The organism is Zhaonella formicivorans (genome assembly GCF_004353525.1).
Taxonomy (GTDB): Bacteria; Bacillota; DUOV01; order DUOV01; family Zhaonellaceae; genus Zhaonella; species Zhaonella formicivorans.
In genome coordinates this window covers 461372-576714 of record NZ_CP085524.1, presented here as the reverse complement: position 1 = coordinate 576714, position 115343 = coordinate 461372, and the positions used below count along the sequence as shown (strand labels likewise).

General features: G+C 44.0%; 96 protein-coding genes, 6 tRNA genes, 2 pseudogenes, 2 CRISPR repeat arrays and 3 riboswitches (2 of these 109 running past the window's edge). Of the genes and pseudogenes, 26 read left to right on the top strand and 78 right to left on the bottom strand.

All coding sequences use genetic code 11. The features are described from left to right. From asnB to EYS13_RS02770, 7 genes are all read right to left on the bottom strand, one after another. Positions 1-282, bottom strand: partial view of an asparagine synthase (glutamine-hydrolyzing) gene (gene asnB, locus EYS13_RS02800; RefSeq protein ID WP_227765724.1) — the beginning only. It extends 1566 nt beyond the left edge of the window; only the first 282 of its 1848 coding nucleotides appear in the window; its start codon is at positions 280-282; its stop codon lies beyond the left edge, outside the window. Positions 283-553: 271 nt separating this feature from the next. Beyond that, the gene (locus tag EYS13_RS02795) at positions 554-1132 is read right to left on the bottom strand and encodes an ANTAR domain-containing response regulator (protein ID WP_227765723.1); all 579 of its coding nucleotides are present in this window, start codon (positions 1130-1132) and stop codon (positions 554-556) included. A 167-nt stretch (positions 1133-1299) separates the two neighbouring features. After that, positions 1300-2622, bottom strand: a complete 1323-nt coding sequence (gene glnA, locus EYS13_RS02790) for a type I glutamate--ammonia ligase (RefSeq protein ID WP_227765720.1) — start codon at positions 2620-2622, stop codon at positions 1300-1302. Positions 2623-2878: 256 nt separating this feature from the next. Then, positions 2879-4456, bottom strand: a complete 1578-nt coding sequence (locus EYS13_RS02785) for an FMN-binding glutamate synthase family protein (RefSeq protein ID WP_227765719.1) — start codon at positions 4454-4456, stop codon at positions 2879-2881. Between the two features lie 52 nt (positions 4457-4508). Then, positions 4509-5828, bottom strand: coding sequence for a glutamine synthetase family protein (locus tag EYS13_RS02780; protein WP_227765717.1), 1320 nt, complete (start codon positions 5826-5828; stop codon positions 4509-4511). A gap of 377 nt (positions 5829-6205) precedes the next feature. Next, the gene (locus EYS13_RS02775; RefSeq protein WP_227764481.1) at positions 6206-7252 is read right to left on the bottom strand and encodes an IS30 family transposase; all 1047 of its coding nucleotides are present in this window, start codon (positions 7250-7252) and stop codon (positions 6206-6208) included. A 136-nt stretch (positions 7253-7388) separates the two neighbouring features. Next, positions 7389-7973, bottom strand: a complete 585-nt coding sequence (locus EYS13_RS02770) for an ANTAR domain-containing response regulator (protein ID WP_227765715.1) — start codon at positions 7971-7973, stop codon at positions 7389-7391. Positions 7974-8542: 569 nt separating this feature from the next. On the opposite strand from EYS13_RS02770, the gene EYS13_RS02765 reads away from it, so the two are divergent. Next, positions 8543-9646: a PRK06851 family protein gene (locus EYS13_RS02765; protein ID WP_227765713.1), complete on the top strand. Its 1104-nt coding sequence runs from the start codon at positions 8543-8545 to the stop codon at positions 9644-9646. Positions 9647-9741: 95 nt separating this feature from the next. Then, a complete protein-coding gene (locus EYS13_RS02760) occupies positions 9742-10041 on the top strand; it encodes a hypothetical protein (protein ID WP_227765711.1) in 300 nt (99 codons plus the stop codon). 46 nt (positions 10042-10087) lie between these two features. Here the strand turns inward: EYS13_RS02760 and EYS13_RS02755 are convergent, their stop codons facing one another. Next, positions 10088-10636: a helix-turn-helix domain-containing protein gene (locus EYS13_RS02755; protein WP_227765709.1), complete on the bottom strand. Its 549-nt coding sequence runs from the start codon at positions 10634-10636 to the stop codon at positions 10088-10090. 474 nt (positions 10637-11110) lie between these two features. On the opposite strand from EYS13_RS02755, the pseudogene EYS13_RS02750 reads away from it, so the two are divergent. Continuing rightward, positions 11111-12357: pseudogene (locus EYS13_RS02750) on the top strand (IS110 family RNA-guided transposase). 648 nt (positions 12358-13005) lie between these two features. Here the strand turns inward: EYS13_RS02750 and EYS13_RS02745 are convergent. Continuing rightward, complete coding sequence (locus tag EYS13_RS02745; protein ID WP_227765707.1) at positions 13006-14394, bottom strand: aspartate aminotransferase family protein; 1389 nt, start codon at positions 14392-14394, stop codon at positions 13006-13008. A 215-nt stretch (positions 14395-14609) separates the two neighbouring features. Between EYS13_RS02745 and EYS13_RS02740 the strand changes: the two genes are divergently transcribed. The 4 genes from EYS13_RS02740 (at position 14610) to tnpC (ending at position 17253) form a co-directional block, all read left to right on the top strand. Beyond that, entirely contained in the window at positions 14610-14837 is a 228-nt protein-coding gene (locus tag EYS13_RS02740; protein WP_227765705.1) for a DUF1657 domain-containing protein, read from the top strand. A 73-nt stretch (positions 14838-14910) separates the two neighbouring features. Continuing rightward, entirely contained in the window at positions 14911-15219 is a 309-nt protein-coding gene (tnpA, locus tag EYS13_RS02735; protein ID WP_227765703.1) for an IS66 family insertion sequence element accessory protein TnpA, read from the top strand. Continuing rightward, positions 15213-15575, top strand: a complete 363-nt coding sequence (tnpB, locus tag EYS13_RS02730) for an IS66 family insertion sequence element accessory protein TnpB (RefSeq protein ID WP_227765701.1) — start codon at positions 15213-15215, stop codon at positions 15573-15575. The genes tnpA and tnpB overlap by 7 nt, the downstream gene beginning before the upstream one ends. 100 nt (positions 15576-15675) lie before the next feature. Next, complete coding sequence (gene tnpC, locus EYS13_RS02725) at positions 15676-17253, top strand: IS66 family transposase (protein WP_265332407.1); 1578 nt, start codon at positions 15676-15678, stop codon at positions 17251-17253. Between the two features lie 150 nt (positions 17254-17403). Here the strand turns inward: tnpC and EYS13_RS02720 are convergent, their stop codons facing one another. From EYS13_RS02720 to EYS13_RS02625, 20 genes are all read right to left on the bottom strand, one after another. Further along, positions 17404-17595 (bottom strand): hypothetical protein, encoded by a 192-nt coding sequence (locus tag EYS13_RS02720; RefSeq protein ID WP_227765700.1) that lies wholly within the window; start codon positions 17593-17595, stop codon positions 17404-17406. A 113-nt stretch (positions 17596-17708) separates the two neighbouring features. Next, positions 17709-18188 carry a xanthine dehydrogenase subunit XdhC gene (gene xdhC / locus EYS13_RS02715; protein WP_423055296.1) on the bottom strand — a complete coding sequence of 160 codons (480 nt, stop codon included), beginning with the start codon at positions 18186-18188 and terminating at the stop codon, positions 17709-17711. Further along, on the bottom strand, positions 18163-19047 hold the full coding sequence (gene xdhB, locus EYS13_RS02710; protein ID WP_227765698.1) for a xanthine dehydrogenase FAD-binding subunit XdhB: 885 nt from the start codon (positions 19045-19047) through the stop codon (positions 18163-18165). Before xdhB ends, xdhC begins: the two co-directional genes overlap by 26 nt. A gap of 18 nt (positions 19048-19065) precedes the next feature. Continuing rightward, a complete protein-coding gene (gene xdhA / locus EYS13_RS02705) occupies positions 19066-21357 on the bottom strand; it encodes a xanthine dehydrogenase molybdenum-binding subunit XdhA (protein WP_227765696.1) in 2292 nt (763 codons plus the stop codon). Between the two features lie 270 nt (positions 21358-21627). Further along, positions 21628-21729: riboswitch (purine riboswitch) on the bottom strand. A 120-nt stretch (positions 21730-21849) separates the two neighbouring features. Continuing rightward, a complete protein-coding gene (locus EYS13_RS02700; RefSeq protein WP_227765695.1) occupies positions 21850-23100 on the bottom strand; it encodes a CAP-associated domain-containing protein in 1251 nt (416 codons plus the stop codon). Between the two features lie 301 nt (positions 23101-23401). Then, positions 23402-24369: direct repeats of the CRISPR family, unit length 32 nt; unit sequence GTTTCAATCCACGCACCCGCGTGGGGTGCGAC. Positions 24370-24569: 200 nt separating this feature from the next. Next, positions 24570-25798, bottom strand: a protein-coding gene (locus tag EYS13_RS02695; protein WP_227765692.1) for an IS3 family transposase whose coding sequence is annotated in 2 segments (ribosomal slippage) — positions 24570-25516 and positions 25516-25798 — 1230 coding nt in all. Because the reading frame shifts where the segments join, the coding sequence is not laid out codon by codon here. Positions 25799-25896: 98 nt separating this feature from the next. Further along, positions 25897-26527: direct repeats of the CRISPR family, unit length 32 nt; unit sequence GTTTCAATCCACGCACCCGCGTGGGGTGCGAC. Positions 26528-26705: 178 nt separating this feature from the next. Continuing rightward, the gene (gene cas2, locus EYS13_RS02690) at positions 26706-26996 is read right to left on the bottom strand and encodes a CRISPR-associated endonuclease Cas2 (RefSeq protein WP_227765689.1); all 291 of its coding nucleotides are present in this window, start codon (positions 26994-26996) and stop codon (positions 26706-26708) included. Between the two features lie 14 nt (positions 26997-27010). After that, the gene (gene cas1c, locus EYS13_RS02685) at positions 27011-28042 is read right to left on the bottom strand and encodes a type I-C CRISPR-associated endonuclease Cas1c (protein ID WP_227765687.1); all 1032 of its coding nucleotides are present in this window, start codon (positions 28040-28042) and stop codon (positions 27011-27013) included. A gap of 3 nt (positions 28043-28045) precedes the next feature. After that, on the bottom strand, positions 28046-28723 hold the full coding sequence (gene cas4 / locus EYS13_RS02680) for a CRISPR-associated protein Cas4 (protein WP_227765685.1): 678 nt from the start codon (positions 28721-28723) through the stop codon (positions 28046-28048). Then, positions 28720-29592 (bottom strand): type I-C CRISPR-associated protein Cas7/Csd2, encoded by an 873-nt coding sequence (cas7c, locus tag EYS13_RS02675; protein ID WP_227765683.1) that lies wholly within the window; start codon positions 29590-29592, stop codon positions 28720-28722. The genes cas4 and cas7c overlap by 4 nt, the downstream gene beginning before the upstream one ends. A gap of 3 nt (positions 29593-29595) precedes the next feature. Next, positions 29596-31389 carry a type I-C CRISPR-associated protein Cas8c/Csd1 gene (cas8c, locus tag EYS13_RS02670; RefSeq protein ID WP_227765681.1) on the bottom strand — a complete coding sequence of 598 codons (1794 nt, stop codon included), beginning with the start codon at positions 31387-31389 and terminating at the stop codon, positions 29596-29598. Further along, positions 31386-32054, bottom strand: coding sequence for a type I-C CRISPR-associated protein Cas5c (gene cas5c, locus EYS13_RS02665; protein WP_227765680.1), 669 nt, complete (start codon positions 32052-32054; stop codon positions 31386-31388). Before cas5c ends, cas8c begins: the two co-directional genes overlap by 4 nt. Before the next feature lie 21 nt (positions 32055-32075). Beyond that, on the bottom strand, positions 32076-34274 hold the full coding sequence (cas3, locus tag EYS13_RS02660) for a CRISPR-associated helicase Cas3' (RefSeq protein WP_227765678.1): 2199 nt from the start codon (positions 34272-34274) through the stop codon (positions 32076-32078). 357 nt (positions 34275-34631) lie between these two features. Continuing rightward, positions 34632-35906 carry a Wadjet anti-phage system protein JetD domain-containing protein gene (locus EYS13_RS02655; RefSeq protein ID WP_227765676.1) on the bottom strand — a complete coding sequence of 425 codons (1275 nt, stop codon included), beginning with the start codon at positions 35904-35906 and terminating at the stop codon, positions 34632-34634. Between the two features lie 6 nt (positions 35907-35912). Continuing rightward, positions 35913-39254, bottom strand: coding sequence for an ATP-binding protein (locus tag EYS13_RS02650; RefSeq protein WP_227765675.1), 3342 nt, complete (start codon positions 39252-39254; stop codon positions 35913-35915). Beyond that, positions 39251-39874 carry a DUF4194 domain-containing protein gene (locus tag EYS13_RS02645; protein ID WP_227765673.1) on the bottom strand — a complete coding sequence of 208 codons (624 nt, stop codon included), beginning with the start codon at positions 39872-39874 and terminating at the stop codon, positions 39251-39253. Before EYS13_RS02645 ends, EYS13_RS02650 begins: the two co-directional genes overlap by 4 nt. Then, positions 39871-41295 (bottom strand): Wadjet anti-phage system protein JetA family protein, encoded by a 1425-nt coding sequence (locus tag EYS13_RS02640; RefSeq protein WP_227765671.1) that lies wholly within the window; start codon positions 41293-41295, stop codon positions 39871-39873. The genes EYS13_RS02645 and EYS13_RS02640 overlap by 4 nt, the downstream gene beginning before the upstream one ends. 128 nt (positions 41296-41423) lie before the next feature. Then, positions 41424-42236, bottom strand: a complete 813-nt coding sequence (locus EYS13_RS02635; protein WP_227765669.1) for a TPM domain-containing protein — start codon at positions 42234-42236, stop codon at positions 41424-41426. A gap of 24 nt (positions 42237-42260) precedes the next feature. Further along, the gene (locus EYS13_RS02630; protein ID WP_227765667.1) at positions 42261-42833 is read right to left on the bottom strand and encodes a LemA family protein; all 573 of its coding nucleotides are present in this window, start codon (positions 42831-42833) and stop codon (positions 42261-42263) included. A 173-nt stretch (positions 42834-43006) separates the two neighbouring features. After that, positions 43007-43816 (bottom strand): YitT family protein, encoded by an 810-nt coding sequence (locus tag EYS13_RS02625; protein WP_265332438.1) that lies wholly within the window; start codon positions 43814-43816, stop codon positions 43007-43009. Between the two features lie 323 nt (positions 43817-44139). Here EYS13_RS02625 and EYS13_RS02620 point away from each other — a divergent pair, with 323 nt between their 5' ends. After that, entirely contained in the window at positions 44140-45444 is a 1305-nt protein-coding gene (locus tag EYS13_RS02620) for a transposase (RefSeq protein ID WP_227762444.1), read from the top strand. Positions 45445-45764: 320 nt separating this feature from the next. After that, entirely contained in the window at positions 45765-46442 is a 678-nt protein-coding gene (locus EYS13_RS02615) for a rhomboid family intramembrane serine protease (RefSeq protein ID WP_227765663.1), read from the top strand. Between the two features lie 319 nt (positions 46443-46761). On the opposite strand, the gene EYS13_RS02610 is transcribed toward EYS13_RS02615, so the two are convergent. The 3 genes from EYS13_RS02610 to pdxR form a co-directional block, all read right to left on the bottom strand. After that, complete coding sequence (locus EYS13_RS02610) at positions 46762-47457, bottom strand: metallophosphoesterase (RefSeq protein ID WP_227765660.1); 696 nt, start codon at positions 47455-47457, stop codon at positions 46762-46764. 89 nt (positions 47458-47546) lie between these two features. After that, on the bottom strand, positions 47547-48794 hold the full coding sequence (larAH5, locus tag EYS13_RS02605) for a nickel-dependent malate racemase, LarAH5 family (protein WP_227765658.1): 1248 nt from the start codon (positions 48792-48794) through the stop codon (positions 47547-47549). A gap of 127 nt (positions 48795-48921) precedes the next feature. Beyond that, entirely contained in the window at positions 48922-50406 is a 1485-nt protein-coding gene (pdxR, locus tag EYS13_RS02600) for a MocR-like pyridoxine biosynthesis transcription factor PdxR (protein WP_423055314.1), read from the bottom strand. A 156-nt stretch (positions 50407-50562) separates the two neighbouring features. Here pdxR and pdxS point away from each other — a divergent pair, with 156 nt between their 5' ends. Then, positions 50563-51441, top strand: coding sequence for a pyridoxal 5'-phosphate synthase lyase subunit PdxS (gene pdxS, locus EYS13_RS02595; RefSeq protein ID WP_227765654.1), 879 nt, complete (start codon positions 50563-50565; stop codon positions 51439-51441). 2 nt (positions 51442-51443) lie between these two features. Further along, positions 51444-52049: a pyridoxal 5'-phosphate synthase glutaminase subunit PdxT gene (gene pdxT, locus EYS13_RS02590; RefSeq protein ID WP_227765653.1), complete on the top strand. Its 606-nt coding sequence runs from the start codon at positions 51444-51446 to the stop codon at positions 52047-52049. A gap of 37 nt (positions 52050-52086) precedes the next feature. Here pdxT and comA read toward each other — a convergent pair whose 3' ends face one another. The 7 genes from comA to EYS13_RS02555 form a co-directional block, all read right to left on the bottom strand. After that, the gene (gene comA, locus EYS13_RS02585) at positions 52087-53676 is read right to left on the bottom strand and encodes a phosphosulfolactate synthase (protein WP_227765651.1); all 1590 of its coding nucleotides are present in this window, start codon (positions 53674-53676) and stop codon (positions 52087-52089) included. Between the two features lie 17 nt (positions 53677-53693). Further along, positions 53694-54467 carry an ABC transporter permease gene (locus EYS13_RS02580; protein ID WP_227765647.1) on the bottom strand — a complete coding sequence of 258 codons (774 nt, stop codon included), beginning with the start codon at positions 54465-54467 and terminating at the stop codon, positions 53694-53696. A gap of 19 nt (positions 54468-54486) precedes the next feature. Then, entirely contained in the window at positions 54487-55599 is a 1113-nt protein-coding gene (locus tag EYS13_RS02575) for an ABC transporter substrate-binding protein (RefSeq protein ID WP_227765644.1), read from the bottom strand. Between the two features lie 17 nt (positions 55600-55616). Continuing rightward, positions 55617-55814, bottom strand: coding sequence for a 4Fe-4S dicluster domain-containing protein (locus tag EYS13_RS02570; protein ID WP_227765642.1), 198 nt, complete (start codon positions 55812-55814; stop codon positions 55617-55619). A 4-nt stretch (positions 55815-55818) separates the two neighbouring features. Next, positions 55819-57480 (bottom strand): fumarate reductase/succinate dehydrogenase flavoprotein subunit, encoded by a 1662-nt coding sequence (locus tag EYS13_RS02565; RefSeq protein ID WP_227765640.1) that lies wholly within the window; start codon positions 57478-57480, stop codon positions 55819-55821. Positions 57481-57657: 177 nt separating this feature from the next. Further along, positions 57658-58101 (bottom strand): GatB/YqeY domain-containing protein, encoded by a 444-nt coding sequence (locus tag EYS13_RS02560; RefSeq protein WP_227765638.1) that lies wholly within the window; start codon positions 58099-58101, stop codon positions 57658-57660. Positions 58102-58171: 70 nt separating this feature from the next. Then, positions 58172-58348, bottom strand: a complete 177-nt coding sequence (locus tag EYS13_RS02555; protein WP_227765636.1) for a hypothetical protein — start codon at positions 58346-58348, stop codon at positions 58172-58174. Positions 58349-58499: 151 nt separating this feature from the next. Here EYS13_RS02555 and EYS13_RS02550 point away from each other — a divergent pair, with 151 nt between their 5' ends. Beyond that, positions 58500-58754, top strand: coding sequence for a DUF3243 domain-containing protein (locus tag EYS13_RS02550; protein ID WP_227765633.1), 255 nt, complete (start codon positions 58500-58502; stop codon positions 58752-58754). An 11-nt stretch (positions 58755-58765) separates the two neighbouring features. Here the strand turns inward: EYS13_RS02550 and EYS13_RS02545 are convergent, their stop codons facing one another. Next, on the bottom strand, positions 58766-59374 hold the full coding sequence (locus EYS13_RS02545; protein ID WP_227765632.1) for a uracil-DNA glycosylase: 609 nt from the start codon (positions 59372-59374) through the stop codon (positions 58766-58768). A 224-nt stretch (positions 59375-59598) separates the two neighbouring features. On the opposite strand from EYS13_RS02545, the gene EYS13_RS02540 reads away from it, so the two are divergent. Both EYS13_RS02540 and EYS13_RS02535 read left to right on the top strand, forming a co-directional pair. Then, on the top strand, positions 59599-59886 hold the full coding sequence (locus EYS13_RS02540; RefSeq protein WP_227765630.1) for an ArsR/SmtB family transcription factor: 288 nt from the start codon (positions 59599-59601) through the stop codon (positions 59884-59886). Between the two features lie 110 nt (positions 59887-59996). Then, complete coding sequence (locus tag EYS13_RS02535) at positions 59997-61709, top strand: FAD-dependent oxidoreductase (protein WP_227765628.1); 1713 nt, start codon at positions 59997-59999, stop codon at positions 61707-61709. 95 nt (positions 61710-61804) lie between these two features. On the opposite strand, the gene EYS13_RS02530 is transcribed toward EYS13_RS02535, so the two are convergent. After that, on the bottom strand, positions 61805-63253 hold the full coding sequence (locus EYS13_RS02530; protein ID WP_227765626.1) for a 4Fe-4S dicluster domain-containing protein: 1449 nt from the start codon (positions 63251-63253) through the stop codon (positions 61805-61807). Between the two features lie 507 nt (positions 63254-63760). Continuing rightward, a pseudogene (locus EYS13_RS02525) lies at positions 63761-65043 on the bottom strand (IS110 family RNA-guided transposase). Positions 65044-65314: 271 nt separating this feature from the next. On the opposite strand from EYS13_RS02525, the gene EYS13_RS02520 reads away from it, so the two are divergent. Further along, entirely contained in the window at positions 65315-65557 is a 243-nt protein-coding gene (locus EYS13_RS02520) for a TM1266 family iron-only hydrogenase system putative regulator (protein ID WP_227765624.1), read from the top strand. 117 nt (positions 65558-65674) lie between these two features. Here EYS13_RS02520 and EYS13_RS02515 read toward each other — a convergent pair whose 3' ends face one another. Continuing rightward, positions 65675-66076 (bottom strand): hypothetical protein, encoded by a 402-nt coding sequence (locus EYS13_RS02515; protein ID WP_227765623.1) that lies wholly within the window; start codon positions 66074-66076, stop codon positions 65675-65677. 206 nt (positions 66077-66282) lie between these two features. On the opposite strand from EYS13_RS02515, the gene EYS13_RS02510 reads away from it, so the two are divergent. Continuing rightward, a complete protein-coding gene (locus EYS13_RS02510; RefSeq protein WP_227765621.1) occupies positions 66283-68274 on the top strand; it encodes a molybdopterin-containing oxidoreductase family protein in 1992 nt (663 codons plus the stop codon). Between the two features lie 197 nt (positions 68275-68471). Here the strand turns inward: EYS13_RS02510 and EYS13_RS02505 are convergent, their stop codons facing one another. The 8 genes from EYS13_RS02505 to xdh all read right to left on the bottom strand — a co-directional run bounded on the left by EYS13_RS02505 (position 68472) and on the right by xdh (position 81685). Continuing rightward, a complete protein-coding gene (locus EYS13_RS02505; RefSeq protein WP_227765619.1) occupies positions 68472-69839 on the bottom strand; it encodes an 8-oxoguanine deaminase in 1368 nt (455 codons plus the stop codon). Positions 69840-69924: 85 nt separating this feature from the next. Beyond that, positions 69925-70872, bottom strand: coding sequence for a carbamate kinase (gene arcC, locus EYS13_RS02500; RefSeq protein ID WP_423055295.1), 948 nt, complete (start codon positions 70870-70872; stop codon positions 69925-69927). A 3-nt stretch (positions 70873-70875) separates the two neighbouring features. Continuing rightward, positions 70876-73929: a putative selenate reductase subunit YgfK gene (gene ygfK / locus EYS13_RS02495; protein WP_227765614.1), complete on the bottom strand. Its 3054-nt coding sequence runs from the start codon at positions 73927-73929 to the stop codon at positions 70876-70878. A 139-nt stretch (positions 73930-74068) separates the two neighbouring features. Next, positions 74069-75055 carry an ornithine carbamoyltransferase gene (locus EYS13_RS02490; protein WP_227765612.1) on the bottom strand — a complete coding sequence of 329 codons (987 nt, stop codon included), beginning with the start codon at positions 75053-75055 and terminating at the stop codon, positions 74069-74071. Positions 75056-75112: 57 nt separating this feature from the next. Further along, positions 75113-76324 carry a YgeY family selenium metabolism-linked hydrolase gene (locus EYS13_RS02485; protein ID WP_227765610.1) on the bottom strand — a complete coding sequence of 404 codons (1212 nt, stop codon included), beginning with the start codon at positions 76322-76324 and terminating at the stop codon, positions 75113-75115. 367 nt (positions 76325-76691) lie between these two features. Next, positions 76692-77453 carry a GntR family transcriptional regulator gene (locus EYS13_RS02480; protein WP_227765609.1) on the bottom strand — a complete coding sequence of 254 codons (762 nt, stop codon included), beginning with the start codon at positions 77451-77453 and terminating at the stop codon, positions 76692-76694. A 203-nt stretch (positions 77454-77656) separates the two neighbouring features. After that, positions 77657-78985 carry a putative aminohydrolase SsnA gene (gene ssnA / locus EYS13_RS02475; protein WP_423055313.1) on the bottom strand — a complete coding sequence of 443 codons (1329 nt, stop codon included), beginning with the start codon at positions 78983-78985 and terminating at the stop codon, positions 77657-77659. Positions 78986-79129: 144 nt separating this feature from the next. Beyond that, positions 79130-81685 carry a selenium-dependent xanthine dehydrogenase gene (gene xdh / locus EYS13_RS02470; protein WP_227765604.1) on the bottom strand — a complete coding sequence of 852 codons (2556 nt, stop codon included), beginning with the start codon at positions 81683-81685 and terminating at the stop codon, positions 79130-79132. A 365-nt stretch (positions 81686-82050) separates the two neighbouring features. On the opposite strand from xdh, the gene EYS13_RS02465 reads away from it, so the two are divergent. Both EYS13_RS02465 and EYS13_RS02460 read left to right on the top strand, forming a co-directional pair. Further along, entirely contained in the window at positions 82051-83979 is a 1929-nt protein-coding gene (locus EYS13_RS02465) for a type I glutamate--ammonia ligase (protein ID WP_227765602.1), read from the top strand. A gap of 194 nt (positions 83980-84173) precedes the next feature. Beyond that, on the top strand, positions 84174-85061 hold the full coding sequence (locus EYS13_RS02460) for a PhzF family phenazine biosynthesis protein (RefSeq protein WP_227765599.1): 888 nt from the start codon (positions 84174-84176) through the stop codon (positions 85059-85061). 405 nt (positions 85062-85466) lie between these two features. Here EYS13_RS02460 and EYS13_RS02455 read toward each other — a convergent pair whose 3' ends face one another. Then, positions 85467-86171, bottom strand: a complete 705-nt coding sequence (locus EYS13_RS02455; RefSeq protein ID WP_227765598.1) for an N-acetylmuramoyl-L-alanine amidase family protein — start codon at positions 86169-86171, stop codon at positions 85467-85469. Between the two features lie 140 nt (positions 86172-86311). Continuing rightward, complete coding sequence (locus EYS13_RS02450; protein ID WP_227765595.1) at positions 86312-87244, bottom strand: magnesium transporter CorA family protein; 933 nt, start codon at positions 87242-87244, stop codon at positions 86312-86314. Positions 87245-87434: 190 nt separating this feature from the next. After that, a riboswitch (M-box (ykoK) riboswitch) is annotated at positions 87435-87598 on the bottom strand. Positions 87599-87747: 149 nt separating this feature from the next. Here EYS13_RS02450 and EYS13_RS02445 point away from each other — a divergent pair. Next, positions 87748-87915, top strand: a complete 168-nt coding sequence (locus EYS13_RS02445) for a hypothetical protein (protein WP_227765593.1) — start codon at positions 87748-87750, stop codon at positions 87913-87915. Positions 87916-87952: 37 nt separating this feature from the next. Here the strand turns inward: EYS13_RS02445 and EYS13_RS02440 are convergent, their stop codons facing one another. The 4 genes from EYS13_RS02440 to EYS13_RS02425 form a co-directional block, all read right to left on the bottom strand. Then, positions 87953-88849, bottom strand: a complete 897-nt coding sequence (locus tag EYS13_RS02440) for a polysaccharide deacetylase family protein (RefSeq protein ID WP_227765591.1) — start codon at positions 88847-88849, stop codon at positions 87953-87955. A 115-nt stretch (positions 88850-88964) separates the two neighbouring features. Next, positions 88965-90491 (bottom strand): methyl-accepting chemotaxis protein, encoded by a 1527-nt coding sequence (locus tag EYS13_RS02435; RefSeq protein ID WP_227765589.1) that lies wholly within the window; start codon positions 90489-90491, stop codon positions 88965-88967. Between the two features lie 269 nt (positions 90492-90760). Further along, complete coding sequence (locus EYS13_RS02430; protein ID WP_227765587.1) at positions 90761-92023, bottom strand: Glu/Leu/Phe/Val family dehydrogenase; 1263 nt, start codon at positions 92021-92023, stop codon at positions 90761-90763. Between the two features lie 378 nt (positions 92024-92401). Beyond that, positions 92402-93385 (bottom strand): choline kinase family protein, encoded by a 984-nt coding sequence (locus EYS13_RS02425; protein ID WP_227765584.1) that lies wholly within the window; start codon positions 93383-93385, stop codon positions 92402-92404. 537 nt (positions 93386-93922) lie between these two features. Between EYS13_RS02425 and EYS13_RS02420 the strand changes: the two genes are divergently transcribed. The 6 genes from EYS13_RS02420 to EYS13_RS02395 all read left to right on the top strand — a co-directional run bounded on the left by EYS13_RS02420 (position 93923) and on the right by EYS13_RS02395 (position 98982). Beyond that, a complete protein-coding gene (locus tag EYS13_RS02420) occupies positions 93923-94270 on the top strand; it encodes a LapA family protein (RefSeq protein WP_227765582.1) in 348 nt (115 codons plus the stop codon). A gap of 311 nt (positions 94271-94581) precedes the next feature. Then, positions 94582-96345 carry a spore germination protein gene (locus tag EYS13_RS02415; protein ID WP_227765580.1) on the top strand — a complete coding sequence of 588 codons (1764 nt, stop codon included), beginning with the start codon at positions 94582-94584 and terminating at the stop codon, positions 96343-96345. Between the two features lie 29 nt (positions 96346-96374). Continuing rightward, positions 96375-97691 carry a Ger(x)C family spore germination protein gene (locus EYS13_RS02410; RefSeq protein WP_227765578.1) on the top strand — a complete coding sequence of 439 codons (1317 nt, stop codon included), beginning with the start codon at positions 96375-96377 and terminating at the stop codon, positions 97689-97691. Continuing rightward, complete coding sequence (locus tag EYS13_RS02405; protein ID WP_227765576.1) at positions 97688-97864, top strand: hypothetical protein; 177 nt, start codon at positions 97688-97690, stop codon at positions 97862-97864. The genes EYS13_RS02410 and EYS13_RS02405 overlap by 4 nt, the downstream gene beginning before the upstream one ends. Before the next feature lie 15 nt (positions 97865-97879). After that, on the top strand, positions 97880-98677 hold the full coding sequence (locus EYS13_RS02400) for a GerAB/ArcD/ProY family transporter (RefSeq protein ID WP_227765574.1): 798 nt from the start codon (positions 97880-97882) through the stop codon (positions 98675-98677). Then, the gene (locus tag EYS13_RS02395; protein ID WP_227765572.1) at positions 98665-98982 is read left to right on the top strand and encodes a hypothetical protein; all 318 of its coding nucleotides are present in this window, start codon (positions 98665-98667) and stop codon (positions 98980-98982) included. The genes EYS13_RS02400 and EYS13_RS02395 overlap by 13 nt, the downstream gene beginning before the upstream one ends. A 39-nt stretch (positions 98983-99021) precedes the next feature. Here the strand turns inward: EYS13_RS02395 and rarD are convergent, their stop codons facing one another. The 20 genes from rarD to splB all read right to left on the bottom strand — a co-directional run bounded on the left by rarD (position 99022) and on the right by splB (position 112784). Then, positions 99022-99936, bottom strand: a complete 915-nt coding sequence (gene rarD / locus EYS13_RS02390; protein WP_227765570.1) for an EamA family transporter RarD — start codon at positions 99934-99936, stop codon at positions 99022-99024. Between the two features lie 369 nt (positions 99937-100305). Then, positions 100306-101124 (bottom strand): hydroxyethylthiazole kinase, encoded by an 819-nt coding sequence (gene thiM / locus EYS13_RS02385; RefSeq protein ID WP_227765569.1) that lies wholly within the window; start codon positions 101122-101124, stop codon positions 100306-100308. After that, positions 101082-102320, bottom strand: a complete 1239-nt coding sequence (gene cytX / locus EYS13_RS02380) for a putative hydroxymethylpyrimidine transporter CytX (protein ID WP_227765568.1) — start codon at positions 102318-102320, stop codon at positions 101082-101084. The genes thiM and cytX overlap by 43 nt, the downstream gene beginning before the upstream one ends. Next, positions 102320-103120 carry a bifunctional hydroxymethylpyrimidine kinase/phosphomethylpyrimidine kinase gene (thiD, locus tag EYS13_RS02375; RefSeq protein ID WP_227765566.1) on the bottom strand — a complete coding sequence of 267 codons (801 nt, stop codon included), beginning with the start codon at positions 103118-103120 and terminating at the stop codon, positions 102320-102322. Before thiD ends, cytX begins: the two co-directional genes overlap by 1 nt. Position 103121: 1 nt before the next feature. Continuing rightward, positions 103122-103622 carry an energy coupling factor transporter S component ThiW gene (thiW, locus tag EYS13_RS02370; protein ID WP_227765562.1) on the bottom strand — a complete coding sequence of 167 codons (501 nt, stop codon included), beginning with the start codon at positions 103620-103622 and terminating at the stop codon, positions 103122-103124. A 216-nt stretch (positions 103623-103838) separates the two neighbouring features. After that, positions 103839-103951: riboswitch (TPP riboswitch) on the bottom strand. Positions 103952-104376: 425 nt separating this feature from the next. Beyond that, positions 104377-104466: transfer RNA gene (locus tag EYS13_RS02365), tRNA-Leu, on the bottom strand. Positions 104467-104476: 10 nt separating this feature from the next. After that, positions 104477-104552: transfer RNA gene (locus EYS13_RS02360), tRNA-Cys, on the bottom strand. 8 nt (positions 104553-104560) lie between these two features. Then, positions 104561-104635: transfer RNA gene (locus EYS13_RS02355), tRNA-Gly, on the bottom strand. 41 nt (positions 104636-104676) lie between these two features. Continuing rightward, positions 104677-104752, bottom strand: a tRNA-Phe gene (locus EYS13_RS02350). A gap of 7 nt (positions 104753-104759) precedes the next feature. Beyond that, positions 104760-104835, bottom strand: a tRNA-Asp gene (locus tag EYS13_RS02345). Positions 104836-104838: 3 nt separating this feature from the next. Continuing rightward, positions 104839-104914: transfer RNA gene (locus tag EYS13_RS02340), tRNA-Val, on the bottom strand. 162 nt (positions 104915-105076) lie between these two features. Then, positions 105077-105928, bottom strand: coding sequence for an agmatinase (gene speB / locus EYS13_RS02335; RefSeq protein WP_227765560.1), 852 nt, complete (start codon positions 105926-105928; stop codon positions 105077-105079). 11 nt (positions 105929-105939) lie between these two features. Continuing rightward, a complete protein-coding gene (speE, locus tag EYS13_RS02330) occupies positions 105940-106776 on the bottom strand; it encodes a polyamine aminopropyltransferase (RefSeq protein ID WP_227765558.1) in 837 nt (278 codons plus the stop codon). Positions 106777-107167: 391 nt separating this feature from the next. Further along, positions 107168-107692 carry a tryptophan transporter gene (locus tag EYS13_RS02325; RefSeq protein ID WP_227765556.1) on the bottom strand — a complete coding sequence of 175 codons (525 nt, stop codon included), beginning with the start codon at positions 107690-107692 and terminating at the stop codon, positions 107168-107170. Positions 107693-107839: 147 nt separating this feature from the next. Then, the gene (locus EYS13_RS02320) at positions 107840-108961 is read right to left on the bottom strand and encodes a class I SAM-dependent methyltransferase (protein WP_227765554.1); all 1122 of its coding nucleotides are present in this window, start codon (positions 108959-108961) and stop codon (positions 107840-107842) included. A gap of 12 nt (positions 108962-108973) precedes the next feature. Continuing rightward, positions 108974-109222, bottom strand: coding sequence for an FmdB family zinc ribbon protein (locus EYS13_RS02315; protein ID WP_227765551.1), 249 nt, complete (start codon positions 109220-109222; stop codon positions 108974-108976). A 45-nt stretch (positions 109223-109267) separates the two neighbouring features. Next, a complete protein-coding gene (locus EYS13_RS02310; protein ID WP_227765549.1) occupies positions 109268-110008 on the bottom strand; it encodes a hypothetical protein in 741 nt (246 codons plus the stop codon). Positions 110009-110202: 194 nt separating this feature from the next. Beyond that, positions 110203-110619, bottom strand: coding sequence for a hypothetical protein (locus EYS13_RS02305; protein ID WP_227765548.1), 417 nt, complete (start codon positions 110617-110619; stop codon positions 110203-110205). An 89-nt stretch (positions 110620-110708) separates the two neighbouring features. After that, positions 110709-111644: a LysO family transporter gene (locus EYS13_RS02300; RefSeq protein ID WP_227765545.1), complete on the bottom strand. Its 936-nt coding sequence runs from the start codon at positions 111642-111644 to the stop codon at positions 110709-110711. A gap of 117 nt (positions 111645-111761) precedes the next feature. Further along, positions 111762-112784 (bottom strand): spore photoproduct lyase, encoded by a 1023-nt coding sequence (gene splB / locus EYS13_RS02295; RefSeq protein WP_227765544.1) that lies wholly within the window; start codon positions 112782-112784, stop codon positions 111762-111764. A 270-nt stretch (positions 112785-113054) separates the two neighbouring features. Here splB and EYS13_RS02290 point away from each other — a divergent pair, with 270 nt between their 5' ends. After that, complete coding sequence (locus tag EYS13_RS02290; protein WP_227765542.1) at positions 113055-114713, top strand: tetratricopeptide repeat protein; 1659 nt, start codon at positions 113055-113057, stop codon at positions 114711-114713. 44 nt (positions 114714-114757) lie between these two features. Here EYS13_RS02290 and EYS13_RS02285 read toward each other — a convergent pair whose 3' ends face one another. Continuing rightward, a protein-coding gene (locus EYS13_RS02285; RefSeq protein ID WP_227765539.1) for an ABC transporter ATP-binding protein crosses the window boundary here: on the bottom strand, positions 114758-115343 show its 3' portion. It continues 389 nt past the right edge of the window; only the last 586 of its 975 coding nucleotides appear in the window; its start codon lies off the right edge, out of view; its stop codon occupies positions 114758-114760.

The following is a 115343-nucleotide window of genomic DNA, read 5'->3' as shown; positions in this document are numbered from 1 at the left end:
CCCTCTCATTTCCAACTCCCGCCGTAACTCAGCAGTATTGTACAGTTCTCCGTTATAAACAATAATATAGTTTCGGTCACCCATCTGGCGAGCCATTGGTTGGGATCCTCCTGCAGGGTCTACGACTGAGAGACGCCTATGACCCAAAGCCGCGCGGGAGGAAAGCCATATATCCTCGGCATCCGGGCCACGGTTAATTAAAGTGGAAGTCATTTTTTCAATAATTTGACGTTGCTGGGTTAAGTCATTTTCCCAGTCAATCCAGCCGGTTATACCACACATATTCTTTCAGCCCCCTTTAAACTGCTGTGCAATTTTAAAAACCATTTCCTTTTGGCAACGCAGCCAAGGCACTGCAGTGACCTGTTATATAAATATGCAATAAAAAACAAAAAGTTAACCTGTGTTAAATGTTTTTGTGTATTAACATTTAACACAGGTTAACGTTGTATTTTATGGGCTGAAATATATCCTACAATATGCTATTCCAGAAAGTGTGCGTAACTTTTAATCCGACCGGCTATTGTCTGGAAGAGAATCAATACCGTTAGATTTATTTAGTTACATTCAGCTTTTTTATTATTGCTTCTGCTACTTGACGTAAGGTCAGGGAATTATCCATAGCTTTTTTGCGCATTAAGACATACGCTTCATCTTCTGTAAGCTTGAATTTATGCATTAGCAAACCTTTCGCTTTTTCTACTAGCTTCCTGATTTGCAAGTCCTGCTTCAATTTTTTGATTTCTTGACCAAGTTCTTTTATTTTTTGGGAATTAAGCAGCGCTGTTTCTACCGCTGGCAGCAAAGTGAGCTCTTCGACCGGTCGCGCTAAATAAGCCATAACATTATAATTTCGGCTCTGCTGGATCAAATCCTGCCGCCAATCTCTCACTAGTAATACTATAGGTATATCTAAGTCGGCTAAAGATTCCAGCGTTTGTATAGTACTAAGTCCGGGAAGTTCACTGTCCAGGATAACCAAATCGGGTAGGAGTGCGCGGACAAGGCGTATTGCGCCCGGCCCATCTTTGGCTTCTCCGCTGATAGCATATTCGTTTTTTTGCAGTAAACTTTTAGTTTTATTAGCGGTCCGCGTATCACTAATAGCCAGGAATATTTTATGCAACACCATAAAAAAACCCCTTACCCTCAAAGTCCAACACTCAAAGAGAATGAAGTACCGGAAGCATTTAAAATCTAGTACTAGTATAAACTGAAAGGTATAGACGGAACCAGGGTGTACTAATTCAGTATACCTCACGGTTCCGTCGGGAGGCGGGAAATATTCACAAGTTTTAATTAAAATTTTGTCAGGTATTGTTCAATCTCCCAGGCATGTACCTGCATTTTATAGGATTCCCATTCGATTTGTTTTGCTTCAACAAAACGCTGATAAACGTGGGAGCCCAGAGCCTCTTTGATAACTTCATCCTGTTTAAGTTCCTTGATGGCTTCGTTTAAATCCCCCGGCAGGCTGCTAATGCCTAAATCCGCCCGGGTAGCTTTATCCAGGTTGTAAATATTTGTGTCCACGGCCGGCGGCGGGGTTATCTTGTTTTTGATCCCATCTAGTCCTGCTTTCAACATCACTGCAAAAGCCAAGTAAGGGTTGCAGGCCGGGTCCGGGTTTCTAAGTTCGATTCTTGTGGAAGCGCCTCTTTTGGCAGGGATGCGAATTAAGGGGCTCCTGTTGGAAGCTGACCAAGCTAGATAAACCGGAGCTTCATAGCCTGGCACCAACCGTTTGTAAGAATTGACGGTGGGGTTGGTAATTGACGCCATAGCCCGAGCATGTTTTAAGAGCCCTCCGATATAATAGTAAGCCACTTCACTTAAACCTAATGGGCCTTCAGGATCGTAGAAAGCATTTGCTCCATCTTTAAACAGGGATTGGTTGGCATGCATTCCCGAACCATTTATGCCCGCTATGGGCTTTGGCATAAATGTGGCGTGCAGCCCATGACGCTGGGCAATTGTCCGGACCACAAATTTAAACGTCACAACATTGTCAGCGGTAGTCAGCGCATCAGCATATTTAAAATCAATTTCGTGCTGACCTGGCGCTACTTCGTGATGAGAAGCTTCAATCTCGAAACCCATTTTCTGCAGCGCCGCAGAAATATCGTTTCTGCAGTTTTCCCCTAAATCAACCGGTGACAAGTCAAAGTAACCGGCATTATCCTGGGTATGCAGTGTGGGATGTCCTTTTTCATCAGTGTTGAACAGGAAAAATTCAGCTTCCGGGCCTACATACATGGAGTAACCAAGTTCGGCTGCCTCGGCCAGCGCCCTTTTTAGTACGTAACGTGGACAGCCCTCGAAAGGTGTGCCGTCAGAATTATAAATGTCACAAATTAGTCTCGCGATGTTGCCCTCCGGAGAACGCCAGGGAAAAATAGCAAAGCTGTTGGGATCGGGTTTTAGGTACATATCCGATTCTTCAATTCGAACAAAACCGTCGATGGATGAACCGTCAAACATTAGCTCTCCTTCCAGCGCTTTAGAGAGCTGTTCCCTGGGAATGGCAACGTTTTTTAAAATGCCAAAGATGTCGGTAAACTGCAGCCGGATAGAGTTAACCTCCATCTCCTCGGCTAACTTTAAAACTTCTTCGTTGGTCATATATTCTGCCTCCTTTCTTAAATGAAAAAGCAAATAAAAAGCCCACAAGAATGGTAAGTCCATTCTTGTAGGCTTCGTTGCCTTAAAGCTGACTTTAGTATAGCACTATCCGTTTCATCATGCAACTCTGTTTATCCAAAAATTAACTGCTTTGCTTCTAGTTATAAAATTTAGATAAAAAATAATGTAGCTTTTATAAAAAAAATTAAGCCTAGCAGCTGTTATGCCAGACTTAAGTCAGTTTTGTCTAGTTCCATCAAGCCAGTATTTTTTCCACTTCTTCGTGGTCCAATTCCATTATATACCTAATTCCGCTTAGTTGTGCGGCTTCCGGTGTCAATGCAGCCAAATCATTGCGGCTAATATAGTCTAAAGTAAATTTTCTGGCCCCGCACATAAATTGTTTAAGCCCTTGGCCAAGACGTTCAAAATAGGTATAAACACCGATAGCCCCAGCCGGTAAGCGTTCAAAATCTTCACCCAGTTTTTCCTTCAGCTCCGAAGCCAGAATAAACACCTGTTCCAATTTATCACCATATTTTTTATACTCGGCAGGTATAGCTCCTTCCTTAACCTTTTCGCCGACTACCTTGCCGACCATAGCCGCTGTAAGAGGTGCACGGGCCATACCAATAGCTTTTACATAAGGAGCCCCAAGGGCAAATCCTTTAAACATCTGGTCCTCCAGGGCGATGCCCCCTGCAATGGCTACGCTGGGTATAAAAGCCCCTTTGGCTTGCAACTTATCCAAATATTTGGTTAAAAGAGCTTGTAAATATACCGTAGGTACACCCCATTCATTCATCATCCGCCAGGGGCTCATACCTGTACCTCCACCGGCACCATCGACAGTTAATAAGTCGATCTTTGCATCGGAAGCAAATTTAACGGCCCTGGCCAGATCGGCAGGCCTATAGGCACCTGTTTTCAAAAATATATATTTGGCACCGGCCCGCCTTAGTTCTTCGACCCGTGCATGGAAACCTTCTTCCGTGACCATACCGATTCTGGAATGGCGCTCAAATTCCTTAAAAGCTCCGCTGTGATATGCATCTTGCACGCGGTTATCCTCAGGATCAGGCAGCACGATATAACCCCTTTTCTTGAGCTGGAGGGCTCTTTCCAAAGAGTTTAACTTTACTTCCCCTCCAATATCCTTGGCTCCCTGGCCCCATTTAATTTCTACGGCTTCTACTCCAAGTTTTTCAATGGCATATTCCTGAACTCCCAAGCGTGTATCTTCCACGTTTGCCTGTACCGCAATGGTGCCATAGCCTTGATAATAATCCTTAAAGGCTTTCACTCTTTTCGCCAGGTTAGGAGAATGTTTTACCCGTCCGTTTTTTAATTCCAGGTCAGGATCCATACCGCAAACGTTTTCCCCGATAGCAATTGCCACCCCCGCTAAAGCTGCGCCCGCTGCTAGGTGATCCCAGTTATCAGCTGCAACCGCAGTAGAACCCATAGCGGCGATAACTACAGGAACCCGAAGCCTGATTTTATCTTGGGCTCCAATGGAGCTTGTTATATCGACTGCAGGAAAGATAGCTTTATCACTATCTGCTTCAATACCATATGCGCCCACTGCAGTACCCATGACATTAAAATGGGAATAGTCCACAGGATAATCCTTTTGAGAAGCAGAAGTTGTAGTACCGAAAGGCTGGGGGTAAAGTACTTCTTTACCTCGCACAGCTGATTTACCTACTTCACACCAGCCTATACAACCGTCCAAACAAGTAACACACATCCCACTATAGGGACATACATCCTTCCCTGTTCTGTTTTTTGTTTTAGTGGCCTCACTGGCATTAATACCTCTACTAAAACTCACCTTATCTCCTCCAGTCTCCTTTTTAACTCTCCCAAATTATTATGATAATTTTTTAGTACCTGCTCAAATATTCATTGACCTCCCAAGGATGAACTGCTTCCTGATACCGGTTCCACTCCGCCTGTTTCACTTTTTGAATAAATCCCATAACATGCTTCCCCAACACTTTGCTGATCATCTTGTCCTTATGCAAAGATTCCAAAGCCTCTCCTAAATTTAACGGTAAAAAGATATTTTGTGTCTTAAACAAGGAACCAGGCTTACACTCCAATGGTTTGCTTAAAGGCAATTCCTGCCTCATTCCTTCATAGCCAGCTTGAGCCAACACAGCTAATGCCAAATATGGATTGCATGCCCCATCGGGCGTGCGTACATCAATCCAAACCTCACCTCCCGTTTCACCAGGCACTCTTAACATCGTAGCCCTGTTTCCTATAGACCACCCACGCAAACGTGGTGCAGTATCATTGGGAATCAACCTCTTATAAGAATTGACTAAAGGATTGGTGATAGCAGTTATAGCCCTTGCATGCTCTAAAATACCGGCCATAAAATGTTGCGCGTTGTCGCTAAGTTTATTGCTGACCCCAGCATCGAAAAAGATGTTAGTAAACTCGCTGAAAAGAGTTAAGTGCAGATGCATCCCAGAACCGCTGACTCCTTCAATGGGTTTAGGCATAAAAGATGCATGGAGACCGTGTCGCTGAGCGATAGTCCTTACTACAAACCGCATGGTAGCTATTTTATCAGCCATTGCCAGAGCTCCATCGGCTTTTAGAACAATTTCATGCTGCCCGGGTGCCAGTTCATGGTGGGAAGAGCCAATTTCAATATCCATCTCTTCCAAAGTAAGCACCATTTCTCTGCGGGCATTTTCTCCCAAATCCAGCGGAGTAAGATCGCAGTAGCCCGCCAGGTCGTGTGGTATTATTGTTGGCTGTCCTGACTCGTTAACCTTAAACATAAAAAATTCGGCCCTTGACCCGGCATAGAGGTTCAAATTATTATCAGCCATTTCCTTAAGTGTTTGCTTTAAGATACCCCTTGAACATCCGGGATAGGGAGTACCATCAATTTTAGCTACATCGCATATGAGTCGGGCAACAGCACCCTCCCTTGGGCGCCAGGGGAAAATTACAAAAGTATCGGGATCGGGTATAAGTCTGATATCAGTTTCTCCTTCAGTCACTATTCCGTCTACCGCTGAACTGTCAAAAAGTATCAGACCATCCAATGCCCTTGGCAAATCTTCTACCGTAATAGCTACATTTTTCAAAACTCCGAAAATATCGGTAAACTGCAGCCTGACAAATTTCACATGATATTCTTCCGCTTTTTTTAAAACATCTTCCTTAGAAAACAACTTGACCATCCTTTACAAGCCAGTTTTTTTTAGGCGGATAAAAAATAATAAAGCCTTAAACAGGTAGTCAACAGCTACCTGTTTAAGGCTTCGTCGCCCTTTTCTATACCGTTTGCTTTTAGTATAATTTAAGTTATTAAAATATGCAACTATTTTTTATATATACAGTATTTTTTAATCATTTCTAAATTGCAATATTAAATGCAACACCTCTAGTGAGAATCATCATGATTTTAGGTTTTAAAGAATAATATCCATCTTTAAGCCCTTCTTGGCTACTTTATTGAGCGAATGCAGAGGGTTGTCAAGGGTTGCCGCTAGGCAAGACGAAGTCTTTACCCTTGACTACCATCAAATGAGCTCTATAATCCCCCAAGAAGGAGGGCTTAAGCTATTTTGGATAGCTCCTCACGGAAACATTCTTCTGGCGTTTTATAACCTAATATTTTACGTGGAAGCTTATTTAGCCAGTGCTGTATGCGCTCTATCGTTGCTGCTGAAAATTCCTTAATGGCTTTTCCTTTAGGTACAAAACGGCGTAGAAGCCCATTATGACGTTCATTGGTTCCTCGTTCCCAGGAGGAATAAGGATGAGAAAAGTAAACTTCAATTCCTAATGGTTTCATGGTTTCGGATAGCTCACTAAATTCGGAACCGTTGTCTGCTGTAATAGTACGAAATACGTTGGAAATTTGCTCACCGTAGTAATTCTTAAGCTCTAAAAGTGCATTATTAACAGCATTACTGTCTTTTGTATCCAAGAGAAATAACAGCTCGTGGCGGGTTTTTCGTTCAGTTAGGGTTAAAATAACTGAATCATTTGCTCGTTTACCTACTACAGTATCAATTTCCCAATGACCAAAAGTTTGGCGTTGTTGTACTTCTTCTGGTCTTTGGTCAATACTTATTCCCATGATGCGTTTGTTCTGACGAACCCTTTTACTTTTAGGCTTTAATCTAAGTTTAAGGCTTAAATCAATATTTCGGACTGTTAGCAACCCTTGGTCTATGTAACTATACAAAGTTTTGGTGCAAACAATGGTAGCATCTTGCCATTTAGGATCTCGTTTGCAAGAACCGGCAACTGCATCTGGCGACCATTTTTCGTGCAGTATCTTATCTTCTGCAAATTTCAGAAAATCTTCAACCTGAGCCAGCTTGCACTTTGCCCCACAGTTCATACGGTTTTTCTTATATATTGCCTGTCCAGTTTCGGGAAAATATTCTTCATAAGTTGATAAATCCGAACGCCTTTGAATTGTGGTTCCTCTTTTAATTTCGCGACTAATTGTACTTGGTGAGCGACCTAACTTGTTAGCAATATAACGTTGAGTTTTACCTTCTTTTAAGAGAGCGGCAATCTGACCTCGTTCAAAAACACTTAGGTGTTTAAAAGAACGTACAGTTGTGGTAGACTTGGATTGAACAGCCATAGTAGAGACCTCCTGTATGTTTGGAGTAGACACCTAAATCATACATGATTTCTCACTATGGTTGTTTATTTTTTTACTGTATTTTACCTGTTGCATTTAATTTTACAATGAACCATACAGTATTTTTTAATCATTTTTAATCATATTTTGATCCCAAAATTTTTATAACTTCTTTGGCTATTTGTTTCATTGATTTAGATTTATCTTGGCTAAGTTTCCGCATCATATGATAAGCTTCTTCTTCACCAACTTTCTTGGCAAGCATTAGCAAACCTTTTGCTTTTTCCACCAGTTTACGGGTTTCCAAATTATCTGCTAATCTATTTTTTTCTTGCTCAATGTTAACAAAACGCAAATGTAAATTTACAGCTAATTCGGCCGCAATTAGTAAATTGTTTGGCGCCACTGGCTTAATTAGCAAGCTATAAACCCCCGTTTCTTTAGCTTGCTCAAGCAAATCCCATCTGAAATTCCCCGTCACTAAGATTATCGGGCATCCTTTTTGCTCATTTACTACTCGGGCTATTTCAAGGCCATCCCGTAAAGGCAGGTCGGTATCAATGACAGCCAAATCGGGTTGCAGCTCGAAGATCAGCCGCGCCGCCTTTCTCCCGTCATCTGCTTCTCCCACAATTATAGCACCTGCCTGGCTTAAATTCTCTTTGATATTAACGCGATGTCCCTCGTCGTGATCTGCAACTACAACCTTTAACCCGAACATTTAACCACCTAACCAGATTAAATACTTATTCATATTATTTTATCATACCTTGACAAGAGAAACATTTTGGCTTGCTAAGTAATAAATAATTTGCAGCATTTTTAGCAGCTAAATTTACTGTACTTTTAGTGACCACCGCACCCTCTTCTGCATATTGTACTGATAGACTAAGTGATACCTCTCACGCACATTGCCGATAAAGGAATTAACGTCAATGTCGGTAGGTAAAAAATTTTCCAGTTTAGCAGAAAAATTGACGAGAAAAGCAGAAAAGCCGACTCATGATTTAAAAAAATCTAAGCAGGAGACGGCTTTTCATCATGGAGCATAGGGCAACAGAGTTTGGCAGCTCAGCCCTATACACTACTACATTTGTGACATAAAGCCAACTGTTGAAGGTGCCCACCAGCTTTGGAGCTGTGATGTATGGCAAAGTAAGCAAAAAATTTATTAGCAGCTATCACATTACTTAACTTATGTTAATAATATAAAGCAGAAATAGTTAGTGCACATTAATTACCTAGAGGTAAAAATCTTGCCCATAAAAAAGAAATGGAGGTTTTTCAATTATGCAAAGAGGACATTTGAAAAAAGTTTTTCCGGGGGGAAACACTTCGGAAGGTTTTTACTCTTTCTATAACTACATAATTTCCCCTGAAGCCAGACGAATCCTGGTTATTAAAGGGGGTCCCGGTGTAGGGAAATCTACGTTTATGAAATACCTCGGAGAGCAAATGCTAGAACAAGGTTACAATGTGGAATATCACTGCTGTTCCTCGGATAACGGTTCCATTGATGGAGTTGTAATCCCACAAATCGGCATTGCCTTAATCGATGGCACCGCTCCTCATATTGTCGACCCTAAAAATCCAGGTGCAGTTGATGAGATTATCCACCTAGGTGACTATTGGAATGAAGAAAAAATGCGCAAAAATAAAGAAGCGATTTTGCGCATCAATAAAGAAGTGGCTAGATGTTTTCGCAGGGCTTACGGTTACTTGGCTCAAGCCAAACTGCTGAATGATGAAATTGAAAGCTACTACCAGGACAGCGGCGCATTGAACATAGCCGGTTTAAATAAAATCGCCCTGGAACTCATCTCTGAAATCTTCCCGGGCGTTTCAGCCGGGCTTATACCAAAGGAGCGCCACCTGTTCGCCTCCGGTATCACCCCTAAAGGCCCTTGCAATTACTTTGAAACAATCTTCAACGGTATGAACAAACGGTACGTCCTGACCGGAGAACCAGGTACCGGAAAATCTACAATTGTAGAAAAGATTTACCGCACTGCATTACAGCTTGGCTATGATGTGGAGGCCTACCACTGTTCCTTAGTTCCTTCCAAGCTGGAGCACCTGCTCATTCCCGAACTAGGAGTAGCTATCGTGACGAGTTCCGAACCGCATCTTTACCAAACCAACTCAGCAGATACCGTTGTGAATACAACAGACTACGTTAACAAAGCAGCCCTGTCGCCTTTCCAGGAAGATTTAGCAGAGGCAAAGGGCAGATATCAAAGCGCTTTTGACCGCGCTGTAGCTTACATTGCACGGGCTAAAGCAAACCACGACAAGTTGGAGGAATATTATATTCCCAATATGGACTTTAATAAAATCAATTCGTGCCGGGAAAAAATTTACCAGCGTATCCTGAACTATGCCGCCGAAATTTAGCATATTTACCATTTAACCCTCAGTTTACTCGGCTTGTTTAATCACTGCAGTTATTGGGCATGTTAATAACGTAATCTCAACGGGAGGGTTAAAGCATGCCCATAAAATCGCTTTTTAATACCAGTGGTTCGTATGAAGTTATGGCTGCCAAGAATAATAACTCGGTGGAGTTGACCATCGTTTTGGATAAAACATGGGCAAAACAGTTAGGTTTGCCTACCAACAAATTTTACACGCGCGAACCCGATACCGGGCTGGAATTACATGAAGATTGGTTGGAACAGAAATTATGGGCTGAAATTGCGGAAGCAGCCCGCCCAATTAAAGTTACCGATTATTATTATCCCACGGATGTCTATTCAACTCAAAGCATTCCGGAAAATACAAACAAATAAAAACTAAATAACAGAGGACACCCTATTCAGAGTGTCCTTAACTTTTTTAAAAACTAGCAGGAGTAGCGGTAGCCATAACTCTGGCTATTGTATCACCGACATTTACCCAGCGGTGAGGTATATGGGCCGGATAGTAAATTACATCTCCTTGACTCAATCTGTAAACATCCTTCTCATCCAGCACCACTTCTACTTCTCCTTCAATTATATAGGTAAATTCATCGCCATAATGACAGCTTGGTTTACCTGTATCCATGCCCGGTGGAATATTAATTATACTAGATTGCAACTTCTCATTCTCCGTGGCAAACAAAACATTTATAGTAACTTTTTCATTGTTACGTATATATTCATGTCGCTCATTTTTGCGAATCACTTTGACCAATGGCTTGGTCTCTTCTTCAAGTAAAAAAAATACTGAAGGCACTTCCAAAATTGAGGCAATGTCTTTTAACAACGCTACGCTAATATTTGCACGGCCATTTTCCAGTTGACTTAAGTAAGAAACGGATAAATTCAACTTCGAGGCCATGTCTTGTAAATTTAACCCCTTTTTCTTTCTTAGTGCTCTAATCCTTCTGCCAACGCTTTCCATGGCTCCCCCTCGTACTGTCTTATTTTTTTAGTATTATTAAATTTAATTTATCATATTAAAGATATGTTCACAAGCCTATTTGGCCCGATTTAAAAATTAAACGCAAAAAATTTATTATTGGATACAATTTGAAGATCGTTTCTATTTCTTTATAAAATAACCAGGATTTAGCAGGGTTCATAGAGAATATTAAAAATATTACTTAAATAACCACCCATGCCTGGAAGGCACAACCAATCATGAAAATTAGCTAAGTTATTGCAAAGGTTGGATTTTTTGCTACATTGAAATTATCAGGGACAAAGGTTGATTTTATTTTGATGGTATAACCTCGTTAAATAACCTAACTTGATTGCTTTTGAGCACAGCCAATTGTCGCCCCTTGTTCTTAAGGACTTGGGAACAGCACGGGTACTAAAATCTTTATTTCTCGAGCAATCATCCCTGAAATTCTTTGGAGCAGGAGTGAGTTACATGCAAGACATCCTGGAAATATGTTGTGGTCTTGATGTCCACAAAGAAACGGTTGTAGCCTGCCTATTAAAAGGCAATGTTGACGGGGAACCGGTTAAAACCATCCGCACCTTTTCCACCCTTCTTGCCGGGCTAGATGAAATGAAAGTTTGGCTAGAAAATGAGAACTGTCGGCATGTTGCAATGGAAAGCACCGGCATCTATTGGCAGCCTGTATATAACGTGTTGGAAGAAGCCTTTGACGGCAGTATGGTTTTGATTGTTGCCAATGCCCGGCATATGAAAAATGTACCCGGTAAAAAGACCGACATGAAGGACGCCGAATGGATAGCTACCCTTTTGCGTGCCGGATTATTAGAAGCAAGTTTTGTTCCTCCCCAACCAATTCGGGACGTCCGTAATCTGACCCGGTACCGCAAAAGTATCATCGAGGAAATTACGTCACAGAAAAACCGGATCGAAAAACACTTACAAAGCTGCGGCTTTAAGCTCTCTACCTTCCTGACCGATATCTTCGGCGTATCGGGCCGGGCGATTATGGATCATCTTAGCCACCATGGGAAAATATCCGCCCGGGAAGTAGAGAATTTTGTAAAGGGGCGTGCTAAGAATAAGCTCCATGAGATCAAACAGGCTGTCAATGGCAAAATGGATGTTCATCAAAGAGAGTTTCTAAAGCTATTGTTAGGTTGGCTAGATCAGCATTACGAGCATCTCCGTCAAGTAGAGCAAAACTTAGAAGAAAAACTGGCTCAGTATCAAAGACAACTAGAGCAACTAGACGGCATACCGGGCATTGATAAAACTGCAGCAGCAGCCATTTTGGCGGAAATCGGAATTGATATGAGTCGTTTTAAAACCGCTGAACATATCTGTTCCTGGGCGGGCTTAAGCCCCGGTAACAATGAAAGTGCAGGAAAAAAAAGTCCACTCGTACCACCAACGGTAACACCTATTTAAAACGGATCCTATGTGAAGTTGCTTGGTGCATCACCCGAATACGTCAAAGCTACTTATCATCCTGGTATTGGAAAATCAAACAACGCCGTGGCGCCAAAAAAGCTCTTGTTGCATTAGCCAGAAAAGTTCTCGTAATAATATACAACCTGTTAAAAAATGATGCTGATTACGATGAAACATCCTTTGAAAAAGCCAAACAAAAACAGGAAAAGTTCCGAGTTAAAAGGATTATTGCTGAAGCTAAGAAACTAGGTCTGGAGGTGATAGAACCCCACGAGGTTGCTTAACAGCTACAATGGTTTTTCCAAAAGAATTAATTTCACTGATGCAAGATCTGCATTGGCTAGTTAATTATTACCTTTTTACGGGTTATCCTGGTTGCCATATGCAGTTGTTAAAGAATATTTCAAATTTATTTTCGTACTAAAAATAATAGAGGTGACAATATGCCTAATTACATTATGGAATGGCTTTCAGTCCAGGAAGAGCGCCTCTTGCTGCACCTGCTTAAAAGACATGAGACCCCCATAGTGAAACTTAAGGGCAGACCAAACTTAATTTTAACCAATCAACGACTTTTACAAATCCAAGGCGTAAAATTCCAAACTTACCAACTTAATTCCCTGACTAAAGTCTATTTTAAAGACCACCTTTTGCTTTGCAGTTTGAAAATAGCTTTTAGCCCGCAATCGGGAAAAACCTTCCAAACTTTTTACTTCGGCCGAAAAAAAAAGCCGCAGGTCCATGCGGCATTTACAATAATCAATCAGCTCGTCCTTTCCATACTTAACAACGCAGGTTAATCAATTTTTCGCGCGACTTGCATTCCAGTGCATTTTCCTTCAATCCAATTTAAACAGATTTTGCAATCAGGTTTATCCGCGCTGCAATTCAACAACGAAATACCAAAGCCTTGGGCCGTGCGGAATACTTTTTTAGCCTCGTTTAAAAATCGTATTGATCACTGTTTTCCCGCTGGCAACAGCCATATCCATAAACCCGTGGCGTTTCCGGAAAATATCCTCCAACGCTGCCACGAGAACATCCAACTCTTCGTAGGAAATCGTGAGCGGCGGTTCCAGCCGGATAACATTTGGGTTATTCAAAGTATAGGCAGTAATGATGTGATACTTATTTTGTAATTCTCCCGCCACCAAAGCTCCTAAATATTCTTCCGACAATTTACTAATCATCCCACCGGTAATTTTATTAAGAAGTCCTTGGACCGGTTTTTCGAATTCCAAACCAAGCATCAAACCCCGGCCACGCACTTCTTTGACCATAGGGTATTTAGCTTTGAATTCGCCCAGTCGCTTGATTAAATAAGCCCCTTTTTCCCGTGCTTCTTCCGCCAGGTTCTTTTCAATTAACAAATTTATAGATGCAATTGCAGCAGCCGCTGCCCTGGTATTGCCACCGAAAGTGGAAGTATGCAGCAATGCTTTATCCATGCCTCCGTAAGCCTCTTCCCATATTTTTTCGTTAGTGATATAAACCCCAATAGGCGCAATTCCACCACCGAGGGATTTAGCCAAACACATTATATCAGGTACAACATCTTCAAACTCGCAAGCAAAATTATAGCCCGTCCTGCCAAAACCGGTTTGGATCTCGTCTACAATCATTAAAGCTCCATAGTGCTTGCAGAGTTCTTTAGCTTTTTTTAGATAACCTGCCGGAGGTACAATGATTCCCCCTTCCCCTTGAATTGGCTCCACAATAAACGCTGCTACATCCTGGGATTTCAGCTCGTTTTCCAAAGCCGTTACCTCGCCGTAAGGTACAGCCAGACACTGGGGCAAAAGTGGTGTAAAAGTTTTTTGGTATTTTTCTCTGCCCGTTACTGACAAAGCTCCAAAGGTTTTACCATGGAAAGAACCATGGCAGTAAATAAATTTGCTCTTTTTAGTTGCAGCCCGCGCTAATTTCAATGCTCCTTCGACAGCCTCAGCGCCACTGTTCCCAAAAAAAGATCTTTTCAGGTTCCCGGGAGTTATTTGCGCCAAATTATGTGCTAAAGCAGCAGCCAATGTACCTATGGATGCCTGCAAAATGTTTGGTAACTCTTTAACCTTTTCCACTTCGCGCATCACTTCCGGAGGATTATGACCAAAGTTCAGTGCGCCATACCCTCCCAAGAAATCCAGATAAACATTTCCTTCACTGTCCCAAACCTGCGTTCCTTGAGCCTTCACAAACTGCTTATCAAAATTCAAAAGGGAAAACATGTTTGCCAGACCAGGGTTAACATATTCCTTGAACATCTCCCGGATTTCCTTACGCGAGAGATTTAAAGCATTATCCACCGAATAAAGGCTATGCATATTTAATCCTCCTAACAATCTGGAATATTTCCGAGTCTACTACTCCCTATGTATTCGGGAATTGCTGTCAAAATCCTCCCCTTAAATTATTTGCCTTGAACAAATTGGCTAAGAGTCATTTTTTGGCATAATTTATAGAATTTATTTATTATATATTGCTTTATTTTTACCCACACTATTACTGCTGAGCAACTAATATCTAAGGAGGATTTACCATGACTGTTGGCACTAAAATGCATCAAACCCTGTCTAGCCTGGAAAGCGCTACCTCAACTTTAAAAACTTTTGCCTTGGAAACCCAGGATAAAGGTGCCAAGCAAATGTTTTCGGACTATGCTAAGCAGCTTGAAGGAATTTGCCAGGGCCTGCAAGGCAGGGTAAATTATATTGAGCAGCAAGAACCACAGTACAAGGTATTCTCCCCAGAAGTAAGCGATAAATAATAGGGTGCCTGGCCGACTGGTTCCAAGCGTGCCATAATATCTCCATAAAATCACGGAAATGGAGGATAATAAGATGGACGCTAAAGAACGGCAGGTCCTGGTTGCCGAATGTCGAGCTAGTGGAATGACCGCAAAGGCTTGGTGTGAACAAAAAGGGATCAAATACCGGCAGTACGTTTCCTGGGCAAGCAAAGTTAACAGGAAAAATCAAATGGTAACAGAACACGGGAAACAGCAGTGGGCTGCTGTAACGTTGCCGAAAGAAGAACAGGTTGCGGGCCGAATCAAGTTAAACTGCGGCAAATGGACCATCCATGCTGATCCCGGATTAAACTTGGCGTTGCTTGCAGACGTGCTGAAAGTTGTGAATAGCTTATGTTGAAGGACATCAACAGCTATGACGGGATTTATCTTGCTTGCGGAGCCACGGACCTGCGCAAGTCCGTCGATGGTCTGGCTATAACGGTAAAACAAGAATTCAAAATAGATCCCTTCGGCAACTATTTGTTTCTCTTCTGCAATAAAAATCGCAACCGGTTAAAAGCCCTTAGCTGGGATCGCAACGGTTTTATCTTGTATTACAAAAGGCTGGACGGGGCAGGAGCTAAGTTTATATGGCCCCAAAAGCCAGACGATATGAGAAGCATAACGGTTAAACAGCTTAGCTTGCTCATGGAAGGAATGTCTATTGATCCCCCAAAAGGTTTTGGCGATATTAAAGCCAGAGATTTTTACTAAAAACAAATAAGAACGAAATATTCAAAGATTATTTGGAAAAATGGACTCAAAAACCTTGATTTTGCTAGGTTTTTGGGTCTTTTTGTGTTATAATGAGAGTATGAGAACATTTGATTTAACGGGCCTAGCGCCTGAGGTAACTGCATACATAACATCCCTGGAAACGCAAGTGCAAGACCTGAAAGTGCATGTAGATCGGCTTACGAATATACTTGCCAACTTTCAAAAGGCCATGTATGGGCAGTCCAGTGAAAAGAGAAAATATGTGCTTGGCCAAGATGAAAACCAGCCTTCTCTTTTCAACGAAGCTGAAGCCGAGGCTGACCGCAACGCACCAGAGCCTGAAACAATTACTGTTTCCGGGCATGTTCGCAAAAACAAACGGACCAAAGAAGAGCTGGCGGCCAATGTTCCTGTGACCGAAATTCTCTGTGAGTTGGATGAAGAAAAGCGTGTCTGCGGGGAATGCGGCGGGAAAATGAGAATCCTCGGCAAAGAAACTGTACGGGAAGAATTGGAGTTCATACCAGCCCAGACGAGGCTTTTACGCTATGTCCGGGAAAGCTATGTCTGCGAAAGCTGTGAGAAGGAGACTGGAGAAGCTACGATCATGAAAGCGCCCGTTCCTGCTCCGGTTATAAAAAAGAGTCTTGCTTCTCCCTCGTCCGTAGCTTACACCATGTATCAGAAGTATGTGAACGCCATGCCGCTGTACCGCCAGGAAAAAGATTGGGAAAATCAAGGTATTGCTTTATCCAGAGCAACATTGGCTAATTGGATCATCCGGGCAGCAACTGACTGGCTCGAACCTCTTTGGGAAAGGATGAAATCTTATCTTCTTAAAGAGCCTGTGATTCATGCGGATGAGACTGTGATCCAGGTACTTAAGGAAGAAGGTAAAAAACCATCGTCCGAATCGCGGATGTGGGTGTATTGTTCGGGCAACACCGGAAATCCCCCGATAATACTTTATGAATACCAGCCCACACGTTCCGGAGAACACGCCCGGCGCTTCCTGCAGGGATTCAGCGGTTATCTGCAGACCGATGGCTACAGCGGATACGACAAGGTACAGAATGCCACTAGATGCGGCTGTTGGGCCCATCTAAAGCGCAAGTACCAGGAAGCGCTGCCTAGGAGCGGAGATATCCGGGGTTCTACTGCTGCCATTGGGTTTGAATATTGCAACCAACTTTTTGCTATAGAAAAGAATTTAACAGAACTTACTCCGGAAGAACGGAAACTTAAGCGTCAGGAACAGTCCAGGCCTATCTTTGAGGCTTACTTGTCGTGGCTTGAAACCGTGAACCCTCTCCAAGGCTCAAAACTTGCCGAGGCCATAACTTATTCCTTAAACCAAAAACCTTCACTAGGCGTATTTCTTGAAGACGGGCGCATCGAATTGTCCAACAACCGGGCTGAGAACGCAATCAGGCCGTTTGTAGTCGGCAGGAAATCCTGGCTGTTTGCCGACACAACCAAAGGAGCCAGAGCCAGTGCCATTGTTTACAGCATTGTCGAGACAGCCAAAGCTAACAAACTCAATATTTTTAAATATCTGGTACATATCTTCAGCACAATGCCAACACTTGACTTCAAGAATTGTCCCTCGCTTCTTGAGGACTTAATGCCTTGGTCCGAGAATCTCCCTGATTATTGTCATAACAAAAATTGTTAAATATATAGATTATCTGGGCTCCGGTACGGGCAAAGGCTGCTGTGCCGGGGCTAATCTTTTTCATGCACCCTATTATTTATCGCTTACCCCCAGAAGGCCAGCAACAATAACTATTTAAGCCCTTAACTATAAAGGTTAAGGGCTTAAATACTATATGCCGTAATGAAAAGCAGTGGTGAACACCTCTTGTATTTTTTTCGTTTCGCCACAGACTTCGCATCTTCCTGTTAGCTTTTTATCCATTGGGACCAAGTAAACTTCATGATTTTTCCCGGCCAGTTGTAGGCATTCTTCACACAGATAAAGGCGGGCATAACAATGACGGTTTTGAACTGTTGTCAAACCTGCTCCCCTCCCCTCCAGTGTTTTTCCATAATTATTATACGTTAAATTTTACGGAAGTGGTAGCTGGACTGAATAAAAAATAAGGGGGGCGCAATTCCCCCCATCAAGCCCTATTCTTCCAGTGCCCTTTCAGCCGCCTTAAGGATATTTTGATAGCCTGTGCAGCGGCAGAAATGACCTGATAACTCTCTCTTGAGTTCCTCTCTGGTATATTTTTTCCCGCTCTCGACCAGGGCAGTGGTAGTCAGCACCAGGCCCGGTGTACAAAAGCCACACTGGATGGCCCCTTCTTCAATGAACGCTTTCTGCACTTTGGTCAGCTCACCGTTTTTGGCTAAACCCTCAATGGTTGTGATATTCTTCCCGTCAGCCCAGACTGCCAGATAAATGCAGGAGTCAATAGGTGTACCGTCAACCAGCACGGTGCAGGCCCCGCATTCCCCCACACCACATCCTTTTTTGACCCCGGTGTATCCTAGGATATTTCTCAAGACTTCTAAAAGGGATTGACGAATGTCCACCTCTAAGCTTACCGCTTTGCCATTTACAGTAAAGGATATTTTTTTATGCAACTTCCCCACCTCCTGCATTACGAACGGCCGCCTTCAAAGCCCTTTGGGTAAGCTCTTCCACCAAGTGCTCCCGGTATTCTTTTGAAGCCCGCCATGAGGTTCTGGCCTTGGTCGATTTTACTGCTAGTTTACCGATTACCGCAATAATTTCCTCAGAAATTGCTTTACCCCGAGCGAAGCTCTCCGCTTCCTGGCATCTAATGGGCGTAGGAGCCGCTACCCCAAGGCCAATGCGCACATCTTCGATCAGCTTACTTTCTGTGATTTTACACAGCACAGCAACGCCTAAAGTAGCAATATCCATGGCATTGCGCATGGCGAATTTAATATAGTGCCCACCGAAGCCCTGATAGTTTTCGGGCGTAATGATTATCTCAGTCAGTACCTCCCCAGGTTTTAAATCAACCTTGCCGGGTCCCAGGTAAAACTCCTGAATGGGAATTACCCGCTCCCCTTGACTAGTTCTTAGCTTTAACTTGGCATTCAGGGCAAACAAGGTGGATGCACTGTCGGCAGAGGTTGCGCCATTGCAGATGTTCCCGCCGATAGTTGCGATGTTCCTGATTTGGGGTCCTCCCATGGAAATAGCTGCTTCCCCCAAAACCGGAATGTTTTTCTTGATCACCGGGTCATTATAGATTTGGCTGAAAGTGGCTAAAGGACCGATAATGATAGTACCGTCCTCTAGTTTTTTTATATCTTCCAGCTCCTTTAGCTTTCTAATGCTTAAAAGCTCTGCTTTTTCCAGTTGTCCGCCGTGCATTTTAATTAAAACATCTGTCCCGCCTGCGATGATTTTCAAGCTAGGATTATCGGCGAGAAGCGCTACTGCCTCATCTACTGTTTCTGGGTCATAGTACCCTTGAATATTATACATTAATGTGTCACCGCCTTCCTAGATTAATCCTACTTCTTTAAACTTCTCGAACACCCGCTGCGGGTTCATGGGCAGCCGGTTAAACTCGACCCCGGTGGCATCCAAAACAGCGTTACGGATAGCAGGTGCAGGTGAAATAGCCGGTGGTTCACCCAGAGATTTATGACCGAAAGAACTTGTTGGATCAAAGGTCTCAACAAATGCCACACCGATATCAGGGGTGTCCATGATTGTGGGCAATTTGTAATCCAGTAAATTATTATTGAGAGGCTTTCCTGTTTTTTCATCAAAAAGCATCTGCTCGGAAAGCGCGTACCCAATCCCCATACTTACACCGCCATGGACCTGGCCTTCCGCCAATTGGTGGTTTAAAATTTGTCCCGAATCATGAACATTAAAGATTTCCAGGACCTGAATTTTGCCTGTTTTTATATCTACTTCTACCTCTGCAAACGTTACACCAAAAGAATAAGCATTGATCCTGGCGTTATTTGTAGTATCGCTGGTGATCGGCTTCGCAAAAACAGTATCATAATAAGTTTGCATTGCGGCTTTCTCCAAAGGCATTACAATTTCCCCGGAATGCTTGTAAATTATATTGGCATCTCTAATATCCAGCATATGGGCAGGTATATCTGTCATACCCCAGACAAAATCGAGGATTTTTTCCTTGACTTCTAAAGCCGCTTTTTTGACAGCCATACCTGTAACGTAACTCTGTCTTGAGGCGTATGCGCCCGTATCAAATGGCGTAATATCTGTATCCTGCGTGGAAATAACATGGACCATATCCATTGGAATTCCTAATACTTCGGCCACCATTTGAGCAAAGACAGTGTCGCTGCCCTGACCTATTTCCGTGGCGCCGATTTGGAGCTGCACAGAGCCATCCTGGTTCAAAACAATCCTCGCCCCGGCGATTTCCAAACTGACCGGATGGGTTCCCGAAGCATAGCTGAAGCACGCCATACCTAAACCACGACGTTTAGTACCTGTTTGGTTGACATACCGGGCTTTTTTCTCTTCCCATTTAATCAACTCTTTGCCTTTTTCTACGCACTCCCGGATCCCACAGCTTAGTACCTTATTTTTGCTTACGGGTTCTACAAAGCCGACTTCAACAAAGTTTTTCTTGCGAAGTTCAATAGGATCCATATTCAGCTTTCTGGCAACGTCGTCCAGATGACATTCAAATGCATAGAATATTTGAGGGGCACCGTAACCGCGCATTGCTCCGGCTGCAGGCAGATTGGTATAGACAGTTAACGGCTCGTATTTGAAACCTTTTACCGGATACAAGGGCCGGAATTTACTGCTTGCGCTCATGGCAATAGAATGTCCATGGGAGGCATAGGCCCCGGTATTGGATATGGTTTTAATATGAATACCAAGCAGCTTGCCGTCTTTTGTCAATCCCGTTTTGATTTTGAATTTAAAAGCGTGGCGAGTCCTGGTGTCAATCATTACCTCTTCCCTGGAGAGTTCTAACTTCACCGGGCGGCCACCGACCGCCAAAGTCATGGCAGCAGTTAATGGCTCGATTGTCACTTCTTGTTTGTTTCCAAACCCGCCGCCCACATAAGGCTTGATTATGCGCACCTTGCCCCAAGGAATACCTAGCGCTTGTCCCACCACTCTTCTACAAATATGAGGGATCTGGGTAGAAGTAATAATTACTATACGCCCATCCGTATCCACGTAAGCTTGTGCTACTTGGTTTTCCAAATGGCAGTGTTGAACAATGCTGGTTTCATACTCACCTTCAAAAATATGGTCCGCTTCTTGAAAAGCCGCCTCCAGATCTCCATATTCATTTCCATTAGAAGCAAGGATGTTGCGCTCACATCCTTCATGAATTTGGGGTGCACCCTCCTTCATCGCATCTTCAGGAGTGAGAAGTGGTTCCAGGACTTCATACTCTACCTCAATGAGTTTCAATGCTTCTTCAGCAATTAACTCATCAGTTGCTACTACTGCAGCAATGGCATCGCCCACAAAACGCGCCTTATTAGTCAGAATAGAACGGTCTTCCTTATCCCTATGCTTTGGGTCAAGCGAATATGGGTGCCCTGCTGTGGCAAATTTGGTTTGGGGAACATCTTTATAAGTTAAAACCGCCTCTACACCTGGTAAAGCCTTTGCTTTACTTACATCAATATTTTTAATCACGGCATGGGCATAGGGGCTCCGCAGGATTTTCCCCACCAGCGTATCTCGTTCAAAAAAATCATCAGCATACTTTGCTCTACCTGTTACTTTTGCAACTGCATCAACTCTTTTGATGCTTTTTCCGACTACTGAATAGGTCATTTTCTCCCCTCCATTTCTTGATTTCTGAGCAAATTTACATATGAAATCTCTTGAAACCAACCCCCTTTTTTAGTCAGGGTTGAAAATAAAAATAAAAACCCCCTAATTATCCTAAAGAAAATTTTGGGGTTCGTTTTCGAAGAGTACTGGGATGACCCTTGTATTGCTAATTACGGAGTAAATAACATAATACCTTTTCTCCGGCTTATTAAGAAAAGTGGGTAAGCCGTAAGAGCGACTTCAAAAATCCTCTACCCAACAGCTAAACAGCTTAGGGCAAGTTATTCTTGTAGCCGGACTATTTACGGTTACCCGGTAGAAACTCTCGGACCATATTACCGAGGATATACAAGAAGTTATGCACTTGCCTAAATTGATCCAACGCCAAATTCATAACATATTTCCCATTCGATATTATACTACATTATCCTGCTTTTTGCACTGGTAGATTTTAAGTTGGACTTAAAAAAATTTGAGGAGGCCTAGTAGTATTTAATAAGTCACAAAATTTTGCGTATAGAATTTTCCTTCTACGCCAGCCCCTAAATGTTTAAAATCCTTGTTTAAAACATTGGTCCTGTGGCCTAAGCTGTTCATCCACCCTTCATGGGCAGCAATGGCATCAACATAATTGTAAGCAATGTTTTCTGCAACTATCCTGTATTTTATTCCTGCCTTTTGCATCCTATCACTTAAATGTCCTGAATTAGGTGAAGTGTGTGAAAAGAAATTGTGTTCCAACATGTCTCTACTATGGGAGCGGGCGACATCAGCAACTTTCTCATCCCATTTTAACAGCGACAGTCCTTTTTGAGCACGCACCGCATTGACCAAATCAAAAATCTGTTGCTCATAAGCCCTTTCAACAGCGTCTAATTGGGCATCCGAAAGTTTTGGTTTTCCGAAAGAGGGTTGCTTGCCGAAATAGGTCCACTGCATGTTATAATTGCCTGCAGCCATACTCATAAAAGTATATAAATCAAGGACCCGTACAGCGGCAAGTCTGTTATTATCATGAATATCAAAGAAAAACTCAGTAACTAAATTACTCTCAATTTTGATAGGCCTTTCTTGAAATTGTTCTGCACTCTCACTTATAGTAAAATCAGCGTTTTGATAAGTAAAATTTATTTTATTTACCAAATCCAGTTTTTGCTCGATGTCTGCTCTTGCGCTCCCCAAGCTAATTCCATTGGTTGTCCAGTTATAGGAATTAGTATATAAAGCAACTACTTTATCTTCCTTCACTCCGACTTGAAGGTAGTTTTTATAATCTTTGTTATAGATCCACCAGTCAAACCCATATTCCCCCGGGTCTTTACGCTGGGGCTCCCCTAATTTTTCAACTAAAGCCTTGGTTGAAATTCCAATATATGCTTCAACATTTTTTGTACCTTGCATCAATGTAGCTGGTAAGCTCGGTCTAATCTCAGGTTTCTTACCAACCCAAATAGTATTTGTTTTTGCATCCCATCCAACCGCTTTCCCCAAAGCTTCTGAAATAAACCTTAAAGGTACATATGTAGTGCCATCGTAAATAAATCCCAAAGGTACATTTTTATTGCCGTTAAAATATTGCCCATCGGAATTACCCTTTTGCATACCATCAAAATAATATTTTAGGGGCAAAATCTGCACCTTGATCTCCTGTATAAAACCCGCCGCCCAGCCGGAATTCATCATTAATACGGTAAAAAAAATCCCTGTAACTAGGCCTGCTACAAACTTTATCAAAGATTTCATCATACCCCTCCAGCACAAGTAAGCGTTATAAATATTATACGTAAGCTGCCTGAGAAATTTAAGGGTACTTTTTCTATTCTCCTATATAGTTCGCTTTCTGGCAATGGAAAAGATGAATTGATTTAAAATTCGCGAAGTATAGGAGAAGTTGAATGGGGTCTAAAATACGTTTTGTCAAAGTTTTAGTCAAACTATACGAAAGAGGTAAAAGCTGCACGAAAAATGGTCGCCAGATGCAGTTGCCAGCTCATTTGATGGTAGTAAAGGGTACAACAGCAAACAAAATGCCCTTGGGATGATTGTTTCAATCCACGCACCCGCGTGGGGTGCAACAAAGTCCTTTTTGTCCTAAAACCAGCCCTATTTGCGTTTCAATCCACGCACCCGCGTGGGGTGCGACTCCGTCGAAGAGTCGTCGGAAAAACGTTCATCTAGTTTCAATCCACGCACCCGCGTGGGGTGCGACTCCATTTTTTCCTTTTTTCCTTCTTTTTATACGACAGGTTTCAATCCACGCACCCGCGTGGGGTGCGACCATGCGATAGGGCAAAAATAGTTTCCCGTTTGAGGTTTCAATCCACGCACCCGCGTGGGGTGCGACCCAAGTATAACCAATGTAATTCCCATTTGTATCTACGTTTCAATCCACGCACCCGCGTGGGGTGCGACTTCATGTCGAGCAAAAATATTTTACCGTAGCAGTAGTTTCAATCCACGCACCCGCGTGGGGTGCGACTTGAAGGTGTTAACAGTTGGTAGCTTATTTTCAGGTTTCAATCCACGCACCCGCGTGGGGTGCGACCAATTGGATCAAACACCTGCTACTCCAAAGGATTGGTTTCAATCCACGCACCCGCGTGGGGTGCGACAAAGCAAAGTCCCCCAGGAGCTATACACGTACAACGTTTCAATCCACGCACCCGCGTGGGGTGCGACGCATACAGGGTATATGTAAGTCCTAGCACCCAGGAGTTTCAATCCACGCACCCGCGTGGGGTGCGACACAACACCGTTGTAGACACAGTAAAACACAAAATGTTTCAATCCACGCACCCGCGTGGGGTGCGACGCCACCACTCCCCTTTACATTCCGGACACTTCCAGTTTCAATCCACGCACCCGCGTGGGGTGCGACATTGCTTGGTATATCATTCACAATTTCTTTTTCTGGTTTCAATCCACGCACCCGCGTGGGGTGCGACATAGAGAAAAGATTAGCCCAGCTTGGTTTTGTGAGGTTTCAATCCACGCACCCGCGTGGGGTGCGACAGCAAAACTATCGGATTGACCCCCGAATTTTGGACAAAGTTTCTTAATTTCTCACGATTTCACACGATTGCATCTTTGTTTAACCTGTTGATTATTTTCTTATGGTTTAAGAAGTGCGTCAAGGTTTCGCTTCGCCGCGTTGCGACCTTGACCCTTTCTTAAACCATAAGATTTTATTCTTACAGGTTAAACAAATAGTTTTAAATTGTAATTTTCAAGACTTTTTCGCCATCTCTAAGGTATTTGTAGAATTCTTCAGGTGGCACATACCCGATGCTTGAGTGAAGTCTTTGCTTATTGTAACGCTTGATATATTGTGCTACTACTTCATATACCTCAGCATAGGCCGCAAATTCATAGCGGCTAAAGCATTCATCTTCTAAAAGTCGGTGAAAAGCTTCTATATGTGCATTTTTGTTTGGAGTTTTAAAAGGGATCCGTTCATGTTCTATCCCTAGTTCCTCACATACTTTCTCAAATACATGGCTGATAAATTGCGGCCCGTTATCTGAGCGAATTACAGGCTTATTTCCACCTTGATAAAGCTGGCGTTTTAATAATGCTGATTTAACCACTCTGACTGCATCTTCTGCTGTGCAACTAAGACCAAGGTGATAGTCAATTATATTTCTGTCGGCTACGTCAATAAGACTCAACAGGAAGAAAAATCGATTTTCACCCGCAATATAACCATATTTAACATCCATCTCCCAAAGCTGGTTAGACCCTGTAATAACCCGGTTTTTAGCTATTTTGCGTGGAAACGATGGTTTAAATTTTCTTTGTGGTCTAAGAATTTCCAGTTCTTTACATAGCCTGTAGACTTTCTTCTTGTTGATTATAAGCCTGAAATTTCGCTTTAGGGCGTAGGTTAATTTAAGATACCCGTAGGCATAACCTTCATCCGCGATAAGCTCTGTTAGCCATTCCTTAATTTGTTCATCGCTGATCTGGTTGTTGGCTTTATCTAGCGAGTAACCTGGGCAGGGTCTTCCTCCTCCCACACGTTTGGTAAGGCCAGTTCTTGAAATACGATAATAGTACGTAGAGCGGCTAAGGCCTACTATTTTTAGAACCAAAACTGCTTTGTAACCACGGCTAATCCATTTGTTGGCGATACTTACTTTATCTTCTATCGAAGGTTTGTTTTTTTTAACAAATCCTTAAGTATGGCTATTTCCAAATCTTTTTCGCCGAGGAGCTTTTTAAGTTTATCGTTCTCGGTTTCAAGTTCTTTATAGTAACTATTATCAATAGTTTTTTTCTTATTATTTTTAGGCACAGGAGGGTTTTTATATTGTTTTACCCATTTGGCAACCATTGATTTGGCAATTTCATGCTGCCGGGCCACTAAGGACATATTGCCAGTTTCAATTGCTTCTTTGACAATTTGTTGTTTAAATTCATCGCTGTATTTTTTCCTGGTCATAAAAATTCCCCCTACACTAAGTTTATCATTTCTTAAGAAACGATGTCCAACCTAGTTAGGGGGCTTAAGAGCTATTTGCTGATGTGCCATTTCCAAAAGTTTCAATCCACGCACCCGCGTGGGGTGCGACATGCATGGCTAAAGCAATTCAAAGAAAGCTACTTGTTTCAATCCACGCACCCGCGTGGGGTGCGACCCAACCACCAACACCTTTTTTACCTTTGTTGTGCGGTTTCAATCCACGCACCCGCGTGGGGTGCGACAATTAACTGGCAAAACAATTGATGATACCTGGTATGTTTCAATCCACGCACCCGCGTGGGGTGCGACAATTTTGGTTTATTAAAATGAAATATGCTCCAACAGTTTCAATCCACGCACCCGCGTGGGGTGCGACCTCCGCCAGCGGTGTTTAAGATACCGGGGCCAAAGTTTCAATCCACGCACCCGCGTGGGGTGCGACTGCTTTGTCAAGGTCAAGTTCAATGCATTTCTTAGTTTCAATCCACGCACCCGCGTGGGGTGCGACGAAATATTCCCTATTACGTTTATGTGCGCTCACTTGTTTCAATCCACGCACCCGCGTGGGGTGCGACTAGCCCAAGACTTAGAATCTTACCAATCTTCGTATGTTTCAATCCACGCACCCGCGTGGGGTGCGACCAAACAACAACCCCTATGGGTCTATCTGAAAATTGTTTCAATCCACGCACCCGCGTGGGGTGCGACTGCGCCTGCGAGTAAGCAACTTATCTCAAGGGTTAGCTATTCTATAATAGCGAAACACTTAATCAACGTAACCCCAAGATATAAGCTCGTATATGTTTTAATAGAAACATCGTTCAATTTACATTAGTGCGATGCCCGTGGAAAAACGTGTGAACATCAGGTTCGCACAAACTATTACCTAAACTATAATAGTCCCTTCAGGATCAAAAGTTGCTCTGGTTCCAACATGTTCAACCCTGTTTTTCCAGTTATTACCTAGATAATAATACCTTAAACTATCTTTTTCTTTATCTATTATCTCCTCCAACCTGTGCCTTAATTGCGCAAATTGAACAGGGTCCACCAAGCATTCAAATACAGAATTTTGAACCCTCTGTCCATAATTGATACATTGCTTGGCAACATGTCTGAGTCTCTTTTTTCCAGCTTCTGTTGTTGTATTCACATCATAAGTAATTAGTACCATCATTGAGTCAATCCTCCTTATTTCCAGACAAAGGGCGGATAGTCATCAAGGTCACCCCTTAAATATCGGGACAATAGCAAAGCTTGGGCATATGGCAATAAACCAACGGGTATTTTTTCGTTTAGATAAGGATGTGTTAACTCATCTCTTTTTCTTTTTTGCCAAGCCTCCAAAACTGTTTTCCTGGCCTCTTCTTTTAAAATTACCCCTCCTGATTCCTTCTTTACAAAATCTTCCCCTGTTATTTGCCGACGGTTAATAAGATTCAAAGCAAGCCTGTCCGCCAAATAAGGGCGGAATTCTTCCATCAAGTCTAAGGCCAACCCTGGCCTTCCCGGTCGATCACGGTGTAAAAAGCCTACATATGGATCAAGTCCAACGGCTTCAAGGGCAGACCTATTTTCATTAACTAGCAGGGTATAAAAAAAAGAAAGTAAGGCATTTACTTTATCCATTGGTGGCCTGCGGCTTCGCTCTTTCATGAAAAAGCTTTCCTTCTGATTTAAGATCATATCATCAAATACCGAAAAGTAATCTCTTGCCGTTTCTCCTTCTATACCCCTAATTTCTTCCAGGGAAGTAGCATTACTTACCTTGACAATGTTTTTGGCCAACCCTTTGCTTATCCGCTCAATTCTACTTAAATTACATTTATCTCCATGGTCACTAATAAAACGCCTTAAAACTGTTCTGCTGTTAGCAATCTTCCCCATAATAAACCGAGCAGCAAGTTTTGTACAATCACCTGCTGAATCTGCCATTCTGTATTGTTTGCGCCTTAGTAGTACATTACCCTTTACCGGCCCCGAAACACTAGCCAGGAATTTACCATGCTCGTTCAGAAAAGTTAAAGAAACGCCTCTTTCTGCACACAAACCTAATAAAGCCGGGCTGCTACCCATATAGCCAAAAGTCACTATTCCCTCCAAGTAATGAATGGGTGTGCGAAATACTTCCTTGTCCTGTAATCTGACTACCAAGTTTTCTCCGTCTTTAGCCAAAAAGGCGTCTGGAGTTGTAACATAAAGTACATTCAACAATTTTCTCATACACTATTCTCCCGCTGATTCTTCTTCCGCTTCTTTCACCAGACGTTTCAGATAATTGTCAGCTACATTTCTTTTTTTAGCAAGAGCAGGTATACACAAATCTACCATAGAACAACCCTTGCATCTTTTATCTTTTACTGCCGGCGGAGTTACCCCTCTTTCATACAAGTTATGCATTCTGGTTGCTAATTGTTTAACCCTTGCCCTCAACACCTCATTAAAATCAACCCTGTAGCGGTGCCTTGTCTCTCCATAAAAGAAATACCCATAATCTATTTTTAATCCTAGCATTTCCTCTAAGCAGATCGCCTGTGCACACAATTGTACTTCATCTCTATCATCGGGTTTTGGTTTACCTCTTTTATATTCAATAATAATGATTTTAAGAGAATCATCTGAGCCCGAATCTTGATAGTATTCAATTACGTCAGCCACACCGTATAAACCCAAGGATCTGGATACCAAAGGGACTGATCGCTCTACCTTGACACTGTTTCGTGTTTCCGTAAAATAGGGGTCGTCCACTCTATCGTGTAGTTGTTTACCTTCAACAGTCCTTATGTTTTCTTCCCACAGATTTTCAATATGGATCAGAGCCCACTGCCTCTCACAAAAGGCAAAGTGCTGTATTCCTGATAACATCAGCAGGCTGTCGTCATCATAAGTATCATAATTCATCATTTTTCTATTAGATCAACCCCGGTGGGCAGCTGAGAGCGATTAATCTTAACTTCATAGTCATCATAGGAACGGGCTGGGCGAACAGGAACTTTTCTGGTAACCTGTACTAGATCGAATAGTTTATACGCGGGCGCATTACCCAAAGCTGACTCATGCCGAAACACAACTAATTTGCGGGTAGCCATTTTACCCCTGGCGGCAGAATGATCATGGTCAAACATATTGACCAATGCCTCCCAGAGCAGTTCAAGATCATCATTGTTAAAACCAGTTTTCTGTGCTAGATAGGATGAAACATAGCCCTCCAACCTGTAAAGTGCATAGGGCACGATATATTTACGTCCCATTTCCCTGTCTTTCTTTTCGGCATCTTTTTCTGAAGTTACAGCCATTCTAGTGATAGTTACTTCCTGCTGAACAATAGGGTCTATACTTCTGGCAAAATTAAGTTGAACAGGACCCCGGACCTGGCCGCAGTTCACCTCCGTAGTCATCACTGCACCAAAAGCCCTAATATCAAAGAAGTGGTGGCACATAAACTTGGTAATTTTCTTAGCCTCTTCTTCATCTTTAGGCATTTTTTTATCCTTAGTGTTAGGCTCAATTCCTACAGCAGCGTAGGCTTTTCTGTGCTGGGAGTTCAAAACTGCCCCTTCTCGTACATAAATGTCATAACCCTCTATACCGCCCTTAACAATATCCACATAATTCCTGATTTTACGTTTCAGACAGACATCAGTTACCAGACCAAGGCCAGTCTCGGCGTCAATGCGGGGCATGTTGCCGGCGTCCGGGTCACCGTTAGGGTTGCCATTTTCCACCTCAAACAAAAGCACAAACTCATACCTGTTTTTAATCATATCAGCCATCTATTATCCCTCTTTTCTTTCATTTTTTGTAAAAAGCGCCTGACGCTGGTGATAATAACCCAACACAAAAAGTCCCTGTTCCTCTAAATTGAAATGGGAAGGGAAGGTGTCAATTTCGCCAATTACCTCCTCGATACGTTTGTCCATAGCACGACCGTACTCGGCTTTTGCTAGGTGGTGCTGTGCCAGTCTGATTAATATTGGAAAAACAAAACCAGGTGTAGCCGATGCAGCACCAAAATACCGGTCTTTTATCGTGGCATTCAAACCTGGATTGGCATCTTCCTGGGCTTTTTCCAGAAGGGCAAATAGCCTCCCCAACCTGTATGCTGTGTTTGTGTTTTGCGGATCTAAAGACATCGTAAACTTCACCTCATTTCCTCTGTTGTAATATCTCTGCTTCCTAACCAGAAAGGCCTTAATAATGGCTGCTCGGGCATAATTAACTTCTTGGTCTGCCCTAATGCGGGAGAGAATTGCATTATACAATACCTGAGGGTAAGGCATACCTGTCAGTACTGAACGCATCAATACACCACCTAAAAGCGGTGGAATCCTCTTTGCGTCCCTTAAAGGTGCTGTTTCCTTTAAAATCATGCTAATTGAAATAAACTCAGGGTCGTTTGCAAAACTCTTTATTATTGCCATGTCAATATAGTGCTGGCCTATTTTATCCAAAAAATTTCCGTAGTGATCAACATGCCAGAACCTGACTGAAAGACGGCTGGCATTGGGAGCAAGTCCCAAAATATAAAAATTTACATTGCGGTCGACACCTGTTAAGCCTGCACTAACCGGAGTCCCCGCCCGAATTCTAGCAAAAATATCATGAAGTAACTGCACTGTCTGCGGATCTCTAATGATTTGTTTTTGCTCAGCATCCTCATTATTTTTATTCATACCTTCAGCGGGGAAAAACAAAGCTCCCAGTAGGTCTTCCTCCACACCATTAGTTGAACGTTCAGCCCAAAAAACCGTTGTTGTATCTCCTATGCGTATCCTATGCTTTTCGCTGTTTAGCAGGTAATTGATAGCAGTTGTATAGCCGAACGCGACATGCTCGCTTACCGGTGCATTATAACTTTGGGACTTACCATATGATGTAAATGCTTCAAGATTAAAAGATACCAAAGAAGCACCACTCGACTGGGCCCCTGTTACCCCTTTGATACTTGGATGTAATCTGGCTATGGGCGACTTATGACCAGTGACTAAACACTGACCTGTTACTTCTGAATCCTGGCCCCCACAAAATGCATTCCATGCTGCCATGATAGCCGGTCGTTCGTGGATATAGCCTTCTGTCCCTTCCAGCCTGAATACCAGGTTACCGCCTTCCAATAAGTCATCCAAAGCTTCTACTATTTTAGGGTGGTTTATAGCATTTGCTACATCCCAACTGCGCAAAAAATTTAATACAGCAACTGCTCCCGCATCGTTTATTCCTTCAAGAATCTTCTGGTGTAGATTGACAAAAGCATCAAATGCCTCTTTCAGCCTCTCACTTTTATCCTTTTTCCCTTTTTGCTTCAGACCTAGTATATACGTACAGTTATCGCACATAAAATTGGCTGATACCCCAGAAGTCCGTTTTACCTGCTGTGGGACATCCATATCCCGTGGAACAAGCTTTTTACCTTTTTCCACGCGTAAATCTACAAGGTTAACCAGTTTGCCGGTTTGAGAAAGCACTATAGCATAAGAAACTTTGGCCTTACTGTATCCTGGCTTGCTTACCCCTGAATCCTGGTCTTCCAACAACCTTTCATAGTATTGGAAAAGAGCATTAATAATCATTTGCTTATCCCCCCTTCCTCCATCCGGGGTATTTCGATGGTTCCATCCTTCATAAGAGCCCTGAAAAATCTGGGAGTCATCTGATCAGCAAAATCAATATCCAGAAGCATCCACCCCAGATCTTTTTCTTTGCCTTGATATTGTGAGTGAGGAAAAGGCTCATCATCCTCTATAAGGCGAAACCTGGCAGGAAATTCCCGGCATCCCAGGTAAGGCTGGTGAAAACACTGCCCCTGCCTGGCTCGACGCAGCACAATGTTGTAATGCTTTTCCGGTTTATCTCCGGGTCCAGCCTTACCGGTCAGCTCAAAATGAGCTTCTATAACATAAGCAACATCCCTTAATAAAAGGGTGGCCCGCTGCTGCCGGTCATCCGCGGCGTACTGGCAAAGTTCAACAATTTCTCCTTTTATAGCCTTTTTCACATTTCCAGCAGGTATTTTGTCCCCAACTTCATTGCGACGTATATTGTCAAAACGAATTTCATTCAACACATGAATCCTGTCAACTACCCACCGGATTGCAGGTTTCCAGTGAATAGCTTCCAAGATCCCCCTGGCGGCAGAAGGAGTCATGACATCATAGCTAACCCTTTCCACCTTCATTTCCGGCCTGGTAAAACAGGCATAATCTCCCCAGACCAAAAGGCGAATACCATAACCCACGCCAATCTCCCCCCTTTTCTTTTAAATAATCAAAGTTTCTTTAAGTAACATGCTCTCGGTGCAGGGTAGCAGTCCTGTTTCCATACTGTAATTAGCTTTATAACCCTCTTCGCTAAGGACAAAAAACTTGCCCACAATAGCCTCGAGGATTCCGAGCCGGAGCATCTCCTTAAATTCATCCTCGTATACCTGAACGGTATAACACTGCAGTTTTCTGATGTATTGGCCGGAAAAATCATTCCACCTGGCTTCCTCCAATAATCTCTTACATTCATCGTCCCATGGGATTACTACGGCAGTTGTGTTATCTTCGATCAACTTAAATTTTTCAGCAATGCAACGGAAAGGGAACTTTAACAGCTTCTCCTGCTCTTTAATTTCGGCCATTATTCCTTCTTTATCCAACTTTTCTCCTTCGATGTTGTAAAGTATTGTAAAATAATCCTTAACTGCGTCCAGGCTGAGAGGATCTTCATATTGCCTTAAAACGTCTTCTCCTACTGCTGCCGTCCTGCTGAGCCAGCCCGCAGGCAAACCATGTTTTTCCGGCGTAAAGACATACACTTCGCCTTTTTCCGTGAAACCTTCCCTATTGCATCTTCCCGCTGACTGAGCAATCGAGTCAACTCCTGCCAAGCTGCGGTAAACAACTGGAAAATCAACATCAACTCCAGCTTCAATTAATTGGGTGGATATCACTCTGCATATCTGTGCTTTTTTCAACCTTTCCTTTATAGTTTGAAGCACTTTTGACCTGTGGGCGGGACACATGCGAGTGCTCAAATGGAAGACTCCTTCATTACGTACTTTTTCAAATATAATCCTAGCATGTTTTTTCGAATTGACTATGCACAATACCTGTTTATGAGATAAAAGTTTATTAGCCAACGAATCATCAGATAGCTCTCCAAGGTGTCTAATTCTCACCCTTTGCAAAGCCGTATATAATCCTTCCGGATCATCTATTATCTCCAGTGGCCTGATTTCTGGGGGGAGAAATTTGCTAAAAGCTGGCTGAGTAGCCGTACATAAAACCACCGTGGTATTGTAGTTGACAACAAGTTCAGCCAGAGCGTTGATGCATGGCCTTAAGAAACCAGTTGGGATCATTTGTGCCTCATCAATAATCACTACGCTCTTGGCGATATTATGTAGCTTCCGGCACCGAGAACTTCTTGACGCAAACAAAGATTCAAAAAACTGGACATTTGTCGTAACAACAACAGGCATGTCCCAGTTTTCGGAAGCCAGTTTCAACTTTTCTGAGGCTGTAGAATTGTACTCTGCTTCTGTTTGCCTCAAACTTTCGGGATAGGCAAAATTGCTGTGATGCTCTAAGATCTTGTCGTCACCAAATATATCTCTAAAAACAGCCGCGTTTTGTTCGATTATACTAGTATACGGGATTACATAGATGACCCTCTCGATACCATGCATAACCGCATGCTTCAACGCAAAAGCTATTGAAGAAAGTGTTTTCCCTCCTCCCGTTGGCACAGTAAGAGTAAAAAGCCCAGGCCCTAATCTAGCCTTCTCCCTACATTTGGCTAAAACCTGTGCCCTGTGCCTGTTAATTAGCGTATCAGGAGCATCATGACACTTCCTGTCCAGAAACGCCTCCAAAACCTGTAGCATATCCGCCAAAGAGGCTCGATTGCTACGCAGGAATGATTTATCAACGTTCAGCTCCTTTTCCGTATCAAGGAAATCTGCATCCACAAGGGCTGAATAGAGAAATCTGATAAAAAACTGGACACTAAAACCATAGCCCACAGGTGCTTTAGTTATAGGAAAAAACAGTTCTTCAGGTTTTGGAAGGTCAATCTCATTTTTAAAAGCACTATAATCCGGTAACGATTCTTTGGCCAACCTGCCTTCCAAGGAAGATTCATCGACTTTGCTGCCCCAATCGGGAAGGCCCGCGTGGTGACCTGCAATCACATAAGCCAGTATTCTGCCAAAAATTTTATACTGTATTTCTGCTTCTACAGCTCCCGCCGTAGAATGATCAACTTTATTATTGGCACCTTGTAGACGTTGTTGAAATTCATATGAGTATTTTCCGATATCGTGCAAAAGGCCGGCTATATATCCTAGCTTTTCCGCTCCGAAAGATTTGGCAAACATTGCGGCCAGTTTCGCAGTGTCCTCTAAATGTTTTTTTAACAAATGCCATTGGCTTTTATCTTTTTCACTGTCGGAATGTGCATAATATTCCATAGTTCCCCCCGCCATTTTCCGTGTTTAAAGGAATAGCATTTTATAGCCATTTTTATCTTTTCCTTGTTATATGTTTTTCCGTTACCTTCTTAAACAGCTCTACTGTGGTATTAGTATTACTTCATAGGGCTGTTATTTCCTTCCTGAAATTCCTTTTTCTTTTGTAATTCAACAACTTTTTACACAGAAACTTCATTAAAGTTTAACAAAAAAGGAAAGGCAGTTAAATACCCTTCCTTGAAATCTTCTATTATTAAAAACCCCTCGTATATAGCTACCATTGCCACCAGTAGTATATTTCCTTACTCAACAAATTTGCATATAGAGTTCCATGATTAGCTACCATAAAAAGGATCATTAACACAATTCTTTAAGGCGTTCTAAAATAAATCCTATGTCAATTGCCTCTTGCTCCAGCCGCACTCCTTTTTCCAGCATAAAACGTATGGTGGGATAGAATTCATTAAACGCAGGCTTCTCCAAAAGGTTTGCCAATTTCTTGCCGTAGCTTTTTGTAAACGGACTTGCCATTGCCAGGTGCTGTTGCAAAGCACCTTTGTCCATCCCCAGGGCTTTGATTGGCAGGCCCGTTTTATGTCGCAGGTCTGCCAAAATAGAGAACCCTCCGTAATCAATATCTCCCCAGTGGGCGAAGCAAACCTGACGTTGCATTCTTACGCAATAATCCTGCAATTTAAAAAACAGCTCCCGCCGGTAACGGTTGTGGTAGCCTCCCAGGTAAATCATAAAAACTTGCGGCGGTAGAGCTTTAGCCAGCTGGTAAAAGGAGGTCAGGTTTTCCACGCTTAATACTACTTTTGCTCCCAAATAAGTTATCTCCATGTTTTTGATAAACTCCACCGGCAAGCCTACAGCCGGCTGGAACAGGTTTAAATCAGCTTCCTGACCGGAGGCTCTTACCTTTAATGGCCCATGAAAATAAACATACTGGAGGCTGTCGATTATTCCAAACTCAGCCAAAATTGATTTTTTATCATCTTCTCTTTCTTCCCAAGCGGCCAAAGCAGGGTGATATTCTTTAAGGACTCTGATCACCGTATTTTCCACCTGCTCCAAAGCCTTGGAGTTTTGCAGCAGTTGCAGGCTAAAAACCCGCTTGGGGATTTCTTCCTTAATTTCCGGCAAAGCAGCCATAACCTTGAGCACTTTTTCAAAAGCCGCTAAATCGTCCAAATCAACATAAGCGGCAATCCCTTTTCCTTCTGTTATCCTTGTACTTATTTCCTGTACGAATTGCCGCGCCCAGGGCTCCAAATCCGGCAGATATTTGTCTAAAAGTTTTAAACAGGCTCCCTCCTTATCTGCCCGGGAGACCCTGCCCAGAAACGCATAGGCTTTGTCCAGGTTCAGAGCATTTAAACTGATCTTCTCCAGGATATTCCCTTCCTCATGCTTTTGCCAAATTAGCTGCACCAATTCTTGCTGTTCCAAACCTAAAGCGGCCTCATTTATTTCCTCTTTATAACGGGGTGTACTGTCGTCATAATAAAGAGGGAAGGTTTCCTTCACTTTGATGCTGATGCTGCGTTTAACCGCTTCTTCGTTAATTCTTTGGCTGCTTCGCTCATATTTATCCAATAACAAATTGAGGATTTTTTTACCATAATCCATCTAACCTTACCTCGCAGCTGAGAGCTTCTCCTTTTGTTCATCCTGCCAGGTCTCTTCCAGCAGCTGCATTTGCCTGTAGTCAGTCAGCCAAGTGTCGTGACCTTCCCGCATGACTACCACCGTGGTGGAAACATGGGGCGCTATGACCTCGCACTTATCCGAGGGAGCAGCCACAATCACCTGCATCCCGCACTGCCTGATAAATTTCAAGCAGGCTTCAATCCTCTCCCCATCCATGCGGTTAAACGCCTCGTCAAACATCATCAACCTGATACTGTCATTGCTGTTCCGCACCCGGTACAGCTGCATAAACGAGGCCACAATGGCTACGTAATAAGGTGTTTGGGTTTCTCCCCCGGACTTTTCCCGGCAAACTTTGGAATAGGTGGAAGTCTCCCCGTTAGCGTGGTGAATCTTAATGTCATAATCCAAGAAAGTACGGTAGTCGGTGAATAATTCCAGGCTGCTTTTGATTTGCTCCGCATCCTGGTGCAAAATCCGGTCAAAGAGCTCGTCCATGGCCTCCTGGTGTTTGGCATGAAAGGACCCTTCAAAAAGAGAGCCGCCGGCATCCAACTGCTCAGTATCCATTACCATATCGTAAAACTTCTTGTATTCCGTTGAGGGCATAACCTGAAAATGATACTTATCCTGCCCGAACTGCACCCCCGCCAAAGCCTGGTTTAATTTAGCAAATTCAGCTTTGGCCAAGTCGATATTCTCTTTCAGTTTGTAAATAAAGCTCTCCTTAAATTCCCGTTCGGCATTGTTTTTAGCCAGGTTAATCCTTTCCTCGTATTCAGGCAGCTCGCTCTCGAGCAGCTTCTGCCTTTCGGCTTCAAAATCAGCCAGGTTGTCCGGGTCTAAGGAGCCCCCAAAATGATAGGCATTGTTGTAACCTGCCAGTTCTTTAACCAGTTCGTTTTTCAGATTGTTATATTTCGTTTCCAGTGTTTTGCGGTTGGCTTCGAAATCCCGGGCCAGTTGACCAGGTGACCTGTGTTTAAGCTCGTTGGGGTAACGGGCCAGGCCCCTGGCCGCAGCATCAGGGTTCTCCTGGACAAAGCTGTCCAATTCTTGCTCCCTGTAGGCCATTTGCTGGGATATAGCATCTTCATTTTGGTGATAATTTTTTAGATTATTTTCCAACTGTCCGGCTTCGCGGATGAATTTGGCATGCTGACCTTTCAGTTTAATCAACTCATCTTTAGCCTGCTGCAGTTGGGCCTGCAGGGTCTCTATACCGCTTAAATCAAAGTTCTCCAGGGACTGACGGGTTTGAGCAATTTTTTCTGCCAGCTCAGCCTTTTGCCGGAATGCGCCCAGGTGCTGCTTAACCTGGAAGTAACCTTCTTCCTTGCCGCTGACCAGCTTGATTCCCCGAAAGAAAGTATCTTTGGCAAGCTCCAACTGCTGCTTTTCTTCAGTCAGTTCCTCCAGCCGTTTTTCCCGGAGCTCAATCTGCCGGGCAAAGGCCCGCCGGCCGATGAAAGGAGTTTCATAAACTTTAAAATCTATCTGGCGGGCGGTATGGTTGCCATAGGTCATACAGGTAGGAGTAATGGCCCGCTTATATTTTTTCAAGTCCTCCTCCCGCTCGCACTTCATCACCCTGCCCAAGAGCAAATTCACATACCCCTGGGCATAGGGATTGGAGGCAGTTACTTCTTCCGCCAGCGATCCCCGCTCCCTGGCATTTAAATAAGCTAACATGCGCTGCGTATTGACGAGACCCACACCATGGATCTGCTTTTCCCTTTTATAACGTTCATAAAGTTTTAATGCTCCGTCAAAATGCTCCGGTTCTACAATCAAATCAAAACGCTGGGTATTGAGATACCCTTCCACCGCATCCTGCCATTTTTCGTTGGGGATTTCCAAAAGTTCGCACAGCACCTGGGGATTGCAGCCCTTGGGGCCAAGTTTCCGGAGCAAAAGCTCTTTTAATGCTGTAACCTCTTTGCGGAAGACTAATTTTTTCTCCCGCAGGTGCTTTAGTTCAGTTTGGATCTGCTCTTCTTCCTGGCCCAATTCTTTGAGCTTCGCTTCCAGTGTGTAGAGTTCCTGGCGCATTCTATTTTCCAAGGACTTCTGCACTTCCTGGGTCCGGATTAAACTGCTCAAAACTTTCCCTTCATCTTCGGGAACCAAGCCTTGGGCCATTTGCTGGAAAAAGCTGCGCCCTTCCTCCAGGGCCAGACGATCATCTTCATTCAGTAAAGAACCGAAAAGCTCCTGCACCTGGCTCAATGCCTCGTTTTCCACCTGGCTCATGCGGCGCAGCATGCCCACATGCCTGCTGACTTCCGCAAACTTTGCTTCCTGCTCCCGCAGGTTTTGCTCCAGGCTTTGGTAAGCCACATACTCCTCGTTTCTGCTTAAATTAATCTGCAATTCAGTAACGAGATTTTCCCCTTCTTCGATAGCCTTATGCAAATCTTGAATGCGCTTTTCAGTAAGGTCCAAAGCAAGTTCCGTATCCCGGCGAGCCTTCCGGATGCTTTCCAACTCCCGCCTGGTCTCCTCATAATACCCGCGCCGGATAATGTATTCCTGCACCAGAATTTTTTCCCGCTCGTTTTTCAATTGCCCACCCAGGCTAAATATTTTTTCCAGGTATTCCAGCTTGGCCCTGGTAACCCGGGCCAGCTCCGCGTATTCCCGGTAGCGACGGAAATTCTCCTGCATAGCCTCGATGTTGATTTTCTTTTCATCCAAGACATAATCATAGACAAACTTGCGCAGGTCAACGATGGGCTTGAAGGAAATAGCTTTGACAAACAATGTAAAAAAGCGGTCGCTCAGCATCCCTAACTTGTGGGTTAATGCTTTCTGATAACTTTCCACCGTTGGATAAACATCGGCTTTGAGGTTAGCCCAACGTGCTTTCAAAGTTCGGGCACTGTAGACTTTTCTTCCTTCGGTAAACAGCTTGTCCTCAATTCTGGCATCTTCAATTTTAAAGAACCTGCTGTCCACCTGGGAATCATTTTCCCTGGTATCTGCTGCAACACCCACAATAAAGTATTTTTTCTTCACAGTGTCATAAAACTCCAGGGCTACTACGGAAGTGACATCCCCTTGCCGCAGGTAGCGCACCCCTGTTTCCGTATCGCTCCCCGTTTTACAGCGCAAATACCCAAGGAGGTTGCGTCGGGTTTCTTCATGGGCGGAAACGTTGAAGCGAATGCGGTTCAAATTGGCTACCAATACGTATTGAATGGCATCTAGAATGGTAGATTTGCCTGAGCCATTGTCGCCGGTGAACAAGACCGAGCCCTTGATGTCTACTGTTTCATTAGTGAAGTAATGCCAGTTAAGGAGTTTGATTTTGGTCAATTCCTTCATGCCGGTTCCTCCCCTCCTGACGGAATACCGCTTTCGCCACTGCCGTAGGCAGCCAGTTTGTCATATAGCTCTTTTATATCCTCAACTCTGACGGCCAGCAGCAAGCTGGGGAAAATCTCTAGCCGGCAGTCGGGATCGGCAGGATCGCTGTCCAGGTTTTGCAGGATATTATAGCGTTTTAACATGTTTATCGTCTCCCGTATAACTTTGCGGTCTAAAGGCTTCTCCCTGATCTTCAAGGCCAGGTAACGTTCCTGAATATCCCTGGTGGTTAAGAGCACATTCTCCGCTAAACTTAACTCGGTACGCTTTTTTTCCTCGTAGCATAGGCGGATAATCAACAGGATTATGCTTTCTTCCATTTTCAATTTTTCCCGGTTGAAGCCGTATGTGTTCACCAGCTGGAAAACACCCAGGGGACGATCATGGATTAACTCCCAACCGGAAAGGGAAAAGTATTCCCGCATCAGCTCGTAGTGCCTTTCCAAAAAATAATAATCCTTTTTGTTTTGCTCATTTTTCCGGGTAATAAAGGTGGTCGACAGGAGCCGGTTGGCTACCCGGATAAAATCCTCTTTTTCTTGATTCCGCAGGTTATGAAAAGCTTCTCCGATATTCATAGCACTTTCAACCCTTTCCGCTTAATCCGGAAATCCCTGTAGGCAAAACCGTGGGAGAAAACTTGCTCCTTGCTCCACTGGTCAATCTTGTATTGCACTTTTTTCGAGTTTGCAAAAATAGCCGTATAAATCAGGTAAATGTAATCCTCTATGCTTGCTATACTCAGCTCCTTAGCCATAATTTCCTGCCTGTTCCCCATGCGCTCCAAAATCCAGGCGTTAACTTTCTCTTTAGTGATCCTCTTGGCCATGCGCTCAAGGTAGGATTTCAGCCGCTCTTCCTTTACTTCCGGGTCTTCCTCCGGCTCCTGCAGTTCACCGCCGGCATGCTCCCGGGCCGGGCTTCTGGGCACAGCCAGCGAGTTTATGTCCAAAAAACCTTGGCTGAACAAATTAAAGACATTATTAACATCCTCCATATTTTGGCTGTCAAATTCCCTTTCCCGCTGGCAAGCTGCCAAAAATTTCAAGATCTCCAGCAGCTGCCCTTCCGTGTTTTTGCCGGAACTCAGCAGGTACTCCACCTGGCGCAGTGAAGCGCTGGCGTATTGGCTGTTCCGGCGGTCGATTTCTTCCAGCAGCTCATCCATACCGCTGTAAACCTGGATAATGGTTTCCAGTTTACGGTAAGTTTCAACCCGGGCTTCCTCCTCATTGGGCTGCCTCTCCATACGTACTTCCTGGCGCACTACCTCTTCCACCCATAGCGGGTCATTAAGCCATTCATTGATTTTGGATATAATTTTCGGACGGTAGCGAGACACGTTATCAGCAGTTTTTAAGCGGTGATATGCTTTATCCAGCACTTCCAACTTATACTCATGGAAATGCTGACGTAAAATATCTGCCGCCCTGTCCTGGGCCAGCATTCTTTCCATATACCTCTTAATGTTATGGTTCAAAGCCTTCAGGTGATTGACCAGCTCCTGGGTAACCTCGAAAGCTCTCTCCAAAGCCAGATGGGGTTGGCGCAGTGCTTCATCCGAAGTTACAGCGGTGTAGGCGGCATAAATATAGCTCTGGTACTCCACCTGTTTGTTCTGCCGGATTTTATCCAAGGTATCCAGAATTTTACTGGCATAGTCGGGCAGATTGATATACTGCTTGTAATTAGCCCAGATTTCAATTTTCACCCAACCTGTTTGTTCCAGTTTGCGCAACAAAGTCCCTGCTTTAGAGCGCAAAGAAGAATCCCCGTCTCCCCCCGCAAGTTCCTCTTCCAGGGATTCCAGAAAATTGGGCTGGGCTCCCCTTGTTTCCAAGTAATCCTGGATAATGTCCAGAATTACTTCCCGCTCCATGCCAAAACTGGTCATCTGATACTGGTCGTAAATCCGGAAAAGGATAGCCGCATAGTCCTCTTTCAAAGGACTGGCCAGGAGGCTGAACAGTCTTTCCGGTATTATGGCAAATAACTCCATAATTTCTCCTTATTGCAACCGTTTTCTTTGAATATCTACATTTTAACACAAAATGCCTTAAATAATAAACAAATAGACTAATAGATGAAAAAAAGCCTTTGGGAACTCCCAAAGGCCAAGATTTGCTGTTAACGACTTGCGCCTCCGCCTCCGGAAGAGCCTCCGCCAAAGCCTCCGAAGCCTCCTCCCCCGCCGAAGCTGCCGCCTCCAAAACCTCCACCGCTAAAAGGTCCACCCCAGAAAGGACCGTTGTTGAAATAACGGCGCCGTCCTCCGCCGCCCCGGTTATTCATAGAGACGATAATTATTAAGACAATGATAAAGATCAATATCTCCACGGGGAAACCGCCTTCCCCATCACCACCGCTGTCTACGTTATACCTTTCCAACTGGGCAAGAGCCTCTTCTTTATTTAAGTCAAGCCCGTATTCATCGGCCACAAGCTTAGCTATTGCCATATACCCTTGATAGATACCGGTACTGTAATCGCCGGGTTCCCAGGCCGGAAGCACATATTCATCCAGAATCCTGCCCGCTTTACCATCAGGGATTGCCCCTTCCAGGCCGTACCCTACCTCAATTCTTACCCTGCCGCTGCGTCCGGCCAACACGTTTTCCTTGTTGACCAATAGTAAAACTCCATTGTTTTTTTGCCGGTCACCTATGCCCCAAGAGCGAAAGAGCTCATTAGCATATTCCTCAATAGGGTAGCCACCTAAACTGTCAACGGTAACTACGACCACCTCTGCCCCGCCGGCCCGCTCCAAAGCCGCTCCCACAGCCATGATGTCACGGGCTTGGTCAGCTTCCAGCATCCCGGCAAAGTCGTGAACATAAACATTCTCGTCCGGGGCCGGTGGAATTGGAGCTGCGGCCCAGGCAGGCCAAGAAAGCAACAAAATGAAAAGCAGGGGTAGGAGCAACAGTTTTAATTTTTTCATATCTTTCTCCCTACTTCAGTGTTTTTATTTCGAAGTAAAATCAACTTTGGGAGCACTTTCCGCACCGGGTGCAGCTTCAAAGTAATCTTTCTTGTCAAAACCTAACATACCTGCAAATATGACTGTGGGAAAACTCCGGATCTTGCTGTTATAGACTCTTACAACATCATTATAGTCCTTCCTGGCTACAGCAATCCTGTTTTCTGTACCTGCCAGCTCATCGGCAAGCTGGCGGAAATTAGCATCGGCTTTCAGGTTCGGGTAATTTTCCACAACAACCAGCAGGCGGGATAGGGCGCCGGAAAGCTCGTTTTCTGCAGAAATCCTTTCCTTAACGCTGCCGGCTCCTGCTAGCTTTGCCCGTGCATCAGCTACTGCTTGAACAGCTTCACGTTCATGAATGGAATAACCCTTCACCGTTTCAACCAGGTTAGGAATTAAGTCAGCCCTGCGCTGCAGCTGGTTTTCCACCTGGCTCCAACTGCCGTTGACCTGTTCCTCCAAAGCAACCAGGCTGTTATAACTGCCAAAAACTGAAGATACCAACAACCCAATGACCAGGATAATTATACCAAAAATAATTAATCCTTTTTTCAATTGCTTCCCCTCCCATATTTAATTAAAAAATTGCCAAAAGCTTTATCGGCTTGCCGCACACTATCATTATATCACAGCTATCATATTCAACTCGGGGAACAAACTTGTAGATTTCTTGAAAATTGTTAAAATGCCCACCCCTGCTGAGCCAGTCCTCACAGTAACTTTTTGATTTATTTCTGTATTGCAGGTTTAAATCCCTTACCCAAAATTTCGCTGGCTTCCCCAATAATTATGAATGCTTCCGGGTCGATTTCGGAAACCAGCCTTTTTAAACGGTAGATATCCGCCCAATGGACAGCGCACATCAGCACTTCTTTAGCCTGGTGAGTATATGCCCCCTCACCCTTCAAAACGGTAACACCCCGTCCAATTTCCCCTACAATTGCCTGGGTAATGGTTTCACCCCGTTCTGAAATAATAAAGATGATTTTTGTTGGCAGCCCGGTCTGAATGGCATCGATAACTTTCGAGCTGACAAAAAAAGATACGAGAGTGTACATAGCTACTTTAGGACCTACGAAATAAGCAACCATGGCCATTACAACAACGTTGATGAGCATGCCAACTTGGCCGAGGCCAATTCCATATTTACGGTTTAGGGCTTTACAGATAATGTCCGCACCACCTGCCGAGCCCCCTTGGGAATAACAAATTCCCCCTCCAATCCCTACTACTACACCCCCAAATACGGCGCCCAGAAACGGGTCTGGTGTTTTAATCAAGTCTATCCCTTGAAGTAAATCAACTAAGATTGAAAACAGAGTAACCGCATATAAAGTCTTAAAGATAAACTCGCGATTAATAGTAAAATATCCCCAAATGTACAAAGGGATGTTTAACAGCAAGTTAACCAGACCAACGGGAGTATTGAACAAGTAATGCAGCAAAATAGCAATGCCGCTGATCCCGCCCAATGTCAGGTGAGTAGGGATAATTATCCCTTGTACCCCTAACACGAGGATAAAAATACCGATGGTGATTTTTAAGTATTCAATAAATTTCTTTTTTATGGTAAACTCTCCTTCCCTTAAACTGATTACTTAAATTAGACTTAAATGCAGTAAAACCCTTCCTGTTTTGATTAAACCTTTGTTAAGAGAGCTAATTGCGATGTTCCAGGAGTCAGATGGGACAAGGAATGAGAGAAACACAAAAATATATTTTCTCCCAAGATACATGCCATAAAGGCTAATTATAGCCTCATGTCCTAAGACTTAGCTAAGCAATAAAATAAGGCAGGCAAATCCCCTAAGTGGTAAAATGTAAGTGATCAAATCATTAACCCAAAAAGGAGGTTGCCTGCATGGCTATTATACCACAACTCAAGCTATTTAGCTGGAACGAAATTGAAGGACTGGGTGACTTAGAACGATTGCGGCTCGTACTAGAGTACATGCCAGATGAAGAATTGATGCGGCTATTGGAAGCAAAGCGAGGAAAGGGTCGGGATGATTACCCAGTGCGGGCGATGTGGAATTCAGTGCTTGCAGGAATAGTATTTCAACATGATAGCGTAGAAAAATTACGGCGTGAACTGGGCCGGAACGGGCAACTCCGTGATATGTGTGGATTTAAAGGTACGGCAGTACCTCCGGCTTGGGTTTATACACGTTTTTTAAAGAGCATAGTCGAATATACTGAAGAGCTCGATAACATTTTAGATCGCCTCGTTGAGCAGTTGCAAGAGATTTTGCCTGAATTCGGCAAGCGTCTAGCCATCGACAGTAAAGCGATCTCGTCTTACGCTAAGCAGCAGAATAAGAATCAAACACCTGATGGCAGGCGAGATACTGATGCCGATTATGGCAAAAAAGAATACAAGGGTGTAACCGAAGATGGCAGACTATGGGAAAAGATCATCAAATGGTTTGGCTACAAGTTACATTTAGTCGTAGATGCAACTTATGAACTACCAGTAGCCTTTAAAGTTACCAAAGCCTCGGCTTCGGATATTAAAGAAGGTCATGCCATGCTTGAACAAATAGAGCGGAGGCAACCAGAGATATTGAAAACAGCAGAGACCCTAGCAGCAGACAAGGGTTATGATGACACAAAGCTTATTGAAAAGTGCTGGGATAAGTATCAAATCAAACCGGTCATCGATATCCGTAATATGTGGAAAGACGGAGAAGAAACACGGTTGCTGAGCGGAAAGGAAAACGTAGTCTATAACTACAAAGGTAATGTATACTGCTATTGCCCGAAGACAAATACCCGGCGGGAGATGCCCAGTGGGGGATTTGAAAAAGACCGTAATACACTAAAGAAGCTATGCTGTGCCGAACATTACGGAATAGAATGTAAAGGCCGGGAACAATGCCCAGTAGCACAAGGGATACGTATACCCCTTTCAGAAGATCGGAGAATCTTTACGCCGATCGATCGAGCAAGCCAAAAGTGGGAAAAAGAATACGATAAGCGCACCAGCGTTGAGCGAGTAAACAGCCGTATTGACGTATCATTTGGCTTTGAACTGCATACGATCCGGGGCATGGCCAAGATGAAAATGCGATGTGGATTAGCATTATGTGTCATGTTAGCTATGGCGTTAGGACGAGTGAAAGAAAAGCAGGCAGATAAAATGAGAAGCTTGGTAGCTGCAGTTTAGCCACTATCATAAGTGAATAATAAATTTTAGAAAAGATATTCACAGGCCTAAATTGTGGATAACAGGACTTTTATGCTTTTTTAAAGGTTGAACTGTCAAAATATCTGTGATCCAAGTTTAAAACTTAAAAATTTAGAATGAGAAGTATTCCAATGTCATGACCTATAGAGAAAAAAAGAGTACAAAGCAAAAAGCTCTAAGAATAACAAGTGATTGCCAAGACGCCAATTTTTGGTTATGCTAAAGTAACAGACTATAATCAATAAAATTCGGGTAATTGCATATCCTAAAATATAATCAGCTGCAGGGAGTTGGCATTTTTGATTCCGTTGCGCGACAGTGTACGACCAAAGAGTTTTCCTTTTATAAACTACTCGCTTATCATTTTAAATATCTATGTTTTCTATAAACAACTGCAGCTCTTCCCGGATGAGCTCGAGCCTTTTTTGCAAACTTACGGTGTCATCCCCGCTAAAATGGCTGAACTCTCCCCTTGGCTGCTTTTGAGCGGGCAGTGGGAACCCTTCCTTCCCTTTGTCACTTCACTTTTTCTTCATGGCAGCCTTTTACACATTGGAGGTAACATGCTCTATCTCTGGGTTTTCGGTGACAACGTGGAAGACAGACTGGGGCATTTCAGGTACTTGCTTTTCTATCTGATTGCCGGTATAGCGGGAAGCCTGGCCCATATCTATTTCAACCCCGACTCCAGCGTCCCCACAATCGGTGCCAGCGGCGCCATTGCCGGGGTGTTGGGGGCCTATTTCCTCGCTTTTCCCAAAGCCAGGGTGCTGGCTTTGGTTCCTATTGCCTTTTTTGTGACCATTACCGAAGTGCGGGCCGTCTTTTTCCTCTTTCTATGGTTTATCTTGCAGGTGTTGAATGGTTTAACAGCTCTTGGGGTGGGCAGAAATGCACAGATGGTAGCATGGTGGGCCCATATCGGCGGTTTTGCTGCCGGGGCATTCTTCTTTAAATTATTCAAAAAAAGAAAATAAGGTGCCGCAAGGCACCTTTCAGCTTGTAGACAAATGCAAAAATTATAACCCATTGTGTGTAGCTGCGACATTATGACAAGCCCTAGAGCGCTCTGCGAAGAGTTTGACTGGAAGCGGACGAGCGGCACGGACGCCGCGAGAGCGGTGGAGCGATAGGACGTCGCGTCACCGCGTGCCGCTGGAAGTCAAACGCTTAAGCAGCAAGCGCTCTTGGCGATAGTCTTTGGAGCAGCGGTACAAGGGTTACAATTTTGCGAGGGCTAATAATACTTTGTCGACGGTCTGTAAGGTGCCGCAAGGCACCTTTTGCTGTTGAATGCTAGCCTGCGGTGATTAGCACCGGGGTAAAATTCACATAGTCGCAAGCTACTAAATGATATTCTATACCTCCGATATTCCCCGTTACTGCACTCCGCTGTACTTCCCCATGCAAGTGACCGTAAACACAAGTTTGCACACCGTACCTATGCATAAGTTCCACGAAGCCGGAAGGTTCCTGTCTGTTATTAAAAGGAGGGTAATGGAGCATCACAATTATTTCCCTGTCACCGGATGCTTTAGCTGCTTTTAGAGAATTTTCCAGACGTATTAACTCCCGCTCATAGATTTTCAAATCATGGGCGGTAAAATTGTCATCGTTGGGGCAAATCCACCCCCTGCTGCCACAGATAGCTTTTCCTTCAACTACTTCGAAAGTGTTTTGCACCACCTCAATACTCCCAGGCAAAACCTGCTTCATTTTTTTTAAACTTTGCCACCACAGATCATGATTGCCTTTAATCAGGATTTTGCGCCCAGGGAGTTGGCCGATAAATTCCAGATCAGGTACAGCTTCCTCCAACTTCAGTGCCCAGGAATGATCGCCGCAGAGTAAAACCGTATCCTCCGCCTTGACTGTGTTAAACCAGTTAACTTTTATTTTTTCCGCGTGATTTTCCCAAGCCTTCCCAAATTTGCTCATTGGTTTATCTTGAGCAAAGGAAAGATGTAAATCAGCCAGTGCATAGATTGCCATTGTTCTCTCCGCCTGTCCTAAGCTATAATGATTAAATCATCATATTCCCCGGTTTTTCTTAATTTCCTTCCTATCAAGCTCTAGTAAAGCTAACTTATCAAAAGTTCCGGCAGGATGCCGGAAGCGTGAGGAATTATACCTACTTTGCCTCCTGGCCGCAGTTTATCCTGTGCTTTAGCCAAAGCCTCTTGCAAAGAGCGGGCACACTCCACCATCAGCTTTCCGGTGACAGCACTGTCTAAAGCTGATACTAAAATCACCCTGTTCTGGGCTACTTTTTTAGCCCAGAGATAGGCTTTATGGGGGCCAATACAAAATGGCTCGTGCTTAAAAGTTTTTATTAGCTCAGCCGGGCAGGAAAATCTACCTAGATAGTCCATGAAATCTCGGTTGCCTGCTCCCTGCTCGCATTTGGCAACTAAAATAACAACACCGTCAGGCTTTAAGATCTGAACCCCTGCATTTAACGCTTTTTGTGCCTGATACAAGTTTAAATCTTTAGGGTAGCCGCCCGCAGAAACAATGACCAGGTCTTTTTTTCCTTGCACCGGCGCACGGTAAAATTGCTTGGCAAACTCCACAGCCTCGGTGTAACTCTCCACTAAGCAGCCTGCATTTATAAATACAGGCTGCTTAAAGGAATCTGTAATTACGTTAATGAGGAAATTCAACCCGCTCATTCTCCCAATTTCCTCGATTTCCTGGCGGGCAGGGTTGTTCAGAATATTGCCGGCTCGACACGCAGGGTGATCCAATAAAGCGTGGTTAGCAGTTATGGTTTCCTTTCCGCCCAGCCCAATGGCAACGCTTTTTGCCCCGCCGGAGAAACCCGCTATCTGGTGAGGCTGCACCAATCCAATAGCTATTTTGACTTCAGCCTGCAAAAATTGTGCATCGATTTTAACTGGCGTACCCCTGCTGGTTTTTCCTATATACTGCAAATAGCGCTCAGCAGCTTCATGTACCACAATCTTGAAGTTTTGGGCGGCATACTCTCCAACTATCTGCTTTATTTCTTCCTGGCCGGGGGCTTGGTGCAGTCCACAGGCAATAAAAAGAGTCAGACGTTCCCTGGTCATTCCCCATTTTTCCAGTTGGGACCAAAGCTGCTCCAGAATTTCCCCATTTGGCACAGGTCGCGATACATCGCTAACCACCACCGCCAGGGAATCAGACAAAGCAATTTTTTCAAAATCAATATTTGCTAAGGCCTGGGCAATTAACTCTCGCTTATTTAACCCCCCTGTTTTCTGCGGGAGATCTATAACTTCTGTTTCAACTCCGGCAGGCAATTCAGCCTGCTCATAGCCTTTACCATAAGGAATACTTATTTTCATTTACCCGACTCCTACTGAAAGAATTTCTGTTTAGTATTCCTTATTCCGTTTATCTCCAACCATTCCGTCTGAAGTTTAAAAAAAATGCTAAACGCCGCCAATGACGTTTAGCATCCTGCTCTTCAGGTTAGAGTAGCGGCGCAAAACCTTTTGCACCTTCCGCTTTTGTATTATTTATACCCAGCAGTTTTTCAGCTGCTTTACCTATAATGCGTATGCCATCTTCGATAGCCTCCGGATAAACCGCGGCAAAACTCAGGCGGAAATACTTGCTGGAGCGGGAGGTGGGGTAAAATACCGAACCCGGCACAAACAAGACATCCCGTCTGGCACATTCCAGATATAGTTCCTGGGCTGAGCAGCCCTGGGGCAACGCCAGCCAAAAAGTTAACCCACCGCCAGGAAGATAAAACTCTATTTCCCGGGGCAAATAAGATTGCAGTGCCTGGGCCATGGCATTGTAGCGTTCCTGGTAAATTTCCCTCATGTACATAATATGCTTTTGCCAAATGCCTTTCCGCAAATACAAATCAAATGCTCTCTGGATAAGACCGGAGGTAGATATATCGGAAGTGTGTTTGGCAGCAAGCACTTCCCCGTAAATAGTTTGAGGTACTGAAAGAAACGCCAAACGTAAACCGGGCATAAAGATCTTGGAAAAGCTCTTGATATAAATCACCCGGTTTTGCTCATCAAGCGCCTTCAAAGGTGCAAGTTCCTGACCGCTGTAATCCAGCTCGCTTAAATAATCATCCTCGATAATCAGCGTATCATAACGATTGGCTAGTTCCAATAGAACCCGCTTCTTAACATAAGAATAAGAATATCCGGTAGGATTTTGAAAATGGGGCATCACATAAATAAAGCGCGGGTGATGCTTTTTCAGCTTATCCTCCAGTAAATCTATATTTATGCCATCCTGCTCGATAGGGACTTCAATAATTTGCGCCCCCCGGGATTTAAAGGCGGCGATAGCTCCGGTGTAAGTTGGGCTTTCAACCACCAGATAGTCGCCAAAATTCAGCAGCGCTTTGGCCAAAATATCAATACCCTGCTGAGCGCCCGAAATGATCTGAATATCTCCCGGGTCTATGCTGCTCCCAAAATCCCGCAGGTAAACAGCGATTGATTCCCGCAACGGGTAAAAACCTTGGCTTTCCTGATATCCAAAAGCAAAACCCTTGTCCCTCTCCAGCACTTCGTTTAAAACATTTTTAAAATCTTCTACCGGAAACAGCTCCGGCGTTGGGGTGGCACTGGCAAAGTTGATGGTATTGGGGCCTATCCGGATTTGACCTTGATCCATGAGTTTTAATTCTTCAGGCTGCAACTCGTCTGTCAGTTCTTCTGCATTCATTTTAATGCCTGCTTTTAACTCCGCTACATAGGTGCCACTACCTACTTTTGAATAAACATAATTATTTTGTTCCAAAAGCTTGTAAGCGTTGACCACAGTAATGCTGTTTACACCTAATTGTTCCGCCAGTTTGCGAATGGGCGGCAGCTTGTAGTCAGCATGCAGCTGTTTATTCTCGATTAATTTCTGCAACTTGCCGTATAACTGCAAATAGAGAGGCTGATCTGACTGTTTGTTTAATTGAATCGATTCAATCAAATCCACGTTTTCACCTACCATATCATTGACAATACAATTCATCGGTGTCATAATTGTATTGGCAACAAGATGTATTGCAATTGTATCGATACATACATTGTAACAAAATCTCAAGGAGTTGTCAAATTTTAGTATTTAAAGGAGGTAAATATTGTGACAGACCGCTATGAATTAAACAAAAACCTAGCCCAAATGTTAAAAGGGGGGGTTATTATGGACGTGACCACTCCAGAGCAGGCTGAAATTGCGGAAGCGGCAGGTGCAGTAGCCGTTATGGCCTTAGAGAGGGTTCCGGCCGACATCCGCAAAGAAGGCGGCGTGGCCCGCATGTCGGATCCAAAATTGATCAAAGAAATTAAAGCAGCAGTTAGTATTCCCGTTATGGCTAAAGTACGAATTGGACATTTTGTAGAGGCCCAAATTTTACAGGAAATTGGCATTGATTACATAGACGAGAGCGAAGTGTTAACTCCGGCCGATGAAATGTTTCACATCAATAAGCGTGATTTTAAAATCCCTTTTGTTTGCGGCGCCCGGAACTTAGGAGAAGCTCTCCGGCGTATTGGAGAAGGTGCCTCCATGATACGTACCAAAGGAGAAGCCGGCACCGGCAACGTGGTAGAAGCAGTGCGCCACATGCGTACCATGCTCTCGGAAATACGTAAGCTGCAATTAATGCCAAAGGAAGAGTTAATGTCTGCTGCCAAAGAAATGGGAGCTCCCTTCCACCTGGTAGAATATGTGGCTGAATATGGCAGACTGCCTGTGGTAAACTTCGCAGCAGGCGGTATAGCCACGCCGGCTGACGCAGCACTAATGATGCAATTGGGTTGCGACGGTGTCTTTGTAGGGTCAGGCATTTTTAAATCAGGCGACCCTGCCAAAAGAGCCAAAGCCATTGTGCGAGCAACTACCTATTATAACGATCCTAAAATTATTGCAGAAGTTTCTGAGGATTTGGGTGAACCCATGGTTGGCATTGAAATAGATAAAATTATTGAAGAAAACCGGATGGCCAAAAGAGGGTGGTAAACATGTTAACTATCGGTGTCCTTGCCCTGCAAGGGGGAGTTAAGGAGCACCTCCAGATGCTGCAGCAATTACCAGGAATTGAAGCGAAGAGTATTAAAAAGCCAGAAGAACTTAACGCCATTCAAGGGTTAATAATCCCCGGGGGTGAAAGTACAACTATAGGCGAACTGATGAATGACTTTGGCCTGAAAGAACCTGTCAAAAGGTGCGCCCAAGCGGGCTTGCCAATCTGGGGGACCTGCGCCGGACTTATTCTTCTGGCGAAGAAAATAGTAAATCAGGCTGAAAGCCACTTGGACCTGTTGGATATTTCAGTTCGGCGCAACGGCTACGGCAGCCAGCTGGACAGTTTTATAGCTTATCAAGTTTTCCCCAAAATAAGCCCCAATAAAATACCTCTGGTCTTCATTCGCGCCCCTTACGTTGAAGCGGTAGGTAGAGGAGTTGAAGTGCTGGGAGAATTGGACGGGAAAATCATCGCTGTAGAACAGGAAAATCTGTTAGCAACTTCTTTTCACCCCGAATTGACTAAGGATTTGACTTTTCATCGTTATTTTATAAAAAAAGTGAAAAATTATATCCAGCATCAAAAATCTGTAAACAGCTAACATAAAAACCTCTGGCTTTCCAGAGGCTTTTGTGTTTTTATGTTCTAACATTGCGGAGCGTGTCGCTTCGTAACCCTACCCGCATAGCTTCTACAGCCAAGACCTCATGATGGTGAATATTGCCCAGGTTAACGTTGGATCCAAAACGTGCAATCAAATGTTGCTGCTGACTTTTTAACGGGGCTTCCCAGAGAATGGTGTTTAAATCGCGCACGCCCAAAATCAGGGAATCAAGCACCGGCTCAATGATATTCCCGTAACAGTCATAAATTATTACCCCTTGACCTGATTCACGCCCTTCGATAATGACTTTTTCCACACCGTCTTCCAAATCGGATTCGATAGTGCGAATAATTTGCGCAATTGATGCCGGACTATTAGGATCATTTTTCCCCACTTCTGATACTACTTTAAACCCGGCCTCTTTTGCCCGTTTAATGGCTGAAGACCTGGTGGCACTATCCATCTCGATGGTACCATCGGAAACTTCAATGTAGGAATAACCCATGTAATGGCACAATTCCAGGAATTCTTCCAATTTATGCTGCATGACTGCTACCTCTAAAAATGTTCCCCCCGGAAAGATATCCACACCGTAAGAACGCACCAAAGAGATCTTTTCCTCCAATAGTTTGGTTGAGTACAGCGATGAAGTGCCAAAACCAAGCTTATATAAATCGATATACCTGGCAGCCATGTCCAAAAGCTCTTTCGTCTCCGTAAGGCATAAACCGGTATCGATCACCATAGTTAGACCGCTGTCCCTAGGCTTAGCCTGCCTGTCTGCCAGGGGAAACTCCAACACTTCCCGCCAACCGTGGCCCGCTTTATTCTTAGCAGGAGCTAAATTACCTGTCAGTTCTTTTTTCGTTGTTTTAACCAGCTGTTCAAATTGAGCAAATACTCTTCCCCTGATCTCGGCAAATTCCACACTCGCCCTGTCCCGTGGCCTGGGTAGCGGGATCCCAATCACAGCTTTAATTCGACCGGGTGAAGGTGTCATAATTGCAATCCGGTCGGCAAGGTAGACTGCTTCATCTATATCGTGGGTTACAAAAACTACAGTCCTTTGCTCCTTTTCCCAAATAGAAGTAATTTCGTCCTGCATTTGCATGCGTGTGAAAGCATCCAGGGCACCAAAAGGTTCATCCATCAGAATGATCTTGGGATTTAAACTAAGGGCCCTGGCGATGGCAACCCGCTGTTTCATCCCCCCGGAAAGCTGGTAAGGGTAGACATGCTCAAAGCCCTTTAATCCCACCATGGTTAAATATTTGGAGGAAATGTCCTGTCTTTCCCGGCGTCCTAGCTTGCGTAACTCCAGGCCAAATTCCACATTGCCTTGCACCGTTCTCCAAGGGAATAAACCATAATCTTGAAAAACCATACCCCGGTCCTGACCGGGCCCGATTACTTCTCTGCCATCAATTATGATCTGACCAGAATCAGCGTTTTCCAAACCTCCCAGAATTTTTAGCAAAGTGCTTTTGCCACATCCCGAAGGACCTAATAAGCAGATAAACTCCTTGTCATTTATCTCCAATGAAACATCTTCCAAAGCAGTTATATTTTTTTGTCTATTCTTTAAGGGGTAGTGTTTTGTAACCTTATGAATTTTAATGGCCATTCATTTCACCTCTTTGCCTAGTAGCGCCACTTCACAAGCTTTCGTTCAGCGCCGCGGATCATGGAGAAACAGAGGGAACCCATAGCCCCAATGACAACCATGCCCACAATGGTATCGGCATAGGCCATTAATGTGTAGGAAGTCCAAGTGAAATAGCCTATACCAAACTTACCGGAGATCATTTCTGCAGCGATTACACTCATCCAGGATACTCCTGTGCCAACAGTAAAACCGGTAAAGATAAAAGGCAGAACGGCCGGAAACACCACTCTGGTTACAATTTGCCGGTGCCTTGCCCCCATAGATTTAGCTGCATCCAACAATACCTGGGGTATGCTTTTTACCCCGGCAATTGTATTGATTAAGATAGGGAAAAAGGCACCCAAAAACGTTATATACAGGATACTGCCTTCTACCGTTGGAAAAAGCAAGATAGCTACCGGAATCCAGGAAATCTGAGGTATAGGGCGAAGCATCTCAAAAACAGGAAACAGTACTTCTCTCCCCCAGCCAGATAGACCGATGAACAGCCCCAGCGGTACTGCTATCACTAAAGCTGCAACGCTGCCAAGAGCTATCCTGATGAAACTGCTAAAAATATGATAATAGAAACCTTGATCCTGTAGCAGCTTTAATAAAGCAGTTACCACTTGTACAGGTGACGGTAAATTGCCGAACATTAAAGGATACATGACGTTGAAACTAACCAGCAACTGCCACGTCGCCAGAAAGATGGCGACTCCCCAAAATTTTCTACTGACCTTGATAAAGCGCAAAACAACTTTTGGCATTTCCGTACCCTCCAAGGACCTAGTACAGCTTATCTTTAACCCATTGGCCTTTAAGCTCATCTGCAGTTAAATATTCAAGGCCCGAATTCTTGACTGCCTCTTCCAAATAACTGGTGTCTACAAATTTTTCCAGGTCAAGGGAGGTAAGCTTTCCAAGCTTAATTAAAAAATCCCGGCTGCCTTGCAGTGTTTCCAGGTCCTTAGCATAAATAGCTGCATCAAAACGGATACTTTTGACCATTTGCTTAGCTACTTCCAATGGGTATCCCGATTCTTCGGCAAAAATTCGGGCAGCTTCTTCAGGCTGTTCCCGAATAAATTTATGAGCTTCAATTAAAGCCTGTAAAAAAGCCACTACGTAGCTGCGGTTTGCTTCTGCCCAGGGGCGGTCAGCCACTATTCCATCCAAATAATCAACCTGAGTTTCAGTACCATCGATTAGGATCCGGCCATTGTCCTTGAAAAGCATCAAACCGGGGTAGGGCTCCCAGGTGGCATGGGCGGCAATTTTATTCTGTTCTATACTTGTCATGCCGACTGTGACATCCTGGTTGGTAATGGTGACCTGTTCTGTCAAACCGTATTTGTCCAACACTTCCAAAAGCATACGGTGAGCACTGGAGCCAATTACCGTAGAAATTGTAGCTCCTTTTAAATCCGTTACTTTGGTAACACCGTCTTTAGGAACTACCAAGGCTTGGTTTTTGCCTTTTTCCCCTTTTCCGTCAAAGGCAATAAAAACCGATTGATAGTTGCGCATAGTTTGACCTTTTTCCCCATTGATCAGGATGGGCATATCGCCCATAAAGGAAAGCTGCAGCTTACCCGCAATCATATTATTGGTCAGGGGCGGCCCCGAGGGGGAGTTGAACCATTCCACTACAAATTGGGTTTCGGGGGCTACTTTGCTGAGATATTTTTCATATAACTTGAGGTTTTTGACAATTAATGCTCCCCAGGTTTGGGCTGTAGGGGCCTGATAACCGATTCCGATGATTACCTTGCCCTGGGCCTGCTGTGGTTGGTTACCCGGCCCGGTGGATAAAGCGGGTTGCTTGCTGCCGCAACCCGCTGTGAGGAGAATAAGGCACAGTACAACGGTTAAAAGTAAACTAAATTTTCGCCGGTACATATACCATTCCCCTCTCGTTATCTGACTAAGTATGGAATCTCCACGGTAATTGCCTGCATAGGGCAATCCTTTTCGCAAGCGTCACAATACCAGCATTCGTCGTATTTCATATAGGGTTTGTTGTCATCGTTCATGCGGAGTACATCCATAGGGCAAATCTCCACACATAACCCACAGCCGTTGCATTGTTCGTTCACTTTGAAATTACTGCTCATAATGTTACCTCCCCCTAACCCGTACCGGTTTGGTATAAATTTCCATTTTGCCGGCTGCCGGGTTCTTTTTAATTATCACGTGCTTTAGCCAATTGGCATCATCCCGTTCAGGGTAATCGGCACGCAGATGCAGGAATCCCCAACGGCTTTCCTTTCTGTACTTGGAAGCTTCCGCAGCCATAATAGCACAATCCAGAATGCATTCCACTTCCAATGCTTTCCCCAGCTCATGGAAGTCTGCAGCATAGAGCATCGGCAAATCTTCTTCCGCAAAACGACGGAAGCGTTCCAAGGCAATATCCAAACGATGCTCGGTTTTCGGAGGAAACAGGTAGTCGCTGACTGTCTTACGTAATTTATACTCCATTAACGCGGGTTTGATGCCTTCCTTCCTCTGCAGCGGAGCAAAAACCCTGTCTCTTTCCTGCTCAATTTGCCCCGGGTCGGGCTCAAGCCAGGAAAATTCTTTAGCCCATTCAGCTGCATTACTCCCGGCTATACCTCCGAAAACAAAAGCACCTGCCAGATACTGATGCGGAACGCATGCCACATCACCTGCCACAAACAATCCCGGCACCGATGATTCAGCCCGCTCGTTAACCCAAACACCTGAAGAACTGTGACCGCTGCATAAAGTGGGTTCGCTCAGATGTAACTCCACCATATGCTCCCTGATATCTACCCGGCGCCCGGCGTTGAATTTTCCTCTGCTTGGTCGCTCATTAACATAAAGGATATTTTCCAGGGTACGGATTGTCTCCTCATCTAAATGGTTCATTTTTAAATATACCGGCCCGCGGCCGGCATCAATTTCCTCTTTTATTTTGCTCAAAAGGTGTCCAGACCAGTAACCGGTTGTTGTAAACCTCTCGCCAAAAGCGTTAGCCATGTACCCCCCGTAAGGGCTGACCACATACCCACAAGAAGGTCCGTTATAATCCTTAATAAGAGGGTTAATCTGAAAACATTCCAAACCTGTTAACTCCGCCCCCGCCCGGTAGGCCATGGCATAGCCGTCCCCGGCGTTACCCGGAAACTCGTAGGTAGCCGTCAAGTAACCGGATGCAGGAAGCCCAAAACGCCCGGCAGCGCCTGTTGTCAAAACTACCGCTTTGGCGTTGACAACGACAAATTCTCCGGTCCTGGTATTGAGCGCGGTTGCCCCTGTCACTTTGCCTTCCCTGGTCAGCAAGCTGGTCACGGTATGCCTGTTTAAAACCTCCACACCCCGTTTTACAACTTCCCGGGCCAAGATCTTTTTCAGGTCCTCCGCATCCATAGGTACGGTATATCTGCCTTCGGGATGAATATGGTGGACTATAAAGTTTCCGTTTTCATCTTTAGGAAACTTGACTCCCCAACTTTCCAGTTCCGACAACATCGGGTAGCTTTGCCGGGCTAAAACATAGCAAGTTTCCTGATCCAACACACCATCGTTGGCTTTGGTGACTTCCTCCACGTATTTTTCCGGTGTTGCCACGCCGGGAACAACAGCGTTATTCACCGCGTCCATCCCCCTGGCAATAGCGCCGCTACGTTCAATATGGGCTTTTTCCAGTACTAAGACATTAAGCTCGGGGGCTTTTTCTTTGGCCTTAATGGCTGCATATGTACCTGCACTGCCGCCCCCAATTATTAAAACATCGGTTGTAATTGTTATGTACAAACCTATCCCTCCTTGCAGAGCTGCATTTTTGTTACACGCCTAAACTCATATTATTCACCTACAGCTTAAAAGTGCTTGAGTGGAAACTTAATTTGCCTGGTAACGGCTGGAGAGAGGGGCTTAGAAAAGCTGTAAAAGAAAAAAGACCGGCATAACAAAGCCGGTCTTGTTAGAAACTTACAATTCGGTTAAAGCTTTATCAACTAGTCTACTTACTGCCTGCCCGTCCGCTTTGCCCTTTAGCTTCGGCATCAAATAGCCCATTACTTTGCCTTTTTCCTTGGGACCGGCAGGATTAAGAACAGCAATACTTTCCCTGATCACCCGCATAATCTCATCTTCCCCCATCAGCTGTGGCAGGTACTGGTTCAAGATTGCTATTTCCCGTTCCAAAGCTTCCACTTTGTCGGGATGTCCGGAAAACTGCGGTATAGCATCCTTCCGCTGCTTGACTTCTTTAAACAGCACTTCTATAATCTCTTCTTGGCTTAGATCTTGGCCTTTTTTGATTTTTGCATTTTGTATTGCTGCTTTGGCCATACGGATTGTAGATACCTTTTCTTTTTCACCGCTTTTCATAGCCGTTTTTAAATCTTCGTTCAATTGTTCCAACACGGACATTTTTAACCACCCCTAACTAATTGTAACTTACAATGAAGCCAATTTAAACTATTGCCCAGTTAAAGGTGGATTATATATTATCATCTTGTACTGGGTTTACTACCTCTTCCAAATAGGATTCTACCGTTGGATAATTTAAACGCTCCTTTACGACGGCAGGGAGTTGCTTTTTTCTTTTCTTTTGAGGAATAGGAATGTATTGTCCCATCGCCTTCACTTTAACTGCGCCCATTTCTCTAGTCAGCATTTATTTTCCCTCCTTACTTATAATTTTGCTATTTTTCGCTGGTTTTAAAACATTTTTCGTGATTTTCTATTTACTTTTTGTGAAATATTTGTCGCATAGTTGACCGCAGAAGTAACAAAATAATTTAAACGGGAAAAAGGAGGCTGCATTTTTGGAAATAAATAATTTTGACCAATGGTTGGATACTCTAGGCACTGCCCTGGAAAAAGCTAAGGCGGCTGGCCTACCCAATAAACTAATCAGCAAATCAGCAGCAAAACTCGGGGATTTTTTGGCGGAGAATATTAAGCCCGACATCCCGGAAAACCGCCTGCTAAAAGAAATGTGGACGGTAGGTGGCGTTGAGGAGCAGGAAGCTTTAGTCAGCATGCTGATTAAACTTATTGAAAACAGAAAAATACATTAAAAAGGCAGGGTTTAATTGCCCTGCTTTTTTAATTCCTGCAAAAATTCTTTTAGCTTGAAAACATCCTGGGCATATGTTTGGGCTAACTGACGGCGGTAAATAATGCTTGCAGGGTGATAAAGGGGAAAAATAAAGCATCCATATTTCGCCGAATAAAAATATTTCCCATGGTAATCCTCGAGACGTGCCTGTTTGCCTAAAATCGTACTTAGCGGCACACCGCCCAACGTGGCAATTACCTTTGGCTTAACGAGGCCTATTTCCGCCTCTACCCATGAAGAGCAACTCTTAATTTCCGCCGAGGTTGGTTTGCGATTGGCATAGGGGCCGAATCTACCCCGGCTGGAAGGCTTGGTGGGACGGCACTTTACAGTATTCCCAAGATAACAATGTTTGCGGTCCAAATCGATTTGGGCTAAAAAGTCGGTTAAAATTTTTCCGGCTTCTCCGGAGAAAGGCTCACCGGAAACCATATCTTCATGGCCCCCCGGAGCCTCACCCAGCAGGAATAAAACAGTTTTCTGCGGCTTTCGATCCAAAACAACGTTAGTCCTGGTCTTATATAACGAGCATTTAGTGCAGTTTTCAATTCCTTTTCTTAGTTCAGCAAAGCTTTTCAAAACCCCGGTCTCCTTTATCTTGAAATTGTATGTAATCAGCTAACATCGGAGTATCACCTATAATATATAATAATCCTGGCCATAGTTTAAAATAAATTTTAATGGATATATGAAAAATGATTGAAGAATTTATGTGAACGATTGTACTTTCACGTGTATCGTTGTATTATAATAATTAGATAAGCGGAAATAAATGCATTCCCGCATATTGTGAGGTGTATCTTATGGAAAACGTTAAAAATGAACTGGAAATGCTCACTGCTAAGGCGGAAACCTTGAAAGCTATTGCTCACCCGGTACGCCTCTGCATCCTCAAGGGCCTGCTGGATTCGGGAGCATGCAACGTCAGCAAGATGCAATATTGTCTTGATTTGCCACAGTCTACCATCTCCCAGCATTTATCCAAATTACGCATGTCCGGTCTTATTACTGCCCAGCGCCAAGGTATTGAGGTTTATTATAGCATAACCGATGAGCAAGTAAGAAAGTTGATTTCGGCTCTTTTTAACTAGCTTTTTACAGTCCCCAGTTGGACCTCAGTCAAAAACAGTTGCAGCATATAACCGGGAAGTCGGAACTGATGCCTTAGATTAAGTGTAATAAAAATGAGGAGGAGAACTTGATGCAAAAAATTTTAATTGTGGGAGGCGTAGCTGGCGGTGCCAGCGCTGCCGCCAGGTTGCGTCGTTTGAATGAGGAAGCCGAGATTATTGTGTTCGAAAAAGGGGAATACATCTCTTTTGCCAACTGCGGTCTGCCTTATCATGTGGGCAAAGTCATTACAGAGCGGCAGCAGTTGCTGGTTCAAACAGTAGAAAGCATGAAAAACCGCTTTCGTATCGATGTACGGGTAAGAAGCGAAGTGCTATGCATTGACCGGCAAAAGAAAGAGGTAACCGTGTTGAACCACGTGAACGGCAAAACCTATACGGAAAATTACGATATTCTGCTTTTGTCTCCGGGAGCTGCTCCTCTTCGCCCGCCAATTCCGGGTATCGACAGTCCCCGCATTTTTACTTTGCGCAATATGGCAGATATGGATGCCATTATCCAAGCTGTGGATAATAAGACCTGCGGTGAAGCGGTCGTTATAGGCGGCGGTTTTATCGGCTTAGAAATGGCTGAAAATCTGCATCTGCGTGGTTTTAAAGTTACATTAGTAGAGATGGCAGAACAGGTGATGCTTAACTTGGACAGGGAAATGGCAGCTATTGTTCATAACCACCTGCGCCAGAAAGGGGTTAATCTCATCCTGCAAGACGGGGTAGCAGCTTTTAATGTTCAGGAAAATCGCACAATGGCAATCTTACAAAGCGGCAAAAAGATTTTAGCCGATCTAATTATCCTGGCTATTGGTGTTAAGCCCGATACTCAGCTGGCAAAAGATGCCGGTCTGGAATTAGGTCAAAAAGAAGCCATTAAGGTAAACGAATATTTCCAAACCTCCGATCCTTCAATTTATGCAGTTGGTGATGCCATAGAGACCTTCGATTTCTCCACGGGGCAGCCAGCATGGCTGCCGCTGGCCGGACCCGCTAACCGCCAGGGACGTTTAGCCGCCGACATTATCGCCGGGCGTTCAACAGTTTACGGCGGTGTACAAGGTACGGCTATTGCCAAAGTGTTTGATCTTACGGTAGCATCCACGGGAAAAAATGAAAAAACGCTACAAAGCCAAGGGATTAAGTATTTTGCCTCCTTCACCCATACTAATTCCCATGCAGGGTATTATCCGGGGGCCACTCCTTTAACCATTAAACTTCTTTTTGGCGAGCAAGGTGAGCTTTTGGGTGCCCAGGTAATCGGCCAGGACGGCGTGGATAAACGCATCGATGTTTTAGCTACCGCTCTGAGACTGAAGGCCAATGTAGATGATTTAAGCGGGTTGGAATTGGCCTATGCTCCTCCATTTTCCTCTGCTAAAGATCCGGTCAATATTGCCGGTTATGTTGCCGGCAATATCCTGCGGGGCGATGTGGAAATTATTCACTGGCACCAGTTGGCTAATCTTAACCGGGAGGACACAGTTATTTTAGATGTCAGAGAAAAGGCAGAGCAAGAAGCTGGCTTTATTCCCGGCTCCATCAATATTCCCTTAGGCCAGCTGCGCAAGCGTTTAGCGGAAATACCCAGCGATAAGGAAATTATTATTTACTGTCAGGTGGGCTTAAGGGCTTATGTGGCAGCCAGGATACTGCTGCAAAAAGGCTATACCCGGGTAAAAAATTTGAGCGGTGGTTTTAAAACATGGTTCCCAGTTGCCAAAGATTTGAATTACCCCATCTCCTACCCTAGCCACCAGGAAGAAATAGCAGTTACAGCAGAAAACTCTTAAATCGTAAGTGAGTTGTAATTCTGCAAGTTGGGGGATGCATGGCAAAAAGGAGTTTGGTCCTAAAACCAAACTCCTTTTTGCTGTCATTTAACTTATTACTTGGCATCATGCAGAATTTCCAAGGCTCTGGTATTTTCCAAGGGGCTGTGCAGAGATGAATCCTGCATCAATTTCTCCACCTGCTTGCCTACAATCTGCGGTCGGTTGAGAACTCCGGGCCCTCCCACACATCCACCCGTACAGGACATGCCTTCAACTAAATTGGCAAAAATTTTACCTGCAGCAATGTCCTTGAGGGTTTGCAGGCATTCCGCAATGCCCTGGCAGGCAATAACGTGAATATCAAGGCCGCTATCCCGTTCCAGCAGGTAATTTTCTACTGCTTTGGCCACTCCTCCGGCTTTGGCAAAACCCCTCCCATCGCGGGAAGCTTCATCGAGGCTTGCTACTTCGGCTACAACTTCCTCTGGCTTTATCTGGGCGGCATGGAAAATAGCAAACAATTCCTCAAAAGTTAACACGTAGTCCATTTCTTCAATTTTAGTTGCTTCATGTTTCTTAGCTATGCAGGGCCCTATAAAAACAACCAACCCATCCGGATCTTCCTTTTTAAACATTTTAGCCGCAAAAGCCATAGGTGATGGGGTATGGGAAACTTTATTCTGATGTTCCGGCAAATGCTTAGCAATAGCTTCCACAAAGGCAGGGCAACAGGATGTTGTCATAAAAGGCCTTGACTTGGGCACTGTTTCCAGAAACTCTTCCCCTTCACTGATCACGGTAGCATCGGCCCCGCAGGCTGCCTCCATCACTCCTGCAAAACCAAGTAATTTTAATGCCGCTTTAATTTGATCGATAGTGACTTTAACACCAAACTGCCCGACTATTGATGGTGCCAGGATTGCATATAGCTTTTTCTCTTTTTTATATAGCTCTTCGCAGACCGGTCCTACAAAAGAAACGTCAGCAGCCGCACCAAAAGGACATCCTTCTACGCATTTTCCGCAGAATATGCATTTATCGTAATCAATTGTGGCCAGACGTCCTTCGCCTACATGTAAAGCTTGGACCGGACAAGCCCTCTCACAGGGACGAGCCAGCTCAATAATGGCCCCATACTTACATGCCCTCCGGCAACTGCCGCATTCCACACAGCGGCTCTGGTCAATATAGGCCCTGCCTTGTACTATCATGATGGCATCCTTGGGACAGTTGCTTTTACAATGGTGGGCTACACAGCCCACGCAGGCGTCGGTAACGGTGAACTTATCCAGGGAACAACCGTTACAAGCGGTCTCCAGGATTTGTACTACCGGCCCTGCGCTGATTTCCTCCCCTTTTCCGTTTCTGCCTCCATTGGCTAAAACCAGCCGTTCCTCCACAATAGCTCTTTCCTTATAAATGCAGCAACGGTACCTGGCCGGACCATCAGGTATAATCTTTTTCGTTGCATCGGGCATTTCCTTTAACCTGCCGGACAAAGCAAGCCGCGCTATCTCGGTAAAAACGTCACGACGAATTTTCGCTAGTTCAGATATTGCCATAACTAATCTCCTCCCTCTATAATCTTTAATTTTCTTTGAAAATCTCGCTTAATCTTAGATTTTCATTTGTACAAAGTCAATCCTCTTGGACAATATGCCTATTTTTGTATATATCTGGATTAACAAGTGTATACCGACAGAATATGCGTCTTTTAAACGTATTTCGGCCATGTAATCCACTTGTTCTCCGGTGGCAAACCTCCCATGTCTCACAGGGTCTGTGCCCCTAAATTCCTTCGTACTGCCTGCCCATGAGGTGGATGTCAGCCTTGCTCCTTTGCTGGGTCAAATGCCCTTATGGATAAATTTCAACCTGACTATTCCGGCTCGCTTTGTCAATGAACGTAATCTTTAATTAAGCAAGGTTTTTTTACATTTCCAGCACCGCTTGATTGCTTGTTACATTGCAGGAGTTTGACTGTCAAGGGGCCGCGATAGCGGCGACGCAGTCTTTACCCTTGACTGGCAAACGGATGAAATGTAACATTGTCAGTTGCGGTGCGCTTTTTAGGCGGCTTCCTGTAATTCTTGCCTTCTTATATCACTCATCATTTTTTGTGGGTCATAAGCTACGCCTTTTCTCAGTAAGGTGTAAAATATCCTTATGAGCTTACAGCATAAGAGTACTAGCGACTGTTTCTTTTTGAGCGGGTTCTGTGGCCTTGTTGTGTAGTACTGGTGTAGTTCTTTAAATTCGTTGTTCTTAGCCACTATGGGCATAATCCCTTGAAATAACAACGATCTTAGCCTTTTTCGCCCTCGTTTGCTAATAGTTGTTTGGCCCTTATGCTTTCCTGAGCTATTTTCTTTCAGGCTTAGTCCCGCCAGCTTCTGTACCTGCTTTGGATGTTCAAACCTTGTAATATCCCCTACTTCAGCTATAAACCCTGCTGCTGCTATGAGGCCTACTCCCTTGATTTTTAGCATTTCTTCAATACCGGGAATCTGCATGGCTAATTCTTCTATTAGAGCCATTGTCCTTTCATATTGCCTCTGCAGCATTTCATATTCTTCTAGTAGTGTGGCAAGTTCATTTTGAGCTGCTCTTAATCCTTCTCGTACTCCTACTGATATCTTTGCTGCCTCAACTAGTTGGCTGGCTCGTCTAACTCCAACAGCTCTGCTGATTTCTTTTCTCCAGCTGGCAACTATGCCTTCGACGCCTTTTTCAAGTACTTTATCCGGTGTTGGAAACTCTTTTAGCGTTACTATTGCTGCTTTGCCTTCCCAATCCCCAAAGACTCTGTTGAACTCCGGGAAATATATGCTTATCCAGCGTTTAACTCTGTTTCGGATGCTGTTAAGCTGCTTCACTAATCTTAAGCGGGTTTCCATTGCATTTCGTAAATCGCTGTAAATTCCTTCGGGAATGTACGGTTCCATGTATCGACCGTCTTTTACCAGCATGGCAATGGTTTTGGGTCCTTTCGGTCATTTTTGGTCGGATTATTATCATCCAATTCTTTGCTTCGCTTTACGTGAAACGGATTCACTAGTACTATTTTCAGCTGGTGATCCTTAAGATGCTGGGCAAAGGTAAACCAATAGTGTCCCGTAGGCTCCATCCCAACCATTACCTGCTGCTTCTGCTGTTGTTTTGCCACACTTTTTACCCACTCAGAAAATGTCTTGAAGCCGTTGTTGTCATTATTGAATTTTAGTAGCTTAGCTAGTTCTACGCCTCTGTAATCGAAAGCTCTGGCGTAATTTGTCTCGCTAGCTACATCTACACCAATGATTAAAGTCTTTTCTGTTATTTGCAAAATTCTTGAGTTCTGGTTATACTTCATATTGAGTACCTCCTCTGTTATTTAAGGGTCGCTAGTTAATCGACACCTCGACACCTCGTATGTTAACAGGAGGTACTTCTTTTTTCAAAGCTCATTTTAATTCATTACAGGAATGCTCCTTTGCGATATGAATTGCTGCAGCTAAGCTCATTCAATAACCTCTCTCAACCAGCTGGTATGTCTAGACGTCTTTTATGTTTTCAAAGGTATAAATAGAGTGGTAAACAAAAATGCTATAAAAGTAGTAATTCTTAAAAAGGTGGTTACCGTAATGGAAAAAATTGCTGTCTTAGGCATTCTGATCGAAAATCGGGCCGAGAATGCCCCGGAAATGCAAGAGATCATCACTAAATACGGCAACATCATTTTCGGTCGCATGGGAACTCCTAGTTTAAACAAACATAACGGCATTATTAGCTTACATCTGGAGGCTGATGACGAGAAAATCCAACAATTTGCCGGTGAATTAAAACAGTTATCAGGGATCACAGTGAGTTACTGTTACTTAAACTGAATTAACTAAAAGTGAAATTGTTCACTAACATCTAAAATTTTATACCACTATACTTGTTTTTGAAATAGGTTGTTATTTACAATTATATTCCCTAGGCCATTCAGCAATGACGCGCAATTACCGCGCTTCTATTGATTCTTTTGTTGGGTTATAAACCAAAATAAAACTATTGGGCTGGTGTTTAAAGCCGTTATTCAGCCAAAAAGACATTGAATTTTCCTGGGGTAATGCTTTTAAAGGCATGGTAGGAAATATTTTTTTTATTTCCGACACAAAAAAAGTACCTATCCCCTTGCCCTTTAAGTCATTACGTACTGACATACAATCAAAGTAAACGGCGCCTTTTTCTTGCCCCATATAAGCGGCAGCCAGGATGTCATTTTCTTCATTGATACAAACGTACAACTTATCAAAAAACCGGTTTTTTTCCGCAATATCTTTTTGATAGTAATTACCATAGCGAAACAACTCATATTTTATTTGGTATGCACCAAGAGCAGACAGCTTGACTACCTTCATTTCTGTACACGCCCTCCTTGGCCAACCCTTTCCCCAATTCTACCATTACTATTATAGAGAAGAAGCTTTAACTAGTCTATGATCTTTTACCACGGTTGATAACCGACCTTATAAAATTCCAAAAAGAGTGGAGCAAATTAATCTTCTTTTGATAAAATGAGTAGCAGGGGATTTAAAATTTTATAGAAAAATTTCGAGGTGACCTGATGGCCGACATACGATTAACCGGTTGTTCCCAGGATTGCTACGACAACTGTGCGGTTCTCGCCGAAGTAGAAAATGGAAAACTCTGTTCCCTTCGGGGCAACCCGGCCCATCCCCAGACAGGCAGCTGGTTATGTGCCAAAGGCAAAGCTTATGTGGAAAGAGTTTATCACCCGGACCGCATACTCTGGCCTTTGCGAAAAACTGCATCGGGCTGGGAAAAAATTTCCTGGGAGAAAGCTTATAGCCTTATCTGCTGCAAGCTAGAACAGATTTTAGAACAAAACGGACCTTTGGCTATATTGCATTACGATGACTATGGCTCCTCGGGGGCTCTCAAAGCATTAGCCCGGCGGTTCTTTAACGCCTTAGGCGGCTGCACTTACCCTTCCGGAGGCCTATGCCTTTCCGCGGGGCTGGCTGCACAGCGCTATGATTTTGGAGGTAACGCAGCCCATGACCCTGAGGATATACTGAATAGTTCCGTTATCGTCCTTTGGGGCAGGGACCCGGAAAAAACCAACCAGCATTTGCTGCCCGTCTTAAAAAAAGCAGGCGACAGGGGTGCCAAACTGGTTGTAATCAATCCTTTACCTGTTAAGACACCTCTTAATCCTGTACTGACCTTGCAGCCAAAACCGGGCACCGACGGGGCTATCGCACTGGCCGTAGCGAATCTCCTCATAACCTGGAACCGTTACGACGAGACATTTATCAAAGGGCATACCTACGGTTTTGCAGAATTTCAAAGGATGGTGAACGGATATACTCCTGCCTGGGCCAGTGACGTGAGCGGGATACCTGTGGGAAACATTGAGTCCTTGGCCTGCATCCTGGCGGGAAATAAGCCCGCTTCCTTTTTACTAGGCTGGGGTCTGCAGCGTCACGCTAACGGAGGCCAAACCATCCGGGCCATAGACGCTCTCGGCGCCTTGGCAGGGAGCATCGGGGTTGCCGGCGGCGGAGTGAATTTTGCTAACAGTGTACGGAGCTGGAATCCGGGGCTAAGCGGTGCTGAGCTTGCCCAACACAGCCGTCACTTTCCTTATTCAGCTATTGCTGACCGTATTTTAAAGGCCGACAACCCTCCAATTAAGGCAGTATTTGTAACCAGGGCCAATCCGGCTTGCCAGCTGCCAAATACCTCCAAGGTGGTAGAGGCTTTTAACTCAATTGAATTTAAAGTGGTCATTGATCAGTTTTTGACCGACACGGCCCAACTGGCTGATTTAGTTTTACCCTGCACCACTTACTTGGAAGAAGACAATCTTTATAAAAACTCCTGGCATAACATGATTATCCTGGGCAGAAAAGTAATATCACCTCAAGGTGAAGCTAAACCTGATGAAGTGATTTTTTCTGAACTGGCCCAAAGAATGGGCCTGGGTCAATATTTTACCCGGACAATCGAAGAATGGCTTGAATATGCCATAGAGCCGCTCAAAACGCAGGGAGTAACTATGGAAAGATTATCTGAAGGCCCGGTACGTCCGGTCGGTGCTAACCAGGTAGCGTGGAGCACAAGGGAATTTAATACTCCCACAGGAAAATTTGAATTTTATTCCAAGCAAGCGCTGAAGGACGGACTACCTGCTTTGCCCGAATATATGGAACCAGGAGATAAGGTAGATGAAGAGCAATATCCACTTTATTTACTAACACCTCATTCCAAATACCGGATTAATTCCCAGTTTGCCAATATTATGGCGGTTCGCACCCTAAATCCGGAACCCAGACTTGACATCCACCCGTATACAGCAATGGCAAGGGGCATTGCTGAAGGAGATTGGGTTGAAATAAGATCTCTCCGTGGCGCCCTAACCCTGAAAGCAAGATTGAACTCAGGCCTTAGGCCCGATGCTGTATCTTTAGAGGAAGGCTGGTGGCACGCTGATGGGGCCTGCGCCAATTTCCTGACGAGCGATACGGTAGCGGATATGGGGCAAGGCTCAACTTTCTACGACTGCAGGGTGGAAGTCAGAAAGAAACCCTAGGGTTCAAACAGCAGGGGTTAGTTTTAAATAAAGCCTGCACGTATTATTTCGCTCTGGACAAGCTGGCACGCCGTTACCGAGAGCTTTGCTGCCGGCCTAGAGCGAAACAAGTCCCGCCCCATAATACATGCAGGCTAATATAGTTTGTCGACAATCTTCCCAATCGTGCTTCTTACTAGGTTTTATTACCTGCTGTCTTACGCATATTCCCTTAACTTTAAAGCCATTTTATTAGCTTCGTGTACCACTTTTTCTTCATCAATACCCAATAGTACTCCATTTTTGTAAACGACCTTGCCTGCCACAATGGTCATATCCACCGGACGATTAATACCAACTACAGCCGGTAGAGCAGCAGGATCATCAAGAGTCCCAGCAAATTCCAGGGAGTTGATATCCACCAGGAAGCAGTCCCCAGCTTTAGCAACTTCCAAGGAACCAAGATCATTTCTGCCCAGCAGCTCTGCGCTGCCCCGGGTAGCCAAGGAGAGGATTTGGGCACCTGCAGGCGCAGCAGCGCTATTTACCAGGCGGTGCATCAGGTAAGCGTATCTTATCTCTGCTAACAGGTTGGAGCAATCATTGGAAGCGCTGCCATCCACAGCCAGCCCTACCGGAACCCCTTTTTGCAGCATTTCCGTAATTTTAGCAACTCCCGAGGCCAGTTTCTGGTTCGATGCGGGACAATGGGCTACCCCTGTTTTGGTCTGGGCTAAAAGGTCAAGTTCAGCGCTGTTAAAATGGATGCCATGGGCGAACCAAACGTCACTGCCTACCCAACCGAGGCTCGTCATATACTCTAAAGGACGCATGCCTACAGTACTTAAACAGTAATTTTCTTCATCGAGGGTCTCAGCCAAGTGAGTATGCAAACGTACCCCGTATTGCCGTGCCAGTTCAGCGCTTTCCCGCATTAAGTCAGGTGTAACTGAGAATGGGGAACAAGGCGCCAGGATAATCTGACACATGGAACCAGGTGAGGCGTCGTGGTACTCATTAATCAGCCGCTCTGAATCGGCCAGGATCTCCTCCTTGCTCTGCACCAAGCTGTCGGGTGGCAACCCGCCATCCGATTCTCCCCGGGACATGCTCCCCCGGCAAGCATGAAAACGTATCCCTAGTTCACTGGCGGCCATAATCTGCCTGTCTATCAACTCCGTTTGCCCCTGGGGAAAAACATAATGATGATCGCTGGCTGTAGTACAGCCATATTTGATTAATTCCCCAAGACCAACGAGAGCGCTGGTATAGACCATCTCGCCCGTTAAGCCCCGCCACAAACGATACAAAGTCTTTAACCAGTCAAAAAGTTCCATTTGCTGTACCCGGGGTAAGTTACGGGTCAACACCTGATAGAGATGATGGTGGGTGTTGATCAAGCCAGGATAGACTATTTTACCCCGAGCATCGATTGTTTCATCGGCAGCATATTTTTGTCCAGACAAATCTTTGCCGATAGCCTTAACCCAACCTTCCTCAATATAGAGGTCTGCATCCCGATAGATGCTGTTTTTGGCATCCATGGTGACAATGGCTGTTGCACCTTTAATCAGTAAAGATGTCATACTTCTACCCTCCCTAAAATATAAATACCCACCCCAATAAACTTCCAAGTTTATTAGAGTGGGTTACTGGAACCACTTTAAGCTGTTATTTTACTATCCTCGTACCTCTTTCTCCCTTTACTGCCTCCCTCAAGTCAGCCAGGGCGCCGATAATAGCTTCCCCGCCGTTTTCCACAAAACTGATGGCGGCCTGAACTTTCGGGCCCATGCTGCCCTTGCCGAACTGTCCCTCCTCCAAATATTTTTTGGCTTCGTCCACAGTCAAACGTTCCAGGTTTTTCTGGTCAGGCTTGCCATAATTTATCGCTACATAAGGAACGTCTGTGGCAATAGTTAGGATATCGGCACCCAACTGCTTAGCCATCAAGCTGGAAGCCAAATCCTTATCAATTACTGCTTCGACGCCTACCAGTTTATCTCCTTCTTTTACTACTGGAATACCGCCTCCGCCGCTGGCAATAACGATAGCTCCTGCATCAACTAAAGTTTTGATCAAATCAAGTTCCACAATTTCTTGCGGTTTAGGAGACGGTACAACTTTCCTCCAGCCCCGACCGCTGTCTTCAATCCAGCTTTCACCTTTAGCCATGCCCTTTTCTGCTTCCTCTTTAGTATAAAAAGCTCCGACCGGCTTGCTGGGGTTCTGGAAAGCCGGATCCTCCTTGGAAACCACAACCTGCGTCAGCAAGGTCACTACCTTTTTATCAATGCCGAGCTTCTTAAGCTCATTATAGATGCTCTGTTGAATCATATAACCGATCAGCCCCTGGCTTTCAGCGCCGCAAACATCCAAAGGCATAGCAGGCACATGTTCCCTGGCAGCTGCGTTTTGCAGCAGGATGTTACCTACCTGCGGCCCGTTACCATGGGCTACTACAACCCGGAAACCTTCCTGGACCAGCTTGACAATGTTTTGAGCGCTTACTTCCACGTTAGCCCGCTGTTCCTCAATAGTTCCTTTTTGTTTAGGTTGGAGTATGGCGTTTCCGCCTAAAGCTACAACTACTGTCTTCACAAAAATCCTCCTGTTCATCCCTTAAAACATATAACGATACTTCTTAAATGCAGTCCAGATCATGGCAGCAAGACCCGGATCCAAATCACTTTCTGCTTTGCCGCCGGCATTAAATTTAACATCGGAAATCTTGCCCTCAATCCTAACCTTAAAGAGAGGCTCATCTCCAGCTTGCACCAAAAGGAAGCCGGAATTAGTGCTGTCGTTAAAGTCCTCTTCACTCCAATACAGGGTCAGTTTATCCTTGTAAGGAGCCCCGCTGTTGGGACAGAAGGTTGCACAGTTGCCGCACTCATTGCACATTCCATCCACGTGAATGATCTGGTTGAGGTTCTTGAAAACGCCATCTTCAAGTTGGATGGCAATGTTAGCCCTGTTGGGACAAACCTCAGCGCAGATATTGCAGATGTAATTGCACTCCAGACACCTGTCGGCCTCTTTTTCTTCCCCTGTAACTGCTTGTAACACACCTTTTTTAGCGGCAATCTCGGCCAGTCTCCGCTCATTGTCAAAAGCAATATCCTTGACCGCCTCTTTAGTTTTTGGCAGATTCTCTTTAGCAATAATGGCGTTACTGGCTTTTGTAGCATGGGCAATTGCTTCCACTACGGTGGAAGGCCCAAAGAGAGCATCACCGCCGATAAATACGTTCTCTACATTTGTTTCAAATGTGTCGGGATTTACTGAAATATTGCCTCTTGCATCAACTGCTATGCCATTCTGCTTCAGAATGTCGTAATCCACTAACTCGCCGATGGCAGTTAAGGCTGTATCAACCTGTATTTCCTCGAATTCACCCTCTTTTGCCACAGGGCTCCTCCTTCCGGAAGCGTCCGGTGCACCTAGTTCCAATTTCTGGCATTTCAATATTCCGTCTTTTAACGATAGAGGTGCTAAAAGCTCTTTGAAAATCACACCATCCTGCAGAGCCAGGTTTAATTCTTCCCTGTCTGCTGGCATAAACTCTTTGGTTCTTCTGTAGACGATATAGACATTTTCCACACCGTCTACCCGCAGAGCTGCACGGGCTGCATCCATGGCAGAGTTTCCGCCGCCGATGACAGCCACATTTTTGCCTAGCTTGATGGCAGTCTTATCTTTGTTGAATTGCTCCAGGAAGGGGATAGCTCCCATCACACGGTCACTGTCGCCTTCCAGCTTCAGGGAATTGGTTTTTCCTGCGCCGATAGCCAGGTAGATATAGTCATAGCCCTGGGCTTTCAGATTTTCAATGGAGAAGTCGGCATTTACCCCTAATTCAAATTTAACTCCCATTTTCTTAATAAGTTCAATGTCCTTTTGAATTGCCTCTCTGGAAATCCTGAAGTCAGGGATAACGTATTCCACCGTCCCGCCGGCTTTCTCCCTCTTATCGAAAATGGTCACATCCATTCCCGCCCGGGCCAGGAAATAACCGGCTGCCAGTCCCGATGGCCCTGCGCCGATAATGGCAACTTTGGCAGAGCTCTTGGTAACCGGTTGTGCAATTTTATCAAGGAATGCTTTATAGCCGTTCTCGGCTGCAATCCTCTTCATTTCCCTGATCAGCACTGATTCGTCATAGTCTAAACGGGTACATTTAGTCATGCAGTTATGGTTACAAATTGTTCCCGTGATAAATGGCAGCGGGTTTTTGGATACAATAACTTCGTATGCTTCATTGTATCTTCCTTCGCCCACCAGCCTGATATATTCGGGAATGTCCTGGTTGATGGGGCAACCAAAAGTACAAGGCGCAATATAGCAGTCAGTGAGCGGCAGTTTCCTTTCCGTCTTCCTGCTGCCGGCAAGGCGCTTTTCTTTGAGATGGTTGGCATCTGTAAAAGCGCTTTCAGCAAGTTTTCTTAATTTTTCCAAATCTATCCTGCCAGCTTCGCTGTTTTGCAGATAAGGTTCCAATTCTTCTGCCAACTGCTTAAATCTGAAGTAGCCGCCAGGTTTCAATAATGTTGTAGCTACGGTAATCGGTTGAATCCCCGTTTCCAAGATGCGGGCGATATTAAAGAAGTCTGCTCCTCCGGAATAGGAGATTTTCAGATCCCCGTCAAATTCAGAAGCTAATTTCAAAGCCAAATTTATAGTCAGAGGGTAGAGGGACCTTCCTGACATATACATTTCTTCGCCTGGCAGTTCTCCTTTAGTAATCATGCAAGGCAGGGTGTTGGAAAGTTTTACCCCGAATTCCTTGTTGTGCTCCTTGGCAAATGCTTTGAGTCTTCTTAACATGGCAACGCCGTCATCGTACTGCAAATCATGGGTAAAAGACTCTTCTCTTAATTGAATATAGTTATAACCCATCTTATCGAAAGTATTTCTGACAAACTCATATCCCAGCAAAGTGGGGTTCATCTTCACAAAAGTATGCAGTTTCTTTTCGCTGAGTAAATATTTTGTAATAGCCTCGATCTCCGCCGGCGGGCAACCGTGCATGGTAGACAGAGTGATGGAATTACAAATATTAGGGGAAATGCTGTCGATATATTTTTCATCAACAAATTTAAATCTGCTGACTGCTTCCTTTAAGGCTTGCTTGCACTCCTGAAAGATCGGGGTGTTCGAAGCATTCTTCATGCCTTCGATGAAGTTGTCTACTTTAGGTGTTTGAATCCCCTTTAAGTCATAGCCCACACTCATGTTGAACATAAAAGTGCGTTCATCGGAGTTAAATAATTCTTTCTGCAAAATGTGAACAATAAACCATGCTTTAACGTACTCTTCAAATGCACCTTGGATGGAGAGCTCAGTAGACCACTCCGTATTATAGCATTCATCTTCTGCGCGGATACATGGTTTTGGGAACTCCAGTTCATCAAGTATTTGTACCGTCTTAAGCTCAAAAAACCTGCTTCCGGTAAGGTAAGAAGCAACTATATTTTGCGCCAGTTGCGTATTGGGGCCGGCTGCAGGACCTACGGGAGTACCAATGGATTCACCGAATAATTTTATCTGCTTGTCGCTTGCTTTTTTATAGAACTTGTCCTTGGGTATGCCGAAAATAGTCCCGTACTCTTGATATTCTTCGAATACCCAGTCTAACAATTTCTTAAAAGGGATCGCTCTCATTTTATCACTCATCTTTTTCCCTCCCCAAAAAAAGAAAGTAAAACGAAACGCACTAAAACCGCTAAATCTTTAATCCTAATGTGTAATAAGGCAAAGCAAAACTAGTTCACTTTGCCTTATTACAGTATCAAAGATTAAGCAAACGAAATTGTTAGCTTCTGCCACCCATGGTTAAGAGCATTACAGCTTTAGCAGTATGCAGCCTGTTTTCAGCTTCGTCATAAACTACAGAATGGGGTCCGTCGATTACTGAGTCTTCAACCTCGTTGTTTCTGTCTGCAGGCAGTGCATGCATGTAAATGCTGTTCTTAGAGGTCAGCTTCATTAATTCTTCGGTGCATTTCCAATGCTTGTTAGCCTCTAAGAGGTCATCCACTACTTGAGTGCTCTGGTTGGTTACCCAGCTACCCCAGTTCTTGGGAATAACAACGTCTGCATCTCTGTAAGCTTCTTCTTGGTCATGGGTAATCCTGAAGGTACCACCGTTTTCCTCAGCATTCTTCTTAGCTTGCTCGATTGCCCAATCCGGTAGCTCGTATCCTTTCGGATAAGCCAGAGTTACATCCATAGCGTATCTTGGGAAAAGCAAAGACTGTGTTAATGGCACAGATATTGGCTTCTTGTGGCTGGTGGCATAAGTCCAGATAATGGAAACTTTAACTCGCTCTGTTCTTCCAAACTTCTCTTGAATGGTCATCAAGTCAGCAAGACCTTGTAATGGGTGATATAAATCGCACTGCATATTGATTACAGGAACTCTTGACCATTTAGCCAATTCTCTCAGATATTTGTTGCCCTGTTCCCAGAAGCAGTTACGGCAAGCGATGGCGTGGCCATAGCTGGAAAGAATAATAGCTGTATCTTTGGCCGACTCTCCGTGAGCAATTTGCATGTTGCTGGTGTCCAGGAAGTGAGCATGGCCGCCTAACTGGGTAATACCTGCTTCCATGGAGTTTCTTGTCCTGGTGGACTGCTCGAAGAACATCAGGAAAACAGTTTGGTCTTGTAAATATGGGGTACGCTGACCCATGGCAAATTTTCTCTTTAAGTCATAGGAAACGTCTAATAGGGTGTCAATTTCTTCTTTTGTCCACTCCTGCAAGGTGATAAGGTGTTTGCCTCTGAATGATGTTTGCATTTCAACCTCTCCTTTTTAAGATTTTTATTTATTTTTAATAATAGCTTTTTGAGCTAATTATTTAGCGTATTTTTTAACATACATTAATGGTATAGCGGCATACATGGCAGCAGCTTTTACTAAATGGCTCTTAAACTGTTTTTCGTTAGGAGCATGAGCTTCTTTTTCATGGCCTGGTCCAAAACCAACAACAGGAATTCCGTATCTTCCCATAATGGATACACCGTTGGTGGAGAATGTCCACTTGTCTACAACAGGCTCTTCATCAAATAGACCTTTGTAAACATCAACCAGTGTTTGACAAGCCGGATGGTCTTCCGGAATAGTCCATGTGGGGAAATAACACTCAGTTGGGTATACAAGACCTGTGTAAGATGGTCTCTCATAGGTGTACATTGTTACCTCCGCATTAGCCGCTTTTACAGAAGGCAAGTTTTTAATCTGTTGTATAGCGAGTTTATCATCTTCACCAGCCGTTAATCTTCTGTCAATAGAAATTGTACAGCTGTCGGCAACCGCACATCTGGACGGAGAAGTGAAAAAGATCTCAGATACTGTTAAACTGCCTTTCCCTAAGAAGGGGTCATCCTTTAAGTTTTCATGCAATGCCCGCAACTCCATCAGGATTGGAGCCATTTTGAAAATAGCATTATCTCCTCTTTCCGGGGCGGAACCATGGCAACTTACGCCTTTAACAGTTACTTTGATTTCCATTCTCCCCCTGTGGCCCCTGTAAATACGGCAGGAAGTGGGCTCAGTGCTTACAACAAATTCTGGCTTCAGCTTGTCTTCGTTGATGATATATTGCCAGCATAACCCATCGCAGTCTTCCTCTTGTACGGAACCTACTACTACTAAGGTGTAATCATCCAGCAGCCCTAAGTCTTTAATGATTTTCCCGGCATAAACCATGGAGGCCATGCCGCCTTCCTGGTCACTGCCGCCTCTGCCATAGATAACGTCGCCTTCTTCTTTGCCCTTATATGGGTCTACCTCCCAAAGGCTGATATCGCCAATGCCAACGGTGTCAATATGAGCGTCCATGGCAATTAGGCGGGAACCATTACCAATGTAACCTAAAATGTTGCCCATTGGGTCTATTTCTACTTTGTCAAAACCCACTTTTTCCATTTCTTCTTTAATTCTCAAAACTACTTCTTTTTCCTGACAGCTTTCGCTGGGGATAGCTATCATATCTCTTAAAAACTTGGTCATATCGGACTTGTATTCTTCTGCTTTGGCCAAAATTTGTTTGAAATCCAAACTCATTCTTCCTTCCTCCTCAAATGGTTTATACTGAGCGGTAAATTAGCTAAAATGAAAGCTGTGCTTCTCCGCCACAACCCCCTTTGTTTCCCCGTGTGCTAAAACAAAAACCCTAAACGCGTACTTTAAGTTTAAGTACAGCATTTGGGGTTCTTAGCTTAAAAGTGCATGACCCTAATATTCCACCAATGTTTTACATCTAGGGCATTTAATTTGCAGTCCTACAGGTTTCTTGTAGGCTTTGAAGAGTACTTGACCGCATTGGCAACGATAAGGATGCTTAGTGCCTGCAACTGTATTTTCGCCAGCCTTAACTTCCTGTGTTGGTTGGTAAGCAGGTAAACTCAATCCTATCACCTCGGTTTATAGTTTATTGTCTGACCAGTGTAAACTGATATTTATCGCTGCGGAAGTACTGTCGTCCGTAATTTAAGGGCCGCCCGTTTTCGTCGTACATCACACCCTCCATCATAATCAGAGGCGTTCTTTTATTCACTTGTAATAATTCATCCACTGGACTTTTTGCAATTACAGCAGTCACTGTGGAAACATAATTAAAGGGTTTAGTCTGAGCATATTGCCGCAAGAATTCCACCATACACTCGCATTCTTTTCTCAACTGCAAGGTGGCGGGGTCATTGATCAGCCAGGACGGCAACACATCATAACAATAAATCACCGGTATTCCATCAGCTAAACGCAAACTTTCAATTATATAGCAAATGCTTTTTTCTTCAATATTTAACTTTTCAGCAACAGATCCTTTACACGGAGCTTCATAGATTTTAAGCACTTTGTCTGCCGCTGCAAAGCCCGCCCTGCGTATTGTGGAAACCAAAGGTTCCAGCTTTTCAATTCCTGCCACCACTTTAGAGGGTGTTTCGACAAAAGAACCAATACCATGTTTGCGGCAAATCATACCTTCCTTTTCTAAGATACCCAGAGCTTCTCTGAGAGTACCGCGACTCACCCCAAATTCACTGGCCAGCTCCGGCTCAGAAGCGAGCTGAGTACCTGCAGGATAAACCCCTTCAACTATTCTGCGCTTAATCTCGGTAGCTATCTCAATGTAGAGCGGCTGCCTGGCTTGAAAGACTCCCAATAACCTCACCTCGCTCATTTTTGCCAACATTCAGGGATCTGCCCACGGCTTGGTTGTACATTTGTTTCACGTCTAGATGTCAAACAACTTCTCTTTTTGCTAAGGGGTTTTATGCAAACCCCTTACGTTGGAATAAACTTGCAAAGAATATTGTCTAGATGTCAAACATCTCTTCGATGCTTATATATATTCTAGCTTGATTTCAAAATTCCTGCAATGGGTAATTTTTTTTATTAAAATCTTTCCCAAACTTTTTGGGCCAGTTCCCTGCTTTTGGCAATGATTTCTGCTTCATTAATGCCTACCAGCTGTCTCTCTTCCATAACCACTTTTCCATTGATTATTGTGGTATCTACAGAGCGTCCACTCATGCCAAAGAGAATATGCCCATTTAGATTATCTGGTCCCATAGCAGTAGGCGGATTATAATCTACAATGATCACATCCGCATAAGCGCCAGGAACAATTCTCCCTACCGTCCGCGGGAAATACTCAGCGGCTATAGCAACATTATTTTCAAACAGCATGGTTGGCGCCTCTACCCACGCTACACTTGGGTGTTTAGCGTTAAATTTATGCAGAATATTTGCCACTTTATATGACTCAAACATATCCGAAGTATAACCGTCGGTACCTAATCCAACCCGGACATTTTTAGCCATCATATTCAAGACAGGGGCACAGCCCACCGCATTCCCCATATTGGATTCAGGATTGTGAACCACATTGGATTTGCTTTCTTTTAACAATTCAATTTCCTTTTCGGAAACATGTACACAGTGAGCGGTTATGGTTTTAGGACCTAAAATCCCAAAATCAGCCAACCTTTCTACTACCCGCTTACCTGATTTAGCGAGGCTGTCTTCCACATCCTCCACCCCTTCAGCGGTATGAATATGAAAACCTACTCCTGTGCCTTCATTGGCTTCCCGGCATTTTTCCAGGGTACGGTCCGAAAGGGTTAAAGAAGCGTGTAGCCCAAACATTCCCTTGAGCATATCATCTTGAGCGCTGGCACAATGTTTAATGAACTCTGCGTTTTCGGCAATACCCTGGTCAGCTATCTCTTCCCCATCCCGGTCGGAAACTTCATAGCATAAGCAGGTGCGCAATCCCACTTTTTTAGCTGCATCGGCTATAGCAAAGAGACTACCTCTGACTGCTCCCGGACTGGCATGATGGTCAAAAACAGTGGTGGTGCCGTTTTTGATACAATCCAGCATTGGCACTAAAGCACTGTAATAAACATCTTCCAGTGTGAGCACTTTATCCAGTCGCCACCATAGCCGCTCCAGAATTTCTTTAAAGTTTGTCGGCGGGGCATCCTTTAAAGCCATACCGCGGGCGAAAGTGCTGTAGAAATGCATGTGGGTATTGATCAAACCAGGCATGATCACTCTGCCTTTGGCGTCAATAAACCTTGCTTGCGGATATTTTGTTTTTAATTCAGCAGTGCTGCCTACCTCCAGCACCAAATTATCTTGGATTGCCACGCAGCCGTCTTGGAAAAAAGGCTGGGCCGGATCCCGGGTAATTAAGATTCCGTTTCCAACTAATAACATCATGTTACCTCCTCACTAATAGTTGTGACTTGACATGGTTGTTAGTTGATAGTTGTTGGTTGCCAGTTAAACTGATTATGAATCGTTCATTACTAGCAACCAACAACTAAAAACACGCAACTAACATTAGTTCTCCATGACGAATTATTTCTTGGGTTTATATGCTGTATTTTCTAAAGGCAAACTGTAGCGCCTCACTCCGTCAAATTTGTAATAGGCAGAAGCTACTGCCGGGGCGGTAGGAATTGAGGATATTTCGCCGATCCCTTTAGCTCCGTAAGCCAATTCTGACGGCTTGTTGTTCACTAAAATCACTTCAATTTCCGGTACATCGGTAGACCTGAATAAACCTAAGGTACCGAATTTAGCCGTTGGCACAGAGTTCTTGAGCGGGAAGTCCTCTTTTAGTGCGTACCCGAGGCTCATCACCACGCCGCCTTCAATTTGTCCCTCTACGGTAGTGGGATTGATGGCAGTGCCAACATCGTGGGCCGCGACAACTTTTTCCACCTTGCCCTCGTTGTTTAATATTACAACATGGGTGGCATAACTGTAGGCTACATGGCTAACAGGATTGGCTTTTGTTGAACCAATGGGATCCGTTACCCCTTCATACTCCCCGTAGAACTCCTGTCCTTCCAGTTCAGCCAGGGATGATGAGCGCAGGCTTTCCGCCAGTTTCAAAGCTGCCCGACGGGCCGCTTCGCCTGTAAACAGTGTTTGTCTGGAAGCTGTGGTCGGACCGGAATCTGGCGTCAGCGCGGTATCAGGGGCGCCAACTTCTACCAGTTCCTCGGGCAATCCGGTAGTTTCGCAAACGATCTGGGTCACTACCGTTCCTAGCCCCTGTCCAATACACTGAGCGGCAGTCAAAACCAGTACTTTGCCATTTGAAATTTTTAGCTTGGCCCGACCAAAGTCAGGAACCCCAACCCCCAAGCCTGCATTTTTCAGTGCGCAGGCAATCCCGGCATAGGGATAGCTATTGTACACATCGCGCACCGCCAAAAGTGTTTCTTTAATGGCTGTACTTTCATCGGCAATCTGCCCGTTGGCCATGGTATCTCCGGGACTTAAGGCATTTTTATACCTGATTTCCCAAGCAGAGATACCAACTTGTTCGGCCAGAAGATCCATGTTCGATTCGCAAGCAAAGGCGGATTGAGCCACACCGAAGCCTCTGAACGCCCCCGCCGGCGGGTTATTGGTGTAAACCCCCAGCCCTGTTAATTCTATATTTGGTATGCGATAGGGGCCGGACACATGAGTACATGCCCTTTCCAGTACCGGCGCTCCAAGGGAAGCATAAGCCCCGGTATCGGAAACAATTTTAGCTATCATTACGGTGAGATTTCCTTCCGCATCACAACCGGTCGTTAATTCTATCTCCATGGCATGGCGCTTGGGATGAACTAACAAACTTTCTTTACGGGACAAGGTTAATTTTACAGGTTTTTTGGTGAACCAAGCCAGCAGTGCCGCATGATGCTGCACGCTTAAGTCTTCTTTTCCGCCAAAGCCGCCTCCGACATATTTGCTGATTACCCTGACTTTCTCTTCAGGTAACCCCAAAATATCCGCAATACCATGCCTATCATGATATACGCTTTGTGTACCCACGTAAACCGTTAAGCCACCGTCAGTATCCGGCACAGCCAAAGCACTTTCTGGCTCCAGAAAGGCATGTTCAGTTGGCGGGGTTTTGTATGTCTTAGTAACTATATATTTTGCATTGGCCAAAGCCTCTTCCGGGTTACCTCTCTTGACATAGGTTTTACTTAACAGGTTACCCTTGGGATGAAGTTTAGGTGCATCTTCCTTGAGAGCTTCAGCGGGAGAAGTAACAGGGGGAAGCTCTTCATATTCAACTTCGATGAGTTCCAGGGCCTCCCGTGCCGCTTTTTTCGTTTCAGCTGCAACAAGTACAAGAGCATCGCCAACATACCTGGTTTCTTCTCCTACAGCAACCAGTGTCGGCCAGTCTTTGATAAGGTAACCCTGCATCCTGTTGCCTGGTATATCCTCGGCAGTCAGCACAGCTTTAACACCAGAGTGTTTTTTTGCTTTGCTGGTGTCAATACCCTTAATCAATGCCCTTGGGTATTTTGTTCTGAGCACTGCCCCATAAAGCATGCCTTCAACAAGCAAGTCATCCACATATTCAGCGGTGCCTAATGTTTTTACCCGGGCATCCACCCGTTGGAAACGGGCGCCGACACTAGCCGCAACGCTTTCGCCCGGGGTAACTTCTCCTCTGAACGCTTGAGCAGCCAGCATTACAGCCTTTTCAATTTTTACATAACCGGTACAGCGGCAGATATTATTGCGCAGTGCTTTTTTTACTTCTTCCGGACTGGGAGCAGGATTTTTGTCCAAAAGAGCCTTGGAGCTCATTACCATACCGGGGATACAAAAACCGCACTGCACAGCCCCTGCTTCGGCAAAAGCCCAAGAATAGATCTCTTTCTCCCTTTCGCTCAGGCCTTCAACTGTTAAAATCTCTTTACCCTCGATTTTCGCAACAGTCAGGGTACAAGCGCGGGTAGCTTTTCCGTCTACCAAAATGGTACAGGCGCCGCACACTCCCTCTGCACAGCCGTTTTTAACCGAGGTGAGCCTGGCTTCATCCCGCAGGTATTCCATTAGGTTAGTATCGCCGGGCGCAGCCACCACCTGTCCGTTAAGTGTAAATTTAACCATTACTAACCCCTCCTGGCAAATAATAAATTAACTTAACCTAAATAAAAACCCAAAGCTATATCTGCATATAACTTTGGGTTCGAGTAGGACTAAGTATGATTTGACCCTGGCTATCCAGTTGTCTGGATGTTTGACATCATTAGCTATTTTAATTCGCCATTCTTTTCCGGATTCCTGCTAAATATTTTAAAACTTCAACCTCATCTACATTTTGAATCATTTTTTTGATCGGATCAAATAAAAATATTGGCAATCACCTCCTAGGCCGAAGAAAAACAAACTTTGGCCACCTGAACATTTTTCTCCTAAATATTTGATAATATGGTATAGTATTAAGGTAATTATTTTATCAGGAGGGCTCATGAATGACCGGTATTCTTAACAGCGAACATTGCAACGACTTGCTTTTCTTTATCCCCAGCGGACAGTTTACTACCGGTGAATTGATCGACTTGCTCAAAAAGCATCCGGAAATAAAATTCGTTTCCCTGGTCGGTGTGGACTTGGGGGGCAACGATACCGATGAACGAATCCCCATTGAAATTTTCCTTGAAGATATTGAGGAATTTTTAAGCGGTGGAGTACAAACTGACGGTTCCAGCGTGGTTTTGCCAGGCATTGCTACCTTGAACGACGGTAAAGTGGATCTTATTGCCGATTCTACCGTTAATTGGTTTATTGATTATAATTTCGAACATCCGGATCCGGCCACAGGACGCCCTATTGGCACCTTGCGCATTCCATCTTTTTTGAATCACAACGGGGTGCGGGTTGATTCCAGATCTATTTTGCAGAAAGCAACTGAACGCTTTCAGACGGAAATTATTAAACTGCTGAAAGATCACCCCGCTCTTGCCGAGAGCTTGCAGATCGACCCTGAAAATATAGCCGAAATACAATTAACCTCTGCCACCGAGCTGGAATTTTGGGTAAAAACACCCGATGATAAAGCCGACATTGAAGAGCTCTCGGCATCTCAGGTCATGCAGGAACAATATTGGAAGCGGACCAAAGGTTTAGTTCGTACCGCTTTGGAAAAATCGCTGCTCCTGCTGGATAAATATGGCCTGGTGCCAGAAATGGGGCATAAAGAAGTAGGCGGCGTCAAAGCTAAAATTAACGCTGAAGGCAAGCTCAATCACATTATGGAGCAGCTGGAAATCGACTGGAAATATGCCCAGGCATTGCAAGCTGCCGATAATGAATTATTAGCCCGGACAATTATTAAAGAAACTTTTCAAAGCCATGGCCTGGAAGTGACATTTATGGCCAAACCCATAGAGGGAGTAGCCGGCAACGGTAAACATACCCATGTAGGAGCAATAGCCAAATTTAAAAATGGTTCAGCGCGCAATCTTTTTGCACCCCAGGATTTAACTGCAGACTTCCTAAGCCCTATTGGCTGGGGTGCCTTGATGGGTATTCTGAAAAATTACGAGGTTATTAATCCTTTTATCAGTTCTACTAACGATGCTTTAAACCGGTTAAAACCGGGTTTTGAAGCTCCGGTCTGTATTGTAGCTTCCGTTGGGCATAATGTAGCCACCCCGTCCCGTAACAGGACTGTGCTGGCAGGTTTGATCAGGGATTTAAACAATCCTTTTGCTACCAGGTTTGAGGTAAGGTCCCCCAACCCCCATACCAACACTTACCTGGCTTTAGCCGCCTTGTACCAGGCTATGCTTGACGGCATTAAAGCAGCCGTTACTTCCGGCAAGAGTTCTAAGGAACTGGAAGCCGATTTTTCTAAACCTGCCGGGCAAGAGAGTTTTTACCTGGAGAAAAGCCGGGCTTACCGCAGCGAAAAGGATGTTTTCGAACATTATAACGAGCAGGAACGGAACGAGCTATTTGGCAATCCACCTGCCACGGTGTGGGATAACCTTGCAAGTTTCGAAAAATATCCGGAGAAGAAACAAGTACTCCTGGCCGGGGGTGTTTTTGACGATAGGATTATCGCCTCCTATTCGTTAGCTGCCCGGATTCGTTGGATTACTGAACTCTGCAACCGGATTATACCTGAAAATCTGGATTTGATCAAAAGCTTTAAACAACTGCACCAGCCTGAAACTGCCGCTGACCTTGATCAGGTAAGATGGTCGCGAATCGACGAATTAAGACATTATCTAGCAAAAGATACTTTAACCAGCAAATCACTCTTTACCAGGATTAAGGATGCCATTGAGCAAAGCGATTTTGATACTGTATCATGCTTACAGCTGGAAATGGCAGAAAAAATGGCTGAGCTCAAAAAACTATACACGCTTTACAGCAGGAATATTATCGATTTTTAAGGCAGTTTTTCTTTTAGCCCCGGCAGTGGCCGGGGTTTTAGTTTGTTATCCTAGAATGCATAAATTTCATAATCTGCTGTAGCTTTATTTATATTGATACTTCTTTTCATGAAAGGAAAAAATAGGTTAAAAGAGAATAATGAATATATTGGAGAAGCGGAATTCATTTTAGTTAATGGGGGGCCAGTGCTAAAATGTCTGAGAAGACTTTTTTTATAGTTGATGTCTTTGCCGAGGAGAAATACGCCGGTAACCAGCTGGCAGTATTTATGAACGGTCATCTTTATTCCGATGCTGAAATGCAGCAAATTGCTAAAGAAATGAACTACTCCGAAGTAACTTTCTATTTTCCCGAGGAGAGCAATGACGATAGCTGTAAAGTACGAATCTTCACTCCTAAAGAAGAGATCCCTTTTGCCGGACATCCAACTCTTGGCACGGCATACGTGCTCTTGCAAGAATGGCTGCAGAAACCCTTACCCACCTTATACCTCGACTTACCGGTGGGAAAAATTCCGGTGAATGTAGAGTACGAGCTAGGAAAGATTAAGCTACTCACAATGCGTCAGAACCAACCGGAGTTTGGAAAAATACTGCCCGGGGAAGAGGTGGCACAAGCATTGGGTTTGACACCTAGCGATCTGGATGGGCGTTTTCCCGTACAAATAGTGTCCACCGGTTTGCCTTTCATTATTGTTCCTCTAAAAAGTTTGGCGGCTGTCAGGTCTATTCAGCTAAATATGCCATTATATCGGCAACTGATTGCCCATCTACCGGCTAAAGATATTTTGGTCTTTTGCCCGGAAACATACTATTCCGGGAACGATTTAAACGTGAGAGTCTTTGTTGATTCTTTAGGGATTCCGGAGGATCCGGCCACAGGCAGCGCCAATGGCTGTCTGACGGGCTATCTGGTAAAATACAATTATTTTAACTCCCCAACTTTTAATATTAAAGTAGAGCAAGGCTTCGAAATTGGCAGAAAATCGTTGCTTTATTTGAAAGGCGAAAAACATCAGGAAAGTATAATAATTGAAGTTGGCGGCCACGTTATTCCGGTTGCTAAAGGAACGCTAGTTTAACCGGTTTCACCCACTTTTAACCCACAATGTAAAAAAAGCCTGATTAGCTGTAAGCCAATCAGGCTTTGGCCTGATCATTGTTACACAAAAGTAATATAGCCACTTGGCACGTAAATTATTCTGTCTAGAGTTTGAATAATTATTTTCCCTTTCTTCTCACCTATTACCTTTCCGGTAAATCCCTTAAATCTGCCCTTCTGTACTCTCACAAGACCTGTTAAAGTACTGAAAGCGTCTCCACCTCCCCTGAACTTAACTAAAGTTTACCTGTTTGCAGCCTTGTGAGCAAGTTGCACTTAACGAAGCACGGGCTATTTACTTCAAGCAAAGTGAGCTGGCGGTTAGCTGATTCTGCATTTGAACAGCATGCGCTTAAATTTGCCCAAATAAGCCACTTAAAGACAATTAAGTTATATTAAAATAGTTGAGTATTCCCTTGCCTATTGCTTCGGCACATTTTTGTCTGAATTCGGGTTGCATCAACTTGGCTTTTTCCTCGGGGTTGGATATAAAGCCAAGCTCCACTAAAACCGTTGGGACCTCAGACACCCGCAGCAAAAAAATGTTACTCCTGGGAATGGGCTTCGGATGATTTAGTTTTTGCACTTTCTGCAGTTCCTGCAATATGGTTTCAGCCAATTTCTTACCTTTTTCCGAATTACAGGCATATAAAATCAGAGCCCCCTGCTCAGAAGCAGCGTTTGCAGTATTTACATGGATGCTGACTGCAATTTGTCCTTTGTTAATTATCTTAAGACGCGCCTCCAAATCCCTGCGGTGTCTGCCCCTGGTCAGTTCTCCGCCTAGGTCCACATCACTGTCACGGGTTAATTCCACCGGCAAACCTTTCTTTTCCAAATACTTCCTTATACGCAGCACCACATCCAGCGTTATCTCTTTTTCTTTCACCTCTCTAGAGTTTGCCCCCGAATCCACCCCTCCGTGTCCTGCATCAAGAATTACCGGCGCTTTTCCTGTTTGGGCTCCCCCGACAGTTGGCCATACTTTTCTAGAACTGCTCCAGATGACCAAACTAAAAATCAGAGTCATCAGCAGACAAAAGGAGAGCAATTGCCTTCTGGTAATAACTATAATGTTCGTTGGAGACATTTGAACACCCCGCAACTCCCGAAAGTCTTCTCCACTTGGATTTTCCAATACTAAAAAATAGATATGCGGCAGGTGCTTGGCTCATTCCTTTACCTTCTGAAAAAGGGTTGACGTAAAAAAATAAGCTCGCAACAGCGAGCTTAAAACATTTCTTTCCGAGCCATAGCCAAAACAGCTACCATGGCTAAAAACAGGGAAATAACTATAGTAATTAGGAAGCCATGGGGAGAATTCTGAAAAGGCAGTGGCACGTTCATTCCAAAAAAGCTGGCAACCATGGTTGGTACTGCCAAAATTATCGTTATAGAGGTTAAAAATTTCATTACAATATTTAAATTGTTGGAAATGATTGAAGCAAAAGCATCCATCATCCCGCTCGTTATGTTGCTATAGACCTCGCTCATTTCCAAAGCCTGGGCGTTTTCCGTAATTACATCTTCCAAAAGATCTTCATCTTCCGCATACATTTTCAAAACTTTAGTGCGCAAAAGCTTTTTCATGACAATCTCGTTAGAACGCAGGGAAGTAGTAAAATATACCAGGCTCTTTTCAAGGTTTAGCAACCTAATCAGTTCCTCATTTTGCATGGAACCGTGCAGCGCTTGTTCAATCTCATTGGATTTACGGTCTATTTCCTTTAAATACTTGAGGAAGTAAGTCGCAGTTTTATAGAGGATCTGCAGTGTAAGTCTAGTTTTTTTATAAGTGTAAAAGGATTTTAACCTTCCGGCTACCAAGTCATTGATAACCGCATTCTCTTCCAGGCAAACGGTGATAATATGATTTTCTGTGACTATTATGCCTAAAGGCAACGTATCATATTTTACAGTCCCGTTTTGCACCACGATAGGTATATTGACAATCATCAGGACCTGTCCATCTTCAACTTCTATTCTGGGCCGTTCCTCGTCATCTAAGGGAGCTTCCAAAAATTCCAGCAATACACCTGTTTCGGCGCTTACCCGGAGCAGTTCTTCTTTCGTTGGTTCAGTTAATCTAATCCAGCTGCCTTTCTCTTGCAAGCTGGTGGTGGTTATTGTTTCATCTCCAACTGTGTAAAATACTTCAATCATTATATTCCCTCCCATCAGGAGGGCCATCTTACAGCAACCAAGTTGACAAAGACGGCCCTCCGCTATTCAATTGTTCCCTAAAAATAATTTTTAAGTCCGCGTCAGGGTCGTCCATGCTTGGCCACCTCCATTTTTGACAGAATTCGAAAATAAAAAATCCCCACTGGGTGGAGAAGAGCAAAAACCGGAGCATACTCCCCACTCGTGACAGCTTTGGCTTTGCACAACGTAGGTTAAACCAGCTACATTAGGTAACACCTTAAGCCGATATTACCTGCTAACCCTTTGGCATCTCTCGATGTTTCAGGGCAGTAGCATCTGTTTGTGCAGTAACCTCACCTAACGGACCTTTTATATTAAACCATATTTTTATTATAACTCATTTTTTTCTACTTACCAGTAGTGTAGAGCAATTTCCTTCTAAATTAATTTTAGAAATTAATTTTAAAATTGATTAATTACAGCTAACGCGGGAAAAATTAATACAGGAGGTGCTTAAAAATATGAATGCTAACACAACAAGCTTGGTAGTGACCGGGCTTGGCGCTGCGGTAACGGGCGTAGGGGCAACGTTGCTCAAAGGGAGTATAGGAGCAGGTGTGGTTGGTTTTGGCCTCGCCCATGTAGTCTTAGGAGTATTGGACATGTTTCGCCCTAGTGTCAACGATTAAGCTTCCTCCAAATGTAAGGCACTGCCAATGCAGTGCCCTATTTCTTGCTCCCTCTACTAATTTTTGGTTTTATCGTTTGTAAAATTTTTTGCTTTAAAAGTTCAGGGGTTATCTCGGGACTACCGGCATTAACCCTATAAATCCTGGTAGAGTCTGTACTGGCATCATTTATCCCTGGGTTGGTAGATAAAACAAACTCAAAACCCGCATATTTGGCCCAGTAAGACAATGAAGACCCGTAACGACCGAAAGGAACAGCTAAAAATATGGCGGGCTTGTCCAGTTCCTGTTCCAGAATCAACCTTGATTTTCTCATATCTTCTATAATTCTCTTTCTATATTCCACCGGGGTCTCCACCCTGTTTAGCTCCGGCAGGTAACGTTGCGCAGCCAGTACCGGGGCTTGTCTACCCGCAGCATCAATTTGGGTATAATAATGTGAATCGTAGGTATGACTGTAAAAACTCATTCCCTCCAATTGCATTTCCCGCATCTGACCCCAGTCCAATTTTGGGATTCCTTCATTTTTTTTGCCAACCTGACTGACTATAACAAAATTTGTAGCAACAAATCCTTGAGACTTTAACTCGGGGTATGCATATGTATAAAAACTTTCGTAACCGTCATCAAAGGTTAGCACCACCGCATTAGGCGGAAGTTTCTTCCCTTCTTTATAAAACGCAGCCAGCTCCTCAATGGGTATTACATTAAAACCTTCCTTTTTCAGCATCTCCAGCTGGCTTTTAAAAAGCTCAGGAGTAATTGTTGCGGAACTCTTTTTTTCCGGATCCAAATGGTGGTACATTAGTACCACAGCCTGGTCCTGGTAGTAAATCTGGTTTTGCGCATTAGCCTGCAAAGGAGTAAATAAAAAAACAATAAACAACAGTATGGACGCCAGTCTTATACCCGGCTGGAAGGTAGTTTTTCGCACGCTGTCCACCTCATGGTAATTTTGGTATTGTCATCACAAAATACTTCAAACTCCCTTTCCAACTTGCAGGAAAAATATTCCGGGAAAGGCCGGACCGTTCCAGCCTGTAGATATGTTAGTTAAGCAATTTGTCTATGTTAAGGGCTATTTGTACTATACCTTTCTTTTTTAACCTGGGAAAGAGGGCAAACTTCATAAAGCTGTCGTCCTTTTCGGCTTTTTTAATCGGCGAAATCGCATAATCTTTTGTACGGTCCAACAGACCTTGATAATGATCTCCCAGGGAAGGTATATTAAGTCCAATCTCTTTTTCCAGCGTACAATAGATTAAAGTACCTGCTTCGTCAGTAATGCCTACCAGATCAACGCCTAACTCTTTGGCAATTTCTCCGATATTACTTTGGTTAATTTCCCGTTCCCAATCCAATTGCTGCAGCCTTTTGCCAGTGTTTATCATTAGTCTTTCCACAGCCCGGTCGCCAATAATCTGCTGAAGTTTAAGGTTTTCTTCATGCAGAGTTCCGATTAAACCGTCAACTGACTCCAGTGTCGAAACGGTTTCTTCCGTGGAAGCAGCAATCTGTTGGCTGGCAGCGGCAGTCTGCGCTGCAATAGCAGCCAGCGGTTCCACAAGCCGCATTACTTCCTGGCTGCTGGCATTCAACTGGTTACTGGTGTGATGGACAGCCGCGAAAGCTTCGGAAATTTTTTCCATGGTGGCTTTGATTCCGGTTAGTGCGTGACCGGTTTGCGCAGCCACTTGGTTGCCAAGTTCAGTTCCTTTATGTACCTCCTGCATTTTTTCCACCGAGTTGCTAATATCCTCTTGAATCTCGCTAATAATGCCAATAATATCGCTGCCCGAAACCCTGGCCTGTTCTGCCAATTTACGCACCTCATCGGCTACCACGGCAAATCCCCGCCCATGCTCGCCGGCACGGGCAGCCTCGATGGCGGCATTCAAAGCCAGGAGGTTAGTTTGCTCTGCGATAGTGGTAATTGTTTCAACAATGCTGGCAATGCCGGCGGCCTTGGACTTTAGCGCCATGGAGATTGTCAAGAGTTCATTTACCGACCTGTTAATGGACTGCATTTGCCCGTTCATTTCCAGCGAGGATTTCTCGCACTGTATAACCTCTTGAACCGCTTCAGAAGTAACTTGTTCAGCTTGGTCCACTGTGGCATTCTGCCGCGTAATGGCGTCAGACATACCATTTAAAGCATGAGAAATTGTTTCCACTTTATTTTGTTGTTCGCGCATGTCGTTGGCAATATTAGTAATCGTGCTGCTGATCTCCTCTGAAGCGGAAACCAGTTCCGTAAAGGCAGTTTTTAACTGATAATTGGTCTTTAACACCTCACAGGAGGCTTTCAACATCTGTTTGTTAGAATCACCGACAAAAGCAGCCAGTTCTCGTAATACCGGCGACTTGAAATTTGGAGCCGTAGCTGTATCCCCTTTCACAATTTCCATTACTTGTTCCAGCTCAGAACACTGCTTTTCAGCTTTTTTAGTCAAGGCAAGATTGCAATACCCTAAAAGTAGCAACGCCATCATAATGCCTGCTAATTTACTGAAAAAAATTGCAGCCAAAGTTGCTGCGATTAAAAGGTTAGTTACTAGCATACTCCTCCGGATCATACTCCCACTCCTTTAGTTGAATCGTAAGACATCTCTTGCTTTCTTTCTATTCAAACACTGGTTATGAGCCTCCAATAGTTCTTACTTGAATCGGGATTAACGTAAAAGCTAGATGATTTTTATTCTAGAATATACAACATGTGCCGCCGTTTTCCTGCAATAAAAAAGTAAAACTTATTTTTACCCCTGGGGAAAAAGAAAAAGCGGTCATCTGCTGTAGAAAACCGCTTAAGTTTGCGCATTTAAAAAGATTTTTGTGAGATTTGATTTTAGGGGAAAATCCCTCTAATTTTTTTGGCCGTTACCAGCCTCTCAATGGCTACCATGTATGCACCCATGCGCAGGGTAGCCTTTTTCTCTTCCGCTTTGTCCCAGACATCATTAAAACTCCTGATAATAATCTTCTCTAAAGCCCTGTTAATTTCATCCTCATCCCACATTAGTGATTGAATGTTTTGCACCCATTCAAAATAAGATACAATAACACCCCCGGAGTTAGCAAGAATGTCGGGTACAACTATAACATCCTTGGAACTCAAGACCTTGTCGGCTTCCACAGTAGTAGGACCGTTAGCTCCTTCGACAATTATCCTGGCTTTAATTTGCTCTGCTATTTCTTCCGTAATCTGATTTTCTAACGCAGCGGGTACTAAAACATCACAAGGACAGGTTAGTAACTCTTTATTGGAAATCTTTTGGACACCTGCACCTTCATAGCCCGCCAAGAGTTTCTTGTGGTTCCCATGCAAGTACCGGTTAATGTCTTCGATATCCAAGCCTGCCTCGTTATACAAACCACCTGAGACATCGCTAACGGCTATAATTTTGCAACCTTTTTGATGTAGCAAAGTGGCTGCAGTCTGTCCAACGTTCCCATAGCCCTGGACAGCTACTTTGGTACCTTCTACTGGTTTGCCTAACCTTTTTAAAATCTCCAGTGTTACGAACATTACCCCTCTGCCAGTTGCTTCTTTTCGACCTAAGGAGCCTCCCACGTCAAGAGGCTTTCCGGTTACAACTCCAGGAACGCTATAGCCTTTAAACATGCTGTAAGTATCCATGATCCAACCCATAATTTCCGAATTCGTATTGACATCAGGGGCTGGAATGTCCTTTTCAGGACCTATTAAAGGCAAAATCGCTGCAGTATATCTTCGGGTTAATTTCAAAAGTTCCCTATGGGATAATTTTCTCGGGTCTACTTTGACGCCGCCTTTTCCCCCGCCGTAAGGGATATTAGCGACAGCGCATTTTAAAGACATCCAAGCAGCCAACGCTTTTACTTCATCAAGGTCAACATCCTGATGATAGCGTATACCGCCTTTGCAAGGCCCGCGCAAACTGCTGTGCTGGACGCGATAACCTCTAAAAATTTCTACCCGGCCATCATCCATTTCCACCGGAATAGAAACAATCAACTCCCTCTCCGGATAGCGTAAAAAACTGTAAGCGCTTTCTTCCAAGCCTAGCATTCCTGCTGCTTCTTCCAGCGTGGAAAGCATTTGGTCATAAGGATTGTACTCACTCTTCATGCTAGCACCTCAGTTAAGTAAAAATTAATAAGTTTAGATTAAATAAAGTTACACTTTACCCGATAAGCTAATTATAAAATCAGCTGTCGAAAAGTGTCAACATATTTATTCATTAAATGCGTTACAATTTCCTCTTTTTAGTTAATTAATGTGTAATAAAAAATGTCCGGTATCAACCGGACATTCCAGCTTGTAGACAAAGCCCACATGTATTATTTCGCTCTGGACAAGCTCCTACGCCTTTGACCTGCAGCACCGCTGCCGACGGCTGTGGAAACCAGTCCCGCTCCATAATACATGTGGGCTGATAGCAGTTTGTCGACGGTCTGAAATGTCCGGTATCGACCGGACATTCTTCATGTAATAAGCAGATTGTTTTTAGGCAATTTCAGCTCCGCACTCAGCATCCTCAAGAGTTATGAGGGCTTTTTCCAAACTGCCGTCATGGATTAGTTGATAAGCCCTGTTAAAACGGTTTAGTCCATATGGCCAATATTCTTCCCTGGACTTTCCTGTTGCTATTTGCAATACTGCCCAATAAGACCATAAAGCATCGCAGAGGAATTTGTTGATTACCAGCGAACCATATTCTTGTTCAGTAATATCCCGCCCATAGTACTCAGTTAGCAGAAACCTTTCCTGTTCGGGGGTTAGGCTGGCTTCCAGAGATAAGGCTCCCAGATCAAACATGGGATCATTCATACCGGCATATTCCCAGTCGATTAAATAAAAGTTTTTGTTGTCATCTAGCCAATTTTCACAAAGGGGATCGTTATGACACGGCGCAAGTTTTGGGGGGTGTTTGGCATATGCCTTTTTAATTCGCTCCAGGTATTCCTCCATTTTTTCTGCGCCCTCATAAAAATCAAAATTTTTTTCAATCAGTAGCTTTCTATAAACATCTGCTTCTTTGAGCGGGTCAAAATGAGCTTTAAACTGCTTGCCGCAATCGTGGTATTTTTTAAAGACTTTGGCAGCTTTACTCAAATACTTCTCCTGCTGCATATCCGGGATGTGCAATGTTATGCTGTCATCTATATACTTACAAACTTGGTTACCCGTGGTCTCATCATAATAGATTATAGGCGCATTAATGCCGAGATCGGACATAATCTGGGCGTTGTGCTTTTCCCCCGGACGATCCAAATACTCCATAGTTCCATCGCCGGCAATCCTCAAAGCATACGTAACCCCGTCAATAGTAACTTTGAAGTTAAAATTGGTCAGACCTCCTGGCAATACTTCAATCCGATTGATCCTGGCATTTTTATCACTGAAACATGGTATCTCACTAATCATTTTATAGATTTTACCAATATGCTCTAACTTAATTGAAGAATCTATTAGAACTTGCTCATCCATGCTAATCCTCTCCTTTTTATTATTGGTATTTTATTTAATTGACGTCGGCTCACAAGAAATATGACTCCAATTGTTTCAATTCCCTTCCCTCCCTAGTTTTTTGATAAAACTTCTAACCAACACTGTTTTTAAATTTACAGTACATGGCTGTTTTTTCAATCGCTCCTTAATTACTACTGCAATCTTATTTATCGTAAGCATAAATAAGCAATTTCCGTGCCTGAAAAAGGCGCTTCCGTTTAAAAAAGAAAAAACCTTTTCTGCTTTTGCTAAAAAGGGGATACACAACGAATTCAAGCCAGCATGAGCGAGTTTTGTTATGCCAAATTATAAGTCTTTCGAGACTTAATTCAGTCAATAGTAACTTGCAGAAAACAATGAAGCGTTGCCCGGAGGATATCCAAGACTACAAAGTGCTTATCTAATCGCACTTTAAATCAAGACAATGGCTTAGGTAATTTTTAGTCGATAAGCAGGGAAATAAAAAACCTGCATAGAAAGAAGCTACATAAAATGCCGAAAACGGGAGGATTGAGAATGCAGTTTTATTTCTATTTAGCCGTGATATTTTCCCTCGTGGTAGCAGTGTTTGCTATCCAAAATTCCCAATTAATAGCTATCAAATTATTTTTTTGGCAGTTGCCGGAATTTCCCCTTGCTGTAATCATTTTAGGCGCAGCCCTGGCTGGTGCAGTAGCCGCCTTTCTCTTTGGACTGACTAACTCCTTAAAAAGCCTTAAACTGCGTAAAGAATTAAAAGAGCAGGTTAAGAGCTTAGAAGAAGAGCTAGTTAAAAGCAAAGAAGCTCCAAAAGAGGTGCCTCACGCTGAACCCAAAGAAACAGAAGTAGGTACAAACCAGCCGCAACAAACCAACAATGCTTAGATTCTCGTCATAACAAAAAGCCGCCTCAGCTTTTTACTAAGGCTCGAGGCGGCTACTACTTTAGATTTGCAAACCATAATAAGGGCAGCGCAGTTGCTATTCCCGCGCAGCGTCATTGATCGCGGGAGTTAATTTCAATAATCAACTTTCTTTGCCTTGTCGTCATGCATGTTGTATGACAGTGAATGACACATATTGCGCATTTGCAAAAAAATTTTGCTTTTTACATACAAAGTATGGATTTAATGAGCTTTATTTTAAGAATAAATATGCCAAGGATGGCAAATAATGCAAGGCAGGAGGATGAAACGATGAATTTAAAGGATTTGACAGCTAAAATTTTGGGTTATAATGGTCCCCCTGCCTTAAATACCTTTACCCTGGATGAAACGGAAGATGAACAGCTTTTGGCGTCCGATGGCGACATACAAGGGGATGTGGTTACCGGCAAAAATCCACGGCGGGTAGTAAAAAAACCTAAAAAGGTAAGCGATTTAGGGCATTTTAAAAACTTATCGGAGGAAAAAAGGCAATGGAAAATACAACGGGACCTAGATAAAAATAGGAAACGAATTGAAGAACTCTTTCACCTGCCCCTGAACAAAGATGTGGTAGTTAGAGAATTTATCCTAGCCACACAACCAACAGTACGAGCTTTTCTTGTCTTTATTGAAAGTATGGCTGATAAACAGACGATTAACAATTTTATTCTCCAGCCCTTGATGCTCCTTTCTAACTTGGACCGGGACGAGGGCCCAGAATTAAATATCTGCAGAAAAATATTACAAAGTTACTTGCCCAGCAACCAGGTTAGAGAGCTAACTGACTTTAAAGAAGTGCTTTCCGAAGTTACTGTAGGCTCTACTGTCATCTTCTTCGATGGCTGTGAGTGGGCCATAGCTGTAGAAACTAAAGGTTTTGCATTCCGCAGTGTTGAAGCTGCCAAAACGGAACAAGTTGTGCAAGGGCCCCAGGAGGGGTTTGTGGAGAACATCAGGTCCAACATCTCTTTGATCAGGAAGATTATCCATTCCGAAAATCTCATTACAGAATTTTTAGAAGTGGGAGAACGGAACAAAACCAATTTAGCCATTATGTACCTGGCAGACTTGGCCAACCCGAAACTTGTAAAGGAAGTAAAGAAAAGAATTACCCAAATTAAAACAGATTACATACCAGAAACAGGAATACTGGAAGAGATGATTGAAGACCATCCTTTTTCCCTTATACCGCAGACAATTAAAACCGAACGCCCTGACCGGGTGACATCCATGTTGGTAGAAGGAAAGGTTGCAATTTTAGTAGATAACAACCCTTTTGTCATGTTGGTGCCTGCATTTTTTTTTGATTTCTTGCATAGCCCTGAAGACCACTATATCCGCTTTCCCTATGGTTTGTGGCTTAGGATTATCCGTATAGCAGCTATATTTATCACTTTACTGCTGCCAGCTTTTTATGTGGCAATTGCAACTTTTCATCAGGAGATGATACCCACAGACCTGCTGCTGGCTATTACTGCCTCTAAAGAAAGGGTGCCTTTTCCCACCATTGTCGAAATGCTTTTGATGGAATTTTCTTTTGAACTAGTCAGAGAGGCTGGAGTCCGGGTGCCAGGTGTAATCGGGCCCACCCTGGGCATCGTGGGAACTTTGATTTTGGGACAGGCTGCAGTAGCAGCAAACATTGTAAGCCCTGTACTGATTATTATTGTAGCGGTAACCGGCCTGTCCTCTTATGCCATACCTAACTATAACATTGCATTTGGTTTTCGGTTCATGCGCTTTTTTTTCATCTTCTTGGCAGCTGTCTTGGGCTTTTTTGGTATTTCAACGGGTTTATTTGTTTTACTTTGCACGGTAGTCAGCATGAAATCTTTTGGGGTACCTTTCTTTGCCCCCATCGCTCCCAGAACGGGACCAAGCTACGACTTGATAGTGCGTCACCCAGAGTGGAATCAGGAACTCAGGCCTGATTATTTGCAGACCTTGGACGTTCGGCGCCAGCCAAATATCAGCCGGAAGTGGAGCAGAGGTTTGTCATCCCAAAACCCAGATAACGAAAGAAAAAAACATTAATAAGAGTTTTAAAGAAGAGGGATCATCTAATGTCTGCGTTGCTGAAAGGTAATAGGTTTCTATTTTTAATTGTAGTTCTTTCTTTACTCCTCCCTCTGTTTACAGCAGGGTGCGGCAGTAATTATGAGCCCGATGAACTGGCCTACGTTTTGCTGCTGGGGATCGATCACGGCGCCCAGAACCTGCTGCGGGTGACCTACCTGATCGCTATCCCTAAAGATATAGCCGGTGGGGGCCAAGACGCAGGTGGAGGCGGTGGCGGGGGAAACGGAAAAGGTTCCCTTGTTACAACCATAGAAGCCCCCAGCATCTATGCTTCTATGAACATGGTCAATACCTACGTTGGCAGGAAAATTTCTTTGATGCACGCCAAGGGTCTCATTTTTTCCGAAACTATGGCCAAAGATGGTTTTATGGCAAAATTTATTCCCGCTATTACCCAGTTTAGAGAAGTACGAAACACCATGTTCCTTGCCATCAGCAAGGAAAAACCTGAGGAGATCCTGGAGAAAATGAAACCGGTGATTGAACCGAACCCGGCTAAATATATTGAACTTTTGGCATCCACCCAAAATTTTACAGGATTTATTCCCAATGTCCAGCTGCAGGAATTCTATAACGAGTTAAAAGTTGAAGGTGTTGATCCTGCCTCTATCTTGGTAGCTGCATCTGATGAAAAATTACCTCCAGATAAAGGTGAAGGACAGTATCACACAGAAGGCAGCTACGTAGCCGGTGAATTACTGAAGAAAGGAGGGGTCCCCATTGAAGCAATGGGAGCAGCAGCTTTTCGCGAAGGCAGGATGGTTGGAAAGCTGAATGGCGATGAGACTACGATCCAAGTTATGTTACGGGGAAAATTTCAAAGGGGTATTTTTTCTTTTCGTGACCCCATCGAAAAAGGTAATATTATTGCCATGGAAGTCTCCCAGGCCAAACACCCTCAGATTAAAATTCAACTGACGGGACAAGGGGCGGTTGTCGATGCCAAACTGAATCTGGAGGGGAATGTGCTGGGGAACACAAGTCTAATTGATTACGGGCTGCCTGAAAACAGGGCCATATTGGAAAAGGCTTTTGCTCAGTTTATTAAAAAACAAGCTGACGCACTGGTAAAAAGGGCACAGCAGGAATTTAACTCCGATATCTTAGGCTTTGGAATCAAAGCCCGTAGGTTGGCATTAACGCAAAAGGAATGGCAAGGCTTAAATTGGGACAGTTTATTTGAAAATGCCACCGTAAACATCGAGGTCAATTACTTAATTAGAAGGACAGGCACACTGCTGCGCACTATGCCTGTTGCTAATCCTGCTCAAGGTGTTCATGAAGGAGAGAACTCGCAGTGATCTTTGAAGTATTAATTTTGGTTTTAACCACACCTACCGCTATCAAAACTATTAACTATGGCCGTTGGGCAAGAAAACAGGGTAATAAACGGGGTGCTTTCGGGCTTTATTTGCTGGCACTGCTAACGGTGGTTATTCCGCTAGGTATCTATATATTAAATATATTGAGGTAAAGGCAGGATGGTACGTTGATTAGAGAAGGAAAAATTGGTGAAAGTGAAGCCATTGCCCTAATTGTCACAGTTATTTCGGTAAAAGTATTTCTATCTTATCCCTCCCTGGCTGTAAGCTCCGGAGGCAGTGCCACCTGGCTGGTAGTGCTAATTTCATGCCTCTTTACTTCTTTAATGTTTTGGTTTATCCAGAAGTTGTTGCAGAGATTCCCAGGTTTGACTTTTACCGAAATTGTGGAACAAATTACAGGGCCATTCTTCGGTAGCTTTGTAGTCTTGCTTGTGCTGACACTTTGGTTATATATGATTGCTTTAAACCTTAGGGGTTTTGCTGAACTAGTAATCGTTGTAGCATTGCCAGAAACTCCCATAAGCCTCATTATGATTATTTTTGTAATAACCACAATCATAATCAGCTATTTAGGCATTCAGACTATTGCAAGGGCATCATTTCTTGCTTTTCCTTATTTATTAGGCTCTGTTGTTTTAATGATTACTTTGACGTACAGCCTGTGGAGAACGGACTGGCTATTTCCCCTTTTGGGAAATGGGGTTATACAAACATTAAAACAGGGAATATTCCAAAGCTCATTTTTATTTGAGATAACCGTTATATACCTATTGCCGTTTCTATTCTATTCCCAACAAATAAAAAGAATAGGTTATAAAAGTATTGGGCTGGTAACCTTTATATTTTTTATAACAGTATTATCTTATACCCTTAGTTTCCCCGCCGTGGTAGGCCAAGAACCCTTTATACCCCTTTACGTGATGGCCCGCAGTGTTTACCTGGGTCGCTTTTGCAAAGAATAGAAGCCATTTTTGTGATTTTTTGGGTTGTCTCGGCTTACATTTGGATCTCTTTTGGCTTATACGGTTTCTGCCGGTTCTTAGCCGACTTCTTCAAGCTGCCTGACTACCGACCACTTATTTTACCAGGGGCTATTATCATATTTGCCCTGGCTTTTATCCCGGCTTCTTTGCATGATACTATTTTAGCCATTTCCAAGGTTAGAGATTTAGCCATAATCGGTTTTTTCGGTATCCCTTTCTTGCTGTTAATACTAGCTGTTATCCGAGGCAAAGGGGTTAGTACTTCCGGCACCAGACAAAGTTGAATTGTGCAGTCACACCTGGCTTTCCAACAGATGATTAACTCATTGTTTCTGAAAAACTTTAGTTAGAACCATTCCGGGTCGTGAAAAAGAGTAAAGGGCTATTGCTAACCAGATTAATCCGAAGCTTAAAATATGAGCCTTTGTAAATGGTTCTTTAAATAAAAAAACACCCAAAAATAAACTAATGCTGGGGGAAAGGTATTGGATAAATCCCAAAATTGAAAATGGTACACGTTTAGCTCCCTCTGCGAACCATAGTAAGGGCAGAGCAGTTGCGACACCCGCGCCCATAAGCATAAATGTAATTTGGTTAGAAATTGATCCAAAGGAGCTTATTCCTTTAACATGTACAAATGCGAGGTACATCATCGCTATTGGGGCAACAAAAAAGGTTTCTAAAGCAAGTCCTATAATAGAATCGACATTCACCAGTTTTTTTACTAAACCGTATAGACCAAAAGTTACAGCAAGCAAAAGGGCAACCCATGGTATTTTGCCATACTCGATTGCAAGTACTGCTACGCCAAAAGATGCCAGCAAAAAAGAGACAATTTGCCAAAAGTCAGACTGCTCTTTAAGAACTAAAAGACCTAAGGCAACAGTAAATAAAGGGTTAATGTAGTAGCCCAAACTAGCTTCCACAACCCTGTTGCTATTTACAGCCCAAATATAAGTATACCAATTGGCGCTGATCAAAAGTCCCCCGAGACAGATACCAATTCTATTGGAACCATTTGAAAGTACTTTTTTGACAATATGCCAACGCCCATTAAAAATGAGTATTATGCAAACAAATATTAAAGACCATAAGATACGATGGGCCAAAATTTCTCTTGGCGGTACCTGTTGCAAGGCTTTCCAATATAAAGGGAGAATACCCCAAAGCAGATATGCAAGAATACTATACCAGATTCCAATTACTATGCTGCTTAAGCCTTGAGTTTTTCTGCTCATCAGTTATAAGACTCCATTCTGCGTGTAATGCTCTAATCCAATGGTAAAATAAGCCCCAATGGCTTTTTGTTCATCCTAATGCAAAAAAATATGCAGCTTTTCTAATTTGCATTTTTCTTTTCCTTTAAAACAAAGATATGAAAAACTCAGCCGGGAATAATCATTTAATTCCTCACTTCCTTGAGAAATCCTGCAATTACAAATCAAATTAATCCCGCTGCCCCCGTACGACTCAGCATAAATACTAGCCTTTTATCTACTCATAAGGAATTTCTCAATTTAACGATGACTAATGAATAACACGGTTTTCCTTTTGCAATCCAAAAGAATTACAGAATTAAATGAACCCGCTAGCTAAGCTAACGGGTTTTAAGGGGCTAAGGGTGATATTCTGACACCTTCTATAATACGTTTTTCCGTAAGGTTATAAATACTGTCCAGCAATCTGACCCTAAATGTTCCTACGCCTTCTGTACCGCTTAAGCTCATGTAGGCCATCTCCCCGGCCAGCCCCATGATTGCAACTCCTGCTACTGCACCCAAGTAATAATCATTAGCAACACCGCAACAGGTACCGATGAGGGAAGTGCTCATGCATCCGCTGCCTGTAATGCGGGTCAGCATGGGATGCCCATTTTCAATGAAGCACAACCTTTTGCCATCGGAAATAACATCCCGCTCCCCGGTCATAGCCACTACGCAGCCTAAACGCTGGGCTAAGTTTAAGACAAGCTCCGGGCTGTTTTCGGCTTCTTCCAGGGAGTCAACCCCTCGAAGCCTTGAGTTTAAGCCCAAAAGCCTTTTGATCTCTGCCCGATTGCCCCTGATCACCGCTGGTTTTACTTCCTGTAACAACTTTTCCACAGCTTCTGTCCTATAAGCTGTGGCCCCTACCCCCACGGGGTCCAGGATCACAGGAATTCTCCGCTTATTTGCCTCTTTCCCCGCTAAAAGCATGGCTTCCATTTTGCCCTTATTTAAAGTACCAATGTTTAGGACCAAACTTGCGGCGTGAGTTACCATCTCCTCCACTTCCCCTACGTCATCAGCCATAACGGGGGAGCCGCCCAGAGCCAGCACTATATTAGCGCAATCGTTAGCCGTAACATAGTTAGTAAGGTGGTGTATTAGGGGCCTTTCCTTTCTTACGCTTGATAAGATTGCTGCGATTTTTTCATATATTTCCAATTTCCAACCCACCCCAAGAGAGCAACGTAGATTATTGAGGTCAGAACCATCACGGGAACAGTAGTCCCCAAAATAAAGTCAAATCTGATCAGCATATAATACAACCCAATTCCTATTAGCCAAACTAGCATAGAGCCCCAGTTGATCAGCAGCTCTTCACTGATTTCCCGTTTTTTTCTGGTGATAAAATAATCAGTAAATAGTATTGCAAAGAGCGGAGCAAAAACTGACCCTATTGCATAAAGGAAATTTTCATACTGCTCTATGGGTACAATCACAGCAATAATAGTACCTATAATCCCCATGACAATAGCTACATTTTTCTCATTAAGTTTAGGGAAAATATTTAAAAACGTTACCCCAGCAGAGTAAACATCCAGAAAAGTAGTGGTCACTGTGGATAAAATAATAATGCCCAGCGCTGTAAATCCTAAGTTAGCTGCTATCATAATGGCCCCCGGTTCGGGATTGGCAAAGACGATCCCAGACACCATGCCGATGAGGTACATCCAGGAACTGCCCAGGAAATATCCCAAGAAACTGCCCAGCACAGCTCCCTTGGTATTTTTAGCGAACCTGGTATAATCTGCAATCAGCGGTAACCACGACAGGGGCATAATGACATTAAGCTCTAAAGCAGTTCCGAAACTGATTTCTCCCTCTACTTGAGCAGTAAAAAGCTCTCCCTTTTTGAAGACCACGTAACTTAGTACAATTGTCAGCAGAAAGAGCAATATCACTGCAGCCGCATTCAGCTTTTTAAAACCTGTCTGGCCGAGCATGATCCAAAGAATAATTAGCATCCCGATGACAATGCTCCACAAAGTAACATTGTCAAGAGACCACAGCATTTTGCCGATGATGTTCACGGAACGACCTCCGGAAATAATCATCACCGCCGTCCAGCCGATAAGCTGTAACATATTAAAAATGGAAAAGAGATAAGAGCCGTATATCCCAAAGGATATCCTGGTTGACATGATAGCCGGGGCCTTTGTATTGGCACCAATTATCCCTCCCAGAGCCAAAATGCCAACGCCGATTGCGTGTCCTAAGAGAATAACCAAAAGTCCAGTGCTCAACCCCAAAGGGGCTAAAAGTCCCCCAGTCATGATTTCCGCAATGGAGATGGCTGCACCAAACCACAGCAAAAAGAAATTAAACACCGACAAACTGCCTTGTCCCTCTATATTCATTACAACACACCTGCTTTCTTATATAAAATATAAAAATGATTCGTGGGCCCAACTCCTTTTCCAATAGCCAAAGAATGCTCAATAGCAATCGTGATGTATTGTTTAGCCTTCTCTACTGCCTCCGGTACGGAATACCCCAGTGCCAAGTTAGAGGCAATAGCAGAGGATAAAGTGCAACCGGTGCCATGGGTATTTTTAGTATGGATCCGATGGGATTTGTAATGATGCATCTCTTTACCGTCAAAAAGCACATCAACGGCCTCTTCATCCAGATGCCCCCCCTTGACCAATACGTTACGAGGGCCCATTTGAAAAATCACTTCAGCAGCTTCTTCCATTTCTTGTATATTTCTAATCTCCATCCCTGTAATAGCCTGGGCTTCGTGAATATTAGGGGTAGCAATGACTGCTAATGGCAACAGTTCCGCAATTAAAGCTTCTTTAGCTTCCGGCTGCAAGAGATTAAAGCCGCTTTTAGAGATCATCACCGGATCCAGCACCACGTTCTTAGCCCCGAACTTCACCAGCCCATGGGCAATTGTCTTAATGGCATTTTCTTGTGAAACCATGCCGATTTTAACCGCATCTACCTGAATATCCTCAAATACCGCAGTTATCTGCTTTCCAATGATCTCCGGTTCTATATCCTGGACAGCCCACACCCCTTGGGTGTTTTGCGCCGTTACTGCAGTAATTACGCTCATGCCAAAAACACCATGGGCGGAGAAAGTTTTCAAATCAGCCTGAATCCCCGCACCGCCGCTGGAATCAGAACCCGCAATAGTTAACACTTTTTTCAACTTATACCTCTCCCTTCGTGAGCTCCTTTAATGCTTTGTTTCTTTCAAAAAGACTTAAGACCAAGTAGCCGATTATGCTTCCCCCTACCGTACTCATTAAAAAGGGAGCTACATAGAAGAAGGCGGCTACATCCTTACCCAGTAAGAGTTTAGCAATGGGGTACGCAGCAAGGGCTCCTAAAATACCCGTACCAAATATTTCGCCCAGAGCGGCCCATAAATTGCTGTGGGTACCTCGAAAGAGCAGCCCTGCCAAGAATGCCCCCAACATGCTGCCTGGAAAAGCTAGCAAAGAGCCGGTACCCAGTATATTCCTCAAAAGAGAAATGGCAAAAGCGTTGGCAACAGCATACCAGGGCCCTAAGAGTACCGCTGACAGGACATTGATGGCATGCTGCACGGGAAAAACTTTAGCTGCTCCCACAGGAATGTAGATAAGGTGGGCAGACAAGGTGCCGATAGCCACAAGCATGGCAGATAAAGTAAGGCTTTTGGTTTTCATGCAACTTCTCCTCCTCTTTACCTTTAGCGCTGCAGGCAGGGGGTGCCAGTGAACTTCATCAGTGGAAGTATTTTCCCCCCACTTATGCTGGTTAAACCAATCGGGTTCAAAACTTCCGTTGTCTTCCACTTAGATAAGCAGGAGGCTTGTGGAGTTTAGAACGGGAAACAAAAGCACGAACCCTGATTCAGGATTCGTGCTGAAGATGCGTAAATGAGATACACTAGCTGACTTTCCTCCGCTGGCATTATCCAGATCAGGTATAAGGGTTTAAGATATCATCGGATCTTTATCTCAGCCGGCCTCACCCAGCTCCCCTAGCGCTAAAAGATATTTAATTTTCTTTAAAATTATTCTAGCATAACTCTACTTAATCTTCAATATTTTTCCATAGGCGTAATCCTCATCTTTACCTCCTGGCTTTGCAAACATCAGCAGTAAGACGAATACTCCAAAAACTGTGATAAAATCCGGAACCCTCTCCTATTTCTTCCAAAATTCCTGTCATAAAAAGTTAATCTTAATATAAAATTAGAAGAAAATCCTCAATAAATAACCAATGGATGTATGATCATGTCTTTTTATAAGTTGCAAAAAAGAGGCAATCTATGCGCAGCTATGAAGATAAAACTTTGGAAAAAAGTTACTGCAGGTGCTGGAGGCTGCTCGTGTTGCCTGTGTATTACACTGACAGGATTAACCATATAAAAAAGGACTCGTGCAATTTCGTAAATCGACGAATCCCTTACATATCTGGTGCCCGGGACCGGAATCGAACCGGTACGGGATTTGAGGTCCCGCAGGATTTTAAGTCCTGTGCGTCTGCCAGTTCCGCCACCCGGGCAATATTTATTTGGAGGCGACGCCCGGATTTGAACCGGGGAATAAAGGATTTGCAGTCCTCCGCCTTAGCCACTTGGCTACGTCGCCACATAAAATGGAGCGGGAAACGAGATTCGAACTCGCGACCCTCGCCTTGGCAAGGCGATGCTCTACCACTGAGCTATTCCCGCATCAGCAAAGGCAAGGCCAAATCCCTGCCTGGTATTTTAAATGGTGCCTCAGGGCGGAATCGAACCGCCGACACGAGGATTTTCAGTCCTCTGCTCTACCAACTGAGCTACCGAGGCAAAACTATGGCGGAGCCGACGGGAATTGAACCCGCGATCTTCGGCGTGACAGGCCGACATGTTAACCGCTACACTACGGCTCCTCATGGTGGGCGATGACAGGATCGAACTGCCGACATCTTGCTTGTAAGGCAAGCGCTCTCCCAGCTGAGCTAATCGCCCTTGTTTACCGGAACAGAACTTATTTTATCTCATTCCGGCTAACTTGTCAATAATTTTTTATTCGTAATTCTACGGTAATTCTACGCACTTTGCCGTTCAGAACAGTTCCTATTATAGCATGGGCTAAAAACAAAAGTCAAACACTAACCCTTAACTGGGACCTTAAAACGCTAAGATAGCTTCCCGTACCAGTTTTGCCGCAAGCAAGGCTGTGCGCTGAGACTGATCGACCATAGGCAAAACCTCTACAATATCCATTCCCACTACCGGCAACTTGCTCATAATATTAATAGCCTTAATAATTTCCTTGGCAGTACATCCTCCCGGCTCAGGAGTGCCTGTACCCGGCGCAAATGCAGGATCAACTACGTCAATATCGATGGAAATATAGACTGGACTGCCTTTCCAATTCTCCACAACCTGCTCCAGCGGACCAAGCAGTTCATCTATAAACATGTTGGTGTGCTCCCGCGCATACTCAAACTCTTCCCTGGTTCCCGAACGAATACCAAACTGGTAAAGCTGCTTTTTGCCAAGCAGCTCCGAAGCATACCTCATTACAGTAGCATGAGATTCCACTTCACCAATATAATCACAGCGCAAATCAGCGTGGGCATCAAAATGTAAAACTGCCAAATCAGGATACTTTTTCACCATAGCCTTAATAACAGCCAATGAGATTAGATGTTCTCCGCCCAGGAAAATAGGAAACTTCCCGTGTTCCACAATTTCACCCGCCGCCAATTCTATCCTGTTTAAGCTTTCTTTCACGTTGCCAAATGGCAAAATCAGGTCACCGTAATCATAATAGTTATAATCCGCCAGTTCTTTATCCTGATAGACACTGTACTCCTCCAACCCTGAGGAGACCATGCGGATAAACTGGGGGCCGTTACGGGAGCCGGGGCGAAAGCTTACAGTAAAATCCATGGGGGCTCCTATAAGTACAAATCTGGATGTGTCGTAGTCATCGGAACTCCCCATAAAAACTCCGGTACGCTCCGTTAGAGGCATTCGTATCCCCCCTATTTCAATAAATCGCCCACAAACTTAGGTAAAACAAATGAAGCTTTATGTACTTCAGGAGTGTAATATTTGGTGTCTAATTTTCTTAATTTAGACATATCAAGCTTTTCAGGGTCATAAACCTTGCTGCCCATGGTAAAGGACCATAAGCCGCCAGGGTAAGTAGGTACATTGGCAGTGAACAGCTTGGTAATGGGGAAAAGGCTACTGATATCTTTAAACACCCTGCGAATCAGGTCTTTATTATAAAATGGCGACTCAGTTTGCGCTACGAAAATACCATCGTCTTTCAGCGCCCTGTGAATAGCAGCGTAGAAGTCCTTGGCAAAGAGACCTACTGCAGGACCAACTGGGTCGGTGGAGTCTACTATTACGATGTCATAATAATTTTCTTTTTCTTTAATATGCTTTATTCCATCCTCTACCAGTACCTCTACCCTTGGATTGTTGCCGGCTATAGCTACCGAGATTTCCGGCAAATATTTTTTGGCAGCCTCGATGACAGCCTTATCAATCTCCACCAGGGTAGCCTTTTCAACGGTGTCATGCTTGATCATTTCCCTGATAGCTCCACCGTCCCCGCCACCAATAATCAGCGTTCTTTTCGGGTTAGGATGGGTATTTAAGGCTACATGGGTGATCATTTCATGATATACAAATTCATCTTCAATAGTAGTTTGAATGGCCCCGTCCAGTACCAGCATCCTGCCCCAAATATCCGTATCTAGAACTTGCAGCTTTTGGAAATCAGTTTGTTGTTTTAGTAATACTTCCTTGACAGAACAGCCAATAGACAGGTTTTTGGTTTGCAGTTCTTGAAACCAGACACCTTCCATGCTAACACCTCCAAAATTTTTGACCTTGTACACAAACCAATAGATATTATACCTACATACGATTTTGAAAATCAAGGAAATTTTTGTTACTGTCCGGATTCATATTTAGCAAGGCTATGGTAACATACTAAAAATAGTTTTTAATTTAAAGGCACAAACTATAACTGCAGAGGTGATTTTTCTGTCAAATCTGGAACAATACAAAAAAAGAGCAGCTAACATTAACATCAACGCTAATTCGTCAGCCACCCTTGCCATCGAACGTTTTAAAATGGCTATAGCCTTGGAGCCTGATACCCCTGAAACAGTTGAACTAAAAAAACGGCTTATTGAAGAAGCGTAAAAAACATAGAGTCAGACCGCGGTCTGACTCATTTTGTTATACAATCCCTTATACAGTTCGGTTTGAAGACCGTTCGATTGTGTTTTTACTGAATAATACCACCGGGTATAAAATAATTACAGCAATCGTATTCAACACTGCTGCCGGCAAAACTACCGTCGTAAATAAAGCCATAAACGGCGCCGGTAGGCCCACAATCGCCAGTGCACTGCCTAAAAAGGCTGCACCGCTGACCAAAGTTCCTAAAACGCCTATTATCCCGGTAAGTACGTAATTATTGATCCTGCCATAAAGAAGCTTCACCATGGCAAAAACAACCAGCCCTGTAATCAACTTATCAATAATATTAGGCAGCTGTCCACCAGGAAAAGTTGTCGCAAAAGCACTTAACAGCCCAGCCAGCAAGCTGGCCAACAAAGTTGAACGAAAATCCCTTTTCAGCAACAGTACAATAAAAAACATCCCCAACAATAAGTCAGGTTTCATACCGCTCCCATACCCGGGAACAACCAGATGTAAAATAGTTCCGATAGCCAACAATAAGGCCACTTGAATAGAATCCCTTAAACTCATCTCAGCTCACCTCATAATTAATATTTTTAAATCATAAATCAAAATTACCTCAGCTCAGCTGCTCTCCATCACTCCTCTTCTGAGATTCCTATCTTACTTACTTAATTATAATTATATAACACTAACAACCCTTAAACAAGAAAATATTTAAAGACTCCTCAGACCGCTTAAATTGATTGGGCCTTCTAAACCTTTATACTGTATCATAACTCGGAAGGATTCACCCATTCCCTGAGGCATAATCAGGCGTTTAACTGCTAAGAGCATTTTTTGCCGTTCCACCGCTGTAAGCTCCCGGCTCTCCACAAATTCCATAATGCCCAAACCAATGAGAAACTTCATTTGAGTGGTGAAGCCCGCAATTTTAAGTCCATATCTTTCGCCATACTGCTCCAACGCAGTGAAATTCACATGGGCGGTAATATCCTGTTCCCCTATATTGAGGTAAGGATTTTTAACTGCCTGATGCTGGCGGTAGCACAGCAAAGTCCCCTGGAAACGTTGAGGCATGGACAGTTCCCGGGCTTTATAACCATAATCAATAGTAAGCACAAAGCCTTTTTTTAATTTGCCTGCTACCTGCTGCAGCCACTTTAAAGCCTCCAGGTTAATCTCCACTTCCTGCTGCTCTTGAAGGGTAAGATTGAGCTCCTTGAGGTAAACCGCCAGCTCCTGGGTTGATGGAGCACCCATCACCTCTACCAGCCTTTCGCCCGCTGTGCTAACATACAGCTCTTTTAATTCCCCATGCTGCAACGCAACCCGGTGTACAGGCAAAGCATCAAGAAATTCATTGGAAAAAACGCATCCAACCACTTCCTGACTGATACCCTGTAAATCTTCAGTCCAATAAACAGGGTAATTACCCTGCAGGGCAGCCCGTTGCAAACTGCGATGGAAAGGACTAATTTCAACTATAAAGTACTGAACTGTACTGTAAAAGTCAGGCAGGGCCACTTTGGCATATTCAAGGATGTCTCGGGCTAAAAGCCCGTTTCCGGCACCATACTCCACCAGTAGAAAAGTTTCGGGAGTTCCTAAAGCGTCCCACATTTCTTTAAATTGCTTGGCAAGGCAGGCCCCAAAAACAGGGTGTACCATAGGACTGGTATAAAAATCGCCCTCGGGTCCTATTTTAACCCCAGGGCGCGTATAGTATCCCAGTTCAGGGTGATACAAGGCCTGGGCCATATATTCAGCGAAACTGATCTTACCCCTTTGCTCAATTTCCTGCCTGATAATTGCGCCCAAGCCGCTTCTTTCACACATGTTTTCACCCCGTTATTCAGCTGCGGCAGCTGCTGCTGTTGTCCCGCTGCTTTTTTCCTCACCGGCTTTACTTTTGTACTCGCTGCTGCGATATTCGGTAGTATAAAAACCTGAGCCTTTATAGATTACATTAACATTCCTGCTCAAGAGCCTTTTTACTGCACTGCCGCATTGCGGACAAACCGTTAAAGCATCTTCCTTGATGCTTTGGAAATAATCGAAAACCCCGCATTTTTCGCACTTATATTCATAAGTTGGCACACGTGTCACCTCCAACTTAGTTTATAAGGCAAAACAATTTTTTTGTCAAGGCTTGTCCTGAGGCCAGTTGTACCGCATAGCAGTAATCCGCCACTCTCCGTCGGACTGTCTGGTGAAAATGAATAAGCCTCGTCCTACCCTCTCCCTGCTTCCCTCGCTCTGTTCAATGATTTCTGCCAGTACCGCCCGCCAGCTTTCACCCGCAGCCACGGGTTTTACACCTCCCAAAAAATACCTGGCATCCCAATCTGTCGGCTGGGAAACAAATTCCCAGCTATTCTCCGTAACTTGTTCCAGTAACTCTCCAGCCAAAAGCGGCGCAAAATACTTATATAGCTCAACCTTATTTTCGGCCCGCATCCAGTCATCAGCCAGCAGTCTGTTCAAGAGGTCATAATCTTTTTCAGAAAGGCTCGCCTCTTCTCGTTCAGCAAAAAGCACTGTTTTAGTCTTGCCTTCCCAAATTATTTTCTCCGCCAATTGTTCTCCCAAACTTCGCAAAAGAACCAATTGCTTTTCCCGGCCTTTTGGAATAATCGACAGCCTAACTTGGCTTTTTCCAGATAAAAGAGTAATTTGATGCTGATCCCTGGTAATTATTTTCGCTTGAAGGAATCTAACCAGCTCTTCCAGATCAACCATTGCCACGCCTTTTTCGACCCTACCAGATAGTTCCGTCAGTCTGCCCTGGAAAACCAGGCCAATTACATCCCCCTCTGCCACCGCCTCGGGTAACAATAACAATAAACATAGTACCGCAACCAAAAATACGACCTTGAACCGCAATGCGCTCACCCCTCTCCCATATTTTTACATAATCTATTCTAGCAGCGGCTTTTTAATACCTGCTGAAAATCCCCAAAAGATACCACATTTAGGGTTAAAAGTTTTGTCGAATACAATATATTGTGTGCCAATTTGTCGAAAAGTGCATAAAAAATAAAAACCCGGTATTAACCGGGTTTAGCTCCTTGTTTCTGTTATTCACTTATGATGGTGAAAATCAGCTGGTTTTTGTGAGCAGATACTTCACAACCGGCAAGCTCTGGAATAAAGGCCAAAACGTCCCCTTGACGGTTAAGAAAAGTCAGGATATGATCACCTTCCAGCAACTCTACAAAAAATTCCACACATCCTATTAAATAAACCGGGACACTGCCCGAGCCTGTTTTGGACTGAATTTTAATGTAATCAATATCTTTAATTATTTTGTAAGTTTCCAGCACTTTTGCCTGCCGTTCATAGGAAACTGATTTATTTTCCACCGGCTCCACAAAACGTTCAATTTGATCTCTTTCACAGATCTCCTCCACTTGGGCCCGGATGTAATCAGTCAAAGCAGGGTCATTGCGCATTTCCACTATAGATGGGTTAAGCAATTTAATAATTTTTTTCATAGTTTCACCTCACCACTAATAATATATATTCCGGTTTGACTTTTCTAGCATTCAAAGTGCTTCCTCCACTCTTTCAAGTCGTTTCAACATCATAATTTAAGCAGCAACGGAATCAAAACCGGCACCGTAAAGGTTAAGAGGATGCCATGAATTAAAGCCAGCACGGCGGCTTTAGGCCCTAAGGCTTGGGCATAAACCGGCAAGGTGGTATCCATAGTCGTTGCCCCTCCGGAGGCAATTAGTGAAAAGTTTTTAAAACGGAGTGCCACAAGGGGTACGAGCACAATAGTTAAAATTTCTCTGAAAAAATTGGCCAATAAAGCAAGTGCCCCAAACTTCGCGCCGGCTACTTCTGTAACCAGCGGACCGGTAACAGTATAAAAACCTGACCCTGCGCCGATTGCCAGAAAAACCGGGAGCGGCAATCCCAAAAACAGCCCCCCCGCGATCCCCCCGCAAACACTGCCAGCCAGGGAACTCAATGGTACTAACAAAGACATCCAACCCATCTCTTTGAAATGGCTCAAACCTTGTCTGCTTTTTCCAAGGTCAATACCGATGCCTAAAATTAAAATATTTAAAAAAAACATTACCCAAAAATCGTAATCCGGTCGAAAAGAGTTCTTTGTAAAGTACCCGAAAATTCCACCGGCAGCAAGTGCCATAACCGGAATTGCTGCCATTTTGAAGCTGCTCTGGGCAACCTTATCCCTTTCCGTGGCAAGGCCAACTTCCTCCGCCCCCGGGTTTTCATTCTGCTCCATTTTCTTGAGCTGCAGCACTAAGTAAGTAAAAAGGGCCGCTCCAATACTCGTCATCAAAGACAAAAATACAGCGCTTAAACCAATACTGCCCAGGTTTAAAACAACCTCTGGGCTGGCAGCCATTTTAGCTCCCAATGCAGCCAGTAAAGCCACAAATCCCAGATTAAACAACTGAGCAACCATATGCTCCCATCGTTTCTTTAGGTCTACCTTGTAACCTATCAACAAACCTGAAGTAAGCGCCAAAAACAAATAATTCACCACCAACACCTCTTCACCAGAGCAAACTGTTTAAACTTCCTCTATTCTTTCAACTTACATAATATTAGTTAAAGTTTTTTGTTATCCTGCAGCCAGGGCAAAGTTTTGTATCAAGCTTTAAACAAAATATGATATCTCCGCTTGGGGAAAATATTTTTTTATCCTGGCAAAGAAAAATTCCCGCAGTTCACTCATAATCTCCTGAGGGTAAACATACTTGGTATAACCAAATTGACCATACTTCAGCTGGCGTTCCTCTTCATTAAGCGGCAGCTTAGTCTGGGGGTAAAGCTCAAGAATATTTTTTTTAGCACTGGTCGTAAACCTATGGGTAATTAGTTCAAAAGCTATTGTATCAGTTGAGACAGGCAATTTTATTCTCAGGTTTGCTAGCATTTTGTCGTAATCCTCCTGCCACCCAGAATAATGCAAAATCGGGCCAATAATAAACCCCAGCGGATAGGCTTTAGAAGCTACTTTACCTGCTGCCGCGATCCGTTCTGCCAAAGGAGGTGTAGCATGCTCAAAATTATTTATAACATAGGGGCTGTTAATACTGAAGCGGACAGTAGTATGTCCTTGATGATTGACCTTAAGCAGAGTTTCCACATCAGTAAATTTGGTCACAAACCGAAAACGTCCAAATTGCTCCCTGCCGAAAAAATCGATGGCTTTAGCCAGCGCCCCTGTGAGGTATTCAACCGGCAGAGGATCAGAAGTAGCAGCCCCTTCAAAAATTGTAACTTCCGGCCTTTTTGCTGCGATATAGCTTTTTGCCCGTTCCAGTATCTCGTCTAAATTAACATAAATCCGAATATACGGCTTTTTCCCCAAGGTTGTCTGCAGGTAACAATATTCGCATTTACCCGGGCAACTCGTCACAAGAGGCAACTGGTAATGGGCGGAAGGCTTGCATGTCTGAAAATCTTTGCTTTGTCTAACACCTATAACCAAAGTTCTTTTTGCTTCTAGATAACTTTGCCGGGGATTTTTCCCCGGTATTCCTGTCACCCTGTTATGGGAACAAATTACTTTAAGTTCTACTCTTTTTTGACTAAAATAATTGTAAAGGTTATGCCCTAGTTCATAATCCAGCGCCCGTTCCTCAATTAAGACTCGGTGCGGTTGAAATCGTTCCACATCATTCACCCCCAATTGTTTTGGTAGAAATATTTTCCCCGCACCGTTAAACCTCATGCTCCCGAAAAAAGATTTATATTTGCTAAAAGTTGTTGCTACAGACAAGTTGTGCAAAAAAGTATATAATTGTACACAAGCTGCTATTAAGCAGGAATTAAACGAAATCTAGCTAACTACAATTTTAGTGAATATTAAAAATGAACTTTTTTACTGCTCCTTGCGTCTATATATCTATATATATTAGTTGCATGTGTATTGAGGTGATGATCATTGGAACAACCTAAAAGGACTAAAAAATATTGGCCCCTCGCTGTTTTTGTAACTGCAGCTTTTCTTGTTATTGTTTCTTTCAACTTGTTAGCCCTCCATCCCTTAACGGCAGGAGCTGCCAGTAAGGTTGGACATAAGACATCTGCTAACCCGGAGTATATCGCACTTGATGAACTCGTAAAGGGACTCCAAGCTGCTACCACAGAACAGGAAATTAATGAGCTTTTATTCAGCCCTGAATTAATAAATGATGATGGTTCTTTGTTAATCGAAATTTTTAAGCAGGTTGACCAGTGGAAGCTTAAAAGAGCCGTTTTATACCAACTAAAGAACAAACTCTTTTTCGGGCAGCATAACAAAACAGAGCTTGCAAGCTTTTTTAGGGAATTGTCAAAAAGCAGCAATCTTCCTTTAGCCCAAGACGCTTTGATTGCTTTGGTCCAGGCAGGAGAAAAAGAGGCTCTAAAAGCTTTAGCCGGACATCTGGAACAATTTACGTTAGCTGCTTACCCTGACGGCAAATACGTGGCCCTGCCTTGGGAAATTTCCAGACAAATTTACAAGGAATATCCGCAAAGTATTACCGCAAAAGGAATCAGGGCTTATGAAAAAATCAGCGGCCAGCCCTTTTTCGACATCGATGCCAAGAGATTTGCACGGAATTACGGCGACGGGCAGTATAACCCCGGCAAAGAAATACCCGGGTGGCTTGATTGGCTGCAAAAATACCCCGGTCATTTAGCTACAGACAGTGCGGCTTACCGGCTGGGACGTTCCTATGAAATCACAGGTGATTATATCCAAGCTCTTAACTGGTTTTTTACAGCCATTAATTCCCCTAACGGGGCTATTGCTTACGATGCCCAGGGGCGTTTGTTGTACGTAATAGATGTAAAAATGGACGTTGAAGCTTTAAAAGCAGCCCTGGCCTCCACTAAACTCAAAGCGGAATTAAAGCCAGTGCTGGAATACTCCCTGGCTGTAAAACTGGCCCGTGCCGGTCAATACCAGAATGCGGTGCGACAGTTCCAGGCATTTATCAAGCAATATGACAACCAGGATATTTTTGTGCTGAACAAAGTTGCTGAACCTACCGGGCTTTCCGAGACCCAAAACAGCTGGGACTTTTGGTCTAAAGTTAAGGAGCAGCAGGCGAAAATAACTGAGCTGTCAGCTTATGCCCAACAAATTGCCGAAATCGAAAACGCGCAAGAATCGGCTCCCTTGCGCTATCAGCTTGCGTCCCTTATTTACCATGATACCTACATCTTTTATAACCATTTGTGGCAAGGCAACAGGATTTATTACAATTGGTTGGGACATATCAATGAAATTAGGGAACAGCCAAAGGTTAAAGCAGAACTGCAAAACTACCTGAAAGAGCATAATAACTATTACCAGGCTTTAGAAATGTTTCAGGAATTGGCTGCGACCACCCTCTCCCCTGATTTGGCGGAAAAAGTGGATTTCTCGATTGCTTTAGCCTATGCTCACCTGGAATATTACGGGCAAGAAATCAATGTGCTCTGGACCGAGGAAGAACAGCTGAGGCTTGTAGCTGAGGCTTTCCAAAATTATTTAAATAAGTATCCGGAAGGGAACTATCGCGAGAAAGCAATTCAGGCACTCATAGCTTACGGTTTAATTAGCAATCCTTAAAAAGAGAACTGCTCTTAAACGAAGAGCAGTTCTCTTTTTGGTCGTCAAGCCAAGTGGCAAGCAACCAGGTGGCCATTGCCAACTTGTTTCATCTCAGGTTCAACTTCGGCACATATCTCCTTGGCGCAAGAACAGCGTGTGCGGAAACGGCAGCCGCTTGGCGGATTCAAAGGGCTGGGGACATCCCCTTCCAGGATAATCCGCTGTTTTGCTGCTTCCAAATCAGGATCAGGAATAGGTACAGCTGAAAGCAAAGCTTTAGTGTAAGGATGCCTGGGTTCTTCGTAAATATCACTGCTAGCTGCGATTTCTACCATCTTGCCCAGATACATCACCGCAACCCTGTCGCTGATGTGCCGCACCATGGACAGGTCATGGGCAATAAACAGATATGTTAAGCCCAGCTGGTCCTGTAAATCCTCCAGCATATTAACTACCTGGGCTTGAATAGAAACATCAAGGGCTGAGATCGGTTCATCGCAAATGATGAACTCCGGTTCCACCGCCAAGGCCCGGGCTATCCCCACTCGCTGTCTTTGGCCGCCGCTGAATTCATGGGGGAAACGGTTAGCATGCTCCGGCAAAAGCCCAACCATATTTAAAAGTTCCTGCACTCTTTTATTTTTGTCC

Coding starts and splice junctions, on each gene's coding strand:
- EYS13_RS02755 (WP_227765709.1), bottom strand. CDS start 10,636: ATGGAAAGCGTTGGCAGAAGGATTAGAGCACTAAGAAAGAAAAAGGGG.
- EYS13_RS02745 (WP_227765707.1), bottom strand. CDS start 14,394: ATGCATAGCCTTTATTCGGTGGATAATGCTTTAAATCTCTCGCGTAAG.
- EYS13_RS02610 (WP_227765660.1), bottom strand. CDS start 47,457: ATGGCAATCTATGCACTGGCTGATTTACATCTTTCCTTTGCTCAAGAT.
- speB (WP_227765560.1), bottom strand. CDS start 105,928: ATGCCTCTAACGGAGCGTACCGGAGTTTTTATGGGGAGTTCCGATGAC.
- EYS13_RS02435 (WP_227765589.1), bottom strand. CDS start 90,491: ATGATCCGGAGGAGTATGCTAGTAACTAACCTTTTAATCGCAGCAACT.
- EYS13_RS02490 (WP_227765612.1), bottom strand. CDS start 75,055: ATGCAAACATCATTCAGAGGCAAACACCTTATCACCTTGCAGGAGTGG.
- cas1c (WP_227765687.1), bottom strand. CDS start 28,042: ATGAGAAAATTGTTGAATGTACTTTATGTTACAACTCCAGACGCCTTT.
- EYS13_RS02505 (WP_227765619.1), bottom strand. CDS start 69,839: ATGACATCTTTACTGATTAAAGGTGCAACAGCCATTGTCACCATGGAT.
- cytX (WP_227765568.1), bottom strand. CDS start 102,320: ATGAATATAGAGGGACAAGGCAGTTTGTCGGTGTTTAATTTCTTTTTG.
- EYS13_RS02575 (WP_227765644.1), bottom strand. CDS start 55,599: ATGTACCGGCGAAAATTTAGTTTACTTTTAACCGTTGTACTGTGCCTT.
- EYS13_RS02510 (WP_227765621.1), top strand. CDS start 66,283: ATGGCCGACATACGATTAACCGGTTGTTCCCAGGATTGCTACGACAAC.
- EYS13_RS02645 (WP_227765673.1), bottom strand. CDS start 39,874: ATGAATATCGGAGAAGCTTTTCATAACCTGCGGAATCAAGAAAAAGAG.
- cas2 (WP_227765689.1), bottom strand. CDS start 26,996: ATGATGGTACTAATTACTTATGATGTGAATACAACAACAGAAGCTGGA.
- EYS13_RS02415 (WP_227765580.1), top strand. CDS start 94,582: ATGAATTTAAAGGATTTGACAGCTAAAATTTTGGGTTATAATGGTCCC.
- EYS13_RS02305 (WP_227765548.1), bottom strand. CDS start 110,619: ATGAAAAAAATTATTAAATTGCTTAACCCATCTATAGTGGAAATGCGC.
- EYS13_RS02740 (WP_227765705.1), top strand. CDS start 14,610: ATGACTGTTGGCACTAAAATGCATCAAACCCTGTCTAGCCTGGAAAGC.
- EYS13_RS02635 (WP_227765669.1), bottom strand. CDS start 42,236: ATGAAAAAATTAAAACTGTTGCTCCTACCCCTGCTTTTCATTTTGTTG.
- EYS13_RS02570 (WP_227765642.1), bottom strand. CDS start 55,814: ATGAGCAGTAATTTCAAAGTGAACGAACAATGCAACGGCTGTGGGTTA.
- xdh (WP_227765604.1), bottom strand. CDS start 81,685: ATGGTTAAATTTACACTTAACGGACAGGTGGTGGCTGCGCCCGGCGAT.
- EYS13_RS02530 (WP_227765626.1), bottom strand. CDS start 63,253: ATGGCAATATCTGAACTAGCGAAAATTCGTCGTGACGTTTTTACCGAG.
- EYS13_RS02760 (WP_227765711.1), top strand. CDS start 9,742: ATGCCCATAAAATCGCTTTTTAATACCAGTGGTTCGTATGAAGTTATG.
- comA (WP_227765651.1), bottom strand. CDS start 53,676: ATGGCCATTAAAATTCATAAGGTTACAAAACACTACCCCTTAAAGAAT.
- ssnA (WP_423055313.1), bottom strand. CDS start 78,985: ATGTTATTAGTTGGAAACGGAATCTTAATTACCCGGGATCCGGCCCAG.
- EYS13_RS02425 (WP_227765584.1), bottom strand. CDS start 93,385: ATGGATGAGCAAGTTCTAATAGATTCTTCAATTAAGTTAGAGCATATT.
- EYS13_RS02320 (WP_227765554.1), bottom strand. CDS start 108,961: ATGTGTGAAAGAAGCGGCTTGGGCGCAATTATCAGGCAGGAAATTGAG.
- EYS13_RS02655 (WP_227765676.1), bottom strand. CDS start 35,906: ATGGATTATGGTAAAAAAATCCTCAATTTGTTATTGGATAAATATGAG.
- ygfK (WP_227765614.1), bottom strand. CDS start 73,929: ATGAGTGATAAAATGAGAGCGATCCCTTTTAAGAAATTGTTAGACTGG.
- EYS13_RS02455 (WP_227765598.1), bottom strand. CDS start 86,171: ATGTCTCCAACGAACATTATAGTTATTACCAGAAGGCAATTGCTCTCC.
- EYS13_RS02450 (WP_227765595.1), bottom strand. CDS start 87,244: ATGATTGAAGTATTTTACACAGTTGGAGATGAAACAATAACCACCACC.
- xdhB (WP_227765698.1), bottom strand. CDS start 19,047: ATGTATAATATTCAAGGGTACTATGACCCAGAAACAGTAGATGAGGCA.
- EYS13_RS02520 (WP_227765624.1), top strand. CDS start 65,315: ATGGAAAAAATTGCTGTCTTAGGCATTCTGATCGAAAATCGGGCCGAG.
- xdhC (WP_423055296.1), bottom strand. CDS start 18,188: ATGCAGGAGGTGGGGAAGTTGCATAAAAAAATATCCTTTACTGTAAAT.
- EYS13_RS02465 (WP_227765602.1), top strand. CDS start 82,051: ATGACCGGTATTCTTAACAGCGAACATTGCAACGACTTGCTTTTCTTT.
- tnpB (WP_227765701.1), top strand. CDS start 15,213: ATGTTGAAGGACATCAACAGCTATGACGGGATTTATCTTGCTTGCGGA.
- EYS13_RS02410 (WP_227765578.1), top strand. CDS start 96,375: ATGTCTGCGTTGCTGAAAGGTAATAGGTTTCTATTTTTAATTGTAGTT.
- cas3 (WP_227765678.1), bottom strand. CDS start 34,274: ATGGAATATTATGCACATTCCGACAGTGAAAAAGATAAAAGCCAATGG.
- tnpC (WP_265332407.1), top strand. CDS start 15,676: ATGAGAACATTTGATTTAACGGGCCTAGCGCCTGAGGTAACTGCATAC.
- EYS13_RS02780 (WP_227765717.1), bottom strand. CDS start 5,828: ATGGTCAAGTTGTTTTCTAAGGAAGATGTTTTAAAAAAAGCGGAAGAA.
- EYS13_RS02460 (WP_227765599.1), top strand. CDS start 84,174: ATGTCTGAGAAGACTTTTTTTATAGTTGATGTCTTTGCCGAGGAGAAA.
- cas8c (WP_227765681.1), bottom strand. CDS start 31,389: ATGATTATTAATGCTCTTTTCCAATACTATGAAAGGTTGTTGGAAGAC.
- EYS13_RS02485 (WP_227765610.1), bottom strand. CDS start 76,324: ATGAGTTTGGATTTCAAACAAATTTTGGCCAAAGCAGAAGAATACAAG.
- EYS13_RS02535 (WP_227765628.1), top strand. CDS start 59,997: ATGCAAAAAATTTTAATTGTGGGAGGCGTAGCTGGCGGTGCCAGCGCT.
- EYS13_RS02480 (WP_227765609.1), bottom strand. CDS start 77,453: ATGTTGGCAAAAATGAGCGAGGTGAGGTTATTGGGAGTCTTTCAAGCC.
- speE (WP_227765558.1), bottom strand. CDS start 106,776: ATGGAAGGTGTCTGGTTTCAAGAACTGCAAACCAAAAACCTGTCTATT.
- EYS13_RS02420 (WP_227765582.1), top strand. CDS start 93,923: ATGCAGTTTTATTTCTATTTAGCCGTGATATTTTCCCTCGTGGTAGCA.
- EYS13_RS02795 (WP_227765723.1), bottom strand. CDS start 1,132: ATGGTGTTGCATAAAATATTCCTGGCTATTAGTGATACGCGGACCGCT.
- EYS13_RS02445 (WP_227765593.1), top strand. CDS start 87,748: ATGAATGCTAACACAACAAGCTTGGTAGTGACCGGGCTTGGCGCTGCG.
- cas4 (WP_227765685.1), bottom strand. CDS start 28,723: ATGATGAATTATGATACTTATGATGACGACAGCCTGCTGATGTTATCA.
- EYS13_RS02540 (WP_227765630.1), top strand. CDS start 59,599: ATGGAAAACGTTAAAAATGAACTGGAAATGCTCACTGCTAAGGCGGAA.
- EYS13_RS02650 (WP_227765675.1), bottom strand. CDS start 39,254: ATGAAGGAATTGACCAAAATCAAACTCCTTAACTGGCATTACTTCACT.
- EYS13_RS02770 (WP_227765715.1), bottom strand. CDS start 7,973: ATGTTCGGGTTAAAGGTTGTAGTTGCAGATCACGACGAGGGACATCGC.
- EYS13_RS02515 (WP_227765623.1), bottom strand. CDS start 66,076: ATGAAGGTAGTCAAGCTGTCTGCTCTTGGTGCATACCAAATAAAATAT.
- larAH5 (WP_227765658.1), bottom strand. CDS start 48,794: ATGAAAATAAGTATTCCTTATGGTAAAGGCTATGAGCAGGCTGAATTG.
- EYS13_RS02430 (WP_227765587.1), bottom strand. CDS start 92,023: ATGAAGAGTGAGTACAATCCTTATGACCAAATGCTTTCCACGCTGGAA.
- EYS13_RS02580 (WP_227765647.1), bottom strand. CDS start 54,467: ATGCCAAAAGTTGTTTTGCGCTTTATCAAGGTCAGTAGAAAATTTTGG.
- EYS13_RS02640 (WP_227765671.1), bottom strand. CDS start 41,295: ATGGAGTTATTTGCCATAATACCGGAAAGACTGTTCAGCCTCCTGGCC.
- arcC (WP_423055295.1), bottom strand. CDS start 70,872: ATGAACAGGAGGATTTTTGTGAAGACAGTAGTTGTAGCTTTAGGCGGA.
- rarD (WP_227765570.1), bottom strand. CDS start 99,936: ATGAGCAGAAAAACTCAAGGCTTAAGCAGCATAGTAATTGGAATCTGG.
- EYS13_RS02765 (WP_227765713.1), top strand. CDS start 8,543: ATGCAAAGAGGACATTTGAAAAAAGTTTTTCCGGGGGGAAACACTTCG.
- cas7c (WP_227765683.1), bottom strand. CDS start 29,592: ATGGCTGATATGATTAAAAACAGGTATGAGTTTGTGCTTTTGTTTGAG.
- EYS13_RS02775 (WP_227764481.1), bottom strand. CDS start 7,252: ATGGCTGTTCAATCCAAGTCTACCACAACTGTACGTTCTTTTAAACAC.
- EYS13_RS02700 (WP_227765695.1), bottom strand. CDS start 23,100: ATGAAATCTTTGATAAAGTTTGTAGCAGGCCTAGTTACAGGGATTTTT.
- thiW (WP_227765562.1), bottom strand. CDS start 103,622: ATGAAAACCAAAAGCCTTACTTTATCTGCCATGCTTGTGGCTATCGGC.
- EYS13_RS02560 (WP_227765638.1), bottom strand. CDS start 58,101: ATGTCCGTGTTGGAACAATTGAACGAAGATTTAAAAACGGCTATGAAA.
- tnpA (WP_227765703.1), top strand. CDS start 14,911: ATGGACGCTAAAGAACGGCAGGTCCTGGTTGCCGAATGTCGAGCTAGT.
- xdhA (WP_227765696.1), bottom strand. CDS start 21,357: ATGACCTATTCAGTAGTCGGAAAAAGCATCAAAAGAGTTGATGCAGTT.
- pdxT (WP_227765653.1), top strand. CDS start 51,444: ATGTTAACTATCGGTGTCCTTGCCCTGCAAGGGGGAGTTAAGGAGCAC.
- EYS13_RS02325 (WP_227765556.1), bottom strand. CDS start 107,692: ATGAGTTTAAGGGATTCTATTCAAGTGGCCTTATTGTTGGCTATCGGA.
- EYS13_RS02555 (WP_227765636.1), bottom strand. CDS start 58,348: ATGCTGACTAGAGAAATGGGCGCAGTTAAAGTGAAGGCGATGGGACAA.
- glnA (WP_227765720.1), bottom strand. CDS start 2,622: ATGACCAACGAAGAAGTTTTAAAGTTAGCCGAGGAGATGGAGGTTAAC.
- EYS13_RS02620 (WP_227762444.1), top strand. CDS start 44,140: ATGGCTATTATACCACAACTCAAGCTATTTAGCTGGAACGAAATTGAA.